This is a genomic window from Kribbella caucasensis (assembly GCF_004361855.1).
In the GTDB taxonomy this organism is placed as follows: domain Bacteria; phylum Actinomycetota; class Actinomycetes; order Propionibacteriales; family Kribbellaceae; genus Kribbella; species Kribbella caucasensis.
The window spans coordinates 1-89,641 of sequence record NZ_SNWQ01000029.1; the positions used below are offsets into that span (position 1 = coordinate 1).

Here is an 89,641-nt window from a genome sequence, read left to right on the forward strand (position 1 = left end):
CGGGAGCAGCTCCGCGGACCGGGATGGTCTGGTGTCTGGTGCCGCCGACAGTCCGTTCGACGGTGACGATGCCGATGAGTTGGGTGGGGCGGCTGGCGGCGCCGATGCGATGGTGGTCATCCACGCCACCGGGGCCGAACTCCAAGCCCTGATCACCGGACAAACAGGCACCGGCGGCGAGGCCGAACACTACGGGCCGATCCCGCAGAACTCGCTCCGCAAACACCTCCTCAAAGCCCTCACCGACACCCTGCTACCGAACCTCGCCGACGCCGCCACCGGAGCCGGAGCCAGAGCCGGTGCCGGAGCCGGCGCCGGAGCCGGTGCGAGTGCGGGGGCCGGTGGAGCCAGAGCCAGTGCCGGACCGGGTGCCGGTGCCGGACCACCATCTGGCCGGGGCGGCTCCCGGCTCGATATTCGGGTCACCGACCAGCCACCCGCCAGCGATCCGAACCGGTACACGCCGTCGGCTGCGCTGGACCGGTATGTCCGGCTCCGGGACCGCACCTGCAGGTTCCCCGGCTGCAACCGGCCGGCCGAGTTCACCGACCTCGACCACCGCATCGCCTTCGGCGCCGGTGGCCGCACCACCGCGGACAACCTGCAGTGCCTATGCCGACACCACCACCGCCTCAAGCATGAAGGCGGCTGGAAGATCCACCAACACCCCGACGGCACCCACACCTGGATCAGCCCCACCGGCCGCCGCTACCGCGAGAACAGCCCACCCGCCAATCGGACGCCGACCGGCCCAGCGTCACCCGGCCCACCATCGCCCGGCCCACCATCGCCCGGGCCACCATCGCCCGGGCCGGCAAATGAACTGATCCACCACGAGCGCCACAGCGTATGAGGCTGTCTCCGTGAGGGGATGTCCGGCGTGGTGGACTCAAGGCGGCTCAGGGCTGGGGCGGTACGGCGTGCTCCAGGGCGGCGAGGAGGACGAGGGGGCGTTGGTCGGGGGCGGGGCGGACCTCGTTCATCAGGTAGGAGAAGGCGATCTCGCGGCTCGGCCAGGCGCCATGTCGGGAGCCACCCGCTCCGGCGTGCCCGAAGGCGTCGGCGGGGCGGCCGAGATTCGCGGCAGGCACTTGGAGTTCGAAGCCGGCGCCGTAGGCGATCTCGCTCCCCCACGTCGGCTCGATTCCGCGCCGGATCTCCCGCCGGCCGAGCTCGACCGTCTCCGGGGTCAGGACCCGCAGGCCGTCCACCACGCCGACGAGCGAAGCATAGAAACGCGCCATCCCCCGCGCGGTCCCGAATCCGCCGACCGCGGCGAGGCCGGCGCTGCGGTACTCGGGGCTGTTCCAGATCTTCTCGGCGCCGGGCACCCATAGCGGATTGCGGTTGAGCCGCAGGAGTGGATCGCTCTGCGACTCATCCACAAGTACGCTGTCGGGCGCCACCATCGTCGCCGCGCGCCAGTGGAGGTCGTCCGGTAGCCCGATCCACACTTCCAGGTCCAGCGGTACGGCGAACTCCTCGGCGAAGAACCGGCTCACGGTTCGCCCGTCGATCCGGCGTACCAACTCGTCGACCAGCCAGCCCCAGGTGATCGCGTGGTACATGAACGCGGCCCGCGGATCCGCCGACGGAGCCTGGCCCGCCAGGTGCGCGGCCATCACGTCATGGTCGAGGAGATCGGCGTACCCGGCCTCGACCCACGGCAACCGGGCCTGATGTGAGATCACCTCCGCCACCGTGATCGCCCCCTTCCCCGCGGCTGCGAACGAAGGCCAGTAGCGGCTCACCGGAGCGTCGAGCGACACCTGACCACGCTGGACCAACAGCAGAACGCAGGCCGATGCGAGCCCCTTGGTCCCCGAGAACATCAACTGCACCGTGTCGCGATCCCACTCGCCTCCGGTGTCGCGGTCCGCCGTACCGCCCCACAGGTCGACCACCAGCCGACCATCCTGGTACGCCGCGAAGGCCGCCCCCAGCTCATCGCGCTCGGCGAAGTTCCGTGCGAACGCCTCGGCCACATCCTCGAATCCCGCCGCTGTGTATCCGTCCATGCGCGAGATAGTACCGATCGGTCTCATCTAACACCAACGATCCTTCACCAGATGAGACAGATCGGTATCCTGTTCGGCGGAGGTGGTGCACGATGCCGGTCAAAGCCGGTGAGCGACTGGATCCCGAGGCGACGAAGACCCGGATCCTGGCGGCGGCGTCCGACGTCTTCATCCGGCGCGGCATCCACGCGGTCGGGATCAACGAGATCGCCGAGGCGGCCGGCGCATCCAAGCTCACCATCTACAAGAACTTCGGTTCCAAGGACGGCCTGGTCGAGGCGGTGCTGACCGACCGGACCCGGCGAGTGCGCGCGTGGCACGAGCAGGCGGTCGAGCAGGCTGAGACCGGCCGCGACCGGATCCTGGCCGTCTTCGACCTTGTCGCGACCTGGTACGCCGAGGCCGGGTTCCGCGGTTGCGCGATGATGAACGCGGCAACCGAGGACCGCGGCCGGGACGGCACCCCACGGCAACTGGCCCAGGATCACCTGAACTTCTACCGCGACCTCTTCAGTCGACTCCTCTCCGAGGCAGGCGTACGCGATCCCGAGACCACGGCGCGTCAGCTGGTCGTCGTACTCGAGGGCGCGACCCTCATCAGTGCGGTCGATCGGGATCCCGGGCTAGGAGCCGAGGCGCGGGCGATCGTGGAGACTCTGCTCGACGCGGCTTGAGGTACCCCAGACACACGAACACACAGGCCGCCGCAACTCCCGCGGCGACCAGGAACGCGGTCGAGAATCCGAGCCGCTCCGCCACGAGTCCACCGAGCGGACCCGCCGCCATCACACCGAGATCCCAGAACGATGTCATCACGCCCATCGACACGCCCGGCCGCAACCCACGCACCCGGTCGAGCGTGATCGACACGCAGGCCGGGTAGATCAACGCCAACCCGAGCCCGGCCATCGCGGTGAACACCAACGCACCCACAGCCCCGTCGGCAAAAGCGATCCCGATGAGCGCCACCGCCTCGATCGCGACCGTTGACGCTGCCACCGCACGTCCGCCGTGCCGATCGACCGCAGGGCTCCCCGCAAACCTGACCACCAGGAACGCCGCCCCGAACACCGTGAGCGCGACGCCATCCCCATCGATGCCGTCCGCCCGCAATCGCAGGACCAGCAACGCCGCAACCGTCCCATAACAGTACGCCGCCAGCCCGATGGTTGCGCCTGGCAACGGTACGCCGACGGGCAGCAGATCACGGACCCGGCGGATCCGGACCAACGGCTCGACCCGGCCGGGATCCCCGCGGGTGGTGAACACCAGCACCATCGACACCCCCGCGAGGCCGACAACGGTCCACCAGACCCAGTCCCCCACCAGCGACGCGATCACTGGCCCACCAGCCAGACCACCCCACATCGACAACCCGAACCATCCCGCGACCCGCCCGCGCTGAGCCACCCGCGTCCCGGTCAGCACCCACGGCAACGCGGCCGAGAACAACGCCGCCTCCCCCGCACCCATCACCAGCCGCGCAGCCAGCAGAGCCACCAGATTCGGCGCGATCAACTGCCCGAGACCACCGGCAGCCGTCAGAACTCCGCCGGCCAGTACGACGGGACGCGACCATCCACCATCCGCCAGCCAGCCGGCGAACGGCCGCCCGCAAGCCGTCGCCAGGAACGCGATCCCTACCGCGGTCCCGCTGGCCAGCGCACCCCCGCCGAACTTCTCCGGCACATACGCCGGTAACGCCTGCAACGCGGCCCCGAACGCCAGGTACCCACAGAACACCGCTGCCCACAACCGCCGTACCGGAACCGCCATGCCGGAGATGATACCGGTCGTTCTTATCTCCGGGAACCGTCTATCCGCTGGGGCTGACCAGGCCGGATTCGTAGGCGACGATGACGGCTTGGACTCGGTCGCGGAGGGCGAGTTTGGCGAGGATGCGGGCGACGTGGGTCTTGACGGTCGCCTCGGACAGTTGGAGGCGGGCGGCGAGTTCGGCGTTGGTCAGGCCCTGGGCCAGCAGTTGCAGTACCTCGAGCTCGCGGGCGGTCAGCGTGGCCAGGTCGCGATGGATCGCGGTCGAGTCGGCGTCCCGGCGGGCGAACCGTTCGACCAGGCGGCGGGTGATGGCCGGCGCCAGCAATGCGTCGCCGTCGCGGACCATCCGGACGGCGGCGACCAGGTGTTCCGGGGTGACGTCCTTGAGCAGGAAACCGCTGGCACCGGCGGACAGGGCCGCGTAGACGTAGTGGTCGAGGTCGAACGTGGTCAGGATGATCACCCGTGGTTCACCGTTGCCGCCGGCAAGTATGCGCCGGGTGGCCTCCAGCCCGTCCATCTCCGGCATCCGGATGTCCATCAGAACCACGTCAGGCCGGGTACGGCGTACGGCCTCGACGGCGTCGGCACCGTTGACCGCTTCGGCGACCACGTCGATGCCGTCGCTGGTGAGGATCATCCGGAAGCCGGCCCGGACCAGCGCCTGGTCGTCGGCGACCACCACTCGCAGCGGCGCGGTCCCTGGGCCTGTCACTGTGCCTCCAGAGGGATCAGTGCGGTGACCCGGTAGCCACCGCTGAGGCGTGGTCCGGTCTGCAGGGTTCCACCGTAGACGGCGAGCCGTTCGCGGAGGCCGACGAGCCCGTGTCCGTTGCCGGTGGCGGCCGCGGCGGTCGGCGTACCGCCGGTGTCGGTGACCTCGACCCGGAGACGGTCGTTGCCGTAGTCAACCAGTACCGTGGCGGCCGCGCCCGCGGCGTGCTTCATCGTGTTCGTCAGCGCCTCCTGGACCACCCGGTAGGCGGCCAGCTCGATACCTGAGGGCAGGGCGCGAACCTGCCCGACCGTCGACAGCTCGACCGGTACGCCGATGTCGCGCACCCCCAGCACCAGCGCCTCCAGCCCGTCGAGACCCGGCTGCGGCGCGAACTCGGTCGGGTCGGTCGGCTCGGTCTTGGCTGCCGGATCGTTGCCATCGCCATCCATCGTGAGCAGGCCCATCACGTTTCGAAGCTCGGTCATCGCGGCCCGCCCGCCGGCCTCGACCGCCAGCAGCGCCTCGCGGGCCTCGTCCGGGTTGGCGTCCATGACTTTGCGGGCGGCGCCGGCCTGGATGACCATGACGCTGACGTTGTGCGTGACCACGTCGTGCAGTTCCCGGGCGATCCGGGCACGCTCGTACTCCGCCGCGCGGCGGAGCGCGTCGGCCTGATCGCGTTCCAGCGCGGACACCCGCTCGCGCCCCTCGTCGGCATGGCGTTTCCACCGGCGCAGCCCGTCGGCCGCGACCGCGATCGGCACCAGGATCAGAAACGGGACCGAGCCCTCCGGGACGGTGGGCACCGCCGGTTCCTGGAGCTGGGTGTACAGGAATGCCGCCAGCGGCAGGCTCACCAGGGCCGGCACCCGGTAGGGGCTGTAGACGGCGGCGGTGTAGGCAGCGATGACACAGACATAGAACGAGAGCCTCAGCGCGGCGTTGGAGTCGGTCACAAACGGCGCGATGGCGAGCACAACCCACAGGACCGCCAGCGGATACCGGCGGCGCAGTATCAGCGGCAGCACCACAACCAGCATCAGCAGGACCGCGAGGCCGACGTGATCTTGGTCTATCGGCGGGAACGGCTCCCTGATCAGGCCGGGCGGCTCCCCAGGCACAAAGACGACGTCGGGCGCAGGGCGATCGCCGCCGTCACCACCACTGAACTTGAGCGCCACCAGGCCGAGGCCCAGCGCGAGGACCACGTCGAAGATCTGGCCGCGCCGCGACAACGGCGGCAGCTCACCGGACGGCCGCATCAGCAGCCTGACTCCGGCCCGCAGCCGTTCGGCCACCGCTACCTTCATCGGATTCGTCGCCGGCAAGCTCCGTCGTTGAGGGCGGGGAGGTACCGCGACTGCCTCCCTTCGGGAATCGGGAATTGTCGGTCCCGGCTGATTGGGTAGATTCCATGTCCCGGTTCCGGATGTACCCGACTCCCGCGCAGCAGATTGCGTTGCTGGAGCAGTGCGGGCACGCCCGGTACGTCTGGAACCTGGCGCTCGAGCAATGGTCCATGTGGACCCCCGCCAAAGGCCCGACGCCGGGCTTTGCTGAGCAGTGCCGGCAGTTGACCGAGGCGCGGGCCGTGTTCGGCTGGTTGCGGGCCGGATCCCAGACCGTGCAGCAGCAGGCGCTGCGGGACTTCGACCAGGCCGTCAAGAACTTCTACGCAGGCACCCACCGGCGGCCGACCTGGCGCAAGGCCGGGCTGCACGAGGGTTTTCGCATCGTCGGCGCGCAGACGTCCAGGGTCGTCAAGCTGAACCGCAAGTGGGCCGCGGTCAAGCTGCCCAAGATCGGCTGGGTCCGGTTCCGGCTGTCCCGTGCCGTTCCCGACGCGAAGTCGTACCGCATCACCTGCGACCGGATGGGCCGCTGGCACATCGCCTTCGCCGTCATCCCGCCGCCGGTCCCCGCACCCGGCACGGGCGAGGTCGTCGGGGTGGACCGCGGCGTCACCGTCTCGGCGGCCCTGTCCACCGGCGAGCTGCTGACGTGCCCCGGGCTGACGGACCGTGAACAGGCCCGGCTGAAGCACCTGCAACGTCGCCTCGCCCGGTGCCGTCCCGGCTCCAAGCGCCGTCGGCGGGTGCAGGCCGCGATCGCCAAGCTCCATGCCCGGGCCGCCGATCGGCGCAGGGACTGGGTGGAGAAGACCAGCACCGACGTCGCCCGACGCTTCGACGTCATCCGCGTGGAAGACCTGCGGGTCGCGCAGATGACCCGGCGCCCCAAGCCGAAATCCGATCCCCAACGACCAGGGAGATACCTGCCGAACCGCCGCCGCGCCAAAGCCGGACTCAACCGCGGCATCCTCGCCAACGGCTGGGGCGACCTGGTGACCCGGCTGGAGCACAAGGCCACCGGCCGGGTCGAGAAAGTGAATCCTGCGTACACGCCGCAGACCTGTAGCGTCTGTGGGCACTGCGCACCGGGAAACCGCGAGAGCCAAGCGGTGTTCCGGTGCGTGGCCTGCGGACATCAGGCGAACGCGGACGTGAACGCGGCAGTCAACATCGCGGCCGGACGGGCCGTCAGCGCACGCCGAGAGACGCCACCGCGGGTCTCGCCGAAGCGTGAACCTCAACACGCTACCTCCGCGTAGTAGTTGGAATCCTCGTCCTTCAGGGTGGGGAGGACGTCAACAGCCCATTCTGACCGACTGCCCGGCCGGCGGCGTCAGCCTCGCTGACCATCTGGGATACATCGCTCGACTACATCGCAGGGATGACACCGGCCGGTCTCATCCATTCGCGGTACGGCAAATGCCTCCGGAGGCCGACGCGCCCGCTCCAGGACCGGACCTAGCGTCGGGCCGACGGAAGCAGACGAGCTCTGAGGGGAGCCATGATGACCGTGCCATTGGTCGAGTTGCGTGAGGTCAGCCGCAGGTACGACGGAGGTCCGCCGGCGTTGGACGGTGTCTCGCTGACGATCACCGCTGGGGAGGCAGTCGCGATCCTCGGGCCGTCCGGGAGCGGCAAGTCCACGCTGCTGAATCTGGTCGCCGGACTGGACCGGCCGAGCAGCGGCGCGGTGACCGTGGACGGTGTCCGGGTCGACGAGTTGGGCGAGGCCGGCTCCGCGCGCTATCGGCGGGCCAAGATCGGCATGGTGTTCCAGTTCTTCAACCTCCTCGACGACCTGACCGTAGCCGACAACGTCGTACTGCCTGCACAGCTGGCCGGGATGGCCCGCGGCAACGCACAGCGCCGCGCGACGGAGTTGCTCGGCGCGCTTGGTGTCGACCGGCATGCCGGTGCCTACCCGGGCCGGTTGTCAGGTGGTGAACGGCAGCGCGTCGCGGTGGCCAGAGCCTTGATGAACCGGCCGTCGCTGCTGCTGGCCGACGAACCGACTGGTGCGTTGGACACCGCCTCCGGCGAAGACGTTCAGCAGCTGCTCAAGGATCTGCACGCCGACGGGCAGACGATCGTCATGGTTACCCACGACCTGGCCCTGGCCGAGTCGTGCGCGACCCGCACAGTCCAGCTCGTCGACGGCCGGGTCGCCGCGGACACCCTGGAGCGCGTCCGATGAGCGCGTTGGGAAGTGTGGTCCGCTCTGGTGTCGGGCGCCGCCGCGTGCAGACGGTCGTGATCACGCTGGTCGTGGCGATCGCGGTGACCGCCGCCGTTCTCGGTGGATCGTTGATGGTGGCTTCGAGTGCGCCGTTCGACCGGGCCTTCTCCCAGCAGCGTGGCGCGCATCTGACCGCGCAGTTCGACGCGACCAAGACCACGGTCGCGCAGCTGTCGGCGTCCGCGAAAGCAACCGGAGTGAGCGCGGCGGCCGGCCCGTTCCCGACCGCGTCGATCAGCCCGGTCAGAGACTCCGGCGGAGGCCTGCCACCGATGACGGTGGTCGGACGGGCCGATGCAGGTGGGGCCGTCGACGCGGTCACCCTGACCGAGGGGCGATGGGTGAACGGACCCGGCGAGATCGTGCTGTACTCCGACGGCCGGCTCAGCGAAGGTGGACCGCTGTCGAAGGTGGGTGACGTACTGCGCCTGCCGGACCTTCCCGGCAGCCCGACGCTGACGGTGGTCGGCATCGCCCGATCGGTCAGCGAGACCGCCGGCGGCTGGGTGGACCCCGGGCATATTGCGGCATTGACCGCACCGGGCGCGGCCGGCGGCTACCAGATGCTCTACCGCTTCACCGCGGCCGACACCACCGAGCAGGTCGACACAGGCCGCGCCGCCGTACAGGCCAGCGTTCCCGCCGGGGCCATGACCGCATCGACCTCGTGGCTCCACACCAGACTGGAAAGCGCCGGGAACACCTCGCTGTACGTACCGTTCCTGATCGCGTTCGGCGTGCTCGGCGTACTGATGGCGATTCTCATTGTGGGCAACGTGATCGCCGGCGCGGTCAGCACCGGCACCCGCCGTATCGGCATCCTCAAGGCTCTCGGGTTCACCCCGAACCAGGTCGTCCGGGCCTACATGTTCCAGGCGTTGATCCCCGCTGTGGTCGGGGCCGCGCTCGGTGTTGTCGCCGGCAACCTTTTGACGGTCCCGGTGCTGTCCCAGACCAACAGGCTCTACGGCACCGTCGACTCCGGCGTCGCGCCGTGGGTCGACGCCGGAGTAGTCGCCGGAGCCCTTGCCCTGGTGGCTGTCACCGCTTTGGCAGCGGCATCCCGGGCGGGACGGCTGCGTACGGTCGACGCGCTCGCGGTCGGCCGTACTCCGAAGCCCGGCCGTGGCTACTGGGCCGCCCGGCTGACCGCGCGTCTGCCACTCCCCCGGCCGGTGAGCCTCGGTCTGGCCCATCCGTTCGCCCACCCCTTCCGATCCACCACGATCGTCGCGGCGATCGCGTTCGGGGCCGCCGCCGTGACGTTCGCCGTCGGACTGGGCGCCTCCCTGAACCAGGTGCAGGCCACGCAGCGGCACGCCGACGTCATCATTCACCCCGGCGCGCCCAACACCGGACCTCCGCCCGGTGGTGGACCTCACATGATCACCGACGAAGAGATCGCGGCCGCCGCGCCCGACCCCGCCGTGGTCGCCAAGGCAGTCACCGGCCAAGCCGGGACCAGCGGCTACAGCGGAGTCGCCCAAGCCGAGGTGACCGTCCCGGCATGACCGATCAACTGCAGGCCCTCGCCTTCACCGGCGACAACTCGTCGTACGGGTATCGGATGGTCTCCGGCCGCTGGTTCAGCGGGCCCGGCGAGATCGTGGTGTCGACCCCGTTCCTGACCGCTACCCACACCAAGGTCGGCGACACCGTCGTACTGACCTCTCACGGCAAACAACTCACCGTGCGGATCGTCGGCGAAGCCTTCAACCCCGAGAACCGCGGCCGGCAGGTTCTCACCGACCTCGGAACTCTCAGGGCCGCCGAACCGCAGCTTCGGCCCGACACGTACAACATCGTGCTGAAGCCCGGTACCGACAAGGGCGCCTACATCGAGGCCCTCAACACCGCGCTGGCATCGACCGCGACCGGCACCCTGTCGCAGGCGATCGCGGAGGCGGCCGAGACCGAGATCGAACCGTTCATCGTCATCATCAACGCGCTGACGGGTCTGCTCACCCTGCTGCTCATCACCGTCGCGGCCCTCGGCGTACTCAACATGGTCGTCCTGGAAACCCGCGAACGAGTCCACGATCTCGGCGTCCACAAAGCGCTTGGTATGACCCCGAAGCAGACCACCGCGATGGTCATCTCCTCGGTCGTCGTCACCGGCCTGATCGGGGGCGTGATCGGCGCGCCGGTCGGAGTGATCCTGCAGCGGATGACCGTGACCGACATGGGTCACACCGCCGGCTTCAACCTCCCGGCTTCGGTCCTCGACATCTACAGCACGGCAGAACTGGTGCTGTTCGGTGTAGGCGGCCTCGCCATCGCCGTACTCGGCTCGCTGCTACCCGCCGGCTGGGCGGCCCGCACCCGCACCGCCACCGCCCTGCGTACCGAATAGCTATTGGAGAACAGGAGCGATCGTCTTCGACCGTGCACCTTCGTAGGCGGCTAGCAAGATCCCGAGTACGGCGATGCCCTCGTCTTCCGTGTGCAGCGGACGGGTCTTGCCGGCCAGGGAATCGGCGAAGTGACCGATCTCGGCTACGAAGGTGTCCACGGGTTCCAGGTCGAAGGTCTGGGACTCACCGGACCGAAGCTGGTACGTCAGGGAGTTGCCGTCACTGGACAGGGATCCGAGCTCCCCGACGACGGAGAACCGCTCGGTGGCCACGGCCGGCTGATAGGCCCAGCTGGTCACCAACTGCCCGACGACACCGTTGTCGAACCTGATCAGGACCTGCGCGGAATCCTCCCCCTCCATGAACTTCAGCCGATGCGTCGACAGCATCGCGGTGGCCTCGACCGGGGAACCGCCGGACAAGTGCAGCATCAGGTACGTCGGGTGGTACCCGGTGTCGATCAACTCGCCACCGCCACTCGTCTTGCTGCTTGCGCGCCAGCCCATGGAGCTCGGATCGAAGTCGTTGTAGAAGCTGTCGGTGGTCCGCACCTCATAGACGGTTCCGATGGTCCCGGCGTCCAGAAGCTCCTTCGCCTTGGCCACGGCCGGCAGGAACAGCTGGTTGTGCGCGCACATGAGCGTCACGCCGGTGGCACTGACCGCCGCGCGGACCTCCGCAGCCTCGTCCGCGGTGAGGCAGAGCGGCTTCTCACACAGGATGTGCTTGCCGGCCTGGGCAGCTGCGACGATCGCGTCCCTGTGCAGGTGATGAGGCAGGCAGATGTCGACCGCGTCGATGTCCTCGGCCTCGAGCATCCGGCGATAGTCGGTGTACGGCGTGGCGCCAAGCTCAACGCCTCGCGCGGCAGCCGTCTGCTCCACCGCGTCCGCCACCGCGGTGATGCCGATCTTCTCGGCGTGCTCGCGATATCCCTTGATGTGGGCGGATGCGATCCCGCCGCCCCCGATGAGCCCGACCTTGATCATTCTGTCCTCAGCTCTTCGTGGCTGGATAGGGAACTGCCCGCCCTTCGCCCGCCGCCTCGTTGGCGGCGACGACCAGCCGGGTCAGCTCCACCGCGCGACTCAGGTTGTCGTCCGCCCGGGTGCCGTCGTTGATGTGGTCGACCCACTGCGCGAACGGATCCTTGCCGTGCTCGGGGACCGGTAGCTGTCGGCCGGCGATCGTCAGGACGTTGCCGTCGTCGGTGTAGGTCAGGCCGGCGTCGGTCCCGAAGAGCTCGATCGTGAACGGGTTCGGGCTGGCGAAACCGGCCTCGATCACCCCGATCTTCTGATCGGCGTACCCGGCGACGACGACCGCATTGTCCTCGAGGCCGCGCCCTGCCACCGAACGATAGGTCGCGCTGATGGTCTCGGGGTCGGCGCCCAGGAACAGCTGCATCAGGTAGACCGGGTGACAGCCCAGACGCCGTCGATGTCGTCGCCGGCCAGTAGTGCGTCCAGGTCGTCGGTGAACGGGACCCCGAACTCATCAGCACCGGCCTGCCCGAGAGCCAGGTCGTCATCCCAGACGCCGACCAACTCCGTATCGGGATGTTGTTGAGCCTGCCTTGCGTAGTCCTTCGCGTGAACGTGCCAGAACCCCAGGACCGCGATCTTGAGCGGTTTCGACACCTTCTCCTCCTCGAACGAGGCGATCGGCCGCCACCCACCGTACTAGCGGAGTTCGCGGAGAACCATTTCAACCAGAGCGTCGGCTTCCTCGTCAGGTCCAGTCGCCGGTGTTCTCGAGGCGGAGGCTCAGCAGTTGTTCGAGGGGCATGGATTCGCCGTCGCGCGCGCCGAGGCCGACTGTGATCGGCGGGTCGGACGGCGAGATCCGTAGCCCCAGCAGCCGCGCCTTCAGGCTGGCGGACGCACCAAGGCTGTAGTAGTTGCCGTTGGTGTCGGCCCCGAGGGTGCGGTTACGGCGGAGATACCAGCCGGTGACGTTGGTCCGATAGCTCGCACCCGATCCCGCGACCTGCGCCCGCAGCGGCCGAGGCTCGATGCCCGCAGCCTTCATCTTCCGGACGAATTCGGCCAGCAGCCCGCGGGCCTGCGCGGTCTCGGCGGCCTTGCGGTGTTCGAGGGCAGCAGCATGTGCGACGGCCGCCTCCCGCCGCTTCTCGCGCCAACTCGGCTCGTTCTCCACCCTGCCACCCTACGGTCGGCCCAGTACGGCGTGGCATCGTGGTGCCGTGACCATCGAAGTCCGGCCGGCTTCAGTCTTCGAGGATGTTCGTGCTGTGCTCGGCCCGAAGTCGCCCGGAGCCAACGTCTGCTGGTGCCTTAGCTACCGGATCCCGTCCAAGCTCAACAACGAACTGCAGGGTCCGGCCCGCGGTGAGTACGTCGCCGACCTCTGCCATGCCAAACCCGCTCCGGGAGTGCTCGCCTACGACGGCGACGAGCCGGTCGGCTGGGCCGCGGTCGCACCGCGCTCGGACACCTCCTTCGCGCGCAACCGCAAGATCCCGCACCTCGACGATCTGCCGGTCTGGTCGCTGTGGTGCGTCCGCGTCCGCCCCGGTCACCGGAAGACGGGGATCTCGCACGCCCTCATCGCTGGCGCGGTCGAGTTCGCCCGAACCCAGGGTGCACCGGTGATCGAGGCGTACCCCATCGACAACGGTGACGCTCGCATTGATCTCACGATGGCGTACGCCGGGATCCGGAAGAACTTCGAGCGCGCCGGGTTCACGAAGGCCGCCGACACCACGTCGGTACTGGCCGGTCATCCCCGGATCCTGATGCGGCTCGACCTGCGCTGAGCCTGCGTTCAGCCAGCGGGTTTGGTCAGGCAGGTGGTCGGTGTGCTGGCGGGGCGGGTGCCGATCAAGGGCTCCGCACGGTGACGGCCGAGGTTCCACTCCAGCCAGTCGTCGTCACTGACCTCGCGACCGGCCAGTGCGCAGTCGGCCACATCGGCCGGAAGCTTGGCGAGCACCGGGACGGCATCGTCCGAAAGGCCTTGCAGATAGATCCAATCCACCTTCCCCGTCTCGGTGTAGCGGTCCACGTTGTGCTGAGCGATCCAGGCGTCCGGGTTGATCGCCGCGATCGCCAGCAGAAGGCTGGCCCCACTGAGCAGCGCGGCCCGGGGCAGCCAGGTTGCCTTCAGAGTCAGGCCGGCCGCCATCACCCCGATCACCAGCAGTCCCAACCAGCCCTCGAAGACGTCGACGAGCAGGCGGAGCTCGGTGAAGCCGTACGCCTCCTGGTAGACGTGCATCCGGTAGAGAGCGGATGCGACCACGACCAGGGTCAGCACGCAGAGCAGTCCGAGCGATCCACGCAACCAGGCGACGTCCGCGGTCGTAGTACGCGGCGCCTTGCGAGCAGCGGCCCACACCACGAGCAGGGTGAGTGCAGTGGCCACAGTGAGCTGGCCGAAGCCCTGGTGGACGTACTCCGCGTAGGTGAGACCCGTGATCCGCTCGACGTAACCGTGCCCGCCGAAGTTGGCAGTCGCCTGCGCCGCAAGGAAAACCAGGAAGACCGCATCCACGAGCAGCACCGGCACCAGCCACTCGTAGCGGCGCGCAACCGGCCGCGCCGTACCAGCGCCCGCCTCGACGTTCGGCGGGTTCAGCCCGAGGTACGTCGCCGCCAGCACGATGCCACCGACGAACACGGTGATGAACGCCCGCAGTACGAACGAGTCGAGTTCCAGGTCCGGGACGATCGCACCCGCCCACTCCGCGAAGATCGCATCGGCCGAGGCGAACAGCAGTCCGAAGACGAGGACCCCGAGCAGCGACCACAGGATCGTCCGCAGCGCCGCCGCACTCGACCGCAGACCTCTGACAGCCTGCGCGGAGCGACCCAGCCACGGCAGTCCCCGCAGCCCGGCGAGCGGCCATGCGATGCCGGCCAGTACGAAAGCGGGCATCGTACGGCCGTTCACCAGCCCGGCAACGCAAACCGCGCCACCGGCCAGCAGGCACAGAACCGCGATCCACTCCGCGTCCCGGACGACAACGGTCGCGGCCAAGAGCAGGCACAGCGCGGCACAGGCCTGGGTGAAGCGGGACTGGCGGTTGACGCTGAAGGCGAGGATCGCTCCCCCGGCCGCCAGCAGTACCGCGAACGTGCCGATCCCGAGGTCGCGGAACGGCAGCACGATGCCGGCCAGCAGACCGACCCCCAAACAGGCGAGCACCGCGGCCACCTTGCCGGGTACGCCGGCGTCAGGCCAGAACTTGCCGAACAGCATGTCCATCCCCGACTCCGGCGCCCGCGTCGCGGCGGGTGCCGGCGGCACGGGTTGGGCGGGATTGTCGACCGGCTTCGTCATGACTTGCTCCTGTACCTTCCTGGTGACTTGAGTGCGTTGCCGAGGTTCGTGCGGTAGCTCGAGGCGGACCCGGGCACCGGTACTGCGCGGCGCGGGGTCGACGAAGTGGATGGTGCCGCCGTGGAGATCGGTCACCCAGCGGGCGATCGCGAGACCGAGGCCGGTGCCCCCACCACCGTCGGCGTCCGCCAGCGTCCCGAACCGCTCGAAGACGCGGTCCCGGCCGGCTGCAGGGATGCCTGGCCCCTCGTCGGCGACCTCCAGTTGCCATCCCGTGGCCGTTGTTTGGGCGGTGATCTGGACCAACCCACCGGCGGGGCTGTGCCGGGAGGCGTTGTCGAGCACGTTGGCGATCAACTGATGGAGCCGGGCCGGATCGGCCGGGACAGTCAGAGCCGGCGGCGTGACCTGTACGTCGTACCGGACGTCCCGACCAACCACACGTGCCTCGGCGACGGCGCGCTCAAGCAGTTCGAGCACGGGCACCTGAGTGGTGGACAGTCGGGCCTCGCCGGCATCCACGCGGGCCAGGTCGAGCAGGTCGTTGGCAAGGGCGGAGAGCCGCTCCGCCTGATCAAGCGCCGTCCGCAGAGCCACAGGATCCGGCTCGGCGACGCCGTCGACGAGGTTCTCGAGCACGGCGCACAAGGCGGCGAGCGGCGTACGGAGCTCGTGGCTCACGTTCGCCACCAACTCGCGGCGCTGGCGATCGACGGCTGCCAGGTCCTCGGCCATCCGGTTGAAGGCCCGGGCCAGCTCGCCCACCTCGTCGCTCGAGCTCGCGGTGACCCGGGCGGAGTAGTCGCCGCGGGCCATTCCACGGGCCGCGGCGGTCATCTCGCGGAGCGGCGACGTCATCCCGACGGCCAGCAACTGGGTCACGCCGAGGGCCAGGGCAACTGTGACCGGAACGCTGAGCCACACCGGCACGCTGCCGACGGCGCCGACCGCCGCGACGATCGAGGCCACGGTGACACTGACGGCGACAAGCAACCCGAGCTTGACCTTGACCGATGTGACCTGGTCCAGCAGGGGGCTGCTCATGTGGCGCTCCGCGGTTCGAGGGCGTAGCCGACGCCATGCACCGTCCGCACCCGGTCCGCGCCGATCTTGGCTCGCAGCGCCTTCACGTGGCTGTCGACCGTCCGGGTCCCGGAGGCACCCGGCCAGCCCCAGACTTCGGCGTACAGGTTCTCCCGGGTCAGGACGACACCCGGGCTGGCGGCCAGGAAGAGCAGCAGATCGAATTCGGTGGGCGTCAGGTGGACTTCGGTGTCGGCGACCCAGGCCCGGCGGGCGGCCGCGTCGACCCGCAGGTCGCCCAGCTGGATGGCTGAGCGGGCGGCCAGCTCAGCCGCGCGGTCGACCCGTCGGAGGAGGGCGGCCACCCGAGCCACCAGCTCCCGCATCCGGAACGGCTTCGTGAGGTAGTCGTCGGCACCGACGCCGAGACCCACCAGGATGTCCGCCTCGTCGTCGCGCGCGGTCAGCATCAGGACCGGCACCGGCCGCTCCGCTTGGATCCGCCGGCACACCTCGTGGCCGTCGAACCCGGGCAGCATCACGTCCAGGAGGACCAGATCCGGCGAGGTTTCGGCGAACTGCGCGACCGCGCCCGGACCGTCCCAGGCCTGGACGACCTCGTACCCCGAGCCGCGGAGCCGGTCGGTCACCGCCTGATTGATGACCGGCTCGTCCTCGACGACGAGGATCCTGTGTTCGTTGACTGACACAGTTCGAGACTAGGAGCGAACCTGGTCAGGAGTAGCGGACGACTCGTGAAGGTTTTGTGCAGGTCTCACCCTGTTGTTGAGGGGGAAGATATCCGCGCTACCAGGTGCTCCCAGGCTCGGTCGAGCCCGGCGGCGATGCAGCCGGCCACGACCGTGTCGGTGCCGAGCACGCTCGCCTTCACTTCCGGCAGCACCGGAGCCAGCTGGCGCAACTGGTCGACGACGGCCTCGAGGAAGCCTGGCGCCTGCCCGATACCACCGCCCAGCACGATCAGCTCCGGGTCGACGACCGCGATGACGGTGCACACCGCCTTGGCCACGAGCAGCGCCTCTTCGGCCACGATCTCGGCCGCGACCTCATCGCCGCGAGCCGCCGCCGCGAACACCTTCTCGGCCGACGACGCACCCCGCACCCCTGCACGTCTGGCAGCTCGGACCACAGCGGCGGCCGAGGCCGATGCGTCGAAGCTGCCCCGTTTGCGGGCATCCCGCGCATCACTGCCATGGCCTTCGGCGAAGGGCAGGTAGCTGATCTCGCCGGCCACACCATGTGCGCCGTGCCGGAGCTTGCCGTCGAGCACCAGGCCCATACCGATACCCGTACCGACGGAGACGAACGCGAAGCTGTCGACGTCGCGACCATGACCGTGCACCCGTTCGGCCAAAGCAGCCGCATCGACGTCGTTCTCGACCATCAACGTCGACCCGAACTCGTTGCGCAGCGCCGGCAGCACGGCCGGGGAATCCCAGCCGGAGAGTCGCCCGGTCAACGTCAGGGTGTCGAGCCTCGGGTCGTAGACACCGGGACTTCCGATCACGGTCTGGGTCAACTGCGAGGCGCTGATACCGGCGTCAACCAACAACGTCGTAGCGAGCCCGGCCAGCTCCTGGACCCGGGCCATCGCGTCCCCGGCTTTCGTACGCACGCTCAGCCGACTGCGAACCGCACCGGTCATATCGGCAACAGCACCGCGCAGGAACTCGCGCCCGACGTCCAGCCCGAGAACGAACCCCGCTTCCGGCCGCACCTCGTACAGGACCGCGGCCGGACCCGGTACGCCCGTGCGCTGCCCGGTCGCGTGTACGAGTCCGACGCGCTCGATGGTGCCCAGCGCCGCGGACACGGTTGGCTTCGACAGCCCGGAGAGCCTGGCCAGCTCCGTCCTCGACACCGGCCCGGACCGTCGGATGTGATCCAGCAGCACCTGCTCGTTGATCGCGCGGATCAGTTGCGGGCGGGCCGCGGATGGACCTCCGGCGACAACCGTCACGTCGAACTCCCTCCGTCGCGAGATCTTAAAGCTGCCGTCACACCAAGCCCTTGTGCGGCCGGGATTGTTAAGTTAGTTTCCTAACGATTCTATTGGTCGGCACTTGGAGGTGCCAAGCCATGACTCGTTCGCCGGTCGTTCTCGGCCTCGACTTCGGCGGTACGAAGATCGCTGTGGCGGCTGGCGATCTGACCGGTCGGCGTCTTGGCGTCACGACGGTCAACAGTCTGGCCGAGGCCGGCGCCGAAGCGGCCATGGCGCGCGGACTGACTGCGGCGCGGGAACTACTGGCGGACGTCGCCCCCGAGCGGGAGCTCGCAGCGGTGGGCGCGGCCACCCTCGGCATACCGTACGACGACCGGGTCGAGCTCGCGCCGACCTTTCCGGGCTGGGGCGAAATCGCCTTCGGACAGCTGGTACGGGACGCCTTCCCCGGTGTCCCCGTCCGACTCGGCACCGACGTCAAGGCTGCCGCCGCGGCCGAACTGCGATGGGGTGCGCTGGCCGGCTGCGATCCGGGCATCTACCTCAATCTCGGTACCGGGCTGGCGGCGGCGATCGTTGCCGGAGGCACCGTGATCTCCGGGGCGCACGGGGCATCCGGCGAGATCGGCTACAACCTCAGAACAGCCGTAGACGTGTGGATCGAACCGGCCGAGCGCACGATCCTGGAGCACGTTGTCAGCGGTCAGGCGCTAGATGCGACCGGCAGCGACAAGTTCGGGCGACCGATGACAGCGGCTGAGATCTTCGCGTTGGCGGAGACCCAGCCGGACGCCGCCGTGCTCGCCGACGAGTTCAACCGCGAACTGGCGATGCACGTCGTCAACCTCGCGATAGCCATCGACCCGGTCCGGATCGTCGTCGGCGGCGGGCTGGTCGGTTCGTGGGCCCGGATCGCACCTGATCTGCGCCGGGCCCTCGACGCGGCCGTCCCCTTCCCACCGGAACTGATGGTGGCCCGTTTCCCTTCGGACGCGCCGCTCGTCGGTGCGCTCGCCCTTGGCGTCGAGGCCGCCGGCGCCGTCCTCGGCGAGGAGGCATTCACATGACCAGGACTTCGAGCAGTGGAAGGCAGGGACGATGAGGAGCATCAAGCGTGTAGCCGTCACCGTGGTGGCGGTGGGCTTACTGGTCGCGGGATGTGGCGGCGGCAGCAAGCCGGTCGGGGACGCCGCGTCGAGCAATCCCTCGGCTACGACGAGCAGCGGCGCCGGTCAGGGGTCGGGAGCCTTCAAGAAGGGCGGCACCGTCACGATCGCCAACGTGGCCGGGCAGACCTGGCCGTGCCAGTTCAACCCGTTCAACCCATCGGTCAACCAGGTGGCACTCGGCTTCGTGTACGAGCCGCTGACCTTCGTCAACGTGCTCAAGGACGGTGGCGCCACCCCGATGCTGGCCACCGGCTTCAGTTGGTCGCCGAAGAAGGACTCGATCGTCTTCACCATCCGCTCGGGCGTGAAGTGGAGCGACGGGCAGCCGTTCAGCGCCGACGATGTGGCCTACACGTTCAACCTGATGAAGCAGCAGCCGGCCCTCGACCTGTATTCGCTGTGGACCGGCGCCGGCCTGACCAGCGTCACCGCGGCCGGTGACAAGGTCACGCTGAAGTTCAAGGCACCGGCCGAGCCGTACTTCTTCAACTTCGCGAACCAGGTCGGCATCGTGCCCAAGCACATCTGGTCCACCGGTGAGGCGGCGTCCAAGCCGGCCACCTGGGCGAACCCGAAGCCGGTCGGCACCGGGCCGTTCACGATCGGCTCCTGCACCAGCAACGTCATCTCCTACGTTGCCAATGGCACCTACTGGCAGCCGGGCAAGCCGTATCTGGAGAAGATCCAGTACCCGGCGTACCTGGACAACAACCCGGCCAACCTCGACCTGCAGAGCGGCAAGGCGCAGTGGGGCGGCCAGTACATCCCGAACATCGAGCAGTTCTACAAGGCGAAGTCCCCCGACAACAACTACTGGTTCCCGCCGACCGCGAGCGTGGCGATCGTCCCGAACCTCGACCCGTCGCACAAGGCGACCAGCAACCTCGCGGTCCGGCAGGCGATCGCCTACGCGATCGACCGGGAGCAGATCTCCAAGATCGGTGAGAGCGGATACCAGCCGGCCGCGAACCAGACCGGCGTGGTCACGCCGACCTTCGACAAGTACTTCGACAAGGACGCGCTGACGGCCGCCGGCTACGACAAGCCGAACCCGGACAAGGCCAAGCAGTTGCTGGAGGGCGCGGGCTACTCATCGTCCAACCCGCTCAAGCTCACCGTCATCACGGTCACCGGCTACACCGACTGGGATGCGTCGCTGGCGGTCGTCAAGCAGCAGCTCGCGGCTGTCGGCATCGAGCTGACCATCTCGGACCTGCAGCAGCAGGCGTACAACCAGAAGCTCTTCACCGGTGACTACGACCTGGCCTACTCCAGCCAGTCCGGCGGCCCCACGCCGTACTACGAGCTGCGGCAACTGCTGTACTCGAAGAACAGCGCCCCGATCGGCCAGCAGGCCAGCAGCAATTACCAGCGCTACCTCAACCCCGAGGTGGACAGGCTGTTCGACCAGTACGCGAGTGCCGACCCGGACACCCAGGTCAAGCTGATCAAGCAGATCTCGGGGTTCATGATCAAGGACGTGCCGATCATCCCGACCACCGAGTCGGTCAACTGGTACCAGTACAACACCAAGGACATCGGCGGCTGGCCGACGCAGGAGGACCCCTACGCCCAGCCGGCGCCGTACAACATCCCCGACGTCGGTCAGGTCGTGGCGAACCTGTACTCGAAGTCGGCCCAGAAGTAGTGCGCAGAAGTAGTAGTGCCATGGGAGTGAGCACGAGGAGCTGGTGGCCTTGCGGTACCTGATTCGTCGTCTCGGTTTCTTCGCGCTCACTCTCTGGGCGGCGATGACGCTGAACTTCTTCATCCCGCGGATGATGCCCGGAAGTCCCGAGCAGGCGCTGCGGGAACGGTTCAGCAAAGGCGGCTCGGTGGTCTCGCCGGAGCAGTTGCGCACGGTGCTGGCCGAGTTCGGCTTCGACCCGGACAAGAACATCGTGCTCCAGTACAGCGAGTACCTGAAAGCTATGGTCACCGGGCACTGGGGGGTGTCGATCGGCAGCAGCCTCGGCGTCCCGGTGACCACGCTGATCGGTGACGCGCTGCCGTGGACGCTCGGCCTGGTCGGCATCGCCACCGTCATGGCGTTCGCCCTCGGCACCCTGATCGGCACCATCGCCGGCTGGCGCCGCGGCGGGCTGATCGACGGGATCGTGCCGCCGGTCTTCATCGTCACCTCGGCGCTGCCGTACTTCTGGGTGGCGCTGCTGCTGATCTCGTTGTTTGCGATCGGCAACAATCCGGTGCTGCCGAACGACTTCAACTACGACCACGGGCTGACGCCGGGGCTCAACTGGGCGTTCATCAGCAGCGTCCTCGAACACGGGATCCTCCCGGCCGGCACGATCCTGATCACCGCGATCGGCGGCTGGATCCTGACCATGCGCAACAACATGGTGACCACGCTGGCCGAGGACTACGTCCGGATGGCCCGGGCCAAGGGCATCCCGAACCGGCGCATCATGTTCGGCTACGCGGGCCGGAACGCGTTCCTGCCCAACCTCTCCGGTTTCGCGATGTCGCTCGGCTTCGTCATCTCCGGAACGATCCTGGTCGAGTACGTCTTCAACTACCCCGGCCTGGGTTACATGTTCTACAACGCCACGGTGAGCACGGACTACCCGCTGCTGCAGGCCCTGTTCCTGCTGGTGACCCTGGCCGTGCTGATTTGTGTCCTGATCTGCGACTTCGCGGTGTTCCTGCTCGACCCACGAGCCCGGACGAAGGGGTAACCGATGAGCGCGATCGTCGCCGGTACCGCCGCGCCTACACCGACCGCGGGCCGCCGCCCGCGAGGCGGCCTGTGGCGTGCCGTACTGCACAACCGCAAGGCCATGCTGGGTGCGGTTCTACTCACCCTGTTCTGCCTGCTGGCCGCCTTCCCGCACCTCTTCGTCCCGTGGCTCGAGCGTGATCCACGGGCGATCGGCGACATGCCCTTGCAGCATCCCTCGTCCGAGCATTGGCTCGGTACGACGGGCCTCGGCCAGGACGTGTACGCACAACTGGTCTACAGCACCAGGGAATCCCTGATCATCGCGGTCGTCGCGGGTCTGGGCGCGACCATCCTGTCCGTCCTCATCGGGGTCTCGGCCGCCTATCTCGGCGGTGTCGCCGACAACGTGCTGTCGATGTTCACCGATGTGTTCCTGGTGCTGCCGACGTTCCCGCTGATCATCGTGCTGGCGACGTACGCCGGCAAGGGCAACCTCACCGTGATCATCATCGTCCTGATCGTCACCGGCTGGTCCTACGGCGCCCGGCAGATGCGCTCGCAGGCACTCTCCCTGCGCAACCGTGATTTCCTCGAGTCGGCCCGGGTCCGGGGTGAGCGCCGGTCGTACATCATCGTGGTCGAGGTGCTGCCGACGATGACCTCCCTGATCGTCGCAAACTTCCTCGGCGCCGCCCTGTACTCCGTCCTGACGGCCGCCGGTCTGCAGTTCCTCGGGCTCGGCGACCCCAACTCGCTCAGCTGGGGCACGATGCTCTACTGGGCGCAGAACCAGGGGGCGCTGGTGAACGGCTTGCCCGCCTGGGCACTGTCGCCGGGACTGGCGGTCGCGCTGCTCGGCGTTTCCTTTGCGCTGCTCAACTACGCGTTCGACGAGATCAGCAACCCCGCGCTGCGGCCGGTTCGGAGGCGACGTGCACGGTCACATTGAGGGCAAGCCCATTCTCGAGGTCCGCGGTCTGACCGTCGAGTACGACACGGGAGCGCATCCTGTCGTCGCGGTCGACGACGTGGATCTCGACGTCCATGCCGGTGAGTTCGTCGGTGTCGTCGGAGAGTCCGGCTGCGGCAAGTCGACGCTGTTGTTCGCCATCGCCCAGCTGCTCAGCCCACCGGCCGCCATCACCGGCGGAAGCGTGCGGTTCCAGGGCCAGGACCTCGTCGCCATGAGCGAGAAGAAGCTGGCCGCGTTGCGCTGGCGCGACTTCTCCGTGGTGATGCAGAGCGCGATGAACGCCCTCAATCCGGTGAAGAGCATCGGCAGTCAGTTCCGGGACGCGATCATGGCGCACGACGAACCGGTGGCGGACGATCGCCCGGCCGAAGTACTGCGCCTGGTCGGCATCGATCCGATCCACCTGAAGAGCTATCCACACCAGCTCAGTGGTGGCATGCGGCAACGAGCCATGATCGCGATGGCGCTGCTGTTCACACCCGATCTGATCATCATGGACGAGCCGACGTCCGCCCTCGACGTGGTGGCCCAGCGGTCGCTGATGCTGCAGATCAAGGACCTGCAGCAGCGGCTCGGCTTCGCGGTCGTGTTCGTCACCCATGACATGTCGCTGATCAGCCACTTCTCCGACCAGCTCCTGGTGATGTACGCCGGCCAGGTGGTCGAGCTGGGTGCCACTCGTGCGGTTTTCGATCATCCGGCGCATCCGTACAGCAAAGGGTTGCTCGACGCGTTCCCGTCGATCCGCGGACCGAAGGTGCCGCTGACCGGGATCCCGGGGAGCCCTCCGAACCTGGCCCACCCGCCGAGCGGCTGCCGCTTCAATCCGCGGTGCCCAGAAGCGTTCGCCGACTGCACAAAGGTCGAGCCTGAGCTCTACCGAGTCGGATCCGTTCAGGCCCGCTGCCTGCTGCATGCCCCCAGCAACAAGCCGGCGCCCGTCCAGGAGGCGACCTCATGACCGAGCTGAGCGTCTCCGCCACCGACGCCGATACGGCGGCCGCACCGACGGCGCCGCTGCTCGAGACCAAGAACCTGACCCGCCACTTCCGGATCGGCCGCGGGTTCTCCCCCAAGATGCTGCACGCCGTCGACGACGTCAGCATCACCGTCGATCGGCAGGAGATCGTCGCGCTCGCGGGCGAGAGCGGCAGCGGGAAGAGCACCATCGCCCGCCTGCTCGCGGGCGTCTACAAACCGACCGGCGGCGAGATCTACTACCAGGGCCGCGCCCTGTCGAGCATGCGATCGCGACGGGACCAGCTGGCCTACCGCAGCGATGTGCCGATGGTGTTCCAGGATCCGTTCAGCTCCCTCAATCCCGCCTTCCGCGTTTCCCACGGCATCCTGCGCAGCCTGAAGCTGCACCGCCCCGACCTCACCCGGGCTCAGCGAAGTGAAGAGGCCGAGCGAGTCGTCGAGGCGGTCGGACTGACACCGTCCGCCGAAATCATGCACCGCTACCCGTATGAGCTCAGCGGCGGACAACGGCAACGCATCGGCTTCGCACAAGCCCTGGCCCACAAGCCCAAGCTCATCCTGGCCGACGAGCCGGTGTCGATGCTCGACGTGTCGATCCGCATCGGCCTGCTCAACCTGATGGCCGAGCTGCGCAGTTCAGCCGGGGTCTCGTTCCTCTACATCACCCACGACATCGCCAGCGCCCGGTACGTCGCCGACCGCCTCGTCATCATGTACGCCGGTCACATCGTCGAATCCGGTCCGACAGAAGAGGTACTGGCCAACCCCAAGCACCCCTACACCGATCTACTCCTCGGGGCCGTACCCGATCCCCGCGCGCCGCTCAGCCTCGGCGTCGAAGGCGATACCGGCGAGCCGCCGAAGGTCATCGACCCGACCCCCGGATGCCGGTTCCGGTGGCGTTGCCCCCTCGTCGTCGACGAGTGCCACCACACAACACCCACACTCCGCCGGCTGGGCGATGGGCACAACGCAGCCTGCCACGTCGCCCAGCCGGCCCTCGGCACACCTCCCGATCAGCCGAGTCAGCGGTAGGCGCGGGCCTGTAGTTCGAAGAGTTCGGCGTAGCGGGCGCCGGCGGCGAGGAGGTCTTCGTGGCTGCCTACCTCCTCGACCCGGCCGTTGTGCATCACCACGATGAGATCGGCCATGCGGACGGTGGAGAAACGGTGTGAGACCAGGACGGTGACACCGCCGGTCTCGGACGCCGCGATCCTGGCAGCCGCGGCGTACTGCTCGTACAACCGGTGCTCGGCATCCGGGTCCAACGCCGCGGTCGGCTCGTCGAGCAGCAACAACAGTGGCCGTTCGCGCATGAACGCCCGGGCGAGCGCGAGCCGCTGCCATTGGCCGCCGGACAGTTCGACACCGTCGGTGAACTTCTTGCCCAGCTGTGTGTCCAGCCCGAGCGGCAGTCCGGCGACCACGGACTCTGCTTCACCTCGCGAGATCGCGGCCCGCACCGCGTCGTCGGACTCACTTGAGACGTCGCCGATCCCCACGACCTCCCGGGCGGTCAGCTCGAACTTGACGAAGTCCTGGAACCCCGCCGAGAGCTGTGACCGCCAGGAGTCCGGTGAGATCGTCGCCAGGTCCACGCCGTCGACCAGGATGTGACCGGTCGTCGGGTCGTACATCCGCGCGAGCAGCTTGACCAACGTCGTCTTGCCGGCGCCGTTCTCGCCCACCAATGCGACGGCCGAGCCCGCCGGCAAGGTGAGACTGACATTGCTCAGTACGGCGGAATCCGAGCCAGGGTAGGAGAATCCGACGTTGCGCAGCTCGATGCCGGAGCTGAGCCGGGCCGGCGCGGGATCGGTGCTGGTCCGCCACGAGTTGTCCTTCGCGTACTCCCGCAGCCAGTCGTAGCGGCTGAAGCTCCGCACGACCTCGCCTACCCAGTGGACGTTCTGCGCGATCCCGCCGGTCATCTGATCCACCTGCGGCGCCAGCAACAACACGAGCACGACGTCGCCGGCCGTCTGCAGTCCATCGCGCGCCCGGACGATCACCCAAACGACGGCCGCGGCGTACGCGAGGCCGAACGCCAGTCGCACCGTCCCGTCGACCTTGCCGCCCCAGCGCGCCGCTTCGACCCGTCGCCGGTATCGCTCTGTCTGCAGCGAGAAGATCCTCTCCACGAGCACCCGCCCGAGCCCGAAGACTCGCAGCTCCAGCCCCGTCCGCGCGTCCTTCGACACCTCGATCAGCCGGTCCACCAGCCGCTCCTGCGGCAGCGAGTCCTCCCAGGCCTTGTGCTGCCGCGTGCTGCTCACGTACGCCGACCAGATCCGGGACGCACCGAGCAACGGCAGCAACAACAGCAGCGGATGCACAGACCCGAGCAACCCGAGCACGGTCACCGTGTTGGCCACTGTCGCGAACGCCCACAGCAGTACCTCGGCACCGACCCCCATCCGCCAAGCGCGTTCGCGGACCAGCTCCAGCCGGTCGGCGACATCGGGCCGCTCGTGATGTGTCAGGCCTGGAATGCCTGTCGTCACATCCAGCAGATCGGCGTGCACGCGACCGGCCATCCGTTCCTGCGCGGTGTCCTGCAACGGCCAGCCCACGACATCGGCGACGAACGAGACCGCCAGCCCGCCGACGATGATGCCGATGCCCAGTGCGATCGTGCTCGACCGGTCCCCCGCCAGCCCGTCGACGAGCAGGCTGACGCCATAGGTCTGGGTCGGCGCCGCGACCGCCCGCAGCGCGACGAGGACCGAGGAGATCGTCATCAGCAACGGCGCGGCCTTGAACGACGTGGTCATCCACAGCCAGGCGATCCGCAGGCTACGCATCGAGGACCTCGCTCTCCGGGTCTTCCGGAGCAGTCACGTATCGCTCGGCCTGTAAGCGGAACATCGCCGCGTACGTCCCGCCCTGGTCCAGGAGTTGTTCGTGTGTGCCGTCCTCCGTGATCCGCCCGTCGGCGAGCACACAGATCCGGTCGGCGTTGCGGACCACCGAGAACCGGTGGGAGATGATCAACGACGCCACGCCAGACGTCAGCTCGAGGTAGCGCTCGACCAGCTCGGCCTCGGCACGCACGTCCAGCGCGGCAGCCGGCTCGTCCAGCACGAGCACACCGGCCCCGGCATGTACGGCGAACAGCGCTCGCGCCAGGGCGATCCGTTGCCACTCCCCACCGGACAGGTCGACGCCACCGTCGAAGGTCTTGTCGAGCACGGTGTCCCAGCCGTCCGGCAGGCGGCGTACGAGGTCGTCGATGCCGGACTCCCGCGCAACCTTGGCGAGCGCGATCTCATCGTCGGCACGTTCGACCGCGCCGAACACGACGTTGTCGGTCACCGACAAGGGGAAGCGGAGGAAGTCCTGCACGATCGCGGCGATGCGCCGCTGCCAGACGGCCAGGTCGAGCTCCGAGAGGTCCACGCCGTCGACCAGGATCCGGCCCTTGGTCGGTTTGTACGCGCCGCCGAGGAGCTTCACCAACGTGGACTTGCCCGCACCGTTGACGCCGACGAGCGCGAGCGCCTCGTGCGCGTGGATCGTGAGGTCGAGGTCGCGGAGCACGTCCTTGTCGGAGTCGGGATAGCGGAAGCTGACGTTCTCGAACCGGACCTCGCGCGCCGGCATCGTCTCCGTCCGGTGTCTGCTCGTCGCGACCGGCTCGGGGTGGCGCTCGGCGATCGTGTCGGGCAACTCCTGCATCGCCCGGTACGCCGACAGCCCGCGCCGCACCTGGACGACGCCGTACCCGTTCATCGACACGCCGATGGCGAGGATCGCCGGAACAGTCGTCGCGACCTCGGTCAAGGGCAGTCGACCGTCGAGGGCGGCGCGGCCGACGAGCAGGATCGCGAGGCCGTTCGCGGCCAGATGCAGGCCGCCGGTGAGGACGGACCACTTCACGTTCTTGCGGCGCCGCTCCCAGACCGGGCGGAATCCCGCGGTCCACTCACGGACATACCGCTCGACCAGCCAACCGTGCAGCCCGAAGACGCGGAGTTCCTTGGGCGCGTCACGCATGCCGAGGTTGAACAGGTATTCGGCCCGCCGCTGTTCCTCGGTGTTGCCCCACCAGACGTCGATCTCGCGCGCTATCAGGCGGCCGCCGTACCACTCCAGCAGCAACGTCACCGCGACCAGCATCGCGGCGACGAGCCAGGAGAACATCACCCCGACGATGACCGCCGAGCCGACCAGCGTGACCCGGCTGGCGAGCAGCCAGGGCAGATTCCCCAAGCCCTGCGCGAGATGGAATCCGCCCTTGCCCTTCGCCCGTTCCTGCATGTCCAGCACCTCGGTGTCCTCGAGGTGCGCGACGCTGCGCGGGCGGAGCAACGGCTCGGTGATGCCGACGCCGATCTCCCGGACCAGCGCCGCGTCCATGATCATCATCGCCACCTGGTGGATCGCGGGCGTGAGACTCTGCAGGACGAACACGGCCAGCAGCGCCGCGAGCAGCCAGCTGAACCCGGCGACCGACATGGCACCCGGGGCGTCATCGATCACACCTGGCACAGCCCCGACGACCTGACCGGTCAGCAACGTGACCGCCATCCCCAGCACCGAGCCGAGCACAGCAAGACCCATCGTCAAAGCAGTACTACCAGGCGAAACCCGAACCGCATACCGAAGCAGAGTCAGCACTCAACCGACCGTAACCACCCCCACCGACAAAAGCACCCGAGTTTCCTCCCGGCAGAGCCGCTAGGCCACTCCGACCACCGCTAGACCCCTCACTTGAGGCCGGAGTGGGCTAGGCCTTCTACGAAGTGGCGTTGGGCCAGGACGAAGACGATGAGCATGGGGAGGACGGTCATGGTGGCGGCCGCGAGTTGGGTGTTCCACATCTGGCCGCCGTACGCGTCGGTGAATCGGGTCAGGGCCTGGGGCAGGGTGAACATCTCGGGTGAGGTGAGGTAGACCGTGGGTTCGAGGTAGAGGTTCCAGGACGCGAGGAACGTCAGGATCGCGACTGCGGACAGGGCCGGCTTGGCCAGCGGCAGGCAGATTCGCATCCAGATCGCCGGGCGGCCGAGACCGTCGAGGCGGGCGGCCTCCTCCAGCTCGAGCGGTAGCGCGATGAAGAACTGCCGCATGATGAACGTGGCGAGCACACACGGCGCGGCCAATGAGGTCACCAGGATCAGTGGCCAATGGGTGTTGATCAGGCCGGCCCGTTTGAACAACTGGAACAGCGGCACGATGGTCACCTCGCTCGGGACCAGCAGGCCGGTCAGCACCACCAAGAACAGCGCATTCGCCCCGGGGAAACGGATCCGCGCGAACGCGTACCCGGCCAGGCTGGAGACCAACAACGTGATCGCGGTGACGACGACGGCGATGTAGACACTGTTGACGTACTGCCGGGCGAACGGCTGGAAGGTGAACGCTTCGGCGTACGCGGACAGGGTCGGCGAGTCGGTCCACAGCGACGGCGGGGCATCGAAGATCTCGGCCAGTGGCTTCACCGATGCGGCCACCATCCAGATCGTCGGCACCACGAACGGGACCGCCAGCACGGCCAGCGCGATCACCAGTAGCGCCCGCCGCACCCTCCGCGGGACGGCCACCGCAGACGAAGTACGAGCGTCAGTCCTCATAGAACACCCACTTCCGGCGCAGCTGCCATTGCAGCAAGGTGAGCAGCATGACGAAGCTCAGCAACATCAGCGCCAGCGTCGACCCGTAGCCGATGTCGTTGAACTCGAACGCCTGCTGGAACACGTAGTACACAAGGACCGTGGTGGACAACTCCGGCCCACCACCGGTCAGTACGGCGATCTGCGCGAACGACTGCAGTGCCCCAACGACCGTGACGATCACCGTCAACAACAACGTCGGTGAGATCAGCGGCAACGTGATCCGAGCGAAGACAGAACGACTACTCGCACCGTCGATCCGGGCAGCCTCGTACAGTTCCTCCGGTACGCCCTGCAGGGCAGCCAGGAACAGCACCATGTTGACCCCGACACTGCGGATCACCTGAGTGATGACCACCGACACCATCGCGGTATCGCCGTGCTGCAACCAGTTCGGACCGTCGATCCCGACCGCGCCGAGCAGGCCGTTGATACCGCCGTTGTCCTGCAACAGAAAGCCCCAGACCAGAGTCCACGCGACTACAGACACAACCACCGGCGAGAAGAACAACGTCCGGAACAGAGTGACACCGCGGAACCGCCGATTGAGCAGTACGGCGATCAGCAGCCCGAGCGTGATGTTGACGACCACGACCCCGCCGGAGAAGATCACCGTTGCCAGCAGCACCTTCGGCAGTTGCGGATCGTCGGCCAGGGCCGCGTAGTTCTCGCCACCGACGAAGGTCTGCTTTCCGGTGAAGACGTTCCAGTCGTTCAGGCTGTACCAGATGGCCATCCCGACCGGCAGCAGCACGAACACCGCGACGCCGGCGAGCTGCGGCAGGATGAACAGGTAACCGGTCAGGACATCCCGGCGACGAGTCGTCCAGAAGCTCGGCCCGGATGCCCGTCTGGCCTTCGCGGCAGCCGGTACTACGACCTGCTCCGGCGGCTGTGTCGTCGTGGTCATCGTCGCGGTGTCACTTGGCCAGGATCGGTTCGATCGCGGTGCAGACGGAGCGTAGTACGGCAGGGATGTCGGCGTCGGCTCGCCACATCGCGTCCAGCGCCGTCTTACCCTTCTGGGCGATCTCCGCCGGGCTGGTGTGGTTGGGCAGGGTGACGGCGTTCGGCAGCTGGTCGACCACCGCGGTCTGCAGCTGGGTGGCGTTCAGCACCTTGTTGTTGGCGGCAAGCTTCGCACCGGTCAGCAACGACTTCCGCGGCGGCGGGAAGAACTGAGCCAGCTTCTCGGCATTCACCGGATTCGTCAAGTACACAAGGAAGTCCTTCGCCTGATCCTGGTGCTTGCTAGAGGCAAGTACGCCGACCCCGGCCTGACCGAGTACGGCGTACTTACCGGCCGGCCCCGTCGGCAGTGCGTAGAGCCCGAACTTGAACGAGCCGGTCAGCAGCGACGCGCGGGAGACCTGCGCGATGGTGAACGCGGCATCACCGGCGAAGAAGTCGGCCGTGGTGCCCGGACCGGGCATCGCCTTGGTCTTGAACGCCGCGTCGTGCAGGAACGTGAACGCCTGCTCCATCTCGGGACTGGCGAACGTGCAGGTCTTGCCGTCCGCACTCCACGCCGCCGCGCCCCACCCGGTCCACACCGTGGCCAGCGTGTTCCACGACTTGTAGTCGAAGTCGCGGATGACGAAGCCGGCCTTCCCGGTCTTGGCGTGTACGGCGGCTCCGGCGGCCGCGACCTGGTCCCAGGTCAGCGTGGCCGGGTTGACCTTCTGCCCGGCCTTGGCCAGCAGATCGGTGTTCACGTACAGGGCGAACGGCGAGTTGGAGAACGGGTACGCGTACAACGTGCCGTCGCGGCTGAACTCCGCGGTCACGCTGCCCAGCAGATCGTCGTACTGCCAGCCGTCAGTGGCCTTCAGCTTGTCGGTCAGCCCGACCAGTGCGTCGGAGGCGATGAGATCCTTCGACAGGTCCCCCATCCAGGCCAGGTCCGGGGCGTTGCCGCCGGCGATCTGGGTGGTGAGAGTCGTGTTGTAGTCGGCGAACGGCAGGCTCTCGAAGGTGATCTTCGAGACCTCCGGGTGGTCGGCCCGGTAGGCGTCGCCGATCGAGGTGAGCAGCTTCAGCTGAGCCTCGTTCGAGGTCCAGACCGTCATCCGCAGCTCCGCCGCCGTACCCGGCGCCTCGGGTGAAGGCCCGGCACACGCCGCGGCGAGCCCGAGCGCCGTCGTCAACGCGACAGCGGTCAGCACCTTCTTTGCTCTGATCATGATGTGGGTCCCTACTGTGAGATGCGGCCTTGACATTGCTCAGTAGCCGACGACTTCGGGCCAGTGCAGTTCGACGCCGGCCTCGACCAGGCGGCGCTGGAGTTGATCGACGAGCGCCGGATCGGTCGCGACCTGTTGCGGGCTGAGCCCACGGTCGAGGCAGAACGCGGTGAGCTCCCCCGCGGACTCACCGATGTTCCACTCGACCGGATGCAATCGATAAGCGCCGTTGGTGATGTGCGTGGTGCCGATGTTCTTTGCCGCCGGCACCAAATTCTGGGTTCGGACGGGAACCAGGGCACCGAGCGGGATCTCGAACGGCGCCGACTCGACGTCGATGTAGTTGTCGCCGCCGGTCGAGGGATGCAGGTCGATCCGGTACATCCCGACCCCCACGGACCCGTCGAAGCGGGCCGGTCCGTCGTACCCGCGAGCCTTGATCGAGATGTCCTGCTCGCGGATGGTGGTGAGTGCCTTGATCCGGCGGGATTCCCGGATGTACGGCGCCTGCGCGAACCCGTCGGCGGTCCCGACCAGATCACCGCGCAACCGCAATCCGGGCCACCCGCGGCCGCCATCGGGACGAGGCGCCTCGGTCTGCAGCCAGTGGACGTACGCCCGGGACTGCGCTTTCGCCGCGGCCAGGTGCTTCAGCCGTTCGTCGGTATCGATGATCGAGCCGCCGACGTAATCGAGCTGCGGCCAGTTGGCCAGCACGATGTCGCTGTCGTACAAGCCGTCCGCGAACGTCTGCCGGGCGGCGATCCGGCGGAACTGCCACAGGTCCTGATCACCCGCGTCGAACCGCGGATCCCCGGAGACGTCGTGGTCCGGATTGACGAACATGGTCCGCTCTTCCGGCACCAGCGTGCGTGGATTCGGCGCGGTGAAGGACAGCATCGGCGCGCCCCAGAACGGCAGTTCGAACGCGCGCCACTCGTCAAAGTCGTCCGGCCGCGGAATCGTGTGATCACCAGCGACGTGATCGAAGACGAAGCACCACGCGATCGACTGCACGTTGGCCGGGTCAGCCACCTCGGCTGCACTCGGCTCGCCGGTGTCGGATCGCGCCTCGGCACCGACCACGTACTCGGTCCCGGTCAGCGGTAGCAAATCACCGGTCTCGGTGCCGTCCAGGACGTACTCCGCCTTGATGACGGTCTCAACCCCGGTCCGCGGGTCCACCACAGTGACCGTCCGGACCACCCCGTCCGCGACCTCGGCCGCGACCGGAACCGCAGGTTCCAACACCGTCAGCCGACCGGCCGACCGGTACGGCGCGAGCATCGCAGTGATCACCGCGAGCGCTACCCGCGGCTCGTGGCACAGTCGGCTGACCCGGCCGCGACCTGGGTTCAGTTCACGATCGGCGCGGGCCGACGACGACAGCGGATAGTGGTCTCGGTAGTAGCGGCGGATGTCGTCCCGCAGCGTCCGGTACCGCGCGGTGACGCCGAACTGTTCGACCCAGATGTGCTCGTCCGGCGGCACGGCCTGAGACGTCAACTGGCCGCCCAGCCAGGCGTACTCCTCGGTCAACACCACGCGGCGACCGCGCTGCAGCAACGCCAACGCGGCCGCAACAGAGCCGAGACCGCCACCGACGATGGCCACCTCGGTGGTGATCACGAGGACACGCCCACGATGGTGTCGCCGGCTTCGACCTCGGCCACCAGGAGCCGCTGCGCGTCCAGGCCGGCCCACTCCTGCGGGTCGGTGGTGATCAGCAGCTGCAGCAACTCCAGCGCTTCGGATGCCACCTGTTCCCTCGGCACATGGAAGCCGGTCAGCGCCCGTCCGTCGGTGCGATGTCCACGGACCTCGCCGAGCGCGGCGACGGAAATCTCGTCCGGCACCGATACTCCGGCGCCGACGAGTGCGTGGACGACATCCTCGGTGAGGAAGGCATCCTCGGCGATGATCAAGGTGGCGCCGGTGGCTCTGGCCAGCCGGGGCAACTCGGGGACGAGTTCCTCACCGACCAGCATGAACGCAAGGCGGCCCGCCGACGAGGCTGCCTCGACCGCACCGCGCCGGTCTCTCGCAGTCGGCGTATTCCGGCCGCGATGCACGTACAGGGCTTGCCGGTGTCCGCTGTTCACCGCCTGGTCGATCACGGCGGCGGTCGGGGTGACGTAGTCGATCCCGACGTACGGCACGGGCGCGGCCGTCTCGTCCCGGCGGCCGACCGCGACGAACGGGAACTGCTCGGCGACCAACCGCTCCAGCTCGGATCCGACCATCTGCTGACCGAGCAGGATGCAGCCGTCGGCCAGCCGGAGCCGGGTCTTGCGGTGGAACAGGCTGCGGGTGCCGTTCTCGACCGGGGAGGACGTGAAGAACAGCAGGTCCCAGCCGATCCGCTCGGCCGCCCGCTCGATGCCGTTCAGCAACGGACCGTAGAAGTCCATGCTCTCGGGTGACAGGGCCGCCTCGTAGGTGAAGACGCCGATGATCTGGTTGTCCAGACCGGCCAGCCTTCGGGCCGCCGGATCGGCGACATAGGTGGCCTGCTCGAGCGCCCGCTTGACCCGCGCCCGGGTCTCTTCGGGGATGCGCACGTTACTGCCGTCGCGGTCGTTCAGCACCACCGAGACGGTGGTCTGACTGACGCCCGCGATCTCGGCGATCTCCCGCTGGGTCACCCGGCGAGGCTTCGGCGGCATCGATCCTCCAGTGATAATGCCTATCTGCATCGAACACCGGTGACCTTAATCCGCTGGAAACGAAAACGCAACTGCCCCTTGACAGTCAGGCGATCCGCTTGAGAGCGTCCGTGTCACCGCGATGCAGATAGGCATTATCAAGGACTCGCGGTCGGACAGGAGTAGACGATGGCACCCCAGCACCCGCAACTCCCCCACCTCAGTCGCCGCGGCTTCCTCGGCGCGGCGCTCGCGGCCGGCGTGGTACTGATCGCCGAGCCCACCCCGGTGACGGCGTACGCCGCGGCCGGCGACGTCACCCTGACCGCCGGCGGGATCAGCCTGCTGGCGAGCATCGGTGGCCGGCTCGCCATTCGCGACGCGGCCGGCGTCACCCGATCCGCCGGATCGAGGTTCCAGCTCAAGGACCAGCTCACCGGCATCCACCTGTCCACTGGTGGTACGCCGGCACTCGCCCAACTGCCCGACGGTACGCCGGCGATCCGGATGGACTACACCTTCGACGCCGCGGCCGGATCGACCACCGTGGTCGGCTGGTTCAGCGTCTCCACCAACCACGCCACGCTGGAATGGCGGATCACCGGCGCTGACACACTGCTGCCGGACGGCTTCCTGTTCAGCCGGGCGATCCAGGCGCCGACGGCGCCCGACGCCTACATCCCGGTCACCGAATGGATCCGCGACGCCGGTGGCGGAATCCCGTACGAAGACACCGTCGGGGTGGCGCACACCTCGACCTGGGGCAGCAACCTGGACGGGCTGTTCCTGCTGGACCGATCACGTCAGGCCTGGACGAACGCGACGTGGATGCACGCACCCGGCGTACCGGACCCAGCCGGCGGCTGGACCAGCCGGGCCGACTTCTTCTTCTCCGAGACCAGACCATCTGCAACGGCCACGATCGGTCGCGGTCGCGAACTGGGCCTCGAACTGACCACCAACCGCCCCTTCAACCTGTACGACGCCGGCGGCGAGCCGATGGAGCTGACCGCCTTGGTCGCGAACGGCGGCGCTGCCCGGTCGGCCGAACTGCAGTTGTCAGTGCGCGACTTCGATGGGATCCAATTGGCCGGGACCACGGTGACGGGCAGCATCGCGGCGGCGGCAACGTGGCAGTACACCTTCACCGTGCCCGCGCCGGCCGCCGGGATCGCGATGGCCGAGGTGGTGGTCCGGTCCGGCGACGACGAGGCGTTCGCCCGGACGAACCTCGCCACGCTGCCGCCGTACGACTATCTATCCGCAGACAGCATGTTCGGGATCGCCAACTATCCGTGGCTGCAACGACCGAGCGCCGATGCCCTGCTGGACCTGTGGGAGCGGGTCGGCATCAGCATGGTCCGCATCGCGTACGACGGTGGCCCGGGTCTGCCGCCATCCGCGTTCGACGCGCGGGGCATCCGGCACAACATCGAACTGCAGCCGTCGCTCGAAGTGACCGATGCCGTGGCGGCCGCGTGGGCCGCCGACAAGTTGTCGGTGGCAACCGGTGCCGGCGCCGGCTACTTCGAGGTCGGCAACGAACTCAACCGGCCGTTCAACACCGGAGTCGCCGCCCAGGCCTACCTGGACAAGGCGCTGCGACCGGTATTCGACCGGAGGGCCGCCACCGGCGCGACCATCAAACTGATGAACAACGGCCTGGCCGGGATGGACAAGCCATGGGTGCAGAACTTCATCGCGGCCGGCGGCTGGGACTTGATCGATGCATTCGCCTATCACCCGGGACGCGGCAATTTCACCCCGGACTACGTACCGCCGGGCGATGACTGGGGATCCGGACCCGAAGGCAGCTACTGGAACTTCTACGGCGGACTGAAACAGCTGAAGACTTTGATGGCACAGTACGGCGAGAAGGAAATCTGGCTGACCGAGGCCTACGCGGCGACCAAGCCGAACAGCTGGTGGCATGACACCTACCGGCACGCGGCGGAGAACATCCTGCTCAGTCTGGCGCTGGCGAAGGCCGAAGGCATCAAGTGCGTTTGCTGGTACCAGTTCCACGACAGCGTGCTCGGCATGCCGCAGATCGCCGATCCGGACAATGTCGAATACCACTTCGGCCTGATGAACCGCGATCTCAGCCCGAAGCCATCGCTACTGGCCTACGCGACGGCCGCCCGCCGGCTCGACCTAGCGACGTTCCGGGGCTGGCTGACCTTCCCTGACCCGAAGACATTCGGCCTGTGGTTCGACACACCCGACGGCCCGGCGACGGTGCTGTGGAACCGGGCCGACGGCTACCTACTCAACACCACCGGCCAACGAACCGACTGGCACTTCCCCGCACCGGAAGTCTGGATCGACCCCTGGCCGACCAAGACCCCGCTCACAGTTGCCGCTGGCAACGTCGTACAACGGGTGGACGCGATCGGCCGGACCCAGCAACTGTCGCCGGCCCACGGCCAGGTGACCCTCACCCTCGACGGCGCACCCAGGATCTACTACGGCCTGACACCGCAAGCGAGGCGCGGCGTCAACACGCTGCCCGGCTGCCGCCAAGGACGCCCCCGCCCTGTAGTCACCGTGGGGTGAGCCGGACGACCGGGTATTGCCGGTCGGACTTGCTTTGGTACTTCCCGTAGCGGGGCTGGGCGGCGGTGATGCGCTGCCAGGCCTCGTCACGATCGGCGCCGGCAAGCTGGTACGGCGTCACCGGCGCGGCGTCGTGTCCGGGCAGCTCGACCGACACGCTCTCGGGGTGCGCCATCAAGTTGCCGTGCCAGTCGGGGTGCTGGCTTCCACCACCCGATGCGACGACCAACCACGAGTCACCGTCGGCGAACCACGCCAGCGGCGTCTCTCGCGGCTGTCCGCTCCGGCGGCCGACCGTGTTCAGGATCAGCAGATCCATGCCCATCATCTTGCTGCGTCCCCGGCGGATCTTGACGCTCGTACGAGCGTTCATCTTCCGTTGAATCCACCGTGACAACGGCCCAGGCGTACCGGGCTTGCGCTCTACTCGACTACCGACTTGCTGGTTCTTGGTCTCCATGGCGATAACGCTAGTTCCGGCCCGACGACCGGTGCTTCTTGATTCCTGACCACTCTTGACAGGAGTTGGTAAACGTTTGCCATGATGGCTTCCGTGATCTACGAGCTGAATCATGTCGGCGGCAGGATCAGGGACCTCGATGCCAGTTTGGCCTTCTACACCGAGACGATCGGCGCGGAGGTGGTCGATCGGCTGTTCATGTCGAGCTCGCGGGTCGACCGGGTGCACGTCCAGCTCGCGACCGGACTGGTGGAGTTATTGCACAGCCAGGCCGCCGATCCGGAGGCGACGTACGGCCTGAACCATGTCGCCTTCATGACCGACGATCTGGACGGCGACTATGCGCGGCTGATCAATGCGGGGTACGCCGAGCTCTCCGCGCCCCGGATCGCGAGGAGCGGCCAGGGCAGACTCGCATTCCTCGCCGACCCGAACGGCACGCGCATCGAACTCCTGCAGCGTTCGGAAGACTTCCGCGTTCCACCAATCACTTCAGGTCCGGTACGTCGCCTGTCCTTCGTCGCGCTGGTTGCACCTGATCTCGAAGCGGCGATCGAGTTCTACGGCGGCCACCTCGGCATGCAGCGCTGGACGCCGGACCGACCAGACGACGCCGTCTACTTCCGGATGGGCGACGACACCCTGAAACTCTGCCCATCGTTGCCCTCGGCCACCACCCTCGTCGACCACCTCGGTCTCGAAATGCCCGCCCCCAGAGAAGACGCGCACGACCCAGACGGCAACCGCCTACCTTCGTCACCCCGCCAAGCCCGGCGACGATCAGGGCCGTAGGAGGGTCTTGATGGCTCAGCGTTCGTCCGTCGGCTGGTAGCGCTCGGCGGCCTGGTCAGGTGGGAGTTCAAGGTCGACCTGGGTTGATCTCCCGCGCCCTGCTCGACCTTGACCGCGGCCGCCTGTGGATAGTGGCAGGACCTTGCCATTCCATGGATCCCTTACCTGAGTGCCGTGCTCGCCGGCGGCCTCCTCGGCGCGCTGCCCTGTGGATAGTGGCAGGAACTTGCCAATCCTCAGATCCCTTATAGATAAGGCCTTCTGAGCTCAGAAACTGTCGGCGGCATCATCTAGGCTTTTCGCATGGACAGGTTGCGTGAACGGCCCGTGTGGTCGATGACCGGCAGCGAGAAGCTGACGGCCCTCGACACACTGCAGGCCGACCTGACCCGCCTGTCCACCCGCCGCCTGGAGTTGCTGGCCGCGTTGGACACCGACGGCTACGCCACCGAACTCGGCGCCCGCGACACCGTCAACCTGATCGCGATCCGCCACCGCCTCGATCCGACCGAGGTCCGCCGAGACCTCAAACTCGCCCACGCCCTCCCCAAGTACACAGCGGTCTCCGCCGCCCTCCACACCGACCCCACACCACCCGACACCGAAACCCCAGCACCAGCAGAGGAAACCGCGACCGACGTGACGGCGAACGCGACGAGCGGCGAGACGTCTGCGCACGCGGAGGCGACCGCCGACGCCGACCGGGACGGACAGACGGCGGCAACCGATGCGGATGCGGAGACAGCGGCGGGCGCGGACGCGGCGGAGCAGACCGAGCACGCGGACGCGGCGGAGCTGGATGGGGAGCCGACGGCCGGTCCGCTGCTGCTGCACCCTGGCCAGGCGGCCGTGATCGTCGATGCGCTGGACAAGATCCCGTCCTCGGCGCGGGTCTCGGCCGAGAGCCTCCGGTTCGCCGAGGAACAGATGGTCAAGGCCGCCCAGGTGTTGCCGCCCGGCGAGCTGCGCAAACTCGGCCGGGAGGTCCGCAACCGGCTCGACACCGACGGCCCCGAACCGGCCGAGAAACGCGCCGCCGCGAACGAACGGCTCTGGTTGAAGCGGACCGACGACGGCATCAAGTTCGGCGGGTTCCTGGCCGGTGACAACGCCGAGTTGCTGCAGACGATGGTGTTCGCCAACTCCAAACCGCACAAGACCCCCGACGGGCAGCGCGACCCGCGCAGCCGCGGGAAACTCCAGGCCGACGGCCTCACCGACATCCTGCACACCGCCGCCGCCACCGGTGCCGCCCCGGCCCACGGCGGCATCAAACCCCACATCACCGTCACCATCTCGCTGGCCGACCTGCTCGCCGGCACCGGCACCGGCGACCTGGCCCACGGCGGCACCCTGTCGGCGGCCGCGATCCGCCGGCTGGCCTGCGACGCCGGCATCATCCCGCTCGTACTGGGCGCGAACTCCGAGCCCCTGGATGTGGGCACCGAGGAACGGTTCGTGAACCGGGCGATGCGGCGTGCGTTGAACGCCCGGGACAAGGGCTGCGTGGTGTGCGGCGCCCCACCGGCGATGTGCGAGGCCCACCACCTCGTGCACTGGGCAGAAGGCGGCCCGACCCGCGTCGACAACCTGGTCCTGCTCTGCAAGCGCCACCACATCGACGTGCACCACGGCCACTGGACCATCACCATGCACAACGGCCAGCCCCAACTATCCCGCCCCGACTGGGCCACCCCCACACCAACCCGCACCCCCACACGCACACCAGCCCGGGCCCCCAGCCCAACCCGGACTCCCGCACCGCCGCCGGATCCCTGGACCGCCAGCCCACCCGACGCGCCACCCGCCCCGAGGCGACGCGGTGGCTCACCCGAGCCTGCACCAGAAACTCCACCAGGTGCCGGGCCAACCACACCCGAGCCCAGGCCAACCACACTCGAGCCCAGGCCAACCACACCCTGGGCCGACGAGCAAACCACACCAACCACACAGCCGGACACCCACACCACCCGGCCACGCCCGCCTGGCACCGGTCCGACCAGCCCAGACCCCTGGCCGGACAACGATTCCACCGCGCCAGCCACCGCCGGCGGGACAGATCACGTCATCGCGCGCCCGCCCGGCCGATCTGCGAGTCCGCTCGGCGACAGCCCCCACCCACTCGGCGGTACCGCCCGCCCGCTCCCGATCTACGAACAGTTGCGCCGCGAGTTCGCCGACTCCCCGGATCCCTGGGCCGACCCACCGGCGCCACCACCAACGACATCACCAGCTGATTGGCAGCCGCACGCGCCTAACACCAACTCCCGACCAACCACCACACCCGGCGGTTGACAACACAGCCTCATCAAACGGCGTGCGGCGCGCCCCCGCCATGCCGCAACACCCGGGCAATCGAAAACGCCGCCGATCCAACTCACCGCGCCAACTCACCTGGACAGGTTCGTCGGCAGCACCGGACCTGGGCAGCACACCAATATCCGAGCGCTCCGGCCACCGCGGCATCCAGGCTGTTCACCCGAGCCCGCCGTACGTACTGCGCCAGTCGTGGGAGACCGTACGCCGCAAGCGTTTGGACCGTTATGTCTGCCGTGATCTACGAGTGAGGTTCGCCACCACACCGAAGACCGCCCGACCACGGGCCAGGCATGGTGGAGTCGGCACGTTGCGAGGCGGCCAAGGAGGCGAGGAAGTGGGGTGCCTCGTCCGACGAGGATTCCGGGGCATAGACGGTCAGGGGTGAGGCCAGCCTCGGCGGCACGCGCGCCAGCTGCCATCTCCAGGCCTTCGTCGGCGAGGGTGAGGTGTGCCGACGATGCGGCCTGCGTGTTCGGTGACCTGGGTGCGCGAGTGGTGCACCGTCCACCAACGGTGAAACAGCCGATCAATTGTATTGTTCGTTTGTTTCCAGCAAACAATGGAATGACTTCTTGACCGATTGACACCCTGGCCGCGGTAATGCACCGTCAAGCTATTAGGTCACCGGAGGGACGGGCGGCACATCGGGCTTGCCCGGGTGGCCTTGTGGGGGTTGCCATGAGTGCCAAGCGTTCATTATGCGGTGCCGTATCGGCAATACTGCTCGCGCCATTCTTGATATTCCTGTCCGCAGCTCCAGCCGCGGCCGCCAACGTGACCGCCACCCTGGTCAGAACCGTCCAGACGTCGAACTTCGACCCGCCCGTACCGGACCCGTCCGGCATCACCTACCTCAGTGGCCGTGACCGCTTGCTGATCTCGGACGCGGAGGTGGACGAGGTCAACATCTTCGACGGGGCCAATCTGTTCGAGACCACCCGGGCCGGCGTACTGCAGGACACCGGCCTCACCACCGCCTACACGAAAGAGCCGGCCGGCGTGGGCTACAACCCCGGCAACGGGCACATCTTCGTCTCGGACGACGACCAGTTCCGCGTGTACGAAGTGGTGCCAGGGCCGGACGCGCGTTATGGGACGAGCGATGACACGCGTACGTCGATCAACACCGCGGCCTTCCAGAGTCAGGATCCGGAGGAGATGGAGTACTTCCCGCCGACCGGTGAGTTGTTCGTCCTGGACGGCGCGGACACCGCCGTCCATCGGCTGTCTCCCGGACCCGACGGCGTCTTCAACGGCGTCGCGCCGACCGGCGACGACATCGACACGGAGTTCGGGATCGGGCAGTACGGCGTCCTGGACCCGGAGGGGATCGGCTACCACCCTGGGCGCAACACCCTGCTGGTCATCGACAGCTACTCGGACACGGCGTACGAGTTCAACCGCAACCTCATGCTGGTGAACCGGATCAACATCGCGGCCTCGAACGAGGTCTTCGCCGCCGGCATCACCGTCGCCCCCGCGACGAACAACCCGTCCCAGTGGAACCTCTACATCGTCGACCGCGGGGTCGACAACGACGCGAACCCCAACGAGAACGACGGCAAGCTGTACGAGATGGCGGTCGACCTGCCGCCGATCCCGAACCTGGCCCCGGTTGTCGGCGTGGGACCTGATCGGCCCACGCACGTCAACGCACCGCTCGCTCTACAGGCCGTCGTGCGGGATGACGGGCTGCCGACCTCCTCGACGACGGTCGACTGGCAGGTGGTGAGCGGACCGGGGACCGTCACCTTCGGAACGCCACAGTCGGCCGAGACCTCTGCGACGTTCAGCACCGCGGGGACGTACGTCGTACGCGCGGTGGCGAGCGACTCCCTGCTCACGGGATCGGACGAGCTGCGGGTCACCGTCGTCGCTCCCGGCGGGGCACTCCCCCTGGACACTCCGGTGGCAAGGGCGTTCGACGATGTCGAGCAGCGTCCCACCGGATTCGCCGAGTGGGCCACCACCACGCTGAACATCCCGAACGCAAGCGGTACGACCCAAACGGTCGGAATCCGCTTCGACAACATCGACGTACCCCAGAACGCGACGATCACCGAGGCGTGGATCCAGTTCACCTCGAGCGGAGCGAACTCTGGCGGGACCACGGTCCAGATCGCCGGCGTCGCCGAGGACGACACGCCATCCTTCAACGCGCAGCCCACGACCGTGTCGTCGCGACCACGGACCCAGGCACGCCCCACCTGGAATCCACCCGCCTGGACGGCAGCCGGCCTGGCGGGAACCGCGCAGCGTACGTCCAGCCTGAGCGCCGTGGCACAGGAGGTGCTCAACCGGCCCGGGTGGCGCCGGGGAAACGCGTTGGCATTCGTCTTGACCGGCAGTGGTGAGCGCCGTGCCTCCTCCCAAGACGGCGCCGCTACCCCGGTACTGCACCTGGCCTACACCGTGCCCACCGGAAACACGCCGCCGGTCGCCGCGTTCACGTCCGCTTGCAGCGGCTTGTCCTGCACCTTCAGCGGCTCCGGCTCGTCTGATGCCGAGGGCCCCATCACCGGGTATGCCTGGGACTTCGGGGACGGCGGCACGGGGTCGGGAGTCCAGCCGGCCCACACATACGCTGCAGCCGGCACGTACAACGTCGCGCTCACGGTGACCGATTCCGCCGGGGCGACGAACCAGGTCACTCATCCGGTCACGGTGGTGGAATCGTCCACCGGCATCGCGTTCCGCGGCGCCGCGGGGTCTGTGGCCAACACGACCGCCCCGGCCGTCACGGTCCCGAGCACCGTGAGCGTGGGCGACACATTGGTGCTGTTCGCGGCCCTCAACGTGACTACCACGTCGGTCGCCGGACCGTCGGGGGTCGGCGGGTGGACCGCCATCGCCAATGTCGTGTCAGGTTCGCAGCGCACCATGGCATGGTGGAAGATCGCGTCCGCGGGCGACGCGGGCCAGGCCGTCCGCCTGACCCTCGGCGCGTACACCAAGGTCACCCTGCAACTGGCGGCGTACGCCGGTACGTCGGCTACCCCGTTGAGCGCGGTGAGCCAACGATCCGACGCCACCTCTATGACCGCACACGTGACCCCAGTGGTGAACGCCACCGTCTCGGGGTCGTGGTTGCTGTCCTACTGGGCGGACAAGTCGTCGACAACAACCGACTGGGCGCCGCCCGCAACCGCCACGCCCCGGGACGAGCGGATCGGATCCGGCAGCGGGCGGATCACCTCGCTCGTTGCTGACAGCAATGGTCCGATCCCCACCGGCAGCACCGGCGGTCTAACGGCAACCACCAACGCCGCCAGCCGCGCCACCATGATCAGCATCGTCCTCGCCCCATCCGGCTAAGGGCGCCTTCACCTCGACAGCAGTCTGATGCTCCGCAACCAGGTCGCCACCTCGGCGCCTGCGTTGCGGGCTTCCTCGCCGCGGATCGCGAGGGCATTACCGATCGTTGATCGGGGGCATAGCCGGGTGTAGTCGTCGACGGTGTTGCCGAGGCCGCTGACGGCGTACGTGACGAAGGGGTAGATCGTCTTGCCACTGAGGTCGACGTTCTCGACGAAGGTGCGCATGATCATCGGCGGGCGCACGTTCCAGATCCCGCTGCCGAGCAACACGGCGTCGTAGGCTGCGACGTCCGGCAGGGTGCCTGCGATCGCGGGGCGGGCCTCGCTGTTCTGTTCCCGGCTGTTCCGTTCGACCGTCGCCTCGTAGCTCTCGGGGTACGGATCCGCCGCCTCGATCCGGTACGTGTCCACCCTGATCGCGGATGAGATCAGCCCGGCGACGATCTCGGTGTTGCCGACCTCCAGCATCGTTCGGTCGCCGTAGTAGTAGTTCTCGCCGGCTCGGGAGAAGTAGGCGAGCAGCACTCGTGACCCGGGCGCCGCCGGCGTACCGCGAGACGGCGATGGCGTGGAGGTCTCCGACGACGTTTCAGGTGGGTTGCAGCCGGCGAGCTGGGATCCGAGCAGGGCAGCCCCACCGAGGGCGATCGGGGTCTTCAGGAGGGTTCGGCGGTTCACGGAATCAGGCCTCGGGGATTTCCCGACCAAACGTTTCGAGGGTGATGCTGTCCGGGTCTGGGCCGCCTCGTACGCCGGTGTCGAGGCCATCGATCGCGGCGAGCTGCTCGGTGGTGAGCTCGAAGTCGAACACGTCGAAGTTCTCGGCGATCCGGGCGGGTTTGGTCGACTTCGGAATCACAGAACGGCCCTGTTGCAGGTGCCAGCGGAGCATCACCTGCGCGGCCGACTTGCCGTACTGGCCCGCGATCTCGAGCAGCGTCGGGTCGTCGAAGGTGCTCTTCTCGGCATCGCGGTACGACGTGATTCCGCCGATGGGTGACCACGCCTGGGTCAGGATCCCCTGCTCGGCGTGCACCTGCTGCAACACGGCCTGCTGGAAGTACGGGTGGAGCTCGATCTGGTTCACGGCCGGCACGACGGAAGTCTCGGTCAGCAGCCGGTCGAGGTGCTCGGGCATGAAGTTGCTCACCCCGATCGCACGTACCTTGCCGTCGGCAAGCAGTTTCTCCAGCGCGCGGTAGGCGTCGAGGGTGCGGTCGAACGACGAGGACAACGGCTGGTGGAGAATCAGCAGGTCGAGCTGGTCGACGCCGAGTTTGCCGGCCCCCTTGTCGAACGCGTGCAGCGTCGCGTCGTACCCGTAGTCGCTGATCCAGACCTTCGTCTCGATGAACACCTCGTCGCGGGCGATGCCCGAGCGGCGGATGCCCTCACCGACCCCCCGCTCGTTCATGTAGGCGGCGGCCGTGTCGACGTGCCGGTAGCCGACGCGGAGGGCCTCCTCGACCGCGGCGGTCGTGGCATCGGGCGGAGTCTGGAAAACGCCGAGACCGATGGCCGGCAGCTCGACACCGTTGTTCAGTGTGATGGTGTTCGTTGGCATGCCTCGACGATAGGTACGCGTCCGGCGCGGGTGAGAGTCACTGTCATTACCCCCCAGCCGCCCCCGACCGAGCCAGGCGGTCAGCTCGGGAACTGAGGGTGGTAGTCACGGCTGGCCCTGTGGACCTTTCGGTACGCCACGCCGCCAAGCGCCACCACGGTCGCGACCGCGACGACGACACCGGCGACGGTGCGCGCCACGACCCCGCCGCCCACGGCCTGGCAGACGATCGCGGCCAGCACGCCGGTGACGACGGCGTCGATGATGCCCACGATGACCGGCGACCCCGAGAGCCAATGGGTAACTCCGACCCGGTTGCGAAAGGCGTACGTCTGCAGCATTCCCGGCCCGTCATCGTGGTGGCCTGCGACGAAGTACGGTTCCAGCTCCGGCGCGAGTTCGAGATAGGCATGCCGTAGCCGGTTCATCGCGATCACCAGCCAAGCGTCCTCGATTTCCGCCTCGATCAGGCGGAAGTACGTCCCCAGCCCGATGAGAAGAACAACGGGAAGGACCAGCAGCGCGAACGTCCGGAAGTCCGGCCCGAAACCGGTCGCGTTCGCCACCAGCGAGAGTGCGACGACGGTGGCCGACAGAACGGTCAGATAGGTGCCGGTCCGGCTGAAGATCTCGTTCCAGGTCATGCTGCGGGTCGCGAGCAGGCTCCAGTGCTCGGTCGCCAGGAACTGCGCATGCGGCGTACCGCTGACATCAAGCCCGTCGAGCGACGGCGGCCTGCTGACCGGCGGCTGCCCCCTCATCCGATCTCCCATGTGGTAAAGGTAGTCGGATGAGTCAGAGTCGCGAGCGTGAGTTTGTGCAGGTTGACGTGTTCTCCCGCATTCCCTACCTGGGGAATCCGGTCGCGGTGGTGCTCGACGCCGAGGGCGTGACCGACGAAGAGATGCAGCGCCTCGCTCGCTGGACGAACCTGTCCGAGACCACCTTCGTACTCCCTCCGACCACGCCGAACGCCGACTACCGGCTCCGCATCTTCACCCCCGGCGGCGAACTGCCCTTCGCCGGGCACCCCACGCTCGGGTCCGCCCATGCCTGGCTCGAGGCAGGCGGCGCGCCCCGCAACGCCGGTGTCGTCGTCCAGGAGTGTGCCGCCGGCCTGATCGACGTACGCCGTGGTGACGACACCCTCTCCTTCGGTGCTCCGCCGACCATCCGTACCGGACCGCTCGACGAGTCGTACGTCGATGAGGTCGCCAAGGCGTTCGGTATCGACCGGGAGCGGGTGCTGGCTCACCAGTGGGTCGACAACGGACCCGGCTGGGCAGTCGTGCAACTCGCCACGGCGGAGGAGGTACTGGCGTTGGAGCCTGATCTGTCAGCCATTCCGGACGCGATGATCGGTGCCATCGGCGCCTATCCGGACGGAGCTGATCACGCGTTCGAGCTGCGGACCTTCGCGCCGGGAGTCGGAGTGCCCGAGGATCCGGTCTGCGGCAGCATGAACGCCAGCACCGCCCAATGGCTGACCTCGAACGGAACCGCGCCCGCCTCGTACCAGGTCAGCCAGGGCGCGCGCGTCGGCCGAGCCGGCATCATCACCATCACCGCAGACTCCGACGGCCAAATCTGGGTCGGCGGAGCCACCACCACCTACATCCGCGGCACCATCACCCTCTGACCGCCGGGCCCGCGGGGGTGGTTGCGCGGGTGAGGAAGACGAGGTTGGTGATGATGCCCGGGAGCAGTACGAGCCAGAGTGGGATGAGCAAGTCCCTCGAGATCGACGGTGCAGCGGACAGCTCACCCCAGCGGGCGATGGCGATCGAGACCGCCAGCGATGCCCACAAGACCGTCTCCAGACTCGCCAGCCACTCGCGGTTGCGGAGGTGGAATCCGCTGGCCATCAGGGAGATCACAGCGATACCGACGGCCGCTAGCGGAGTCGTCCACCTGAGTTCGTCGATCAGCAGCGGTACGACGAGAGCCGTCGCGGCCCCGACCTCGGAGCATCCGATGAGGATGGTCAGACCCCTGGGAACCTGGTCGAAGCCGATCCACCGCTCGATGCCCCTACCGATGATCTTGGGCAGGCCGGCCGCGAGAAAGAAGAGGGCAAGAAACCCCTCCGCGATCCAAACAACGATGTCGAACAAGGCAATCTCTCCTTGGATGTGAAGTCCGTACGACCCAAAGAGATGCATGCGTTCGCCGATGTGACATCGACCGTTATCGCGTGGTGGGTGGAGTCTCGGTTCGCTCTCGCTGGAGCTGCTTGGCTCTGACGACATCCATGTCCCGGGGATCGAGCGGCAGCAGTTCGTCATACCGACGCTGAGTCCTGGTGCGATGGACCTTCGCGATCTGTACCTGTCGCATGTCAGACCTCCTTCCCCGGTGTTGGAACGGCAGACCTGGCACCGAGGGGTGGAGGGGGCTCAAGATGCCAGGTCCGCCGGTCTGGTGGGGTTGAGGGCACGTACCAAGCGGCGCTGTTCGGGGGGAGCTTGTCCCCTGCCTCGTGGTGACTGGCCAGCAGCAGTTCGCCGTCGACCGGTGCCGCGACGACCCGCGTGGAACAGTTGACGACGCAGCAGAAACCGTCGCCTCGGGTGAAGGCCAGTACGCCTGGTTCGGTCGGCAACCAGCGGAACTCGTGTGAGGCCAGCGCGGGGAGCCGGCGGCGCAAAGCGAGCGCGTCGCGGTAGAGATGCAGCATCGACTCGCCCCAGCTCAGTTGCCGGTCCACGGCGTGGTCGGCGAACCAGTCCGGCTGCGGCAGCCAGGGTTCGGCGGAGGAGAAGCCGAACCCGTCCTGACCGGCGGCCCACGGCAGCGGGATCCGGCAGCCGTCCCGGCCGCGCCGGACGCCTTCGCTGCGATGGAACATCGGGTCGGTCAGCACCTCGACGGGGAGATCTGTGACCTCGGGCAGGCCGAGCTCCTCGCCCTGGTACAGGTACGCCGAACCCGGCAGCGCGAGCATCAACAGGGCGCTCGCCCGCGCGCGTATCGTGCCGAGATCGACATCGCCGGCGTCGATGCCCGGAGCACCGCCGCCGTACCGGGTGACCGACCTGGGCATGTCGTGGTTGTTGAGCACCCAGGCGACCGACGAGCCGGAGTCCGCGATCGTGCCGAGTCCGCGATCCACGACGTCGTACAGGATCTGGTCGTCCCAGTTCGCGCGCAGGAACTCGAAGTAGAAGCTCTGGTGCAACTCGTCCGGGCGCTGGTACATCGCGAGCTGCTTGGCGTCCAGGACACCGACCTCGCCGATCAGCACGCGTTCGCGCCCGGTCGACGCGCTGTACTCGTCGGCGATGCTCCGCCACCGGCGCCATACCTCGTGCACCTCGGGCTGGTTCCAGGCATGGGGGTTGAGCGGATCGCCGGTGAGCTCGTCGTCCACCGCGTCCTCGTAGTCGGGAAGCCCGTCGGCCTTGTGCAGGCCGTGCGCCACGTCGATCCGGACACCATCCACGCCACGCTCGAGCCAGAAACGCAGTACCTGCTCGAAGTACGCCGCTACGTCCGGGTGCCGCCAGTTGAAGTCGGCCTGCTCCGGCGCGAAGCTGTGCAGGTACCACTGGCCAGGCGACCCGTCCGATTCGGTGACCCGCTGCCAGGCCGGTCCGCCGAAGATCGAGCGCCAGTTGTTCGGCGGCAGCTCGCCGAACTCGCCTCGACCGTCAGCGCTGTACACATTTTTACCTTCGGCAAAGTGGAAATACTCGCGTTCCGGGCCGCCGGCCAGCGCCGCGGCGAACCACGGATGCGCCGTGGAGCAGTGATTCGGGACGATGTCGATGAGCACCTTGAGGTCGAGCCGGTGCGCGTCGTCGACCAGGCGGTCGAAGCAGTCGAGGGTGCCGTAGTCCGGCTGCACCGCGAAGTAGTCGGCCACGTCGTACCCGTGGTCGTGCTGCGGCGAGGGGTAGAACGGGTTGAGCCAGATGCCGTCCACGCCGAGGCCGCGCAGATACGGGAGCTTCGCCCGCACCCCGGCCAGATCGCCGACACCGTCGCCGTCGGAGTCCTGGAAGCTGCGGACATACACCTGATAGATGACCGCGCTCCGCCACCAGCCGGCTCCGTGCCCGGTGCTCGCCGTGGTGACCATCGCAATCAATCCCTAGACGACCAGCCATTCGCTGATCCTGTAATCACCATCCCTTCCGGGTCTCGTCGCGTCTGCACCGCCAGCGTCCACGCCCACTACCTGCTAGCCGGAACCCCGGAGTACCGCTGACCAGCACGGGCGCGGTCAGCGGGTCTCGAGGTAGGTGATCACGGCAAGCACCCGGCGATGGTCATCACCGGTCTCGGGCAGGCTCAGCTTGGCGAGGATGTGCCGGACGTGCTTCTCCACGGTCGCCTCGGTCACCCAGATCCGGCGGGCGATGCCGGCGTTCGACCGTCCCTCCGCCATCAGCGCGAGCACCTCGTGCTCCCGCGGGGAGAGGCCGGCCAGCGGGTCGTTCTGCCGCCTGGCGCTCACCAGCTCCTGTACCAGTGCCGGGTCCAGCACCGAACCACCCCGGACGATCCGCTCCAGCGTCTCGATGAACTCGCCCACATCCGTCACGCGACTCTTCAGCAAGTACCCGACCCGCTGGCCGGACGCCAGCAGCTCCATCGCGTGCTCGACCTCCGCGTGAGCCGACAGCACCAAGATCCCGGTGGCCGGGAACTCGGTGCGAATCTCGCGGGCGGCGTCGAGTCCTTCCGTCGTGTTCGTCGGCGGCATCCGGATGTCCACCACCACCAGTTCCGGCTTCAACTCACGGACCAGCGGGAGGATCCACTCACTGTCGCCGGTCTGCCCGACGACCTCGAACCCCGACCGCTCGAGCAGACTGGCCAGCCCCTCGCGCAGAAGGACGTCGTCCTCAGCCAGGAGCACGCGGGTACCGGCTGCGGCGTCGCTCCCCCGTAGCTCACCTGACGGCTTGATCGTCATTCCGTCAGTATCGCCCCGGTGTCCGGGCTGAGATCTCAGGGACTACGCGGGCCGCTCTGGTCCTGGGTTCCGTCGAGGATCCGGCGGATGGCAATGGCCGACAACTGCGACTTGGGCAGGTACGCCGCAGCCGGGGCGGCCCCTAGCAACTCCCACAGGTCTTCCTCGGCATAGGTGGAAATCAGGATCACCCTCGACTGGTCCACGGTCGCCTCCCGCTGGAATCGCTGGGCGAGGTCGAAGCCGCTCTCGCTGCCCAGATTCACGTCGACGAGGACGACATCGGGATCGGCGTCCGCCATTCGTCGCAGGGCCTCCTCGGTCGTCGAGGCAACGCCCACCACGGCGCACCCTTCCCGTTCGAGCAGGGTTTGGGCAGCGGTGAGGAAGTGCGGGCTGTCGTCGACGATGAAGCAGCGCAGGGCCATGGCACTAGGATCGCGTGCCTCAGGTCCCCCGCACATTCCCGCTAACTGGACTCTTCCGCCGAGCCGACTACTGACAGTGCCGATTGACTGCCTCCCTGAGTTCACCACGATCGGTTGCTGCTGCTCATTGAGTGGCGGCAATGGCTCTTGTAGCGTCAAGAGCGGAGTCGCTGGTCAGGGCTCCCGCGGTGCGTGAGGGGTGGCGTGCAAGCTGCTCGGTGGATGGCAGTCGGATCCGCCCACGGTCTCGAGACGCGAGCCGGGGCGCGGGCGCTCGACGATGCGCTGGTCCGGGACGACCCGAAGCTCCTGATCGTCTTCTGCTCCCAGTCGCACGACCTGCACGCTCTGCTGGCCGAGATCCGGGAGCGGGCACCCGGCGTACCGCTGATCGGCTGTACGACCGCAGGCGAGATCGCGACGTCCGGACCGAGCGAGGCGAGTGTCGTCGTCACCGCACTCGGCGGCGACGGCTTCGCGGCCCAGACCGCCGCCGCCACCCAGGCATCGCGGGATCTTCGGGCAGCCGGAGCGCGAGTGGCCCGATGTCTGCCGATCCGGGAAGACCTCCCGCACAAGGTTCTCATCCTGCTCACCGACGGGCTGGCGGGCGATCAGCAGGAGATCGTTCGAGGCGCGTACGGCGTACTCGGGGCTGCCGTGCCGCTGGTAGGCGGCTGTGCCGGTGACGACCTGAAGATGACCCGCACGCACCAGCTGCACGACGACCAGGTGCTGACGGACTCGGTCGTCGCCGCCGGGCTCGCCTCGGACGCGCCGTTCGGGATCGGTGTGCGACACGGCTGGCGAAGGGTCGGCGAGCCGATGCTCGTCACCGCCAGCGCCGCCAACCGGGTGTACACCCTCGACGACCGGCCGGCGCTGGACGCCTACCTCAAGCACCTTGGCCTCGATCCGTCGATCAGCAGCAATCACCGATGGCTGGCGCGACTGGCGCTCACCCACCCGCTCGGCCTCGGCCGGCCGAGCGGTGAGGACGAGGTGCGCCTGATCAGCGGCGGGGACTTCGTCGAGCGATCGCTGTCCTGCATGGCCGAGGTTCCGCAGGGCGCCCTGGTCTGGATCATGGAGGGTGACGAGACATCGGTGCTCGAGGCAACCGAAGCGGCCTGCGGCGACTCACTTGCCGCACTCGAGGGGAAGCAGCCGCTGGGCGTGATCGCGTTCGACTGCATCGCCAGGCGCGGCGTCCTCGGGGACGCCGGGATCAGGACCGAGATCAACCGGCTCGCGGCGGTCACGGTCGGCGCGCCGGTCGCGGGCTTCTACACCTATGGCGAGATCGCGCGGACGCGCGGCCTGCGGGGCTTCCACAACCAGACCTTGGTTGTTCTGTCGGTCGGCTGAGATGGACGTCGCGGCCTGGTCGACCCAGCAGCTCGCCGAGTTCGTCGCCATCGTCTCGACCGCGCGGAGCGAGAAGGAGGCCGCCCACGTGGCGGTCGAACGGGCGGCCGAGGCCTTGGACGCCGATGTGGCCGCGATCGTGTGCGCCGGCGACCTCATTGCGGCTGTCGGCTATCCGGAGGGCGCCGTGCCCGTCGGCGACCTCGCAGCCGCCAGGCCCGGTACGACGTACGCGCGGCAACTCGAAGTACCGGGAGTAGGCAAGTGCGAGGCGGCGTCGGCCCTGCTCGAACATCCACCGGGCGCGACGATGGTCGTGGCGCGGCTGGACCGCCTGACCCGTGAGGAAACCGGCCTGATGCGCGGGATGGCCAGGGTCACCGCGATCACGATGCGCATGCTCCGGGTGCTGGACGACGAGCGCACCGCGCGCAAAGAGATCGAGCGACTCGCCCACGAGCAGGCGGCCTTGCGCAACGTCGCGACGCTGGTCGCCACCGGCCCCTCCCCCGACGAGATTTTCGCGGCGGTGGCACAGGAGGTCGGACAGCTCTTGAATGCGGACTTCACCGAGCTGACCCGGTTCGTCCCCAGCGCGGCCGTCGCCGTGGTGGCCGCCTGGAGCAAGACCGGCGAGCCGGTCCCCCTCGCCGGCCCCAAACCTCTCGGCGGGCACAACCTGACCACCCTCATCCACGAGACCCACCGGCCGGAACGGCTCGAGTACGACGACAGCGGACCGCCGGCCGCCGCGACCGGCGGGGTCCGGATCCGGTCGGCGGTCGGGGTCCCGATCAACGTCGAAGGTCAGCTGTGGGGAGTGATAGCCGTCGGTACGGCGGGCTACGAGCAACCGCCTCCCGATACCGAGTCGCGACTGGCCGACTTCACCGAACTCGTGGCGACCGCGATCGCGAACGCCGGAGCACAGACCGAGCTGAAGGCGTCCCGCTCGCGGATCGTGGCCAGCGCCGACGAGACCCGGCGCCGGATCGAGCGCGATCTCCATGACGGCGCGCAGCAACGCCTGGTCTCGCTCGCACTGCGACTGAGGGCGGCTCAGGAAACCGTGCCACCCGAGCTGGACGAGCTCTCCGCGCACCTGGACAGCGTGGCCGGCGAGCTGACGACGGCACTCGACGAACTCCGGGAGATGGCCCGCGGCATCCATCCGACGATCCTCGCCGAAGGTGGACTCGCCCCTGCGTTGAAGAGCCTTGCTCGCCGTTCATCCGTACCGGTCGACCTGCGGGTGGCGGCGAAGGGACGCCTCCCCGAACGGGTCGAGGTGACGGCGTACTACGTAGTGTCCGAAGCACTCACGAACGCGGCCAAGCATGCGCAGGCCTCCGCCATCCACGTCCAGGTCGACCCGATCGACGGCATCCTGCGGCTCGCGGTCAGCGACGACGGTATCGGCGGAGCAGATCCCGAGGGAGGCTCCGGCCTGGTCGGACTCAGGGACCGGGTCGAAGCCGCCGGCGGCCGACTAACCGTCCAGAGCCCTCCCGGCCAAGGCACCCGCCTCACCGTCGACCTCCCACTCGGACAGTAGCCCGCCCGGACCTATTCAGCGGGCGCTCCCCCGGGTCTACTCTGAGGGAGTCCGAAGGATCTGTGAGTTGCCATGGCTGAGCTCGTGGTGGGCGCGATCATGACGCGCAATCCGGTGGCCGTGCGTCCCGGCACCTTGTTCAAGGATGTCGTGTGCGCCCTGCTGGCAGGCGAGGTATGCGCTGTCCCGGTGATCGATGAGGGCCGCAAGCTCGTCGGCATCGTTGCCGAGGGCGACATCCTGGCCAATCTCGAATTCCATGGTGGTCTTGACCCAGCGCCGATCCTCCGCACCGGCGACGGGCGCAAGCGTTGGCGCATGGCCGCGGCAACCACCGCTGCCGAACTCATGGCGAACGCACCCTGTGTCGTCCGCGTCGATACGTGCACCGATCGGGCGGCCCGCGCACTCGCTCACTCGCGACAGCACTTGCTGTGTGTCGTCGATAACGAGCTGCGACTGGTCGGAGTGGTCACCGCGCGAAACCTGCTCACCCTGTACCAACGATCCGACGACAGCATCGCGGCCGAAGTCACGGCCCTTCTGACCGCTCACCAAGGCCGCCCAGCCCGAACACCAGCCGACATCACGATCAACGTGTGCCACGGGGTCGTCGTACTCGCCGGCTCCCTCACCTATCGCAGCCGGGTGGAACAAGCCGGTCTCGTGACCTCACACGTCGCCGGTGTCGTTGCCGTTCACAACCAGCTGACCTACGAAGTCGACGACATGCTGGTCACCGGCTTCTGAGCACCTGGTGACGTGCCAGCACCTCACCGATGCCGATGGCCGGTGGGCGCGGTGTGCTCGCTGCGAGATCGCTGAGCCGGACGGCGAACGTCGTCCGATCGTCGAGGGTCGAGGCCGTACGGCGCCAGCAGGTGAGCACGATCGGATCCAGCACCGCCTTGCCGAATGACCGGCGAATCTCCCACAGCGCGGTGGCCCATTGCAGCCCGGTCAGGTGTGAGCTGTCGAAGGTCTTCTGCATCAGAGCGGTTCCACTGGTGAGGTCGATGAACCCCGAGCGTGGGTCGTCGGCGTAGCTGCAGGGCAGGTAGTAGGCGAGCCCGGCCTCGATCGCCTGGACGTCACGGGTCCAGGCGTCCCGCGGAACCCCGATGAGTTCCTCCAGCATCCAGTGGCTGTACTCGTGCAGTACGACGCCCTGGTACCTGGCGGCCTGTGCACCGAGGACCAGCCGATCCATCGCCGGCTCGGGGTAGGCGACCTGTTGGGCCGGATCGATGTGGAGAATCGGCACTTGGCCGAGTGGAGCCCGGCAGTCGGCGATGAACTGCCGGTAGCCGCGCAGTACCGAGGTGAGGTCGGCTTTCAGGTCATCGGTGGCGGCACCGCTGAATCTCACGATCGCGTCAGCACCACGCTCGGATTCCGTGAGGGGTGCGAAGATCCGGCGGGCGGAGGCCCTTGCAGCTTTGTCGCTCCAGAGTTCGGCTTCCTTCGACTTGGTCTTACTTCCCTGCTGTCGTAGTAAGGCGCTGAGCCCGTACATCGCGGCTGGATCGCCGGCGTCCGCGGCTGCCCGCCACCAGTGTTCGGCCACCGCCTGGGACGCCTGGTCATCCCGGCGATAATTCAGCAGACCGAGGTTGAACAGTGCGACCGGGTGCTGCGACCGTTGCCAGATCGTCTTGGCCTCGTCCAGATCGCCCAGCCTGGTCGCCGACAGGCCGACGTTGACCAGGGCGTCGGCGCCGGTGTTCTCAGGGATGAGTCGCCACAACAGCTCCGGGATGGGCCGCCGCTCGGCCGTCACATGGTCGACCACGTAGTCGGGCGCCCGATATCCGTCCGGCAGGCGATCCAGCAGCGCAAGCCCGCCGGCCAGTTTGCCGGTTGCCCACTCGAAGGCGGCATCCTGTTCGGCCGCGTCGCCGGCCAAGGCCGCCGACCGAGGCGGCAGGTACGCCGGCAACAGGTCGACCAGCACTTGGCGTGGCGCCGGGCTCGGAACCCCGGCGCGTCGCCAATCGGCCGCGGCCCGCACCAGCGCGTGCCCGATCGGTCGTTGGAGGACGGCGACGTCGAAGGTGCTCAGTGCCGGCGTGGCACCGCCGAGGAAGGTCGGCAGGCCGTGCTGATGGGCGCCGTCCCGTACGGCGGCAGGCAGCGCGACGTCTGCGCTATCGAGTTCGCCATCGGCCCAATCCACCACGACCGGATGGCCGAACCATTCGAGGACGTCGGAGTCGACGGACTGCAAGCCATCGTGAGGCAGTAGCGCTTCGTAGGCGTTCAGCCGGACCGTGGCGATGACCACCGTTTCGTCCTCGCAGAACGCGCGGAGGTCGTCGACGCTGAGCCCGGCCGAACCCAGGAACAGATCCAGACGGTCGAGCCACACGACCAATCGGTTGGGCTTGATCCCCTGGCTCAGCAGGTGATGCAGGGCAGCGCCGTCCTTGGGCTTGAACAGCTGATGGTCGCCGAAGAGCGTTTGGGCGACGTGCACTGCCATTCGGGTCTTGCCCGACATCGCCTTACCAACAATCAGGACCCGTCCACGCTGCTGTACTGCGTCAGAAAGCTGCGGCTCCGCAGCGCGGGCGACGTACCCCACTTCGACCAGCGCCGGATGGACGCCTGCATAGCCCAGGTCTACATTCCCCACTCGTGGCAGCTCGTCCAGCGCGCCCGCCACGTGCGCGCGCCTAGCCGATGCCACCGTGTCATCCAGCAGCCGTCCGGCCCGCAACTCCGCAACGAGCAACCCTGACATGACACCCAGCGCACCCGCCAGCGCTTCCAACCACGGCGGGCTGTCCGTGAAGCCGGCGAGGACCACAGCCGGAAGGGCACCGCACACAGCCACGACCAGCAACCACCAGGAGCGCTCGCGCCCCTTGGTCGCAAGCCACAGCCCTGGCCGGTGCCCCACCTACCTCACCCCCACCGTCCCCTCGAGTATGCACCGCAACGACCCTGCCAAAGCGAGATCGCCGAAGCGGCACACCCGAGCAACACCGGGTCACGGGTCGAGGCGGTAGAACCGCCAGAAGTCGTGCTCGATCGGCAAGACGGTCGTCGTTGCGAATCCAGCCGCATCCGCGTAGCGGCGCAGGGTGTCCGGACGCATGACCGAGCCTGTTCCCGCCGAGCCCGGCTCGGTGAGCGCAGCGGGTAGGCAGTGCAGCGCACTCCAGCCGTAGTTGAACCGCTCCAGCTCGTCGCCGGGCGCGATGAACGTCTCCGCCACCTTCTCGTCGGCGACCAGCACCGCGCCGGCTCGGGTGAGCAGCGCGCGGGCCGCCCTTAACGCTGCGACCGGATCGGCCATGTCGTGCACGGTCTCGAAGAACGTCACCAGGTCGTACCGGCCGGCCAGGTCCGGGCTGCCGGCGTCCCGGTTCCCGAAGGAAACCCGGTCCGCGACGCCTGCGATCGAGGCGTTGCGGCGGGCCTCGGCGACCGACGCCTGGTCGAGATCGATGCCGTCGACCAGTACGGCGGGATAGGCCCGTGCGAACGCGATGCTGGACCAGCCGCTGCCACAGCCGAGATCGGCGACGCGGGCCGGATCGACCGTGCGCCGCAGCCGTGCCTCAATGTCCGGCAGTGCCGAGATCCAGTCGGCGGCCAACTGGTGCAGGAACATGGGCCGATTGAGCCGTGCGATCCCAACACGCAGATCAGCGCCGTACGCCGCATACGGCACCCCGCCCCCGGTCCGGAACGCGTCGAGCACCGCCGGCATCGTTTGGCCGAGGCTCGCGAACAGGGACGCCAGCGGCACGAGGTAGTTCAAGCTGTCCAGGTCCGTCATCACCTCGGCCACCCCGCTCGGCAGGCAGTACCGCCGGGTCAGCGCGTCACCGTCGTCGACGGTGACGTCGATCAGCCCGGCGACCGCCTGCTCCTCCAGCCACTCACGCGCGTATCGCTCGGCGATTCCAGCACGGGTGGCCAGCTCGACAGGTGTTGCGTCGGGCACCTGCGCCAGAGCCGCGTACAGACCGAGCCGGTCACCGACGTACACGTGCAAGAGTTCCAGGGCACCGATCGCCGCGTCGAAGAGCTGCTCGATGGCGCTGTCCCGGCGATCGGTGTCGACGGTCGTCGTGCTCATGGTGCCTCGGCTCGGCGGGCCGAACGCAATGCCAGCAGTGGCCTGAGCGCAATGGCCGCGCCGGCGACGAAGATCGCCGTGGCCAGATAGATCAGGCCGAGGTGGCCGATCGTGTCCAGGCCCCACGGGTAGTGCGCCGGGAGTGCGACCGCGAGTCCCAGCACCGGTGTGGCAACCGCTGTCACATAGGCCCACAGCAGGCCACGCCGTACGCCGAACCAGGCCAGCGCCGCGGTCGCCAGTCCGGCGGCTGCGATGAAGCCCGACACGGCGATGTGCAGGTGTGACACGTAGTGGTAGAGGTCGTCGCTGAACGTGCGGATCTCGTCCCGGGTGACGTCGACCTGCTCAGGTCCGATGCCGAGTTCGAGGAATGCGCCGGTGAAGTTGCGGACGAAGAAAATCACTGCGTACCCGATGAAGGCGAGGCCGGCCAACGCCATCAGCGCCGACCCCGTCCGCAGCGCCGCGGATTCGGCGGCGATCGATGCGTGGTGTTCCCTTGTTGACATCACAGATCCTCCCGATCTGCTCGGTCGAGGTCCTCGACCTGACCTCAGTTCTTCACGGCGAGTAGCGAGATGCTTTTGACGCCGTACCTGGCGCTCGCATCGCGGGCTCGGTCGGAGATGAACTCGTAGCCGTTGCGCCACATGGCGGTGACGGTGAGGCCCGCGTCCTCGATCGCCGCCAGGAACGAGTCCTCCTGTGAAGCGCCACCGATGCAGGCGGCCCACAGATCGGCGTCGCAGACGATCGAGTCCTTGAGTTGCCGCTCGGTGACGATGTCGGCGATCGCCAGCCGGCCGCCCGGCCGTAGTACCCGGGCCGCCTCGGCGAATACCCGGGACTTGTCCGGTGACAGGTTGATCACCCCGTTCGAGATGACGCAGTCGAACGTCTCGTCGTCGGCCGGGATGCTCTCGATGCGGCCTTCGCGGAACGCGACCTGGTCCAGTCCTGCCGCCGTGGCGAGCCGACGGGCACGGTCGAGTTGCTGCGGTGTGAAGTCGATGCCGACGACCCGGCCGCGAGGACCGACCAGCTGGGCGGCGTAGCAGGCGTCCATGCCCGAGCCGCTCCCCAGGTCGATCACCCGCTCCCCCTCCACGAGCTGTGCGAGACCGAATACATAGCCAACCCCGGCGAACGAGTCAACCGCACCACCAGGTACCCGGTCCAGCAGATCCCGGTCATACCCGAGCCGATCGGCAAGCCGCCGACCCATCTCGAAGTGGTACGCACCGTGTGGCGCCTCGGCCACCAGGCGGTACATCTCCTTGACCTTGGCCTCCAGCGCCACCACATCCACGATCGTCATTCCCTGCTCCTCTCCCCTTTGAACAGGAGACGTGGCGAGGCGTTCGTCTTATTGCCGATGGCACCAGATGCAATAAAGTGAAGGTGCGCAGCGTCTACACGATGTGACGCTGCTGGGTGTCAGGCCGGGGGAACCGATGGACGCCTCCCGAACGGAACAACGGGAGAGCTTCCGCGCGCTCGCGAGTGCACAGCTTCCACGGCTCTACTCGATCGCGCGGCGGCTGGTCGGGGACGACGCCGAGGACGCCGTACAAGACTGCCTGCTGAAGGGCTTCCAGCGGTACGACCAGCTGAAGTCGGCCGAATCAGCGCCGGCCTGGCTGACGAGCATCCTGGTGAACAGCTGCCACGACGTCGGCCGTGCCAGCGCCCGCCGGCCGCAGGTGATCGATTTCGAAGAGGTCGAGAAGTTCTCCCTGTACCGCAAGATCGCCTACGAAGACCCGTTCCCGTACTCCGACTCGTTGCACCTGGACTTTCTCGGTGAGTTCGGTCCGGAAGACGTGCACGCCGTACTGATGCGGCTCCCGCCGCTCTACCGCATCCCGTTGGTACTGGTCTATATGGAGGGCTTCCTGGCGAAGGAGCTCGCCCGGCGACTCGACGCACCGCTCGGGACCGTACTGGCGCGACTGCACCGGGGGCGGAAGCTGTTCGAGAAAGAGCTGTGGGAGTACGCCCGGGAGACCGGGCTACTGAAAGAGGGCGCACGATGATCAGCTGCCACGAAGCGGTCGGACAACTGTGGGAGTACCTCGACGGAGTTGTCGACGAGGCCGACCGCGCGCTCGTCGAAGAACACCTGTCCCGCTGCCGGCGCTGCTGCGGCGAGATGGAATTCGCCCAAGAGTTGCGCAGAACGCTGGCCGGATCGGTCCGCACCGAGATCCCCGCCGACGTGCTGCTCCGGCTGAACCAGACACTCGAGGAGCTGGACTGATGACCCGCGACCTGATGTACGGCGAAGAGGTGAGGACTCTGGTCCGTGCCGCCTACCGCAACGTGCCACCGACCACCGCCGCCGTCGCTCACAAGATCTACGCCGACCAGGAACTGGCGGGCGTTCCCCGATCGGCAATCGACCGGGCACTTGGCGTGGCGAACCACCTAAGGTTCGCCGACATCCGGCCCGGCGAGACGATCCTCGACATCGGCTGCGGAGCCGGCATCGACACGATCCTCGCCGCTCAGCGGACCGGGCCGTCCGGGAGAGTGATCGCCCTCGACTTCCTGCCCGAGATGCTCGACCGTACTGCGGCCGCCGCCCGCGAGGCCGGTTTGCCGAACGTGGAACCGCTCGAGGGCGAGATGGAGGCGATCCCCCTGCCCGACGACAGCGTCGATCTGATCATCTCCAACGGAGTGATCAACCTGTCCGCTCGCAAGGCGAGAGTGATGGCCGAGTGCGTCCGCGTCCTACGACCCGGCGGCCGCGTGTGCGTGTCGGACTTGACCGTAGAACAGGATGATCTGCCGGCCGAGATCCTCACCCAACCGGCTGCGTGGGCCGGGTGCATCGCCGGCGCACTGGCCGAGGACGATTTCGTCTACAAGCTGGAGAAGGCCGGCTTCGCAGACGTCGAAGTACTGCACCGAGAGCCACTCAGCATCGACGACTGCGCGCTCTATCCCCTCTTCTCCACAGACGTCATCAAGCTGATGAAGCGGCTCATCCCAACCGATCGGCACGACCGCGTCGCAGTAGCGATCGTGGTCAGGGCGTGGTCGCAGCCTGCGCGCTGAGTACGGCGTACCGGCTGGCAAGGAGGGCCGCGGCCTGGTCGACTTGGTCAGCCGTGGTCCAACGGCCTAGCGAGAGGCGGATGGCTGAGCGAGATCGTTCGGCGCCCAGCCCCATGGCGGTGAGCACTGCGGAGGGCGTATCGAGCCCTTCGTGACAGGCCGATCCGGTAGCCGCCGCGATCTGCGGGGTGGCGGCCAGTAGGTCGCGGCCGTTGACGCCGGTCAGGCTGAGGTTGAGCGTGCCTGGCAGTCGCTGGGTCGGGTGCCCGTTGAGGCGGATCAGACCTGGCATCAGCGCGTCGAGGCGATCGTGCAGCGCGTCACGCAGTCCCACCAGGTGCTTCCCTTCAGTCGGGAGATCATCGGCGGCGAGCTGTGCTGCCGCGCCGAGAGCGACGATGAGTGCGACGTTCTCCGTACCCGCCCGCAGGCCGCGCTCCTGACCACCACCGCGGATGACCGGTTGCACCGCGGTGCCGGACCTGACGTACAGCGCGCCGACACCTTTCGGCGCGTACATCTTGTGGCCGACCACGGTCAGTAGGTCGACACCGAGATCCTTCACGTCGAGTGGAATCTTCCCGGCAGCCTGGGCCGCGTCCGTGTGGAACAGCGCGCCATAGCGATGCGCGATGGCGGCCAGTTGAGCGAGCGGCTGCAGGGTGCCCGTCTCGCTGTTGGCGGCCATGATCGAGACCAGGACGGTCCGGTCGGTGATCGTGGCTTCCAGTACGGCGGGGTCGACCTGGCCGTGCTCGTCGACGGGAAGCCGCGTGATGGTGAATCCGTCGGCCTGCAGGCTGTCGCAAGCCTCGAGGACGGCAGGGTGCTCGGTGGCTTGAGTGATGACCTGGTCGGCTCGGCCGCGGGCCGCCAGGGCCACACCGCGGACGGCGAGCGTGTCGGCCTCTGATCCGCCCGCGGTGAAGACGATCTCGCCGGGCGCGGCGCCCAGCAGGTCCGCGACCTGGCGGCGGGCCTGCCCGACCGCGGCACGCGGCGCATCTGCGTAGGTGTGGCTGCTGGACGGGTTGCCGAAGTGGTGTGTCAGGTAAGGCAGCGCAGCGTCGACGACGCGTGGGTCGACCGGAGTGGTGGCGTTGTAGTCCAGGTAGATGGGTCCGTTGGTGAGACCGGGGTGAGTCACCTGTTCCTCCTGGGGTGGGTTTCGTACATGCGGGCTGCGGCGATGAGGCCGGAGGCGGCGGTGAGGGCTGCGACCGTCCAGACGGCGACCGGGATGCCCCACAGGTCGGCGAGTATCCCGGCCAGCAGGGCGCCGACGGCGAATCCACCGTCGCGCCACAGCCGGTAGACGCCAACGGATCTGGCTCGCCAGGCCGGGTGGGCCACGTCCCCGATCGTCGCCAGCAACGTCGGATAGACCATGGCGGTGCCGAGTCCGAGCAGGCTCACCGCGACCAGCCACTGACCGAAGCTGTTGCCGGCGGCCACCAGGGCCAGGGCGACCGCCTGGAGGAGCATGCCGGCGGTGATCAGCCACTTGCGACCCCATCGGTCGGACAGCGCGCCGGTGGCCAGCTGCGCGAAGCCCCAGACAGCCGGATACAGCGCACCAAGGAGACCGATCCGAGCCAGCGACAGGTGCTGGGTGGCAAACAGGATCGGGAACAGCCCCCAGGCCAGTCCGTCGTTCAGGTTGTTGACCAGCCCCGCCTGCGAGGCCGACGACAGTGCCGGTTCTTTGAAGCTGGTAAGGGTGAACACCTGCCTGGTGGTCATGCCCTGGTGCTCGGTACGACCTGCTTCGTGGTGGGCATGGCCGCGGGTCTCACGAACTGCCAACGTCGACAACCCCAGACCGAGCGCGGCAAACGCGGCACCGAGCAGGAACGGCGCGGGTCGGAGGCCGTACTCCGCTGCCAGGTAGCCGGTGGCCATCGCGGTGGCGGCGACGGCGACGTACCCCGCGGCTTCGTTCAGCCCCATGGCCAGTCCACGCCGCGCCGGACCGACCAGATCGATCTTCATGATCACGGTCGTCGACCAGGTCAGGCCCTGGTTCATCCCGAGCAGCACGTTGGCGGCGATCACCCAGCCCCAGTTCGGCGCCCAGATCAGCAGCAGCGGGACCGGCAGGCCGATCAACCACCCGGCGACCAGGACGGGTTTGCGGCCGTAGCGGTCCGACCAGGTTCCGGCGAAGAAGTTCGTGGCCGCCTTGACCGCGCCGAAGGCCAGGATGAAGGTCAGGGCACTGGTGTACGCCGTCAGGTGGAACGTCTGCTCGGCGAGCAACGGCAGCACGATGCGTTCCTGGCCGAGCATCCCGCCGACCAGCGCATTGATTGCCACCAGCAACAGGAACTGCGCGAGATTGGTCCGCAACCCCAGTCGCGGAGCCCTGACCGTGCTCATTCCAGCTGCCGGCCGGTCGCGGCGGACCAGTCCGCCGCGCCGCCTTCCAGCACCGCGAGCTCGTGATGACCGGCCCGCTGCAGCAGGCTTGCGGCGGTCATCGCTCGCTCACCGTGCCCGCACATCACCACCACCGGCCCTGCCCCGACCCCCGCAGTACGGTGGGGAAGGTCTCCTAGTTCGATGTGCTCCGCCCCCGGAACGTGTCCGGATTCGAACTCGTTGTCCTGCCGGACATCCAGAACCCGGGCGCCACCAATCTGATCGGCACGCAGCAACGGTGTCACCACTGACTGGCCATCCCAGCCGGCCATCCCCCCGGCCAGCTCCCCGATCGGGAGGGTGAACCCGATCTTCAACGCCTGCCAGGCCGGCTCGGCCAGATCCTGGTCACTGTCGCGGACCACGACGTACGGCGTGGCCGGGTCGAGCAGCCAGCCGAGCCAGGAAGCGAATTGGGCGCGCAACGGAATCGAGACCGCGCCCGGGACATGCCCGGCCGCGAACGCGCGAACCGGCCGCACGTCAATCAGGACGGCCCCCTCGGCCATGGCGCGAGCGAATTCACTGGATGGCAGCGCGCGCACATCCACCTCGCTCACCGCAGCGGGGCCGCGGCGGTTCACCTCGGGCAGGTGCAGGAAGTACGGCGGGAAGCTGCCCAGCCCGGCCAGCAACTGCTCGACGAACGCATCCTCGCTCGGTGCCCGGAGCAACGGATTGTCAGCCTTTTCGCGCCCGATGGTGGACACCCGCTCGGCACCTCGCGGAGCCGAGCAGAAGGATCCGGCGCCGTGCGTCGGCAGCACGGTTGTTGCGTCCGGCAACGTACTCAGCCGCTGCAGCGAGCGGTACTGCAGTCGCGTCAGCCGCTCGGTCTGCTCCGCACCGGCGAGGTCTGTGCGGGCAGCGCCGCCGACGATCAGCGAGCCGCCGGTGAACACTCCGAGCGGCCGGGATCCGTCGAGCAGCTCGAACGCCAGGTGCTCGCCGGTATGGCCCGGTGTCGCCAACGCGCGCAGTGTCAGACCGCCGAGGTCCACCTCATCGCCGTCGGCCAGGCCCTGGTGGTCGAACTCTCGACGCCCATCGGCCGACGCCAGCAGCCGGGCACGATCGACCGCCGCCAACTGCACCGCACCGGACAGGAAGTCGGCGTGCAGGTGTGTGTCGGCGGCGAACGCCACCGTCAGACCACGCCCCTCTGCCTCCGCCCGAAGCGCCCTCAGGTCCAGGCAGGGATCGACAGCCAGAGCGCGTCCGTCCCCGAGATCGACCAGGTACGACGAGTTGCCCAACCCTTCGTCGACCAGGGGAACGACCATCTTGCCTACCTCAGCATCCACTCCTACACTATTCCATGAATCTCTGGAGGAATGTCAATGGGTGATCCGGCCGGCAAGGCGGCGTTGTTCGAGGAGTTCGCGCAGGTCGGCAAGGCGCTCGGCAGCCCGAAACGGCTCGAGCTGCTGGATCTGCTGGCTCAAGGCGAGCGCTCGGTCGAGATCCTGGCCGGGCGCGCGAACCTGGGACTCACCACCGCCTCCAACCACCTGCAACTGCTCCGGCAAGCGGGATTGGTGTCGACCCGCAAGGAAGGCACCAAGGTCTACTACCGCCTCGCCGGCGAGGATGTCGCCACGCTGTGGGCACAGCTGCGCGACGTGGCCGCAGCGCGGGTTGCCGGCGTCGACCGCGCCCGCCGTACCTATCTGGGCGACGACGACATCACCGAGATGACCCGCGACGAGCTACTGCACCGCCTCGAAGCCGGCGACGTCACCGTGGTTGACGTACGCCCACCCGAGGAGTACGCCGCCGGCCACATCCAGGGCGCCATCTCCATCCCGGTCGACGAGCTGGCCGACCGGCTGGCCGAACTCCCCAGCGACGCGACGATCGTGGCCTACTGCCGCGGCTCGTACTGCGTCATGGCCCACGACGCCATCCGCATCCTCACCACAAAAGGCCTCCCCGCCCTCCGCCTCACCGACGGCATGCTCGAGTGGCGCCTGGCGGGCCTTCCCGTCGCGGTCTGAGCGGCGCACTATCGAAGAACTGGGGCAACTGCACCACATGGGGGGATCATGACCATCGAGGAAAGCCTGGCCAGTGCGCGGTCACACCTGCGCCGCCTGGACCCTGCCGACGCGTACGCCGCCACGGCCGAGCAGGACACCTTCATCGTCGACATCCGGCCGGACTTCCAACGCCGCGAAGCCGGCGAGATCGCCGGAGCCATCGTTGTCGAACGCAACCACCTGGAGTGGCGGCTGGATCCGAGCAGCGACGCACGAATCCCGGAGGCCGTCCACTCGGGCATCCGCTGGATTCTGATCTGCGAAGGCGGCTTCTCCTCCAGCCTCGCCGCTGACGCGTTGCACAAGATCGGCCTCCGGCGCAGTACCGACATCATCGGCGGCTTCCACGCCTGGACCGCAGCCGGCCTGCCAGTCGAACGGCCCGCCTCCCCCGCCATACCCCGCAGACCAGGCGAAGGAGCCACAACCCCGGTCTGAGCCGGTCAGGTCACGTCGAGGCGAGTGGTCCGCCAGAGCCCGGCGACCTCAGCCAGCAACGCATAGACAGCGAGCAGTACGCCACCCTGCCACGGTTCCAGGAAGTCTTGGTCGGTCAGGGTGATCTGGCTCAGAGCGCTCGCGGACGGACCGGGGAGGAAGATCGACCAGTCTTGCAGCGCGGGGATGCGGGTGACGATCGGTTCGGCGACGAACAGGTAGACCAGCAGACCCACGACAGTGGCGACTTGGTCGCGGAGTAATGCTCCGAGACCGACGCCGAGCAAGGCGAACAGGGTCACCGCGACGACTACTCCGGCAAAGGTCGCCGGGATGCCGTTGCCGGTCAGGGTCGGCTCGATCCCCCGGGCTTTGAGCCACGGCCAGGCGATCGCGGTCACCACCGCGATGCAGAGCACCGCGTAACCGGCGCCGACCATTCCGTAGCTGACCAGCTTGGCGGCCACGACCCTGCCACGGTGGGGTGTGGCGAGGAAGGTCGTGGTCGCGGTGCGATGCCGGTACTCCGCGGTGATGCCGATCGCGGCCAAGATCGCGACGAGCGTCTGCGCACCGCCTGCACTGGTCCCGAACAGCAGACGTTGTCCGGCGGCAGTGGCAAGCGGTGGCGCGAGGGTGTCGGGGTCGTCATTGAAGGCGATGTTGAGACTTGCGAACAGGGCAGTCAGACTCATGGTTGCCAGCAGCAACCACAGCCACAGCCGAGTGGATCGCAGCTTGGCGAACTCGCCTTGAATGAGGGCAAGCATCAGACTCCCTCCTTCGGCGTCCAGGCGGCTCGTACCGGCGAGGGCGATCCGGAAGTGAGAGCGAAGAACAGCCCTTCCAGATCGCCGTCCACCGGCCCCTGATACAGGAGTCTGCCCGCGCTGATGATCACAACTTCGTCCGCCAGATGCTGCATCTCGGTCAGCACGTGACTGGAGACCAAGACCGTTCGGCCCTCGGCGGCGAGATCGCGCAGCAGGCGGCGCATCCAGACGATTCCCTCGGGATCCAGCCCGTTGGCCGGTTCGTCCAGCACCAGCACCTTCGGGTCTCCGAGCAGCGCTACCGCCAGCGCGAGCCGCTGCCGCATTCCCAGCGAGTAGCCGCCGATCTTGCGCCTGCTTGCGTTAGACAGTCCCACCAGTTCCAGTACTTCGTCCGCTCGCTGCGGCGGGCAGCCGGTGACCGCGCAGTACACCCGCAGATGCGCCAACCCCGACCTGGCCGGGTGGAAACCGGTCCCATCCAATGCTGCGCCAACGACGGTGGTCGGAGCAGAGAGGTCACGGTACGACCGGCCTTCGATCGTCGCCGTGCCACGGTCGGGCCGAACCAGACCGAGCAACATCCGCAAGGTGGTGGTCTTGCCGGCGCCGTTGGGACCGAGGAACCCGGTCACGGTCCCGGCGGCCACGTCGAAAGTCAGCGCGTCGACAGCACGGACTTCGCCGAACGACTTCGTCAGCTCCCGGACCTCGATGCTCGCGGTCGTCATGGCATTCCGCCCTCGTTCGCCACACGGACGGCTCGGCCGAGGATGTGGGGTGAGGCAGGCGATGGCTGGTCCGGCGGAAAGTCGAATCGATCGATCTCCTCGATGTCGAAGCCGGCCGTGGCGATAGCCGTCGCGGTGTCGCGGCCCACGTGGCAGCCGCCCATCAGAAGGGGCCACAGCGTCAGATCGGCGACTCGTTGCACCCGCGCCAACCGACTACCTCCAGGCGCAGCGACGTGCTCGTAGAACCGCAGTTCACCACCTGGTCGCAGTACTCGACATGCCTCGCTGAGCGCTCTCTGCTGATCGGTGACGGAGCAGAGCACCAGCGACGCCACCACAGCATCGGCTGAGCGATCTTCGACCGGCAACCGCTCTGCCGAGCCGTCCACGACCCGCACGGAAACAGTCACGTCCTGAGCTCGGGAGCTCGCCTTGGCGCGCAGATACGGCTCCGGTTCCACGGCTACGACCTCACTGACTTCGGCCGGGTAGTGCGCGAAGTTGCCGCCCTCCCCCGCACCGACCTCGACCACCCGACCGGACAGCCCGTCCATCAGTCGGCGGCGATGCTCGTCTGCTCCCTGGCGGTCCATGACCGGCCTGAGCCGGGCGTACACACGGGCGAACAGCGGATGCGATATTCGTGCAGGCATAGCACTACGATGGAGTGTTAACAGGCAAGTGTCAACACACATGTAAACACTTTTGGAAGGAGGGCTGCTCGTTGACCACCCCCACCGAGGGCAAGTTGATGAAGCGCCCCGAGCGGCGCCGTGCGCTGATCGCGGCCGCGGCGCGCGCTTTCGCCCGCAGCGGTTACGCGGCGACCAACCTCGAGGACGTCGCCGCCGAAGCCGGTGTCAGCCGGGTGCTGATCTACCGGCACTTCGAGTCCAAGGCCGAGTTGTACGAAGCCGTCCTCGCAGACGTCAGCGACAAACTGCGCGACGCCACGGGCCACCCCAACCACACGCCGGCAAGCCTCGATGCACTCGTCGCCGTCGCCCAGGAGATCCCGGACGGGTTCCGCCTCTTCTTCCGCCAATCCGCACAGGAACCCGAGTTCCGCCGGCATGCCGACGAGCTCCGCGCCGCCATGACCGCCACCGCCGAACCCTTACTGCGCGAGGTCATCCACGACGAGGACCGGCTCCAATGGGCTGCCCAGCTCATTCCGACCATCGCAGTCGAGGGCGTCATCGCCTGGCTGGACGCCGGAAAGCCGTCACCGGCCACCGCGGCCGAAACCATCACCAATCTCATCGGCGCCGCCGTCAGGACCATCGCGTCCGCACCACCCGAGGACTGAGGCTGGACGTTCTGGGGCGGCGCGAGGACAGTCGGTGGTAGTGGAAGGAGTCGCATCATGAAGATCCACACCACGTATCTGGACCATGTCGTTCTGTCCGTCTCCGACGTCGCTGCGAGCAGTCGCTGGTGGTCTGCCCTGACCGGCGCGCGGACGACCCAGGACTACGAGGGCGAGGTCTCGCTCCAAGTGGGCGGACAGGCGATCCGGCTGCGGCAAGGGACGCCGGCGCCGAGTGGTTCTGTGAGCATCTGCCTGATCGCGGACGCCTCGATCCACGACCTTTACGAGCGGGCCGAGCAGCTGCACGCCGTCCACGGTTCCATCCATCCGCGGACCGCCGCCACCGCACCCGTCCAGGCCCTCACCCTCGAAGACCCGGACGGCTACAAGGTCGAGCTCGCCACCTACACCCCAGAGGGCGCCCCCATCCGGTAGCGGACTCAGGACTGCGGTCGGTTCAGAGCAGCGAGAGCAGGTGGTCGACGAGATCACCCGGTTCGGCGTGGAGGCTGAACTGGGACTGGATCTGAAGACCGTCGGACACCGCGATCAGGAGGGTGGCGATCTTGTCCGGGTCGGCCGCCGTACTGATCGTCCCGGCCGACTGCCGCGCCCGGACCCCCTCGGCCAACGCCTCGCGAAGGTTCCGGTAGCGCTCGACGAAGTAGTCGTGAGCGCTGTGCTCCGGATCGCCCGCCTCCGCGGAGAAGGTCGAGTAGAGCTGAACCAGGCCAGGGACACCGCTGTTGTGCCGCACGATCGCGCCGAGCTTGCCGATCGCATCCGGCTGATCGCTCAGCCTCTCGGTGTCGGCCGCGTCGCGGGCGCGTAGTACGGCCTCGAACAGCTGCTCCTTCGACCCGAAGTAGTGCAGGAGACCCGCCTCGCTCAGACCGACGGCACTCGCCAGCTCACGCGTCGAGGTCTTCCGGTACCCGTGCTGGGCGATCACCCCGAGCGCCGCCGTCAGGATCTCCTCGCGCTTGGCGACGCCTTTCGCGTACGGACCTCGGGATGGCATGACCAGGATGCTACTCACACCGGAAACGAAAACCTAGCGCTACTCGGTTTTGGCGCGTACAGTCGTCCGCATGAGCCCCAGCCCTGGTGATTTCGAAGCCCTGCTCAGCCGCCTCGCGCTCAAGGAGAAGGTCCGGATTCTGACCGGACAGGACTTCTGGTCCACTCATCCCCTCCCCGGGATCGGCCTGCGGTCGATGGTGCTGTCGGACGGCCCGAGCGGCGTCCGCGGTCCGGTCTGGGACGAGCGCGACCCGTCGCTCAACCTCCCGTCGGCGACCGCGCTCTCGTCGTCCTGGGATCTCGGGATCGCTCATCGGTACGGCGTGGTGTCCGCGCTCGAAGCACGTCGCAAGGGTGTGGACGTCGTGCTCGGGCCGACGATCAACCTGCATCGGTCGCCACTCGGCGGGCGGCACTTCGAGGCGTTCAGCGAGGATCCCGTGCTCACCGGTGAACTCGCCGCCGCCTATGTGGCCGGCGTCCAGGAGCTCGGCGTCGGCGCGACCCCGAAGCACTACGTCGCGAACGACTTCGAGACCGACCGCTTCACCGCGGACGTGGTGGTGAGCGAGCGGGCGCTGCGCGAGGTGTACCTGCTGGCGTTCGAGAAGGCCGTCACCGAGTCCAAGGCGTGGCTGGTGATGAGCGCGTACAACTCGATCAACGGCGCCACCGCGTCCGAGAACGAGTTGCTCGAGACTCCACTCAACACCGACTGGGGTTTCGACGGCGTCGTCGTCAGCGACTGGACCGCCGTACGCAGCGTGGAGAGCGCCAAGCACTCGCAGGACCTGGAGATGCCGGGACCGATCGGGGCGTGGGGGGACGCCCTGGTCGAGGCGGTGCGATCCGGCGAGGTCAAGGAGGACGCGATCGACCGGAAGGTGCTGCGCCTGCTCACGTTGGCCGCTCGGGTCGGCGCGCTCGAAGGGTTCGAGAAGCCGGCCGAGGTCCCTGCTGTAGACGGCGTTGCCTTCGCGCGCACCGCCGCGACCGAGGGATCGGTGCTGCTGCGCAACCATGGCGAGCTGCCGTGGCAATCCGAGACCCTGCGGCGGGTGGCGATGATCGGGCACAACGCACGAGACGCACGGACCCAGGGTGGTGGTAGTGCGACCGTCATTCCGACGTCCGTGGTCTCCCCGCTCGACGGACTCCGCGCGGCCCTCCCCGATGCTGAGATCACCTACTCGATCGGCACGGTCGTCCAGGAAGGTGTTGCCGAACTACCACTGGCCACGATGACCAACCCGGACACCGGTCGGCCCGGCGCAAAGGTGCGCTTCCTCGCCGCGGACGGCACCGAGCTGTACGCCGAGGACCGATTCTCCAGCGCGCTGGTGTACCTCGGCGGGAACGCACCGATCGGTGACACCTCGGTCTTCGAGTTCCGTACGACGTACACGCCGGCCGAGTCCGGCTCGATCCTGCTCGGCTTCGCCACGGTCGGCCGCGGCCGTATCTTTGCCGACGGCAAACTTCTGCGCGAGGACGTCGCCGTACCGGTGGGCACGGATCTCGGCGCCGCGTTGCTGTCACCGCCGTTCATCTCGACCCCGCTCGACGTGATCGCCGGTCAGCCCGTCGACGTCCGGGTGGAGCTTGAACTGCCCGAGCGGGAAGGCGGCCTCAGCAATGCCCTGAGCATCACCGTCGGCGTCCAGCCCGACCCGTCGGATCCGCAGGCCTTGATCGACGAGGCGGTCGAGGCGGCGCGTACGGCGGACGTCGCGGTCGTTGTCGTCGGCACCAATTCCAAGGTCGAGTCCGAGGGCTACGACCGCAGCACCCTCGCGCTCCCCGGTCGTCAGGACGACCTGGTCCGTGCCGTGGCCGCCGCCAACCCGCGGACAGTCGTGGTCGTCAACGCAGGCTCGCCCGTCCTGCTGCCATGGCGTGGCGAAGTTGCCGCACTCCTGGTCACCTACTTTGGTGGCCAGGAGTACGGCAACGCTTTGGCCGACGTTCTGCTCGGCGTCGTGGAGCCCGGCGGTCGGCTCCCCACGACGTGGCCGCGCGAGGAGTCCGACGTACCGGTCATCGACGTCACTCCACAGGACGGTGTCGTCCGCTACGACGAGGGCATCCACATCGGCTACCGCGCCTGGCTCCGCGCCGGCACCGAACCCGCTTTCCCCTTCGGTCACGGCCTCGGCTACACCACCTGGGAACTCACCGACCTCCGCGCCATCGACCCGTCGTCAGTAGCGCTGACCGTCCGCAACACCGGTGGGCAGGCCGGCAAGCACGTCATTCAGGTGTACGCCGAACGCCCCTCGTCGACCGTAGACCGTCCGACTCGCTGGCTAGCCGGCTTCACCGTCGTACGCCTCGATGGCGGAAGTGCCCGGGAGGTCACCGTGCCACTGCACCAGCACACCTTCGAGCACTGGGACAACGGCTGGACCACCGAACCCGGCGAGTTCACCCTCCACGCCGGCTCCTCGGTCACCGACCTCCCCCTCACCACCCAAATCCACCTGCCATAAGCCTTACGTCCGAAGAAGTGTGGCCTATACCCTCACTTCTTCGGACGTCAGCAATCGGGAGGAGGGGTCAGGGCGCGGGTGGTGGGAGGTCGTCGAGGCTGGGGAGCGGGGTGTGGGCGAGCTTGTTCGCCTTGGCCGCGGATACGCCGAACATCCGCAGCAGGTCCTCCGCGATCTGATCGGTCGCCGCCGCGTCGTCGCGATCCGGGCGGTCGAGTAGCAGCTGGCCGAGACCAAGCAGCGCTCCGGCTGCTACCACCATGGCGAGCTCCGGGTCCTCCACCTTGAAGCGACCGGAGTCGATCGCCGCCCGCAGGTCGCGGATCGCGCGCGGCGCCAGGCCGCGGTCGGACGTGATCAGCTCGGTCCCGCTGCGGAGCAGCACGCGGCTGAGCTGAGGCGCCTTGCGGTGTAGCCGCCCGGTCAGCCGGAAGCTGCGCGTGAAGGTCTCGACCGGATCGTCGGACGGCTCGCCCAGCGTGTCCAGGACCGCACCGTGCGCCTCGAGCGCGTCGTCGACGGCGGCCTGGAACAGCTCGTCCTTGGTCTGGAAGTGGTTGTAGAACGATCCCATCCCGACGTCCGCGGCCTTGGTGATCTCCAGGATCGGGGCGTTGAGGTTGCCCTCGGCGATGAACGTCTGCGCGGCGCGTACGAGCGCCGCCCGGGTCCGCATCTTGCGGCGCACCAGGCGGTTCGGCTCCGGCTTCGGCTCTGACTCGGGATCGGCTGCCATGCCCGTCACCCTAGCAGCTGTCGTCAGAGATGACGATATCGTCAGTTTTATGTATGCTGACGATTGCCTCGTAAATGACGATATCGTCAGCACTGGCCGCGGGGCCGGATCGAAGGAGTCTCCGTGTCGTCGTTCCTCTACCGCCTCGGGCGGGCCGCGGCTCGCCTCCGGGTACTGGTCGTCGCCGTGTGGGTGCTCGTCCTGGCCGCGGCCGGCGGTGGCGCGGTCGCCTTCAACCAGGGCACCGACGACACGTTCAGCATCCCCGGCTCGGAATCCCAGGACGCGCTCGACCATCTCGGGCGCGTCTTCCCAGAGGTCAGTGGGACTTCGGCCCAGCTGGTCCTCGTCGTACCGGACGGGCAGAAGGTCGACACGGCCGCAACTCGTACGGCGGTCAACGCCACGGTCGCGCGGATCGGGGAGGTCGACCAGGTCGCGACCGTGGTGAACCCGTTCGGGTCGGACGTGTCGGGCGCCGTGTCGGAGGACGGCCGGGCCGCGCTGATCGCCGTACCGATGACTGTCGACGTGGCTCAGGTTGAGCCGTCCTCCAAGGACGACCTGACCGAGATCGCGAACGACCTGGCATCGACGGTGGGCGGCGGGGCGCACGTGTACACCGGCGGCGACGCGTTCGCCGACAAAGTGCCCAAGCTCAGCCCCACCGAAGGGATCGGTCTGGGCATCGCACTGATCGTGCTGCTGCTGATGTTCCGCTCGATGATCGCGGCGGTGATGCCGCTGCTGACCGCGGTTCTCGGAGTGGGCATCGCGGTCGGGCTGATCTATCTGGCGACGCTGGCGATACCGATCTCGTCGACGGCGCCCATGCTCGCGGTGATGCTCGGCCTGGCCGTCGGGATCGACTACGCCCTGTTCCTGTTGTCGCGGCATCGTGACCAGCTCGCCGAAGGACTGGAGGTCGAGGAGTCGGTCGCCCGGGCCACCGCGACGGCCGGATCGGCGGTCATCTTCGCCGGCCTCACCGTCGTCATCGCGCTGCTGGGCCTGACCATCGCGGGCATTCCGTTCCTGACCACGATGGGTGTCGCCGCCGCGGTGGCCGTCGCGTTCGCAGTGGCGATCGCCGTGACCCTGATCCCGGCGCTGATGTCATTCGCCGGCGACCGACTGCGTCCCAAGACTCCAAAGGGCGCTCCCAAGGCACAACGGCGCCGCCGTATCCGTCTCCCCAAGCCACAGATTGCCCGGGCATGGGTCCGTACGGCGACCAAGGTGCCGCTGCTGACCGTCGTCATCACAGTCGTAGGGCTTGCCGCATGCGCCATCCCGGCGGCCGAGCTGCGCCTGGCGTTGCCGGACAACGGCAGCGAGGAGCACGGGACACCCGCCCAGGTGACGTACGAGGTGGTCAGCGAACACTTCGGCCCCGGCTACAACGGCCCGCTGATCGTGACCGCCGACATCATCCAGAGCACCGACCCGGTCGGCCTGATGAACAAGCTGGCCGCCGAGATCCGGACGATGCCCGGTGTGGCCTCGGTGCCGCTGGCCACGCCGAATCCGAAGGGCGACACGGGCATCATCCAGGTTGTCCCCACCACCGCCGCGGACTCCGCCGAGACCGAGGACCTGGTCAAGCGGCTCCGCGACCAGGAGCAGCATTTCCTCGACGAGTACGGGACGCAGACGGCCGTCACCGGGATCACCGCGGTCGGCATCGACGTCTCCGCCAAACTCGGTCAGGCGCTGCTCCCGTTCGGGATCCTGGTCGTCGGGTTGTCGATGGTCCTGCTGGCGATGGTGTTCCGTTCGATCTGGGTGCCGGTGAAAGCGACCTTCGGCTATCTGCTGTCGGTCGGGGCCGCGTTCGGTGCCACCTCGTTCGTCTTCCAGCAAGGGCATCTGGCGGAGCAGTTGCATGTCGCGCACACCGGCAGCGTGATCAGCTTCCTGCCGATCATCCTGATGGGCGTCCTGTTCGGGCTCGCGATGGACTACGAGGTGTTCCTGGTCTCCCGGATCCGCGAGGACTACGTCCACCACGGCGATCCGCAGCACGCGATCGAGTCCGGTTTCGTGTCCGCGTCGCGGGTCGTGGTCGCGGCCGCGCTGATCATGTTCGCGGTCTTCGCGGCGTTCGTCCCGGAGGGCAGTGCGACGATCAAGCCGATCGCGTTCAGCCTGGCCGTCGGTGTCTTCGTCGATGCGTTCATCGTGCGGATGACCCTCGTACCGGCCGTACTCGCCCTGCTCGGCGAGCGTGCCTGGGGTTTGCCGCCGAAGCTGGATCGCGCGCTGCCCGTGTTCGACGCCGAGGGCGACGCGCTGGTGCACGAGCTGCGGCTGGCCGACTGGCCCGGTACGGACGAGGCGATCAGCGCCCGCGAGCTCAGCCTCGAAGATGATCGCGGTCAGCCGATCTACCACGACGTCGAGATCCACGCGCCGCGCGGCGACACGCTCGTGCTGCACGGCTACGGGTCGGTCGGCAAGACCGCACTCCTGTTCACGCTGGCCGGACGGATCACCAAGCACAAGGGAGATCTGAAGGTTCTCGGCCGGGTTCTCCCCCAGCACAGCCACGCCCTTCGCCGCGAGGTCCATGTGATTCGTTGCCGCGACGTCACCGACCCAGGCGCCGAGGCCGCCGCCGCGATCGCGGACGGCGTCGGCCTGGTGCTGCTCGACGACATCGACGTCGTACTGCGAACCGACGCACGCGACGCACTCCGGGACGTTCTCGCTCGCCCAGGTACGGCGTCGTTCGTGGTCAGTTGCCAAGACCCGGAACGGATCCGGGACCTACTCCCCGCCACCACCCAACTGTTCGGACTGGCTCCTCAGCCAGCGGAGGTTCACTGATGTTCAAGCCATTCGCCAACTCCGCGCGCGTCCCGGACGCCGGGCCACTGACCTGGCGGACCTGGGCCGGGCTGATCGCTGTACCCATCCTCGTCATGAGCCTGCTGACCTGGGCGTTCTGGTCGCCGGACACCAACCACGACACGGCCACCGCGGCCGTCGTCAACAACGACGAGCCGGTCAAGGTCAACAACCAGACGATCCCGCTCGGTCGCACCCTCGCCGGCAACCTGATGAAGAGTGAGGACTCCCCCTACAACTGGGTGCTCACCGACGCCGCCGACGCCGAGGACGGTCTCGCCGACGGTAAGTACGCCGCGGTCGTGACCATCCCGAAGGACTTCTCGGCCCGGACCACCTCGTCCGCGACCGGCAAACCACTGCAGGCATCACAAGCCGTCGTCGACGTGCGAACCTCCAGTACTACGGGAGTCGCGGATCCCGCCCTTGCCACCGAGATCGCGCGAACCACGCAGCAGTCGCTCGATCAACAGGTCGTCGAGACGTACCTGGACAACGTCTACGTCGGGTTCACCAACATCCACGGCCAGCTGGTCAAGGCGGCCGACGGCGCCACCGAGCTCGCGAGGGGCACCAAGCAACTCGTTCCCGGAGCCCAACAGGTCGCGACGGGCTCGAGCAAGTTGTCCACCGCCGCGAACCAGCTGTCCACCGGCGCCAAAGACCTCGCCTCCGGGACCTCGCAGCTCGCGAGCGGGTCGTCGCAGCTGTCGAAGGGCCTCACCCAGGCCGAACGCGACACCGCCCAACTGCCCGCGCTCACCCGGCAACTCGCCACCGGCGCCGAGCAGGTTGCCCAGGGCAATCAGAGGATCGCCTCGACCGTCGTCCCGCTAGCCAACCGGGTGATCGCCGCGCTGGACGCCCTACCGTCGGCCAAGGCCGAGGCCGTCAAGTTCCAGCGGCTGTCGAACCAGTGCACCGCGAACGGCGGGACGCCGCAGTTCTGCCAGCAGCTCGCCAAGGCCTCCCGCGACTTCACCGCGACCGCCGCCAAGATCGACGCCACCAAGACCAAGGTGCGCGCGAACGCCGTACAGATCCGCGACTCCGTCCAGGCGCTTGCCACCGGCTCCCGCAAGGTTGCCAACGGCAACGCCCAGCTGGCCAAGCAGGCCGTGCCACTCACCCGCGGCATCGCGTCGGCGGCACAGGCATCGCGCAAGCTCGCGACCGGCGCGGCGAAGGTCAACACCGGGGCTCAGCAGCTCTCCACCGGGGCACGCCAGCTGTCCACCGGGGCCGCCCAGCTCGCCAAGGGGTCGCAGCAGCTCTCCACAGGCGTGGTCAAGGTCAACACCGGCACCCAGCAGTTGGCCACCGAGCTGAACAAGGGCCGCAACCAGGTCCCCACGTATACGGCCGATGAGCGAGCTCACCTCAAGACGATCGCCGCCGACCCCTCGACCGCCAAGATCGACAGCAGCTCGATTGGTCCGATGGCGCTCACCTTGTTCGCCGCCCTGGCTCTGTGGGCACTGGCGCTGGCGACCTACATCGTCACCCGCGCGGTGCCGGACGCCGTACTCATCGCACGCGAGGCGACCTGGACCATCATCGCCCGTGCCGCCCTGCCGGGAGCGGCCGCGGCCGCGCTTGCCGCCGCGGTCATCACGGCAATCGCCGTACCGGTCCTGGGACTCGGCTTCGTCGCGACGCTGGGCTTCCTCGCGGTGGCGCTGCTGGCCGCGTTCGCCTTCGTCTCCCTCAACCAGGCGGCAGCCGCGATCTTCGGCCGGAGCGGGCGGCTCGCATCCCTCGCCGTCCTCATTCTCGCCGCCGCGACAGGCGCCATCTCAACGCTGCCGTCGCCCTTCTACAGCCTCGCCGACTACCTACCCACCCACGGCGCGGTCCTCGCCCTGCGAGCCGTAGCCACGGACAGCCCCGGCCTTGCCGGCGGTATCGCGGAGCTCGCGACCTGGCTAGTCGTCGGCACCCTGGTCAGCGTCCTCATCACCGACCGCCGTCGCTACCTCTCTCCCCGTCGCCTCCGCCCGACTGCAGTCCTGAGAGGAGCCTGATCATGACAGAGCACGGCACGCACAGCGGCCTCCATACCGAGCAGGGCGCCCTGCCCGATGAGCACTCTGGTCGCGGGAAGAACCCGGTGATCAAGGTCGAGGATCTGGCCTGGCTGGAGTTCGAGAAGCCCAACCTCGTTCGCGCCGAGACGTTCGCGCGGGCGTTCGGATTCGCGGTCGCGGCCCGGACCGCCAGTGAACTCCAGCTGCGCGGTTCGTACGCCGGCTCGCCATGCGTGATCATCCGCCGTGGCCCCAGGTCGCGGTTCGCGGGTGCCGCGTTCCGGGCGGCCGATGCCAAGGACGTGATGCGGCTGGCCAACGCGACCGGCGCGCGGGTCGAGCGACTCCCCGAGAGCCTCGGCGGAACGGTCGTCGACCTCCGCGATCCGAGTGGCGCGCGGGTCCGCGTGGTGAGCGACACGCACCCCCTTCCGGAACTCCCGGCCCAGCAGCCGCACACCTTCAACTTCGGTAGCGAGGTCAACCGGACGAACGCCACCCAACGCCCACCGAGAATCCCGGTGACGGTGCAACGACTGGGCCACGTCGTACTGCAGACCACCCGCTACCGTCAGGCCCTGGACTGGTACCTGGACCATCTCGGCCTGATCGTCAGCGACTTCCTGTACTACGAGGGTCAGCGGGACCGCGGTCCGGTGATGAGCTTCATCCGCTGCGACCGTGGCTCCGTCGCCGCCGACCACCACACGCTCGCCATGACCCTGGGCCCGCGGAACCGCTACGTCCACTCGGCCTATCAGGTGTCGGACCTGGACTCGCTCGCCGCCGGTGGCGAGTATCTGCGCGACCGCGGCTACCACCGATCGTGGGGTATCGGGCGGCATATCCAGGGCAGCCAGATCTTCGACTACTGGCGTGATCCCGACGGATTCCTCGTCGAGCACTTCACCGACGGCGACCTGTTCGACAACACCCTCGAACCGGGCTGGGCGCCGATGACCGCGTCCGGCCTCGCGCAGTGGGGCCCGCCGGTGACCAAGGACTTCATGGGTATCGGCTTCGGCCGGGAGTCCATCGACGAGCTCCGGTCCATCGTGACGTCCCTGCGTGAACCCAACGAATTCGACCTTCGCCGCCTCCGCGGCCTGCTGAAAGTAGCCTCTTCATGAGCATCTCCGTCCTGCGTACCGCCAACGGCGCCTGGTGGGCGCAGACCCCGACCGGCGCCGCGAAGATCCAGACCGCCGCAACGACTACAGGCGAGCTACTGGCGGACCGTGCCGCCATCGACAGCGCAGCCTCCGGGCCTGGGACAGTCCCGGTCGAGAGCTTGAAACTGCTCTCCCCCGTCACCGCGCCCTGCCGGGTGGTCGCCCAGATGACCAACTTCCGGTCGCATCTGAAGGACTCCGGGATGGACCCCGACACCGTCCCGCTGACGTTCTTCCGAAAGACCTCCGGCTCGATCAGCGGCCCGTACGACGCCGTCGTCAAACCGTCACACGTCAAGTTCCTCGACTACGAGGTCGAGATCGGTCTCGTCATCGGCAAGGCCATACCGGTCGGCACCCGGATCACCACCGACAACCTGGCCGAGTACGTCGCCGGCCTCGTCGTCACCAACGACGTGAGCGCGCGCGATCTGCAACTCCCGAAGACCCAGTTCTTCGAGTCCAAGTCGTATCCGACGTTCACGCCGGTCGGTCCCGTCCTGGTCCTGCTCGATGGCGACGAGCTGAAGCGGTTCCCCGATCTGCGGCTACGTCTGACGGTCAACGGCGAGGTCCGGCAGGACAGCACTGTCGAGGGTGACATGGTCTTCCAGCCGGTCGAGGCGCTCCAGGCCCTCAGCCGATTCCAGCGCCTCGACGCGGGCGATCTGTTGCTGACCGGGACGCCGGCAGGCACCGCGCTCCGCGCACCGGCCAAGCCGATCGAGATCATCGGCAGCCTGTTGCCCCCGGCAATGAAGTGGAAGGCGTTCTTCAAACGGCAGGCCGGAAACCCGAGGTACCTGGCCGACGGCGACGTCGTCGAGGTGGGAATCGGCACCGACGACGGAGCGATCGTCCTCGGCACCCAGCGCACGATCGTGCGTGATGCCCGATGAGCGTGGAGCTGCTCTGGCCGGAATTCACCAGTACGGAAGGTCCTCGACAGTTACGCCCTGTCCTGGCGCATCGTTGGGGGGCTCTCGTGACCTCGGTGAACCTCGTCGCCATGCCCCTGGTTGTGCTTCTCGGCGCACTCGGTATCGCCAAGGTGCTCGCGGTCCCGGCGATGCGTGCCGCAGCCGCTCACGCGCACCTCAGCGTGACCGTCTACCGGACCATCGGGGCTACCGAGCTCGCAGCGGTCGCCGGTCTTCTGATCGGGTTCTGGTGGCATCCGGCCGGCGCGTCCGCGGCTGTCGGTGTCGTGCTGCTCATGGTCGGCGCCATCACAGTCCATGTCCGCAACCACGACGCCTTCCTCCGTTGGCTTCCGGCGATCGGAACCGCAGCACTCGCCGTCGCCTACGTGGTGCTGTTGGCGGGAGGGTGGACGTGAGCCTCCCGGTTGTCGTGGTCGGTGCAGGGCCGGCCGGGATCACCGTTGCCACGTTGCTCGCGTCGTACGGCGTCGAGGTGCTGGTGCTGGACCGCTGGCGCGAGGTGTACCCGCAACCGCGGGCGGTTCACCTCGACGACGAGATCTACCGCGTCCTCGCGCAGCTCGGAGTGGCCGACGAGTTCGCCCGGATCTCCCGTCCCACCCAGGGCCTTCGCCTTCAGGACTCGCGGCACCGGGTGATCGCCGAGTTCCGTCGCAACGAGCGCACCGGGCGACATGGGTATCCGCAGGCGAACCTGTTCGACCAGCCCGACCTCGAGGCATTGCTGCGCGCCAATCTGAGCAAGCAGCCGCTGGTCACCTTCCGCGGCGACGTCGAGGTTGTGGCGGTCCACCAGACCTCGGCTGCGGCAGTTCGTCTCGAAGTCCACGACCGTACGAGCGGCGAGTCCGAGACACTGTTCGCGGAGTACGTTCTGGGCTGCGACGGCGCCAACAGCGTCGTACGCCGGTCCATCGGCGCCCGGATGCGTGATCTTGGGTTCAAGCAGCGTTGGCTCGTCGTCGACCTCACCGCCGACCATGAGCTCGGCCAGTGGGACGGCGTGCACCAGGTGTGCGACACCAACCGCGCGGCGACGTACATGCGGATCAACGATCGGCGTCACCGCTGGGAGTTCCAGCTCAAGGATGGTGAGACCAGCGCCGACTACGACTCTCTGACCACGCTGCGACCGTTGCTCCGACCGTGGATCGGCGAATCTTCCGGAGTCGAGATCGTCCGGGTCGCCGAGTACACGTTCCGTGCCCAGGTCGCCGATCGATGGCGCGACCGCCGGGTCTTCCTCGTCGGCGACGCGGCGCACCTGACCCCGCCGTTCATCGGGCAGGGCATGGGCGCCGGGATCCGCGACGCCGTGAACCTGTCGTGGAAGCTGGCCGGCGTGCTCGACGGAACCCTGCCGGAGAACGCTCTCGACACCTACCAACGGGAACGGCGACCGCATGCGACCCAGATGATCCTGCGGGCGGTCGCGGTCGGCACAGTGATGACGTACGGCGGTCGTGTCGGGGACGTACTTCGTCGGCTCGTCACGCCTCGACTGCACCTGATTCCCGGCGTACATGCGCGACTGCTGGACAGCGTCACACCACGCCTCCGTCCGAGTCTCGTCGTACGGCGTCGCTGGGACCGTGGACCTGCCGGTGCACTGTGCCCGAACGCACCAATCAGTGGGACCACCCGATTCGACGACCACGCCGCCGGACGCTTCGCCCTCGTCTCCACCCAACCCCTCTCCGCAGAACAACAAGCCGAAGCGGAGTCACGCGGCATCGTCGTACTCGAGTCCCAGCGAGGCGAACCGCTCAACTCCTGGCTCACCCATGCGCACAAGACAGCCGCCCTGGTCCGCCCTGATGCAGGGGTACTGGTCTCATCAGAGCGGCTCCAAGACACCCTTCGAGTCGCCGCGGAGCTCGGAATCCGGCGCAGCCTGACTTCTCGATAAGGAACCAGGCCAATTCAGGTCATCGGGGGCATGAACGACGGTCCGACCCGGTGGTCGGCGACGAGTGACGTTGCGAGGTCCATCGTCGCTGCGTCCAGGGCGGTCGGCTCGAGCGGGTCGGTTACGGCGTAGGCGGCCAGGATCCGGCGCTCGACTGTCGCCGCGTCCACGCCTGGCACCTCCGCCGACACCGAACCGACCGACGTCGCCTCGAAGGGGAGCTCCAGATGGCAATAGACGTCGGTCAACAGCGGCCGGAGCTGCTGTTCGTCGCCGACTACGATCAGCGCGCTGAACAGCCAGCCGTTGCGGACGACCCGCTGCCCCGTGCCCACCAACTTCGCCACACCACGCGCGTTGACGCTGTGGGCGCCCGGACAGTACTCGCCTGGCACCGCACCTACCCTTGCGTCCGCGCCGAGCTCGCGCAGTACGCCGGCATACAGCTCACCGAACTGCCTGAAGCGAGACTCCAGCCCCTCCGGTGCCAGTACTTCATGCTTGACGTGGTCAACCACGAGCGCCGAGGGCGTATAGGCGACCGGGCGCCCGCCCACCGCCCGCACCAACGGCTGGAAGCCCGCCGAGCGAGCGGCACCCACCGCGGCCCCAAACCCAGGATGGTGCGTGTCCCGCCGCCCGAAGACCAGCACCGGAGCAGCCGGCCGGTAGATCCGCAGCGCCTCCGTCACCTCAGCAGACGAAGCACGCCTGACCAAGGCATGAGCAACCGCCAACTCCACGGCCTCATCGCCACCACCCACCGCACCCGAGAAGAACCGCACCCCCGAATCGTGGCACGCCTGGACCACGGCTCACTGCTCGGGTTCGCTGCCGTCCTCGTTGAGCCCGAGGTCCGACATACCGAGGACGGTGTCGGCGAAGTGCTGGTGCATCCAAGCAAGGTGGTCCCATCGGCTGTCGACGATCCGGTGGGTGTCCCATGCCGGGATGTCCTGCTGTCCGAAGATCGCCATCTTGTCCGGATCGACCTCGTAGATGTGGTCGAACCGCATCACCACGTCGTCGGTGATCCGCCGCGGGTCGGGCGGTTTCTGCGCGGAAAGCCGGAAGCCGAACATCACTCTTCAGTCCTCGTAGGCCTGGTCAAGCAGGTACTTGCCAGGATTCATGACGTTGTTGGGATCCAGCGCGCGCTTGATCTTCTTCATCACGTCGAAGGCCCCGCCGAGCTCCTGCGGCACGTACTCCACGTCGCCGGCTCGGCTCGCCCCGTGGCAGGCGCTGATCGACCCGCCGTACCTCAGCGTCACCTCGGTGATCTCGCGCTTGCAGTTCAACCAGGCCTCCCACATCTCGTCATCGAGCTTCTGCTCCCAGATGCCGATGTCGATCTCGACGAGATAGTCGCCCCACGGCTTGTACGCCCCGTTGGTGTAGGCGAACATGCCCCAGTCGTCGAAGATGCCGTACCGCCGGATGTAGTGGTCGGCGATCGCGTGCCACTCCTCCCGGACGCGCGGCAGCACGCTGTAGTTCAGCGCCGCGTCCTCGCAGTGCCAAGACATGGGTGCGACCTCGCCGGTACGCAGCCGGCCGTGCAGCGGGATCGCGTACCTGTCGTGGCGGGCCGCCCAGTCGCCCTGGCTGATCTCGTCGCCCAGATAACTGCCCCCGGACTCCCGCCCGATCCGCATGATCTCCCGTGCGGCCGGGACCACCTCGGCCTTGTTGCCGTACATCGCCACCGCCACCACGCTCTTCAACCAGTCCGGCTGCTCGATGTAGGCCTCGTCGTCCCGGCGAAGGTACGCGAGCTTCCACTCGTCGAAGAGCACCACTCCGGCGAGGGTCGCGAAACCGGACTTGGCCAATGCTCCGGTGCTCCGCCACGCGGTGTCGTAGTCGCGGTAGCCGAAGAACGCGGCGAACTCCGCCTGCGGGCGGGGCACCAGCTCGAGCGTTGCCTCGGTGACCACGCCGAGCGTACCCTCGTGGCCGAAGAACAGCGGCTTGATCGTGTACCCAGTGGATGCCTTGCGCAACTTACGCCCGCCGCCCTCGCCGACGCGGATCACGTCGCCGGTGGGGAGCACCACCTCCATCGAGCAGACCAGGTCGCGGGTATGGCCGTAGCGGGCCCCGATCAACGACCAGCCGCTGGTGCCGATCCGGCCGCCGACCATCGAGCAGGGGTAGCTCGCCGGATTGTCCGGGAACATCACGCCGTGCGGCTGGAGCACCTCGTTGAGCTTGAGCATGTTGATGCCCGGCTGCACCGTGACCGTGCGGTCCACCAGGTCGATCTCGCGGATCTCGTTCATCCGCTTCACATCGAGCAGGATCCCGCCCCGCAGCGGAGTGGCTCCATCGGTCAGACCCGTCCCGGCCGCCCGCGGCACCACCGGCGTACCGGTGCGGTTCGCGAGGCGGACGATCTCGGCGACCTGCTCGGTGGTGCGGGGCAACACCACAACGTCGGGGACGTACTCCTTCCAGCGGTGCACCGGGAACGGCGCCGGCGTCCGAGTCCGGTTCCATCGCGCCGGCTTGCCCGTCAGGACGCCGTCCTCGCCGAGGATGCCGACCAGTTCGTCGTACAGCGCATCGGAGATCGCCATCGTGGTCATGTCGTCACCGCCGTCACCTCGAGCCCGGCGGACTCAGCCACCAGCTCCATCAGGTCGCGGACCTCGATGTCACGCGTCTCCCCAGCTGCGGCCAACGGACGCTCCGACCAGACGCAAGCACTGACCAAGAGGTCGACGTCCAACGCGGCCGCCCGGTCGAGCCGCTGCTGGCTGATCGCCGCGGTGATCTCCGGCCGTTCGATACTCAGTCCGCCGCCCGCACCTGAGCAGTACGACCACTGCGTCACATGATCGACGTCGCGGAAATCCAGACCCGGAATCGCTCGCAGGATCTCCCGCGGCGACTTGTGGATGCCCTTGCGCTTGTTCAGCCGGCAGGGATCGTGGTACGTCGCCACGCGCTCGATCGGCACCATCAGCGACAGCTTCCCGTCCCGGATCAACTCGGCCACGAGCTCGGTGATGTGCACGATCTCGAACTCATAGTCGACACCGAAGTACTTCGGATAATCCTCGGTGAACGTGATGTAGTCGTGCGGGTCGAGCGTGATGATCCGGCTGGCCCCGATACCGCGCCAATCGGCCACATTGTGTACGGCGAACTCCCGGGACCGAGCCACATACCCCATCTCGGCAGCCGGTCCGCCGCAGCACCACTGTTCTCGCATCAGCCCGAAGTCGACCCCACCCTTCTGCAGGATCCGGGCTACCGCGCGAGGCAGCGTCGTACGGTAGAATGCCGCCTCGCAGTCGACGAACAGCACGGTCTCACCGCCGACGCCGAGACCGAGTCCGTCTGCCCAGTTCGCGACGTTCTCCTGGGCGACCGGAACATCGAGCACCGGTTCGTTCTTCCGGTCCACGGTCGCCTCGACCCAGCGCTTCCAGTTCGGCTGCTCGATCCCCGAGTCCACGGCCAGCGCCCGCATCGCTTTGACGACGTCGACCGTCCGCGTCCGGGCCCGGTAGAAGTCGCCGGCCATCAGCGTGTTGGGGCAGCGCAACTCGCAGGCGCCGCACTGGGTGCAGTGGACATAGTCCTCGGCGACGTCGGCCACGGTGAGCGCGCCTTGCTCCATCGCCACGATGTTCGCGTGGAACGCCGTCGGCGAGTGGTTCTCGTTCTGCGTGACCTGCATGACCGGGCACACGTTGCGGCAGAACTTGTGGCCAGAGCTGAAACAGCCGTACGCCGGGTCACGCCACCGCTCGACGAACTCCCGCTGCTGGTCCTCGGCTTCGGTGGTCATGATTCCTCATCCGAGTTCGGGCATCACCTTGTCGTGGATCAGGCGCAGCTGTCCCTGGACGTCCGGGACGCCGGAGATCTCCTTGCCGCTGAACGCCTTCACCATCATCGGGTCGGTGACCGCGGCGATGATGTGATTGACGCCGGTGGGCAGGATGTCGGTCTTGAGCTTGGCGACACATTCCTCCGGCGTCCCGGACACGGACAGCGTGGCCGCAAGCTCCGGCGACGTCAGTTCGATGGCCCGGTCGATCTGGCCGGCACCGAGGGCGTCGATGATCGGCTGCAGGTCGTCGCGGTTGAGCCCGTGCCGGGCGAGCTGGTTGGCCGGCATCGACGAGATGTAGAAACCGACCATGATCCGCGCCGCTCGCTTGGCCGCCTCGGAATCCTCGGCCACGGCGAACACCACCCACGCGCCCAAGTCGAAGTCGTCCAGACTGCGGCCGGACTTGTCCAGGCCCAGCTTGACGTGCTCGGCGACGTATTCGTAGTTCTCCCGTGAATAGCCGAGCGCGTGGTGCATCCCGTCGGCGATCTCACCCGCGACCTCGAACGAGCGCGGTCCGCCCATCGCGCCCATCTTCAGCGGGATCTTCTCCTGCACAGGGCGTGCGAAGGTGAACAACCCGGAGTACTTGAAGAATTCACCGTCGAAGGTGATCGCGCCGTCGGCGAGGAAGCGGCGCATCACTTCGATACCCTCCCGGACCCGCGACAGCGGTTTCATCGACTTCCAGTCGATCTGGTACTGCTCGAGCAGGCCGAGGTTGCCGAAGCTGACGACTGCCTCGGCTCGTCCGCCGGACAGTTCGTCGAGCGTGGCCAGCATCTGGCAGATGTGGGTCGGCTCGCGCAGGATCACATGCGTGACGTTCGGCCCGAGGCGGATGTTCTTCGTCTTGTCGGCCGCTGCGGCGAACAGCAGCCACATGTCCTTGTGCCAGGTCTCGTCGACGCTGTACGCGGCGTAGAACCCCAACTCGTCCGCGGTCTTGATCATGTCGATACAGTCCGTGAGCGGGTAGTCGGGAAGCTGGACGTAACTGAACCGCACCATCAGTTGCTCCTCTCAACGCCGAGCGCAAGGGGCGGCAGTGAAAACGGGCGGCAACTGCATGGCTCGGACCCCATTCAGAATCTTTTCACTGTAGCCAGCCGATCACGATTTTGTCTGTGCCTGGTCGTCGTCCGTGACCATGGACTTTCCGCGACTTTTCCTCAACCCTGGCGATGTGGGCGAGTCATCGGAGGGTCCTGATGAGCGCGAAGCGAACGGTCCGCAATTTCGTCGACGGTGAGTTCCGAGACGCCGCCGACGGCCGTACGACCGACCTGGTCAACCCGGCGACCAGCGAGGCGTTCGGCACCGCCCCACTGTCCGGACCGGCGGAGGTCGACACCGCGATGCGGGCCGCGGCCAAGGCTTTCGAGACCTGGCGGGAGACGACACCGAGCGAGCGGCAGCGGGCGCTTTCGAAGCTCGCCGACACGATGGAGGCACGCGCGGACGAACTGGTCGCGGCCGAGTCGGAGAACACCGGCAAGCCGATCGGGCTGACCATGACCGAGGAGATCCCGCCGATGGTCGACCAGCTCAGGTTCTTCGCCGGCGCCGCGCGGGTGCTCGAGGGCAAGGCGGCGGGCGAGTACCTGGCGGGACACACGTCGTTCGTCCGGCGGGAGCCGATCGGGGTGTGCGCGCAGGTGACGCCGTGGAACTACCCGATGATGATGGCCGTCTGGAAGTTCGCGCCCGCGCTGGCGGCAGGCAACACGGTGGTGCTCAAGCCGAGCGACACCACGCCGGTGACCACGGTGATGCTGGCCGAGCTGGCCGCGGAGTTCTTCCCGCCGGGCGTGTTCAACGTGGTGTGCGGCGACCGGGACACCGGGCGCGCGCTGATCGAGCACGAGGTGCCGCAGATGGTCTCGATCACCGGCTCGGTGCGGGCCGGCATGGAGGTGGCAGAGGCCGCGACGCGCGACCTCAAGCGGGTGCACCTGGAGCTTGGCGGCAAGGCGCCAGTGGTGGTGTTCGACGACGCCGACGTGGCGAAGGCCGCGGAGGCGATCGCGGTCGCCGGCTACTTCAACGCCGGGCAGGACTGTACAGCCGCCACGCGGGTGCTCGCCGGGCCGCGGTTGTACGACGACTTCGTCGCGGCGCTCACCGAGCAGGCGAAGAACACGAAGACGGGCATGCCCGGCGACGAGGACGTGCTGTACGGCCCGCTGAACAACCCGAACCAGCTGGATCGGGTGAGTGGCTTCGTGCAGCGGCTGCCCGATCATGCCCAGCTTCAGGCCGGCGGCACGCGGGTGAACGAGCGCGGTTTCTTCTACGCGCCCACGGTCGTGTCGGGGCTGCGCCAGGAAGACGAGGCCAGCCAGCAGGAGATCTTCGGTCCGGTCATCACCGTCCAACGGTTCAGTGACGAGGACGAGGCGGTGCGTTGGGCCAACGGCGTGCGGTACGGCCTGGCGTCCTCGGTCTGGACCCGTGACCACGGCCGGGCGATGCGGGTCGCGAAGAGTCTCGACTTCGGCTGTGTCTGGATCAACTGCCACATTCCGCTGGTCGCGGAGATGCCGCACGGTGGCTTCAAGCACTCGGGTTACGGCAAGGACCTGTCGATGTACGGCCTGGAGGACTACACCCGGGTCAAGCACGTGATGACCAATATCGAGGCGTGACCGTGCTGCCCCAGGAACGCCGAGTCGTCACGGAGATCCCCGGTCCCCGGTCGCGGGAGCTGCTGACGCGACGCGAATCCGCGGTGGCGCGCGGGCTGAGCATCATGCTCCCGGTGTTCGTCGAGCGGGCCGGTGGGGGTGTGCTCATCGATGCCGATGGCAACTCGCTCATCGACTTCGGCTCGGGGATCGCCGTCACGAGCGTGGGCAACAGCGCCGAGCAGGTCGCCGCCGCGGTCGCCGAGCAGGTCAGGCGGTTCACCCACACCTGCATGATGGTGACGCCGTACGAGGGCTACCTGGCTGTCTGCGAGGAGCTGAACGCGCTGACTCCCGGCGACCACGAGAAGCGGTCCGTACTGTTCAACTCCGGCGCCGAAGCGGTGGAGAACGCCGTCAAGATCGCCCGCGCCCACACGGGCCGGCGGTCCGTGGTGGCGTTCGACCACGGCTACCACGGCCGCACCAACCTGACGATGGCGTTGACCGCGAAGAACATGCCGTACAAGCACTCCTTCGGCCCGTTCGCGCCCGAGGTCTACCGCGCCCCCGTGTCGTACCCGTTCCGTGAGCCGCTGCCGATCAGTGGCGAGGAGGCGGCCGAGCGCGCGATCGCTGTGATCGACACGCAGGTCGGCGCGGATAACACCGCCTGCCTGGTGATCGAGCCGATCCAGGGCGAAGGCGGGTTCGTTGTCCCGGCACCCGGGTTCCTGCCGCGCCTCGCGGCGTACTGCCGGGACAACGGGATCGTCTTCGTCGCCGACGAGATCCAGACCGGGTTCTGCCGGACCGGCGACTGGTTCGCCTGCGAGCACGAGGGGGTGGTGCCCGACGTGGTGACCACCGCGAAGGGGATCGCCGGCGGCCTACCGCTGTCCGCCGTGACCGGGCGGGCAGAGATCATGGACGCGCCGCACGCCGGCGGCCTCGGGGGCACCTACGGCGGCAACCCGGTCGCCTGCGCCGCTGCTCTTGGCGCGATCGCGACAATGCGGGAGCTCGATCTGTGCGCCCGCGCCCGGCGGACGGGTGAGTTGCTGCTGACCCGGTTACGGCAGCTGGCCGATCGCCATCCCGTGATCGGCGATGTGCGTGGTCGCGGCGCGATGGTGGCGATCGAACTGGTGCACCCCGGCACCAAGCAGCCCAACCCGATCGCCACACAGGCCGCCGCGAAGGCCTGTCACGCCGAGGGTCTCGTAGTCCTCACGGCAGGAACTTTCGGCAACGTACTGCGATTCCTGCCGCCGCTCGTCATACCCGAGGACCTGCTCGCCCAAGGCCTCGACATCGTAGCCAAGGCACTCCCCACCGACTGATCGGGGAAAACGCCCGCCTGCCACGTCGCCTAGGGCAACGGTTTCGCTTCGGCGATGCAGCTCGGATCAGCTGCGGCAGGTTTTCCACAGGTTGCGAAGTCGTCCGTTCAGCTCGTCGGAAAGCCCATATGTTCTTGGGCAAGGAGGTGCTCGTTGACGTCCTCCCCGCCCGTGAAGAACGGGGATTCCAACTACTACGTGGAGGTAGCGTGTTGAGGTTCACGCTTCGGCGAGGCCCGTGGTGGCGTCTCTCGGCGTGCGCTGACGGCCCGTCCGGCCGCGATGTTGACAGCCGCGTTCACGTCCGCGTTCGCCCGATGTCCGCAGGCCACGCACCGGAACACCGCTTGGCTCTCGCGGCTTCCCGGCGCGCAGTGCCCGCAGACGCTACAGGTCTGCGACGTGTACGCAGGATCCAGCTTTTCCGGCTCTTCAAACTTGACCGGGCAGCGATTCTGGTCTGGCTGTGCTCCGGCGTGATTGCCGGGTGCAGAAGTACCGTACTCGGCGGCGTTGGTTGT

82 protein-coding genes are annotated in these 89,641 nt (G+C 67.9%); 37 read left to right on the plus strand and 45 right to left on the minus strand.

Annotated features, from left to right (window positions below):
• Window positions 1-853 (plus strand): HNH endonuclease signature motif containing protein (locus EV643_RS45165; protein WP_238166082.1); only part of this gene is annotated, 853 nt, incomplete at its 5' end.
• A 46-nt stretch (window positions 854-899) separates the two neighbouring features.
• On the opposite strand, the gene EV643_RS37745 is transcribed toward EV643_RS45165, so the two are convergent.
• The gene (locus tag EV643_RS37745; protein WP_133805024.1) at window positions 900-2,018 is read right to left on the minus strand and encodes a serine hydrolase domain-containing protein; all 1,119 of its coding nucleotides are present in this window, start codon (window positions 2,016-2,018) and stop codon (window positions 900-902) included.
• 92 nt (window positions 2,019-2,110) lie between these two features.
• On the opposite strand from EV643_RS37745, the gene EV643_RS37750 reads away from it, so the two are divergent.
• The gene (locus EV643_RS37750) at window positions 2,111-2,692 is read left to right on the plus strand and encodes a TetR/AcrR family transcriptional regulator (protein ID WP_133805025.1); all 582 of its coding nucleotides are present in this window, start codon (window positions 2,111-2,113) and stop codon (window positions 2,690-2,692) included.
• Here EV643_RS37750 and EV643_RS37755 read toward each other — a convergent pair.
• The 3 genes from EV643_RS37755 to EV643_RS37765 are packed head-to-tail and all read right to left on the minus strand — an operon-like array spanning window position 2,616 to window position 5,825.
• Complete coding sequence (locus EV643_RS37755) at window positions 2,616-3,794, minus strand: MFS transporter (protein WP_133805026.1); 1,179 nt, start codon at window positions 3,792-3,794, stop codon at window positions 2,616-2,618. The two genes, EV643_RS37750 and EV643_RS37755, sit on opposite strands and share 77 nt — an antisense overlap.
• Window positions 3,795-3,834: 40 nt before the next feature.
• On the minus strand, window positions 3,835-4,512 hold the full coding sequence (locus EV643_RS37760; RefSeq protein ID WP_255513078.1) for a response regulator: 678 nt from the start codon (window positions 4,510-4,512) through the stop codon (window positions 3,835-3,837).
• Window positions 4,509-5,825, minus strand: a complete 1,317-nt coding sequence (locus EV643_RS37765; RefSeq protein WP_133805027.1) for a sensor histidine kinase — start codon at window positions 5,823-5,825, stop codon at window positions 4,509-4,511. The genes EV643_RS37760 and EV643_RS37765 overlap by 4 nt, the downstream gene beginning before the upstream one ends.
• 104 nt (window positions 5,826-5,929) lie before the next feature.
• Here EV643_RS37765 and EV643_RS37770 point away from each other — a divergent pair, with 104 nt between their 5' ends.
• The 4 genes from EV643_RS37770 (at window position 5,930) to EV643_RS45175 (ending at window position 10,456) form a co-directional block, all read left to right on the plus strand.
• A complete protein-coding gene (locus EV643_RS37770) occupies window positions 5,930-7,126 on the plus strand; it encodes an RNA-guided endonuclease InsQ/TnpB family protein (RefSeq protein ID WP_133805028.1) in 1,197 nt (398 codons plus the stop codon).
• Between the two features lie 245 nt (window positions 7,127-7,371).
• Window positions 7,372-8,061, plus strand: coding sequence for an ABC transporter ATP-binding protein (locus tag EV643_RS37775; RefSeq protein ID WP_133805029.1), 690 nt, complete (start codon window positions 7,372-7,374; stop codon window positions 8,059-8,061).
• Window positions 8,058-9,614, plus strand: a complete 1,557-nt coding sequence (locus tag EV643_RS45170; protein ID WP_202869933.1) for an ABC transporter permease — start codon at window positions 8,058-8,060, stop codon at window positions 9,612-9,614. Before EV643_RS37775 ends, EV643_RS45170 begins: the two co-directional genes overlap by 4 nt.
• Window positions 9,611-10,456, plus strand: coding sequence for an ABC transporter permease (locus EV643_RS45175; protein WP_202869934.1), 846 nt, complete (start codon window positions 9,611-9,613; stop codon window positions 10,454-10,456). Before EV643_RS45170 ends, EV643_RS45175 begins: the two co-directional genes overlap by 4 nt.
• Here EV643_RS45175 and EV643_RS37785 read toward each other — a convergent pair whose 3' ends face one another.
• From EV643_RS37785 to EV643_RS37795, 4 genes are all read right to left on the minus strand, one after another.
• Window positions 10,457-11,446 (minus strand): Gfo/Idh/MocA family protein, encoded by a 990-nt coding sequence (locus tag EV643_RS37785; RefSeq protein WP_133805030.1) that lies wholly within the window; start codon window positions 11,444-11,446, stop codon window positions 10,457-10,459.
• A 7-nt stretch (window positions 11,447-11,453) separates the two neighbouring features.
• Window positions 11,454-11,864 (minus strand): Gfo/Idh/MocA family protein, encoded by a 411-nt coding sequence (locus EV643_RS46165; RefSeq protein ID WP_238166083.1) that lies wholly within the window; start codon window positions 11,862-11,864, stop codon window positions 11,454-11,456.
• Window positions 11,864-12,097: a Gfo/Idh/MocA family oxidoreductase gene (locus EV643_RS46170; protein WP_238166084.1), complete on the minus strand. Its 234-nt coding sequence runs from the start codon at window positions 12,095-12,097 to the stop codon at window positions 11,864-11,866. Before EV643_RS46170 ends, EV643_RS46165 begins: the two co-directional genes overlap by 1 nt.
• Window positions 12,098-12,188: 91 nt before the next feature.
• The gene (locus EV643_RS37795) at window positions 12,189-12,617 is read right to left on the minus strand and encodes a hypothetical protein (protein WP_133805031.1); all 429 of its coding nucleotides are present in this window, start codon (window positions 12,615-12,617) and stop codon (window positions 12,189-12,191) included.
• Between the two features lie 46 nt (window positions 12,618-12,663).
• Between EV643_RS37795 and EV643_RS37800 the strand changes: the two genes are divergently transcribed.
• Window positions 12,664-13,236 (plus strand): GNAT family N-acetyltransferase, encoded by a 573-nt coding sequence (locus tag EV643_RS37800; protein ID WP_133805032.1) that lies wholly within the window; start codon window positions 12,664-12,666, stop codon window positions 13,234-13,236.
• An 8-nt stretch (window positions 13,237-13,244) separates the two neighbouring features.
• Here EV643_RS37800 and EV643_RS37805 read toward each other — a convergent pair whose 3' ends face one another.
• From EV643_RS37805 to EV643_RS37815, 3 genes are all read right to left on the minus strand, one after another.
• Window positions 13,245-15,806, minus strand: coding sequence for a DUF4153 domain-containing protein (locus EV643_RS37805; RefSeq protein ID WP_133805033.1), 2,562 nt, complete (start codon window positions 15,804-15,806; stop codon window positions 13,245-13,247).
• A complete protein-coding gene (locus EV643_RS37810) occupies window positions 15,803-16,495 on the minus strand; it encodes a response regulator transcription factor (protein WP_202869935.1) in 693 nt (230 codons plus the stop codon). Before EV643_RS37810 ends, EV643_RS37805 begins: the two co-directional genes overlap by 4 nt.
• 65 nt (window positions 16,496-16,560) lie before the next feature.
• Window positions 16,561-17,766 (minus strand): ROK family transcriptional regulator, encoded by a 1,206-nt coding sequence (locus tag EV643_RS37815; protein WP_133805034.1) that lies wholly within the window; start codon window positions 17,764-17,766, stop codon window positions 16,561-16,563.
• Window positions 17,767-17,885: 119 nt separating this feature from the next.
• Between EV643_RS37815 and EV643_RS37820 the strand changes: the two genes are divergently transcribed.
• Genes EV643_RS37820 through EV643_RS37845 form a run of 6 tightly spaced genes read left to right on the plus strand, consistent with a single transcriptional unit; the run spans window position 17,886 to window position 24,589 of the window.
• Entirely contained in the window at window positions 17,886-18,818 is a 933-nt protein-coding gene (locus EV643_RS37820) for an ROK family protein (protein WP_133805035.1), read from the plus strand.
• Window positions 18,819-18,849: 31 nt separating this feature from the next.
• On the plus strand, window positions 18,850-20,568 hold the full coding sequence (locus EV643_RS37825; RefSeq protein ID WP_133805036.1) for an ABC transporter substrate-binding protein: 1,719 nt from the start codon (window positions 18,850-18,852) through the stop codon (window positions 20,566-20,568).
• A gap of 43 nt (window positions 20,569-20,611) precedes the next feature.
• Entirely contained in the window at window positions 20,612-21,616 is a 1,005-nt protein-coding gene (locus EV643_RS37830; protein ID WP_370452423.1) for an ABC transporter permease, read from the plus strand.
• A gap of 3 nt (window positions 21,617-21,619) precedes the next feature.
• Window positions 21,620-22,549, plus strand: coding sequence for an ABC transporter permease (locus tag EV643_RS37835; protein ID WP_133805038.1), 930 nt, complete (start codon window positions 21,620-21,622; stop codon window positions 22,547-22,549).
• Window positions 22,533-23,534: an ABC transporter ATP-binding protein gene (locus tag EV643_RS37840; RefSeq protein WP_202869936.1), complete on the plus strand. Its 1,002-nt coding sequence runs from the start codon at window positions 22,533-22,535 to the stop codon at window positions 23,532-23,534. Before EV643_RS37835 ends, EV643_RS37840 begins: the two co-directional genes overlap by 17 nt.
• Entirely contained in the window at window positions 23,531-24,589 is a 1,059-nt protein-coding gene (locus EV643_RS37845) for an ABC transporter ATP-binding protein (RefSeq protein ID WP_133805039.1), read from the plus strand. The genes EV643_RS37840 and EV643_RS37845 overlap by 4 nt, the downstream gene beginning before the upstream one ends.
• Here the strand turns inward: EV643_RS37845 and EV643_RS37850 are convergent.
• The 7 genes from EV643_RS37850 to EV643_RS37880 all read right to left on the minus strand — a co-directional run bounded on the left by EV643_RS37850 (window position 24,580) and on the right by EV643_RS37880 (window position 34,018).
• Window positions 24,580-26,358 (minus strand): ABC transporter ATP-binding protein, encoded by a 1,779-nt coding sequence (locus EV643_RS37850; RefSeq protein ID WP_133805040.1) that lies wholly within the window; start codon window positions 26,356-26,358, stop codon window positions 24,580-24,582. The two genes, EV643_RS37845 and EV643_RS37850, sit on opposite strands and share 10 nt — an antisense overlap.
• Window positions 26,351-28,174 (minus strand): ABC transporter ATP-binding protein, encoded by a 1,824-nt coding sequence (locus EV643_RS37855; RefSeq protein ID WP_133805041.1) that lies wholly within the window; start codon window positions 28,172-28,174, stop codon window positions 26,351-26,353. Before EV643_RS37855 ends, EV643_RS37850 begins: the two co-directional genes overlap by 8 nt.
• 89 nt (window positions 28,175-28,263) lie before the next feature.
• Window positions 28,264-29,130, minus strand: coding sequence for a carbohydrate ABC transporter permease (locus EV643_RS37860; RefSeq protein ID WP_133805042.1), 867 nt, complete (start codon window positions 29,128-29,130; stop codon window positions 28,264-28,266).
• Window positions 29,120-30,079: a carbohydrate ABC transporter permease gene (locus tag EV643_RS37865; protein ID WP_202869937.1), complete on the minus strand. Its 960-nt coding sequence runs from the start codon at window positions 30,077-30,079 to the stop codon at window positions 29,120-29,122. The genes EV643_RS37860 and EV643_RS37865 overlap by 11 nt, the downstream gene beginning before the upstream one ends.
• 10 nt (window positions 30,080-30,089) lie before the next feature.
• A complete protein-coding gene (locus tag EV643_RS37870) occupies window positions 30,090-31,352 on the minus strand; it encodes an ABC transporter substrate-binding protein (protein WP_133805043.1) in 1,263 nt (420 codons plus the stop codon).
• 39 nt (window positions 31,353-31,391) lie between these two features.
• Window positions 31,392-32,981 carry an FAD-dependent oxidoreductase gene (locus EV643_RS37875; RefSeq protein WP_238166085.1) on the minus strand — a complete coding sequence of 530 codons (1,590 nt, stop codon included), beginning with the start codon at window positions 32,979-32,981 and terminating at the stop codon, window positions 31,392-31,394.
• Window positions 32,978-34,018, minus strand: coding sequence for a LacI family DNA-binding transcriptional regulator (locus EV643_RS37880; RefSeq protein WP_133805044.1), 1,041 nt, complete (start codon window positions 34,016-34,018; stop codon window positions 32,978-32,980). Before EV643_RS37880 ends, EV643_RS37875 begins: the two co-directional genes overlap by 4 nt.
• Before the next feature lie 168 nt (window positions 34,019-34,186).
• Between EV643_RS37880 and EV643_RS37885 the strand changes: the two genes are divergently transcribed.
• Window positions 34,187-36,553, plus strand: coding sequence for a hypothetical protein (locus tag EV643_RS37885; RefSeq protein ID WP_133805045.1), 2,367 nt, complete (start codon window positions 34,187-34,189; stop codon window positions 36,551-36,553).
• Here EV643_RS37885 and EV643_RS37890 read toward each other — a convergent pair.
• On the minus strand, window positions 36,540-36,926 hold the full coding sequence (locus EV643_RS37890) for a nitroreductase family deazaflavin-dependent oxidoreductase (RefSeq protein WP_238166086.1): 387 nt from the start codon (window positions 36,924-36,926) through the stop codon (window positions 36,540-36,542). The two genes, EV643_RS37885 and EV643_RS37890, sit on opposite strands and share 14 nt — an antisense overlap.
• A 168-nt stretch (window positions 36,927-37,094) precedes the next feature.
• On the opposite strand from EV643_RS37890, the gene EV643_RS37895 reads away from it, so the two are divergent.
• The 3 genes from EV643_RS37895 to EV643_RS46175 all read left to right on the plus strand — a co-directional run bounded on the left by EV643_RS37895 (window position 37,095) and on the right by EV643_RS46175 (window position 43,439).
• Window positions 37,095-37,805 carry a VOC family protein gene (locus EV643_RS37895; protein ID WP_133805047.1) on the plus strand — a complete coding sequence of 237 codons (711 nt, stop codon included), beginning with the start codon at window positions 37,095-37,097 and terminating at the stop codon, window positions 37,803-37,805.
• Between the two features lie 303 nt (window positions 37,806-38,108).
• Entirely contained in the window at window positions 38,109-40,100 is a 1,992-nt protein-coding gene (locus EV643_RS37900) for an HNH endonuclease signature motif containing protein (RefSeq protein ID WP_238166087.1), read from the plus strand.
• Between the two features lie 798 nt (window positions 40,101-40,898).
• Entirely contained in the window at window positions 40,899-43,439 is a 2,541-nt protein-coding gene (locus EV643_RS46175; RefSeq protein WP_166665727.1) for a PKD domain-containing protein, read from the plus strand.
• 8 nt (window positions 43,440-43,447) lie between these two features.
• Here EV643_RS46175 and EV643_RS45185 read toward each other — a convergent pair whose 3' ends face one another.
• The 3 genes from EV643_RS45185 to EV643_RS37920 all read right to left on the minus strand — a co-directional run bounded on the left by EV643_RS45185 (window position 43,448) and on the right by EV643_RS37920 (window position 45,766).
• Entirely contained in the window at window positions 43,448-44,119 is a 672-nt protein-coding gene (locus EV643_RS45185; protein ID WP_238166088.1) for a flavodoxin, read from the minus strand.
• 4 nt (window positions 44,120-44,123) lie between these two features.
• Window positions 44,124-45,005 carry an aldo/keto reductase gene (locus EV643_RS37915; protein ID WP_133805050.1) on the minus strand — a complete coding sequence of 294 codons (882 nt, stop codon included), beginning with the start codon at window positions 45,003-45,005 and terminating at the stop codon, window positions 44,124-44,126.
• An 80-nt stretch (window positions 45,006-45,085) separates the two neighbouring features.
• Complete coding sequence (locus EV643_RS37920) at window positions 45,086-45,766, minus strand: hypothetical protein (RefSeq protein WP_133805051.1); 681 nt, start codon at window positions 45,764-45,766, stop codon at window positions 45,086-45,088.
• A gap of 29 nt (window positions 45,767-45,795) precedes the next feature.
• Between EV643_RS37920 and EV643_RS37925 the strand changes: the two genes are divergently transcribed.
• Window positions 45,796-46,644 (plus strand): PhzF family phenazine biosynthesis protein, encoded by an 849-nt coding sequence (locus EV643_RS37925; protein WP_133805052.1) that lies wholly within the window; start codon window positions 45,796-45,798, stop codon window positions 46,642-46,644.
• Here EV643_RS37925 and EV643_RS37930 read toward each other — a convergent pair.
• The 5 genes from EV643_RS37930 to EV643_RS37945 form a co-directional block, all read right to left on the minus strand.
• On the minus strand, window positions 46,634-47,119 hold the full coding sequence (locus tag EV643_RS37930) for a DoxX family protein (RefSeq protein ID WP_166665728.1): 486 nt from the start codon (window positions 47,117-47,119) through the stop codon (window positions 46,634-46,636). The two genes, EV643_RS37925 and EV643_RS37930, sit on opposite strands and share 11 nt — an antisense overlap.
• Window positions 47,120-47,192: 73 nt before the next feature.
• Window positions 47,193-47,342, minus strand: coding sequence for a hypothetical protein (locus EV643_RS44455; RefSeq protein WP_166665729.1), 150 nt, complete (start codon window positions 47,340-47,342; stop codon window positions 47,193-47,195).
• Window position 47,343: 1 nt separating this feature from the next.
• Entirely contained in the window at window positions 47,344-49,086 is a 1,743-nt protein-coding gene (locus tag EV643_RS37935) for a glycoside hydrolase family 13 protein (protein WP_133805054.1), read from the minus strand.
• 144 nt (window positions 49,087-49,230) lie between these two features.
• Window positions 49,231-49,926, minus strand: coding sequence for a response regulator (locus EV643_RS37940; protein ID WP_133805055.1), 696 nt, complete (start codon window positions 49,924-49,926; stop codon window positions 49,231-49,233).
• Between the two features lie 35 nt (window positions 49,927-49,961).
• Complete coding sequence (locus EV643_RS37945; protein WP_133805056.1) at window positions 49,962-50,354, minus strand: response regulator; 393 nt, start codon at window positions 50,352-50,354, stop codon at window positions 49,962-49,964.
• 222 nt (window positions 50,355-50,576) lie between these two features.
• On the opposite strand from EV643_RS37945, the gene EV643_RS37950 reads away from it, so the two are divergent.
• From EV643_RS37950 to EV643_RS37960, 3 genes are all read left to right on the plus strand, one after another.
• Window positions 50,577-51,722 carry an FIST signal transduction protein gene (locus EV643_RS37950; RefSeq protein ID WP_133805057.1) on the plus strand — a complete coding sequence of 382 codons (1,146 nt, stop codon included), beginning with the start codon at window positions 50,577-50,579 and terminating at the stop codon, window positions 51,720-51,722.
• 1 nt (window position 51,723) lies between these two features.
• Window positions 51,724-53,277 carry a GAF domain-containing sensor histidine kinase gene (locus EV643_RS37955; protein ID WP_133805058.1) on the plus strand — a complete coding sequence of 518 codons (1,554 nt, stop codon included), beginning with the start codon at window positions 51,724-51,726 and terminating at the stop codon, window positions 53,275-53,277.
• A 72-nt stretch (window positions 53,278-53,349) separates the two neighbouring features.
• Window positions 53,350-54,027: a CBS domain-containing protein gene (locus EV643_RS37960; protein WP_133805059.1), complete on the plus strand. Its 678-nt coding sequence runs from the start codon at window positions 53,350-53,352 to the stop codon at window positions 54,025-54,027.
• On the opposite strand, the gene EV643_RS37965 is transcribed toward EV643_RS37960, so the two are convergent.
• From EV643_RS37965 to EV643_RS37980, 4 genes are all read right to left on the minus strand, one after another.
• On the minus strand, window positions 54,014-56,179 hold the full coding sequence (locus EV643_RS37965; protein WP_133805060.1) for a hypothetical protein: 2,166 nt from the start codon (window positions 56,177-56,179) through the stop codon (window positions 54,014-54,016). The genes EV643_RS37960 and EV643_RS37965 overlap by 14 nt on opposite strands.
• Before the next feature lie 90 nt (window positions 56,180-56,269).
• Complete coding sequence (locus EV643_RS37970; RefSeq protein WP_133805061.1) at window positions 56,270-57,367, minus strand: class I SAM-dependent methyltransferase; 1,098 nt, start codon at window positions 57,365-57,367, stop codon at window positions 56,270-56,272.
• On the minus strand, window positions 57,364-57,879 hold the full coding sequence (locus EV643_RS37975; protein ID WP_133805062.1) for a hypothetical protein: 516 nt from the start codon (window positions 57,877-57,879) through the stop codon (window positions 57,364-57,366). The genes EV643_RS37970 and EV643_RS37975 overlap by 4 nt, the downstream gene beginning before the upstream one ends.
• A gap of 44 nt (window positions 57,880-57,923) precedes the next feature.
• Complete coding sequence (locus EV643_RS37980) at window positions 57,924-58,688, minus strand: methyltransferase domain-containing protein (RefSeq protein ID WP_133805063.1); 765 nt, start codon at window positions 58,686-58,688, stop codon at window positions 57,924-57,926.
• Window positions 58,689-58,824: 136 nt separating this feature from the next.
• Here EV643_RS37980 and EV643_RS37985 point away from each other — a divergent pair, with 136 nt between their 5' ends.
• Genes EV643_RS37985 through EV643_RS37995 form a run of 3 tightly spaced genes read left to right on the plus strand, consistent with a single transcriptional unit; the run spans window position 58,825 to window position 60,433 of the window.
• Window positions 58,825-59,406 carry an RNA polymerase sigma factor gene (locus tag EV643_RS37985; RefSeq protein WP_133805064.1) on the plus strand — a complete coding sequence of 194 codons (582 nt, stop codon included), beginning with the start codon at window positions 58,825-58,827 and terminating at the stop codon, window positions 59,404-59,406.
• On the plus strand, window positions 59,403-59,630 hold the full coding sequence (locus tag EV643_RS37990; RefSeq protein WP_133805065.1) for a CATRA system-associated protein: 228 nt from the start codon (window positions 59,403-59,405) through the stop codon (window positions 59,628-59,630). The genes EV643_RS37985 and EV643_RS37990 overlap by 4 nt, the downstream gene beginning before the upstream one ends.
• Entirely contained in the window at window positions 59,630-60,433 is an 804-nt protein-coding gene (locus EV643_RS37995; RefSeq protein WP_133805066.1) for a methyltransferase domain-containing protein, read from the plus strand. Before EV643_RS37990 ends, EV643_RS37995 begins: the two co-directional genes overlap by 1 nt.
• Here the strand turns inward: EV643_RS37995 and EV643_RS38000 are convergent.
• Genes EV643_RS38000 through EV643_RS38010 form a run of 3 tightly spaced genes read right to left on the minus strand, consistent with a single transcriptional unit; the run spans window position 60,405 to window position 64,158 of the window.
• On the minus strand, window positions 60,405-61,580 hold the full coding sequence (locus tag EV643_RS38000; protein WP_202869938.1) for a cysteine desulfurase family protein: 1,176 nt from the start codon (window positions 61,578-61,580) through the stop codon (window positions 60,405-60,407). The genes EV643_RS37995 and EV643_RS38000 overlap by 29 nt on opposite strands.
• Window positions 61,577-62,812 (minus strand): MFS transporter, encoded by a 1,236-nt coding sequence (locus EV643_RS45190; RefSeq protein WP_133805068.1) that lies wholly within the window; start codon window positions 62,810-62,812, stop codon window positions 61,577-61,579. Before EV643_RS45190 ends, EV643_RS38000 begins: the two co-directional genes overlap by 4 nt.
• Window positions 62,809-64,158, minus strand: coding sequence for an MBL fold metallo-hydrolase (locus tag EV643_RS38010; protein ID WP_202869939.1), 1,350 nt, complete (start codon window positions 64,156-64,158; stop codon window positions 62,809-62,811). The genes EV643_RS45190 and EV643_RS38010 overlap by 4 nt, the downstream gene beginning before the upstream one ends.
• A 36-nt stretch (window positions 64,159-64,194) precedes the next feature.
• Between EV643_RS38010 and EV643_RS38015 the strand changes: the two genes are divergently transcribed.
• Together EV643_RS38015 and EV643_RS38020 are read left to right on the plus strand one after the other, a co-directional pair.
• Window positions 64,195-64,851, plus strand: a complete 657-nt coding sequence (locus EV643_RS38015) for an ArsR/SmtB family transcription factor (RefSeq protein WP_133805069.1) — start codon at window positions 64,195-64,197, stop codon at window positions 64,849-64,851.
• 48 nt (window positions 64,852-64,899) lie between these two features.
• Entirely contained in the window at window positions 64,900-65,331 is a 432-nt protein-coding gene (locus EV643_RS38020; protein WP_133805070.1) for a rhodanese-like domain-containing protein, read from the plus strand.
• Between the two features lie 5 nt (window positions 65,332-65,336).
• Here the strand turns inward: EV643_RS38020 and EV643_RS38025 are convergent, their stop codons facing one another.
• The 3 genes from EV643_RS38025 to EV643_RS38035 are packed head-to-tail and all read right to left on the minus strand — an operon-like array spanning window position 65,337 to window position 67,491.
• A complete protein-coding gene (locus tag EV643_RS38025) occupies window positions 65,337-66,101 on the minus strand; it encodes an ABC transporter permease (protein WP_133805071.1) in 765 nt (254 codons plus the stop codon).
• On the minus strand, window positions 66,101-66,835 hold the full coding sequence (locus tag EV643_RS38030) for an ABC transporter ATP-binding protein (RefSeq protein ID WP_133805072.1): 735 nt from the start codon (window positions 66,833-66,835) through the stop codon (window positions 66,101-66,103). The genes EV643_RS38025 and EV643_RS38030 overlap by 1 nt, the downstream gene beginning before the upstream one ends.
• The gene (locus EV643_RS38035) at window positions 66,832-67,491 is read right to left on the minus strand and encodes a class I SAM-dependent methyltransferase (RefSeq protein WP_133805073.1); all 660 of its coding nucleotides are present in this window, start codon (window positions 67,489-67,491) and stop codon (window positions 66,832-66,834) included. The genes EV643_RS38030 and EV643_RS38035 overlap by 4 nt, the downstream gene beginning before the upstream one ends.
• 71 nt (window positions 67,492-67,562) lie before the next feature.
• On the opposite strand from EV643_RS38035, the gene EV643_RS38040 reads away from it, so the two are divergent.
• Together EV643_RS38040 and EV643_RS38045 are read left to right on the plus strand one after the other, a co-directional pair.
• The gene (locus EV643_RS38040) at window positions 67,563-68,147 is read left to right on the plus strand and encodes a TetR/AcrR family transcriptional regulator (RefSeq protein WP_202869940.1); all 585 of its coding nucleotides are present in this window, start codon (window positions 67,563-67,565) and stop codon (window positions 68,145-68,147) included.
• Window positions 68,148-68,204: 57 nt separating this feature from the next.
• Window positions 68,205-68,585 carry a VOC family protein gene (locus tag EV643_RS38045; RefSeq protein ID WP_133805074.1) on the plus strand — a complete coding sequence of 127 codons (381 nt, stop codon included), beginning with the start codon at window positions 68,205-68,207 and terminating at the stop codon, window positions 68,583-68,585.
• Window positions 68,586-68,607: 22 nt separating this feature from the next.
• Here the strand turns inward: EV643_RS38045 and EV643_RS38050 are convergent, their stop codons facing one another.
• Window positions 68,608-69,171: a TetR/AcrR family transcriptional regulator gene (locus tag EV643_RS38050; RefSeq protein ID WP_133805075.1), complete on the minus strand. Its 564-nt coding sequence runs from the start codon at window positions 69,169-69,171 to the stop codon at window positions 68,608-68,610.
• A gap of 70 nt (window positions 69,172-69,241) precedes the next feature.
• Here EV643_RS38050 and EV643_RS38055 point away from each other — a divergent pair, with 70 nt between their 5' ends.
• Window positions 69,242-71,662 (plus strand): beta-glucosidase family protein, encoded by a 2,421-nt coding sequence (locus tag EV643_RS38055; protein ID WP_133805076.1) that lies wholly within the window; start codon window positions 69,242-69,244, stop codon window positions 71,660-71,662.
• A 67-nt stretch (window positions 71,663-71,729) separates the two neighbouring features.
• Here the strand turns inward: EV643_RS38055 and EV643_RS38060 are convergent, their stop codons facing one another.
• The gene (locus tag EV643_RS38060; protein WP_133805077.1) at window positions 71,730-72,398 is read right to left on the minus strand and encodes a TetR/AcrR family transcriptional regulator; all 669 of its coding nucleotides are present in this window, start codon (window positions 72,396-72,398) and stop codon (window positions 71,730-71,732) included.
• Between the two features lie 123 nt (window positions 72,399-72,521).
• Between EV643_RS38060 and EV643_RS38065 the strand changes: the two genes are divergently transcribed.
• The 6 genes from EV643_RS38065 to mhpA all read left to right on the plus strand — a co-directional run bounded on the left by EV643_RS38065 (window position 72,522) and on the right by mhpA (window position 81,300).
• A complete protein-coding gene (locus tag EV643_RS38065) occupies window positions 72,522-75,227 on the plus strand; it encodes an MMPL family transporter (RefSeq protein ID WP_133805078.1) in 2,706 nt (901 codons plus the stop codon).
• Window positions 75,227-77,272, plus strand: a complete 2,046-nt coding sequence (locus EV643_RS38070; RefSeq protein WP_133805079.1) for a YhgE/Pip family protein — start codon at window positions 75,227-75,229, stop codon at window positions 77,270-77,272. The genes EV643_RS38065 and EV643_RS38070 overlap by 1 nt, the downstream gene beginning before the upstream one ends.
• 2 nt (window positions 77,273-77,274) lie before the next feature.
• Window positions 77,275-78,405 (plus strand): VOC family protein, encoded by a 1,131-nt coding sequence (locus EV643_RS38075; protein ID WP_133805080.1) that lies wholly within the window; start codon window positions 77,275-77,277, stop codon window positions 78,403-78,405.
• Window positions 78,402-79,346, plus strand: a complete 945-nt coding sequence (locus EV643_RS38080) for a fumarylacetoacetate hydrolase family protein (RefSeq protein WP_133805081.1) — start codon at window positions 78,402-78,404, stop codon at window positions 79,344-79,346. Before EV643_RS38075 ends, EV643_RS38080 begins: the two co-directional genes overlap by 4 nt.
• 110 nt (window positions 79,347-79,456) lie before the next feature.
• Complete coding sequence (locus EV643_RS38085; protein WP_202869941.1) at window positions 79,457-79,786, plus strand: DoxX family protein; 330 nt, start codon at window positions 79,457-79,459, stop codon at window positions 79,784-79,786.
• On the plus strand, window positions 79,783-81,300 hold the full coding sequence (gene mhpA / locus EV643_RS38090; protein WP_133805083.1) for a bifunctional 3-(3-hydroxy-phenyl)propionate/3-hydroxycinnamic acid hydroxylase MhpA: 1,518 nt from the start codon (window positions 79,783-79,785) through the stop codon (window positions 81,298-81,300). The genes EV643_RS38085 and mhpA overlap by 4 nt, the downstream gene beginning before the upstream one ends.
• Before the next feature lie 14 nt (window positions 81,301-81,314).
• Here mhpA and EV643_RS38095 read toward each other — a convergent pair whose 3' ends face one another.
• Genes EV643_RS38095 through EV643_RS38115 form a run of 5 tightly spaced genes read right to left on the minus strand, consistent with a single transcriptional unit; the run spans window position 81,315 to window position 86,161 of the window.
• Entirely contained in the window at window positions 81,315-82,112 is a 798-nt protein-coding gene (locus EV643_RS38095; RefSeq protein WP_440589997.1) for a lipoate--protein ligase family protein, read from the minus strand.
• A gap of 3 nt (window positions 82,113-82,115) precedes the next feature.
• Window positions 82,116-82,382, minus strand: a complete 267-nt coding sequence (locus EV643_RS38100; protein ID WP_133805085.1) for a hypothetical protein — start codon at window positions 82,380-82,382, stop codon at window positions 82,116-82,118.
• A 6-nt stretch (window positions 82,383-82,388) separates the two neighbouring features.
• Window positions 82,389-83,891, minus strand: coding sequence for an FAD-binding oxidoreductase (locus EV643_RS38105; protein WP_202869943.1), 1,503 nt, complete (start codon window positions 83,889-83,891; stop codon window positions 82,389-82,391).
• Window positions 83,888-85,102 (minus strand): (Fe-S)-binding protein, encoded by a 1,215-nt coding sequence (locus EV643_RS38110; protein ID WP_133805086.1) that lies wholly within the window; start codon window positions 85,100-85,102, stop codon window positions 83,888-83,890. Before EV643_RS38110 ends, EV643_RS38105 begins: the two co-directional genes overlap by 4 nt.
• Window positions 85,103-85,108: 6 nt before the next feature.
• Window positions 85,109-86,161 (minus strand): LLM class flavin-dependent oxidoreductase, encoded by a 1,053-nt coding sequence (locus EV643_RS38115; protein ID WP_202869944.1) that lies wholly within the window; start codon window positions 86,159-86,161, stop codon window positions 85,109-85,111.
• A 200-nt stretch (window positions 86,162-86,361) separates the two neighbouring features.
• Here EV643_RS38115 and EV643_RS38120 point away from each other — a divergent pair, with 200 nt between their 5' ends.
• Window positions 86,362-87,798, plus strand: a complete 1,437-nt coding sequence (locus EV643_RS38120; RefSeq protein ID WP_133805087.1) for a gamma-aminobutyraldehyde dehydrogenase — start codon at window positions 86,362-86,364, stop codon at window positions 87,796-87,798.
• Window positions 87,795-89,120, plus strand: coding sequence for a 4-aminobutyrate--2-oxoglutarate transaminase (gene gabT / locus EV643_RS38125; RefSeq protein WP_133805088.1), 1,326 nt, complete (start codon window positions 87,795-87,797; stop codon window positions 89,118-89,120). The genes EV643_RS38120 and gabT overlap by 4 nt, the downstream gene beginning before the upstream one ends.
• A 194-nt stretch (window positions 89,121-89,314) precedes the next feature.
• On the opposite strand, the gene EV643_RS38130 is transcribed toward gabT, so the two are convergent.
• Window positions 89,315-89,539 (minus strand): zinc ribbon domain-containing protein, encoded by a 225-nt coding sequence (locus EV643_RS38130; RefSeq protein WP_238166090.1) that lies wholly within the window; start codon window positions 89,537-89,539, stop codon window positions 89,315-89,317.
• Window positions 89,540-89,641: the final 102 nt, after the last annotated feature.

Bases quoted from the DNA above. Each gene is read 5' to 3' on its own strand.
- EV643_RS38120 (WP_133805087.1), top strand. From the start codon at position 86,362: ATGAGCGCGAAGCGAACGGTCCGCAATTTCGTCGACGGTGAGTTCCGA.
- EV643_RS37745 (WP_133805024.1), bottom strand. From the start codon at position 2,018: ATGGACGGATACACAGCGGCGGGATTCGAGGATGTGGCCGAGGCGTTC.
- EV643_RS46165 (WP_238166083.1), bottom strand. From the start codon at position 11,864: ATGCAGCTGTTCCTGGGCGCCGACCCCGAGACCATCAGCGCGACCTAT.
- EV643_RS38020 (WP_133805070.1), top strand. From the start codon at position 64,900: ATGACCATCGAGGAAAGCCTGGCCAGTGCGCGGTCACACCTGCGCCGC.
- EV643_RS37985 (WP_133805064.1), top strand. From the start codon at position 58,825: ATGGACGCCTCCCGAACGGAACAACGGGAGAGCTTCCGCGCGCTCGCG.
- EV643_RS38080 (WP_133805081.1), top strand. From the start codon at position 78,402: ATGAGCATCTCCGTCCTGCGTACCGCCAACGGCGCCTGGTGGGCGCAG.
- EV643_RS37995 (WP_133805066.1), top strand. From the start codon at position 59,630: ATGACCCGCGACCTGATGTACGGCGAAGAGGTGAGGACTCTGGTCCGT.
- EV643_RS38100 (WP_133805085.1), bottom strand. From the start codon at position 82,382: ATGTTCGGCTTCCGGCTTTCCGCGCAGAAACCGCCCGACCCGCGGCGG.
- EV643_RS38075 (WP_133805080.1), top strand. From the start codon at position 77,275: ATGACAGAGCACGGCACGCACAGCGGCCTCCATACCGAGCAGGGCGCC.
- EV643_RS37860 (WP_133805042.1), bottom strand. From the start codon at position 29,130: ATGAGGACTGACGCTCGTACTTCGTCTGCGGTGGCCGTCCCGCGGAGG.
- EV643_RS37960 (WP_133805059.1), top strand. From the start codon at position 53,350: ATGGCTGAGCTCGTGGTGGGCGCGATCATGACGCGCAATCCGGTGGCC.
- EV643_RS37825 (WP_133805036.1), top strand. From the start codon at position 18,850: ATGAGGAGCATCAAGCGTGTAGCCGTCACCGTGGTGGCGGTGGGCTTA.
- EV643_RS37950 (WP_133805057.1), top strand. From the start codon at position 50,577: ATGGCAGTCGGATCCGCCCACGGTCTCGAGACGCGAGCCGGGGCGCGG.
- EV643_RS37980 (WP_133805063.1), bottom strand. From the start codon at position 58,688: ATGACGATCGTGGATGTGGTGGCGCTGGAGGCCAAGGTCAAGGAGATG.
- EV643_RS37890 (WP_238166086.1), bottom strand. From the start codon at position 36,926: ATGAACGCTCGTACGAGCGTCAAGATCCGCCGGGGACGCAGCAAGATG.
- EV643_RS37755 (WP_133805026.1), bottom strand. From the start codon at position 3,794: ATGGCGGTTCCGGTACGGCGGTTGTGGGCAGCGGTGTTCTGTGGGTAC.
- EV643_RS45190 (WP_133805068.1), bottom strand. From the start codon at position 62,812: ATGAGCACGGTCAGGGCTCCGCGACTGGGGTTGCGGACCAATCTCGCG.
- EV643_RS38105 (WP_202869943.1), bottom strand. From the start codon at position 83,891: ATGACCACGATGGCGATCTCCGATGCGCTGTACGACGAACTGGTCGGC.
- EV643_RS37750 (WP_133805025.1), top strand. From the start codon at position 2,111: ATGCCGGTCAAAGCCGGTGAGCGACTGGATCCCGAGGCGACGAAGACC.
- EV643_RS38110 (WP_133805086.1), bottom strand. From the start codon at position 85,102: ATGACCACCGAAGCCGAGGACCAGCAGCGGGAGTTCGTCGAGCGGTGG.
- EV643_RS37865 (WP_202869937.1), bottom strand. From the start codon at position 30,079: ATGACCACGACGACACAGCCGCCGGAGCAGGTCGTAGTACCGGCTGCC.
- EV643_RS37770 (WP_133805028.1), top strand. From the start codon at position 5,930: ATGTCCCGGTTCCGGATGTACCCGACTCCCGCGCAGCAGATTGCGTTG.
- EV643_RS38030 (WP_133805072.1), bottom strand. From the start codon at position 66,835: ATGACGACCGCGAGCATCGAGGTCCGGGAGCTGACGAAGTCGTTCGGC.
- EV643_RS37900 (WP_238166087.1), top strand. From the start codon at position 38,109: ATGGACAGGTTGCGTGAACGGCCCGTGTGGTCGATGACCGGCAGCGAG.
- EV643_RS37885 (WP_133805045.1), top strand. From the start codon at position 34,187: ATGGCACCCCAGCACCCGCAACTCCCCCACCTCAGTCGCCGCGGCTTC.
- EV643_RS37880 (WP_133805044.1), bottom strand. From the start codon at position 34,018: ATGCCGCCGAAGCCTCGCCGGGTGACCCAGCGGGAGATCGCCGAGATC.
- EV643_RS44455 (WP_166665729.1), bottom strand. From the start codon at position 47,342: ATGCGACAGGTACAGATCGCGAAGGTCCATCGCACCAGGACTCAGCGT.
- EV643_RS37835 (WP_133805038.1), top strand. From the start codon at position 21,620: ATGAGCGCGATCGTCGCCGGTACCGCCGCGCCTACACCGACCGCGGGC.
- EV643_RS38035 (WP_133805073.1), bottom strand. From the start codon at position 67,491: ATGCCTGCACGAATATCGCATCCGCTGTTCGCCCGTGTGTACGCCCGG.
- EV643_RS38070 (WP_133805079.1), top strand. From the start codon at position 75,227: ATGTTCAAGCCATTCGCCAACTCCGCGCGCGTCCCGGACGCCGGGCCA.
- EV643_RS37895 (WP_133805047.1), top strand. From the start codon at position 37,095: ATGATGGCTTCCGTGATCTACGAGCTGAATCATGTCGGCGGCAGGATC.
- EV643_RS38115 (WP_202869944.1), bottom strand. From the start codon at position 86,161: ATGGTGCGGTTCAGTTACGTCCAGCTTCCCGACTACCCGCTCACGGAC.
- EV643_RS37940 (WP_133805055.1), bottom strand. From the start codon at position 49,926: ATGACGATCAAGCCGTCAGGTGAGCTACGGGGGAGCGACGCCGCAGCC.
- EV643_RS38050 (WP_133805075.1), bottom strand. From the start codon at position 69,171: ATGCCATCCCGAGGTCCGTACGCGAAAGGCGTCGCCAAGCGCGAGGAG.
- EV643_RS38015 (WP_133805069.1), top strand. From the start codon at position 64,195: ATGGGTGATCCGGCCGGCAAGGCGGCGTTGTTCGAGGAGTTCGCGCAG.
- EV643_RS45175 (WP_202869934.1), top strand. From the start codon at position 9,611: ATGACCGATCAACTGCAGGCCCTCGCCTTCACCGGCGACAACTCGTCG.
- EV643_RS37975 (WP_133805062.1), bottom strand. From the start codon at position 57,879: ATGTCAACAAGGGAACACCACGCATCGATCGCCGCCGAATCCGCGGCG.
- EV643_RS37990 (WP_133805065.1), top strand. From the start codon at position 59,403: ATGATCAGCTGCCACGAAGCGGTCGGACAACTGTGGGAGTACCTCGAC.
- EV643_RS38085 (WP_202869941.1), top strand. From the start codon at position 79,457: ATGCCCCTGGTTGTGCTTCTCGGCGCACTCGGTATCGCCAAGGTGCTC.
- EV643_RS37820 (WP_133805035.1), top strand. From the start codon at position 17,886: ATGACTCGTTCGCCGGTCGTTCTCGGCCTCGACTTCGGCGGTACGAAG.
- EV643_RS37935 (WP_133805054.1), bottom strand. From the start codon at position 49,086: ATGGTCACCACGGCGAGCACCGGGCACGGAGCCGGCTGGTGGCGGAGC.
- EV643_RS37945 (WP_133805056.1), bottom strand. From the start codon at position 50,354: ATGGCCCTGCGCTGCTTCATCGTCGACGACAGCCCGCACTTCCTCACC.
- EV643_RS38025 (WP_133805071.1), bottom strand. From the start codon at position 66,101: ATGCTTGCCCTCATTCAAGGCGAGTTCGCCAAGCTGCGATCCACTCGG.
- EV643_RS37850 (WP_133805040.1), bottom strand. From the start codon at position 26,358: ATGCGTAGCCTGCGGATCGCCTGGCTGTGGATGACCACGTCGTTCAAG.
- EV643_RS37775 (WP_133805029.1), top strand. From the start codon at position 7,372: ATGACCGTGCCATTGGTCGAGTTGCGTGAGGTCAGCCGCAGGTACGAC.
- EV643_RS38055 (WP_133805076.1), top strand. From the start codon at position 69,242: ATGAGCCCCAGCCCTGGTGATTTCGAAGCCCTGCTCAGCCGCCTCGCG.
- EV643_RS37845 (WP_133805039.1), top strand. From the start codon at position 23,531: ATGACCGAGCTGAGCGTCTCCGCCACCGACGCCGATACGGCGGCCGCA.
- EV643_RS37955 (WP_133805058.1), top strand. From the start codon at position 51,724: ATGGACGTCGCGGCCTGGTCGACCCAGCAGCTCGCCGAGTTCGTCGCC.
- EV643_RS37925 (WP_133805052.1), top strand. From the start codon at position 45,796: ATGAGTCAGAGTCGCGAGCGTGAGTTTGTGCAGGTTGACGTGTTCTCC.
- EV643_RS38060 (WP_133805077.1), bottom strand. From the start codon at position 72,398: ATGGCAGCCGATCCCGAGTCAGAGCCGAAGCCGGAGCCGAACCGCCTG.
- EV643_RS45170 (WP_202869933.1), top strand. From the start codon at position 8,058: ATGAGCGCGTTGGGAAGTGTGGTCCGCTCTGGTGTCGGGCGCCGCCGC.
- EV643_RS38045 (WP_133805074.1), top strand. From the start codon at position 68,205: ATGAAGATCCACACCACGTATCTGGACCATGTCGTTCTGTCCGTCTCC.
- EV643_RS37785 (WP_133805030.1), bottom strand. From the start codon at position 11,446: ATGATCAAGGTCGGGCTCATCGGGGGCGGCGGGATCGCATCCGCCCAC.
- EV643_RS37920 (WP_133805051.1), bottom strand. From the start codon at position 45,766: ATGAGGGGGCAGCCGCCGGTCAGCAGGCCGCCGTCGCTCGACGGGCTT.
- EV643_RS37870 (WP_133805043.1), bottom strand. From the start codon at position 31,352: ATGATCAGAGCAAAGAAGGTGCTGACCGCTGTCGCGTTGACGACGGCG.
- EV643_RS37915 (WP_133805050.1), bottom strand. From the start codon at position 45,005: ATGCCAACGAACACCATCACACTGAACAACGGTGTCGAGCTGCCGGCC.
- EV643_RS37970 (WP_133805061.1), bottom strand. From the start codon at position 57,367: ATGAGCACGACGACCGTCGACACCGATCGCCGGGACAGCGCCATCGAG.
- EV643_RS37765 (WP_133805027.1), bottom strand. From the start codon at position 5,825: ATGAAGGTAGCGGTGGCCGAACGGCTGCGGGCCGGAGTCAGGCTGCTG.
- EV643_RS37805 (WP_133805033.1), bottom strand. From the start codon at position 15,806: ATGAGCAGCCCCCTGCTGGACCAGGTCACATCGGTCAAGGTCAAGCTC.